Origin of the sequence: Caballeronia arvi (assembly GCF_001544695.2) — a bacterium.
GTDB lineage: Bacteria > Pseudomonadota > Gammaproteobacteria > Burkholderiales > Burkholderiaceae > Caballeronia > Caballeronia arvi.
Genome location: NZ_FCOM02000020.1, coordinates 1 through 113,251, shown reverse-complemented (window position 1 = coordinate 113,251; position 113,251 = coordinate 1). Strand labels below are relative to the sequence as shown.

109 protein-coding genes and 1 tRNA gene are annotated in these 113,251 nt (G+C 63.9%); 73 read left to right on the top strand and 37 right to left on the bottom strand.

Annotated features, from left to right (window positions below; all coding sequences use genetic code 11):
• Positions 1–157 precede the first annotated feature (157 nt).
• The 6 genes from rpmI (at position 158) to AWB74_RS22165 (ending at position 5,380) form a co-directional block, all read left to right on the top strand.
• Positions 158–355: a 50S ribosomal protein L35 gene (gene rpmI / locus AWB74_RS22190; protein WP_006052501.1), complete on the top strand. Its 198-nt coding sequence runs from the start codon at positions 158–160 to the stop codon at positions 353–355.
• Between the two features lie 25 nt (positions 356–380).
• Positions 381–740 (top strand): 50S ribosomal protein L20, encoded by a 360-nt coding sequence (rplT, locus tag AWB74_RS22185; RefSeq protein ID WP_008350196.1) that lies wholly within the window; start codon positions 381–383, stop codon positions 738–740.
• Between the two features lie 194 nt (positions 741–934).
• On the top strand, positions 935–1,948 hold the full coding sequence (gene pheS, locus AWB74_RS22180; protein WP_061148876.1) for a phenylalanine--tRNA ligase subunit alpha: 1,014 nt from the start codon (positions 935–937) through the stop codon (positions 1,946–1,948).
• 67 nt (positions 1,949–2,015) lie between these two features.
• Positions 2,016–4,448 (top strand): phenylalanine--tRNA ligase subunit beta, encoded by a 2,433-nt coding sequence (gene pheT, locus AWB74_RS22175; protein WP_061148875.1) that lies wholly within the window; start codon positions 2,016–2,018, stop codon positions 4,446–4,448.
• A 63-nt stretch (positions 4,449–4,511) separates the two neighbouring features.
• Positions 4,512–4,916 carry an integration host factor subunit alpha gene (locus AWB74_RS22170; RefSeq protein ID WP_014191071.1) on the top strand — a complete coding sequence of 135 codons (405 nt, stop codon included), beginning with the start codon at positions 4,512–4,514 and terminating at the stop codon, positions 4,914–4,916.
• 89 nt (positions 4,917–5,005) lie between these two features.
• Positions 5,006–5,380: a MerR family transcriptional regulator gene (locus AWB74_RS22165; protein ID WP_061148874.1), complete on the top strand. Its 375-nt coding sequence runs from the start codon at positions 5,006–5,008 to the stop codon at positions 5,378–5,380.
• Between the two features lie 104 nt (positions 5,381–5,484).
• Here the strand turns inward: AWB74_RS22165 and AWB74_RS22160 are convergent, their stop codons facing one another.
• The 5 genes from AWB74_RS22160 to AWB74_RS22140 form a co-directional block, all read right to left on the bottom strand.
• Entirely contained in the window at positions 5,485–5,841 is a 357-nt protein-coding gene (locus tag AWB74_RS22160; protein WP_143749297.1) for a hypothetical protein, read from the bottom strand.
• A gap of 109 nt (positions 5,842–5,950) precedes the next feature.
• On the bottom strand, positions 5,951–6,205 hold the full coding sequence (locus tag AWB74_RS22155) for a hypothetical protein (protein WP_061148872.1): 255 nt from the start codon (positions 6,203–6,205) through the stop codon (positions 5,951–5,953).
• 88 nt (positions 6,206–6,293) lie between these two features.
• Positions 6,294–6,370, bottom strand: a tRNA-Pro gene (locus tag AWB74_RS22150).
• 75 nt (positions 6,371–6,445) lie between these two features.
• The gene (locus AWB74_RS22145; protein ID WP_061148892.1) at positions 6,446–6,862 is read right to left on the bottom strand and encodes a hypothetical protein; all 417 of its coding nucleotides are present in this window, start codon (positions 6,860–6,862) and stop codon (positions 6,446–6,448) included.
• Between the two features lie 142 nt (positions 6,863–7,004).
• A complete protein-coding gene (locus AWB74_RS22140; RefSeq protein ID WP_061148871.1) occupies positions 7,005–7,895 on the bottom strand; it encodes a LysR family transcriptional regulator in 891 nt (296 codons plus the stop codon).
• A gap of 104 nt (positions 7,896–7,999) precedes the next feature.
• On the opposite strand from AWB74_RS22140, the gene AWB74_RS22135 reads away from it, so the two are divergent.
• Positions 8,000–8,413 (top strand): DoxX family protein, encoded by a 414-nt coding sequence (locus tag AWB74_RS22135; RefSeq protein ID WP_061148870.1) that lies wholly within the window; start codon positions 8,000–8,002, stop codon positions 8,411–8,413.
• Between the two features lie 14 nt (positions 8,414–8,427).
• On the opposite strand, the gene AWB74_RS22130 is transcribed toward AWB74_RS22135, so the two are convergent.
• Together AWB74_RS22130 and AWB74_RS22125 are read right to left on the bottom strand one after the other, a co-directional pair.
• Entirely contained in the window at positions 8,428–9,351 is a 924-nt protein-coding gene (locus AWB74_RS22130) for a LysR family transcriptional regulator (RefSeq protein WP_061124578.1), read from the bottom strand.
• A 40-nt stretch (positions 9,352–9,391) separates the two neighbouring features.
• Complete coding sequence (locus AWB74_RS22125; protein WP_061148869.1) at positions 9,392–10,207, bottom strand: IclR family transcriptional regulator; 816 nt, start codon at positions 10,205–10,207, stop codon at positions 9,392–9,394.
• Between the two features lie 181 nt (positions 10,208–10,388).
• On the opposite strand from AWB74_RS22125, the gene AWB74_RS22120 reads away from it, so the two are divergent.
• Genes AWB74_RS22120 through pcaC form a run of 6 tightly spaced genes read left to right on the top strand, consistent with a single transcriptional unit; the run spans position 10,389 to position 15,519 of the window.
• Positions 10,389–11,081: a 3-oxoacid CoA-transferase subunit A gene (locus AWB74_RS22120; RefSeq protein ID WP_061148868.1), complete on the top strand. Its 693-nt coding sequence runs from the start codon at positions 10,389–10,391 to the stop codon at positions 11,079–11,081.
• 12 nt (positions 11,082–11,093) lie between these two features.
• Positions 11,094–11,750 (top strand): 3-oxoacid CoA-transferase subunit B, encoded by a 657-nt coding sequence (locus AWB74_RS22115; RefSeq protein ID WP_061148867.1) that lies wholly within the window; start codon positions 11,094–11,096, stop codon positions 11,748–11,750.
• 22 nt (positions 11,751–11,772) lie between these two features.
• Positions 11,773–12,975, top strand: coding sequence for a 3-oxoadipyl-CoA thiolase (pcaF, locus tag AWB74_RS22110; protein WP_061148866.1), 1,203 nt, complete (start codon positions 11,773–11,775; stop codon positions 12,973–12,975).
• A 4-nt stretch (positions 12,976–12,979) separates the two neighbouring features.
• On the top strand, positions 12,980–14,341 hold the full coding sequence (locus tag AWB74_RS22105; protein WP_061148865.1) for a 3-carboxy-cis,cis-muconate cycloisomerase: 1,362 nt from the start codon (positions 12,980–12,982) through the stop codon (positions 14,339–14,341).
• 3 nt (positions 14,342–14,344) lie between these two features.
• Positions 14,345–15,139, top strand: coding sequence for a 3-oxoadipate enol-lactonase (gene pcaD, locus AWB74_RS22100; protein WP_061148864.1), 795 nt, complete (start codon positions 14,345–14,347; stop codon positions 15,137–15,139).
• Positions 15,136–15,519, top strand: a complete 384-nt coding sequence (gene pcaC, locus AWB74_RS22095; RefSeq protein WP_061124585.1) for a 4-carboxymuconolactone decarboxylase — start codon at positions 15,136–15,138, stop codon at positions 15,517–15,519. Before pcaD ends, pcaC begins: the two co-directional genes overlap by 4 nt.
• A 65-nt stretch (positions 15,520–15,584) precedes the next feature.
• Here pcaC and AWB74_RS22090 read toward each other — a convergent pair whose 3' ends face one another.
• Positions 15,585–16,880, bottom strand: coding sequence for a DUF3443 domain-containing protein (locus AWB74_RS22090; protein ID WP_061148863.1), 1,296 nt, complete (start codon positions 16,878–16,880; stop codon positions 15,585–15,587).
• A gap of 10 nt (positions 16,881–16,890) precedes the next feature.
• Positions 16,891–17,355: a DUF2844 domain-containing protein gene (locus AWB74_RS22085; RefSeq protein WP_061148862.1), complete on the bottom strand. Its 465-nt coding sequence runs from the start codon at positions 17,353–17,355 to the stop codon at positions 16,891–16,893.
• 416 nt (positions 17,356–17,771) lie between these two features.
• On the opposite strand from AWB74_RS22085, the gene bamC reads away from it, so the two are divergent.
• Positions 17,772–18,983, top strand: coding sequence for an outer membrane protein assembly factor BamC (bamC, locus tag AWB74_RS22080; RefSeq protein ID WP_061148861.1), 1,212 nt, complete (start codon positions 17,772–17,774; stop codon positions 18,981–18,983).
• A gap of 466 nt (positions 18,984–19,449) precedes the next feature.
• Positions 19,450–19,740: a putative quinol monooxygenase gene (locus AWB74_RS22075; RefSeq protein WP_061148860.1), complete on the top strand. Its 291-nt coding sequence runs from the start codon at positions 19,450–19,452 to the stop codon at positions 19,738–19,740.
• Here AWB74_RS22075 and AWB74_RS22070 read toward each other — a convergent pair whose 3' ends face one another.
• From AWB74_RS22070 to AWB74_RS22060, 3 genes are all read right to left on the bottom strand, one after another.
• The gene (locus AWB74_RS22070) at positions 19,741–20,001 is read right to left on the bottom strand and encodes a hypothetical protein (protein WP_061148891.1); all 261 of its coding nucleotides are present in this window, start codon (positions 19,999–20,001) and stop codon (positions 19,741–19,743) included.
• A 154-nt stretch (positions 20,002–20,155) separates the two neighbouring features.
• Positions 20,156–21,766, bottom strand: coding sequence for a malate synthase A (aceB, locus tag AWB74_RS22065; protein WP_061148859.1), 1,611 nt, complete (start codon positions 21,764–21,766; stop codon positions 20,156–20,158).
• Positions 21,763–22,590, bottom strand: a complete 828-nt coding sequence (locus AWB74_RS22060) for a haloacid dehalogenase type II (protein WP_061148858.1) — start codon at positions 22,588–22,590, stop codon at positions 21,763–21,765. The genes aceB and AWB74_RS22060 overlap by 4 nt, the downstream gene beginning before the upstream one ends.
• Before the next feature lie 138 nt (positions 22,591–22,728).
• Here AWB74_RS22060 and AWB74_RS22055 point away from each other — a divergent pair, with 138 nt between their 5' ends.
• Together AWB74_RS22055 and AWB74_RS22050 are read left to right on the top strand one after the other, a co-directional pair.
• Entirely contained in the window at positions 22,729–23,631 is a 903-nt protein-coding gene (locus AWB74_RS22055; protein WP_061148857.1) for a LysR family transcriptional regulator, read from the top strand.
• Positions 23,632–23,753: 122 nt separating this feature from the next.
• Positions 23,754–24,188 (top strand): universal stress protein, encoded by a 435-nt coding sequence (locus AWB74_RS22050; RefSeq protein ID WP_061148890.1) that lies wholly within the window; start codon positions 23,754–23,756, stop codon positions 24,186–24,188.
• 125 nt (positions 24,189–24,313) lie between these two features.
• On the opposite strand, the gene aceA is transcribed toward AWB74_RS22050, so the two are convergent.
• The 3 genes from aceA to AWB74_RS22035 form a co-directional block, all read right to left on the bottom strand.
• Complete coding sequence (gene aceA, locus AWB74_RS22045) at positions 24,314–25,621, bottom strand: isocitrate lyase (RefSeq protein WP_061148856.1); 1,308 nt, start codon at positions 25,619–25,621, stop codon at positions 24,314–24,316.
• Positions 25,622–25,991: 370 nt separating this feature from the next.
• Positions 25,992–27,617, bottom strand: a complete 1,626-nt coding sequence (locus tag AWB74_RS22040; RefSeq protein WP_061148855.1) for a DEAD/DEAH box helicase — start codon at positions 27,615–27,617, stop codon at positions 25,992–25,994.
• 470 nt (positions 27,618–28,087) lie between these two features.
• Positions 28,088–28,357: an acyl-CoA-binding protein gene (locus AWB74_RS22035; protein ID WP_061148854.1), complete on the bottom strand. Its 270-nt coding sequence runs from the start codon at positions 28,355–28,357 to the stop codon at positions 28,088–28,090.
• A 165-nt stretch (positions 28,358–28,522) separates the two neighbouring features.
• On the opposite strand from AWB74_RS22035, the gene tsaB reads away from it, so the two are divergent.
• The 4 genes from tsaB to AWB74_RS22015 are packed head-to-tail and all read left to right on the top strand — an operon-like array spanning position 28,523 to position 31,686.
• A complete protein-coding gene (gene tsaB / locus AWB74_RS22030; protein ID WP_061148853.1) occupies positions 28,523–29,302 on the top strand; it encodes a tRNA (adenosine(37)-N6)-threonylcarbamoyltransferase complex dimerization subunit type 1 TsaB in 780 nt (259 codons plus the stop codon).
• Positions 29,299–29,793, top strand: a complete 495-nt coding sequence (gene rimI / locus AWB74_RS22025) for a ribosomal protein S18-alanine N-acetyltransferase (RefSeq protein WP_061148852.1) — start codon at positions 29,299–29,301, stop codon at positions 29,791–29,793. The genes tsaB and rimI overlap by 4 nt, the downstream gene beginning before the upstream one ends.
• Entirely contained in the window at positions 29,780–30,694 is a 915-nt protein-coding gene (locus tag AWB74_RS22020) for a uracil-DNA glycosylase (RefSeq protein ID WP_061148851.1), read from the top strand. The genes rimI and AWB74_RS22020 overlap by 14 nt, the downstream gene beginning before the upstream one ends.
• The gene (locus tag AWB74_RS22015; protein ID WP_061148850.1) at positions 30,694–31,686 is read left to right on the top strand and encodes a DUF1853 family protein; all 993 of its coding nucleotides are present in this window, start codon (positions 30,694–30,696) and stop codon (positions 31,684–31,686) included. Before AWB74_RS22020 ends, AWB74_RS22015 begins: the two co-directional genes overlap by 1 nt.
• 12 nt (positions 31,687–31,698) lie before the next feature.
• Here the strand turns inward: AWB74_RS22015 and thiD are convergent, their stop codons facing one another.
• From thiD to lplT, 4 genes are read right to left on the bottom strand one after another with little or no spacing between them, the layout of a single operon-like run.
• The gene (gene thiD, locus AWB74_RS22010; protein WP_061148849.1) at positions 31,699–32,511 is read right to left on the bottom strand and encodes a bifunctional hydroxymethylpyrimidine kinase/phosphomethylpyrimidine kinase; all 813 of its coding nucleotides are present in this window, start codon (positions 32,509–32,511) and stop codon (positions 31,699–31,701) included.
• Positions 32,512–32,515: 4 nt separating this feature from the next.
• On the bottom strand, positions 32,516–33,163 hold the full coding sequence (gene thiE / locus AWB74_RS22005; protein WP_061148848.1) for a thiamine phosphate synthase: 648 nt from the start codon (positions 33,161–33,163) through the stop codon (positions 32,516–32,518).
• Positions 33,164–33,165: 2 nt separating this feature from the next.
• A complete protein-coding gene (gene thiM / locus AWB74_RS22000) occupies positions 33,166–33,981 on the bottom strand; it encodes a hydroxyethylthiazole kinase (protein ID WP_061148847.1) in 816 nt (271 codons plus the stop codon).
• Positions 33,982–34,015: 34 nt separating this feature from the next.
• Positions 34,016–35,323, bottom strand: a complete 1,308-nt coding sequence (gene lplT / locus AWB74_RS21995; RefSeq protein WP_061148846.1) for a lysophospholipid transporter LplT — start codon at positions 35,321–35,323, stop codon at positions 34,016–34,018.
• A 281-nt stretch (positions 35,324–35,604) separates the two neighbouring features.
• On the opposite strand from lplT, the gene alr reads away from it, so the two are divergent.
• The 3 genes from alr (at position 35,605) to AWB74_RS21980 (ending at position 38,581) form a co-directional block, all read left to right on the top strand.
• Positions 35,605–36,675 (top strand): alanine racemase, encoded by a 1,071-nt coding sequence (gene alr, locus AWB74_RS21990; RefSeq protein ID WP_061148845.1) that lies wholly within the window; start codon positions 35,605–35,607, stop codon positions 36,673–36,675.
• Between the two features lie 69 nt (positions 36,676–36,744).
• Positions 36,745–38,130: a DNA repair protein RadA gene (gene radA / locus AWB74_RS21985; RefSeq protein ID WP_061148844.1), complete on the top strand. Its 1,386-nt coding sequence runs from the start codon at positions 36,745–36,747 to the stop codon at positions 38,128–38,130.
• Between the two features lie 187 nt (positions 38,131–38,317).
• The gene (locus AWB74_RS21980) at positions 38,318–38,581 is read left to right on the top strand and encodes a DUF2866 domain-containing protein (RefSeq protein ID WP_061124607.1); all 264 of its coding nucleotides are present in this window, start codon (positions 38,318–38,320) and stop codon (positions 38,579–38,581) included.
• Here AWB74_RS21980 and AWB74_RS21975 read toward each other — a convergent pair whose 3' ends face one another.
• Both AWB74_RS21975 and AWB74_RS21970 read right to left on the bottom strand, forming a co-directional pair.
• The gene (locus tag AWB74_RS21975; RefSeq protein ID WP_061148843.1) at positions 38,582–39,607 is read right to left on the bottom strand and encodes a CaiB/BaiF CoA transferase family protein; all 1,026 of its coding nucleotides are present in this window, start codon (positions 39,605–39,607) and stop codon (positions 38,582–38,584) included.
• A 21-nt stretch (positions 39,608–39,628) separates the two neighbouring features.
• A complete protein-coding gene (locus tag AWB74_RS21970; protein WP_061148842.1) occupies positions 39,629–41,569 on the bottom strand; it encodes an ATP-binding cassette domain-containing protein in 1,941 nt (646 codons plus the stop codon).
• A 155-nt stretch (positions 41,570–41,724) separates the two neighbouring features.
• Between AWB74_RS21970 and AWB74_RS21965 the strand changes: the two genes are divergently transcribed.
• The gene (locus AWB74_RS21965) at positions 41,725–42,204 is read left to right on the top strand and encodes a glutathione peroxidase (RefSeq protein WP_061148841.1); all 480 of its coding nucleotides are present in this window, start codon (positions 41,725–41,727) and stop codon (positions 42,202–42,204) included.
• 6 nt (positions 42,205–42,210) lie between these two features.
• Here AWB74_RS21965 and cls read toward each other — a convergent pair whose 3' ends face one another.
• The 6 genes from cls to dapC form a co-directional block, all read right to left on the bottom strand.
• Positions 42,211–43,701 (bottom strand): cardiolipin synthase, encoded by a 1,491-nt coding sequence (gene cls / locus AWB74_RS21960; RefSeq protein ID WP_061148840.1) that lies wholly within the window; start codon positions 43,699–43,701, stop codon positions 42,211–42,213.
• A 129-nt stretch (positions 43,702–43,830) separates the two neighbouring features.
• Positions 43,831–44,715, bottom strand: coding sequence for a 50S ribosomal protein L3 N(5)-glutamine methyltransferase (gene prmB / locus AWB74_RS21955; RefSeq protein ID WP_061148839.1), 885 nt, complete (start codon positions 44,713–44,715; stop codon positions 43,831–43,833).
• Positions 44,716–44,742: 27 nt separating this feature from the next.
• A complete protein-coding gene (dapE, locus tag AWB74_RS21950; protein WP_061148838.1) occupies positions 44,743–45,879 on the bottom strand; it encodes a succinyl-diaminopimelate desuccinylase in 1,137 nt (378 codons plus the stop codon).
• A gap of 95 nt (positions 45,880–45,974) precedes the next feature.
• Positions 45,975–46,346 (bottom strand): ArsC family reductase, encoded by a 372-nt coding sequence (locus tag AWB74_RS21945; protein WP_061148837.1) that lies wholly within the window; start codon positions 46,344–46,346, stop codon positions 45,975–45,977.
• Between the two features lie 2 nt (positions 46,347–46,348).
• Complete coding sequence (gene dapD / locus AWB74_RS21940) at positions 46,349–47,176, bottom strand: 2,3,4,5-tetrahydropyridine-2,6-dicarboxylate N-succinyltransferase (RefSeq protein WP_061148836.1); 828 nt, start codon at positions 47,174–47,176, stop codon at positions 46,349–46,351.
• Between the two features lie 42 nt (positions 47,177–47,218).
• A complete protein-coding gene (gene dapC, locus AWB74_RS21935) occupies positions 47,219–48,436 on the bottom strand; it encodes a succinyldiaminopimelate transaminase (protein ID WP_061148835.1) in 1,218 nt (405 codons plus the stop codon).
• A gap of 190 nt (positions 48,437–48,626) precedes the next feature.
• On the opposite strand from dapC, the gene AWB74_RS21930 reads away from it, so the two are divergent.
• The 5 genes from AWB74_RS21930 (at position 48,627) to def (ending at position 57,477) form a co-directional block, all read left to right on the top strand.
• Positions 48,627–49,613, top strand: coding sequence for a DMT family transporter (locus AWB74_RS21930; RefSeq protein WP_061148834.1), 987 nt, complete (start codon positions 48,627–48,629; stop codon positions 49,611–49,613).
• Positions 49,614–49,744: 131 nt separating this feature from the next.
• The gene (gene smc, locus AWB74_RS21925) at positions 49,745–53,260 is read left to right on the top strand and encodes a chromosome segregation protein SMC (RefSeq protein WP_061148833.1); all 3,516 of its coding nucleotides are present in this window, start codon (positions 49,745–49,747) and stop codon (positions 53,258–53,260) included.
• A gap of 148 nt (positions 53,261–53,408) precedes the next feature.
• On the top strand, positions 53,409–54,665 hold the full coding sequence (locus tag AWB74_RS21920) for a cell division protein ZipA C-terminal FtsZ-binding domain-containing protein (RefSeq protein ID WP_061148832.1): 1,257 nt from the start codon (positions 53,409–53,411) through the stop codon (positions 54,663–54,665).
• A gap of 203 nt (positions 54,666–54,868) precedes the next feature.
• Positions 54,869–56,947, top strand: coding sequence for an NAD-dependent DNA ligase LigA (ligA, locus tag AWB74_RS21915; RefSeq protein ID WP_061148831.1), 2,079 nt, complete (start codon positions 54,869–54,871; stop codon positions 56,945–56,947).
• Entirely contained in the window at positions 56,944–57,477 is a 534-nt protein-coding gene (gene def, locus AWB74_RS21910) for a peptide deformylase (protein WP_061148830.1), read from the top strand. The genes ligA and def overlap by 4 nt, the downstream gene beginning before the upstream one ends.
• A 56-nt stretch (positions 57,478–57,533) precedes the next feature.
• On the opposite strand, the gene AWB74_RS21905 is transcribed toward def, so the two are convergent.
• From AWB74_RS21905 to map, 4 genes are all read right to left on the bottom strand, one after another.
• Positions 57,534–57,770 (bottom strand): hypothetical protein, encoded by a 237-nt coding sequence (locus tag AWB74_RS21905; RefSeq protein WP_061148829.1) that lies wholly within the window; start codon positions 57,768–57,770, stop codon positions 57,534–57,536.
• Between the two features lie 230 nt (positions 57,771–58,000).
• Positions 58,001–60,142, bottom strand: a complete 2,142-nt coding sequence (locus tag AWB74_RS21900) for a pseudouridine synthase (protein WP_087039139.1) — start codon at positions 60,140–60,142, stop codon at positions 58,001–58,003.
• Between the two features lie 6 nt (positions 60,143–60,148).
• A complete protein-coding gene (locus AWB74_RS21895; RefSeq protein ID WP_061148828.1) occupies positions 60,149–62,734 on the bottom strand; it encodes a [protein-PII] uridylyltransferase in 2,586 nt (861 codons plus the stop codon).
• Positions 62,735–62,804: 70 nt separating this feature from the next.
• Positions 62,805–63,614, bottom strand: coding sequence for a type I methionyl aminopeptidase (map, locus tag AWB74_RS21890; RefSeq protein WP_061148827.1), 810 nt, complete (start codon positions 63,612–63,614; stop codon positions 62,805–62,807).
• Between the two features lie 400 nt (positions 63,615–64,014).
• On the opposite strand from map, the gene rpsB reads away from it, so the two are divergent.
• From rpsB to AWB74_RS21810, 16 genes are all read left to right on the top strand, one after another.
• Positions 64,015–64,767 carry a 30S ribosomal protein S2 gene (gene rpsB / locus AWB74_RS21885; RefSeq protein WP_061124623.1) on the top strand — a complete coding sequence of 251 codons (753 nt, stop codon included), beginning with the start codon at positions 64,015–64,017 and terminating at the stop codon, positions 64,765–64,767.
• Between the two features lie 145 nt (positions 64,768–64,912).
• The gene (tsf, locus tag AWB74_RS21880) at positions 64,913–65,794 is read left to right on the top strand and encodes a translation elongation factor Ts (RefSeq protein WP_061148826.1); all 882 of its coding nucleotides are present in this window, start codon (positions 64,913–64,915) and stop codon (positions 65,792–65,794) included.
• A 247-nt stretch (positions 65,795–66,041) separates the two neighbouring features.
• Positions 66,042–66,755: a UMP kinase gene (gene pyrH, locus AWB74_RS21875; RefSeq protein ID WP_061148825.1), complete on the top strand. Its 714-nt coding sequence runs from the start codon at positions 66,042–66,044 to the stop codon at positions 66,753–66,755.
• Positions 66,756–66,846: 91 nt separating this feature from the next.
• Complete coding sequence (gene frr, locus AWB74_RS21870; protein WP_014191128.1) at positions 66,847–67,407, top strand: ribosome recycling factor; 561 nt, start codon at positions 66,847–66,849, stop codon at positions 67,405–67,407.
• 84 nt (positions 67,408–67,491) lie between these two features.
• Positions 67,492–68,274: a polyprenyl diphosphate synthase gene (uppS, locus tag AWB74_RS21865; RefSeq protein ID WP_061148824.1), complete on the top strand. Its 783-nt coding sequence runs from the start codon at positions 67,492–67,494 to the stop codon at positions 68,272–68,274.
• Positions 68,268–69,080, top strand: a complete 813-nt coding sequence (locus AWB74_RS21860) for a phosphatidate cytidylyltransferase (protein ID WP_061124625.1) — start codon at positions 68,268–68,270, stop codon at positions 69,078–69,080. The genes uppS and AWB74_RS21860 overlap by 7 nt, the downstream gene beginning before the upstream one ends.
• An 18-nt stretch (positions 69,081–69,098) precedes the next feature.
• Entirely contained in the window at positions 69,099–70,316 is a 1,218-nt protein-coding gene (locus AWB74_RS21855) for a 1-deoxy-D-xylulose-5-phosphate reductoisomerase (protein ID WP_061148823.1), read from the top strand.
• Positions 70,317–70,323: 7 nt separating this feature from the next.
• Complete coding sequence (gene rseP, locus AWB74_RS21850; protein ID WP_061148822.1) at positions 70,324–71,706, top strand: RIP metalloprotease RseP; 1,383 nt, start codon at positions 70,324–70,326, stop codon at positions 71,704–71,706.
• 77 nt (positions 71,707–71,783) lie between these two features.
• Entirely contained in the window at positions 71,784–74,096 is a 2,313-nt protein-coding gene (gene bamA, locus AWB74_RS21845; protein ID WP_061148821.1) for an outer membrane protein assembly factor BamA, read from the top strand.
• 82 nt (positions 74,097–74,178) lie between these two features.
• Complete coding sequence (locus AWB74_RS21840; RefSeq protein ID WP_061148820.1) at positions 74,179–74,703, top strand: OmpH family outer membrane protein; 525 nt, start codon at positions 74,179–74,181, stop codon at positions 74,701–74,703.
• Positions 74,704–74,731: 28 nt separating this feature from the next.
• Complete coding sequence (gene lpxD, locus AWB74_RS21835; protein WP_061148819.1) at positions 74,732–75,820, top strand: UDP-3-O-(3-hydroxymyristoyl)glucosamine N-acyltransferase; 1,089 nt, start codon at positions 74,732–74,734, stop codon at positions 75,818–75,820.
• Between the two features lie 146 nt (positions 75,821–75,966).
• On the top strand, positions 75,967–76,425 hold the full coding sequence (gene fabZ, locus AWB74_RS21830) for a 3-hydroxyacyl-ACP dehydratase FabZ (protein WP_061124729.1): 459 nt from the start codon (positions 75,967–75,969) through the stop codon (positions 76,423–76,425).
• A gap of 65 nt (positions 76,426–76,490) precedes the next feature.
• Positions 76,491–77,279 (top strand): acyl-ACP--UDP-N-acetylglucosamine O-acyltransferase, encoded by a 789-nt coding sequence (gene lpxA / locus AWB74_RS21825; RefSeq protein WP_061148818.1) that lies wholly within the window; start codon positions 76,491–76,493, stop codon positions 77,277–77,279.
• 12 nt (positions 77,280–77,291) lie between these two features.
• Positions 77,292–78,458, top strand: coding sequence for a lipid-A-disaccharide synthase (gene lpxB, locus AWB74_RS21820; protein ID WP_061148817.1), 1,167 nt, complete (start codon positions 77,292–77,294; stop codon positions 78,456–78,458).
• Positions 78,458–79,171, top strand: coding sequence for a ribonuclease HII (gene rnhB, locus AWB74_RS21815; RefSeq protein ID WP_061148816.1), 714 nt, complete (start codon positions 78,458–78,460; stop codon positions 79,169–79,171). Before lpxB ends, rnhB begins: the two co-directional genes overlap by 1 nt.
• A 16-nt stretch (positions 79,172–79,187) precedes the next feature.
• Positions 79,188–79,964: a TrmH family RNA methyltransferase gene (locus AWB74_RS21810; RefSeq protein ID WP_061148815.1), complete on the top strand. Its 777-nt coding sequence runs from the start codon at positions 79,188–79,190 to the stop codon at positions 79,962–79,964.
• Between the two features lie 9 nt (positions 79,965–79,973).
• Here the strand turns inward: AWB74_RS21810 and ppsR are convergent, their stop codons facing one another.
• A complete protein-coding gene (gene ppsR / locus AWB74_RS21805) occupies positions 79,974–80,792 on the bottom strand; it encodes a posphoenolpyruvate synthetase regulatory kinase/phosphorylase PpsR (RefSeq protein WP_061148814.1) in 819 nt (272 codons plus the stop codon).
• Positions 80,793–81,295: 503 nt separating this feature from the next.
• Here ppsR and ppsA point away from each other — a divergent pair.
• The 3 genes from ppsA to AWB74_RS21790 all read left to right on the top strand — a co-directional run bounded on the left by ppsA (position 81,296) and on the right by AWB74_RS21790 (position 85,179).
• Positions 81,296–83,713, top strand: coding sequence for a phosphoenolpyruvate synthase (gene ppsA, locus AWB74_RS21800; RefSeq protein ID WP_061148813.1), 2,418 nt, complete (start codon positions 81,296–81,298; stop codon positions 83,711–83,713).
• Positions 83,714–83,808: 95 nt separating this feature from the next.
• Positions 83,809–84,234, top strand: a complete 426-nt coding sequence (locus AWB74_RS21795) for an NfeD family protein (protein WP_061148812.1) — start codon at positions 83,809–83,811, stop codon at positions 84,232–84,234.
• 18 nt (positions 84,235–84,252) lie between these two features.
• Positions 84,253–85,179 carry an SPFH domain-containing protein gene (locus tag AWB74_RS21790; RefSeq protein ID WP_061124637.1) on the top strand — a complete coding sequence of 309 codons (927 nt, stop codon included), beginning with the start codon at positions 84,253–84,255 and terminating at the stop codon, positions 85,177–85,179.
• A 53-nt stretch (positions 85,180–85,232) separates the two neighbouring features.
• On the opposite strand, the gene smpB is transcribed toward AWB74_RS21790, so the two are convergent.
• Positions 85,233–85,682 carry an SsrA-binding protein SmpB gene (gene smpB / locus AWB74_RS21785; RefSeq protein ID WP_061148811.1) on the bottom strand — a complete coding sequence of 150 codons (450 nt, stop codon included), beginning with the start codon at positions 85,680–85,682 and terminating at the stop codon, positions 85,233–85,235.
• A 118-nt stretch (positions 85,683–85,800) separates the two neighbouring features.
• On the opposite strand from smpB, the gene AWB74_RS21780 reads away from it, so the two are divergent.
• Together AWB74_RS21780 and AWB74_RS21775 are read left to right on the top strand one after the other, a co-directional pair.
• Positions 85,801–86,238, top strand: a complete 438-nt coding sequence (locus AWB74_RS21780) for a type II toxin-antitoxin system RatA family toxin (RefSeq protein WP_014191146.1) — start codon at positions 85,801–85,803, stop codon at positions 86,236–86,238.
• Complete coding sequence (locus AWB74_RS21775; protein WP_061148810.1) at positions 86,235–86,561, top strand: RnfH family protein; 327 nt, start codon at positions 86,235–86,237, stop codon at positions 86,559–86,561. The genes AWB74_RS21780 and AWB74_RS21775 overlap by 4 nt, the downstream gene beginning before the upstream one ends.
• 6 nt (positions 86,562–86,567) lie before the next feature.
• Here the strand turns inward: AWB74_RS21775 and AWB74_RS21770 are convergent, their stop codons facing one another.
• On the bottom strand, positions 86,568–87,548 hold the full coding sequence (locus tag AWB74_RS21770) for a DMT family transporter (RefSeq protein WP_061148809.1): 981 nt from the start codon (positions 87,546–87,548) through the stop codon (positions 86,568–86,570).
• A gap of 223 nt (positions 87,549–87,771) precedes the next feature.
• On the opposite strand from AWB74_RS21770, the gene guaB reads away from it, so the two are divergent.
• From guaB to guaA, 3 genes are all read left to right on the top strand, one after another.
• Positions 87,772–89,232 (top strand): IMP dehydrogenase, encoded by a 1,461-nt coding sequence (guaB, locus tag AWB74_RS21765; protein ID WP_061148808.1) that lies wholly within the window; start codon positions 87,772–87,774, stop codon positions 89,230–89,232.
• 14 nt (positions 89,233–89,246) lie between these two features.
• Positions 89,247–90,005 carry a hypothetical protein gene (locus AWB74_RS21760; RefSeq protein WP_061148807.1) on the top strand — a complete coding sequence of 253 codons (759 nt, stop codon included), beginning with the start codon at positions 89,247–89,249 and terminating at the stop codon, positions 90,003–90,005.
• A 157-nt stretch (positions 90,006–90,162) separates the two neighbouring features.
• Entirely contained in the window at positions 90,163–91,746 is a 1,584-nt protein-coding gene (gene guaA, locus AWB74_RS21755) for a glutamine-hydrolyzing GMP synthase (protein WP_061148806.1), read from the top strand.
• Positions 91,747–91,806: 60 nt separating this feature from the next.
• Here guaA and AWB74_RS21750 read toward each other — a convergent pair whose 3' ends face one another.
• Complete coding sequence (locus AWB74_RS21750; RefSeq protein WP_061148805.1) at positions 91,807–92,571, bottom strand: alpha/beta fold hydrolase; 765 nt, start codon at positions 92,569–92,571, stop codon at positions 91,807–91,809.
• Between the two features lie 113 nt (positions 92,572–92,684).
• Between AWB74_RS21750 and thpR the strand changes: the two genes are divergently transcribed.
• The 18 genes from thpR to ltaE all read left to right on the top strand — a co-directional run bounded on the left by thpR (position 92,685) and on the right by ltaE (position 109,263).
• A complete protein-coding gene (gene thpR / locus AWB74_RS21745) occupies positions 92,685–93,260 on the top strand; it encodes an RNA 2',3'-cyclic phosphodiesterase (RefSeq protein ID WP_061148804.1) in 576 nt (191 codons plus the stop codon).
• A gap of 87 nt (positions 93,261–93,347) precedes the next feature.
• A complete protein-coding gene (gene ddpX, locus AWB74_RS21740) occupies positions 93,348–93,911 on the top strand; it encodes a D-alanyl-D-alanine dipeptidase (protein WP_061148803.1) in 564 nt (187 codons plus the stop codon).
• A gap of 26 nt (positions 93,912–93,937) precedes the next feature.
• Positions 93,938–95,539 carry an ABC transporter substrate-binding protein gene (locus AWB74_RS21735; protein WP_061148802.1) on the top strand — a complete coding sequence of 534 codons (1,602 nt, stop codon included), beginning with the start codon at positions 93,938–93,940 and terminating at the stop codon, positions 95,537–95,539.
• 74 nt (positions 95,540–95,613) lie between these two features.
• The gene (locus AWB74_RS21730; protein ID WP_235024650.1) at positions 95,614–96,588 is read left to right on the top strand and encodes an ABC transporter permease; all 975 of its coding nucleotides are present in this window, start codon (positions 95,614–95,616) and stop codon (positions 96,586–96,588) included.
• Positions 96,589–96,607: 19 nt separating this feature from the next.
• Entirely contained in the window at positions 96,608–97,519 is a 912-nt protein-coding gene (gene nikC, locus AWB74_RS21725) for a nickel transporter permease (protein ID WP_061148887.1), read from the top strand.
• 1 nt (position 97,520) lies between these two features.
• Positions 97,521–98,381 carry an ABC transporter ATP-binding protein gene (locus tag AWB74_RS21720; RefSeq protein ID WP_407642456.1) on the top strand — a complete coding sequence of 287 codons (861 nt, stop codon included), beginning with the start codon at positions 97,521–97,523 and terminating at the stop codon, positions 98,379–98,381.
• The gene (locus tag AWB74_RS21715; RefSeq protein ID WP_061148800.1) at positions 98,378–99,136 is read left to right on the top strand and encodes an ABC transporter ATP-binding protein; all 759 of its coding nucleotides are present in this window, start codon (positions 98,378–98,380) and stop codon (positions 99,134–99,136) included. Before AWB74_RS21720 ends, AWB74_RS21715 begins: the two co-directional genes overlap by 4 nt.
• A 276-nt stretch (positions 99,137–99,412) precedes the next feature.
• Positions 99,413–99,805, top strand: coding sequence for a DnaJ family domain-containing protein (locus tag AWB74_RS21710; RefSeq protein ID WP_061148799.1), 393 nt, complete (start codon positions 99,413–99,415; stop codon positions 99,803–99,805).
• A 5-nt stretch (positions 99,806–99,810) separates the two neighbouring features.
• Positions 99,811–100,410, top strand: coding sequence for a tRNA adenosine(34) deaminase TadA (gene tadA, locus AWB74_RS21705; RefSeq protein ID WP_061148798.1), 600 nt, complete (start codon positions 99,811–99,813; stop codon positions 100,408–100,410).
• A complete protein-coding gene (gene ldcA / locus AWB74_RS21700) occupies positions 100,404–101,327 on the top strand; it encodes a muramoyltetrapeptide carboxypeptidase (protein WP_200822012.1) in 924 nt (307 codons plus the stop codon). Before tadA ends, ldcA begins: the two co-directional genes overlap by 7 nt.
• Before the next feature lie 295 nt (positions 101,328–101,622).
• Positions 101,623–102,369, top strand: a complete 747-nt coding sequence (locus AWB74_RS21695) for a GntR family transcriptional regulator (RefSeq protein ID WP_061148796.1) — start codon at positions 101,623–101,625, stop codon at positions 102,367–102,369.
• Positions 102,370–102,721: 352 nt separating this feature from the next.
• On the top strand, positions 102,722–104,215 hold the full coding sequence (locus tag AWB74_RS21690) for an NCS1 family nucleobase:cation symporter-1 (protein ID WP_061148886.1): 1,494 nt from the start codon (positions 102,722–102,724) through the stop codon (positions 104,213–104,215).
• A gap of 28 nt (positions 104,216–104,243) precedes the next feature.
• Positions 104,244–104,978, top strand: a complete 735-nt coding sequence (locus tag AWB74_RS21685; RefSeq protein WP_061148795.1) for an aspartate/glutamate racemase family protein — start codon at positions 104,244–104,246, stop codon at positions 104,976–104,978.
• A 126-nt stretch (positions 104,979–105,104) separates the two neighbouring features.
• Positions 105,105–106,055, top strand: coding sequence for an allantoinase PuuE (gene puuE, locus AWB74_RS21680; protein ID WP_061148794.1), 951 nt, complete (start codon positions 105,105–105,107; stop codon positions 106,053–106,055).
• Positions 106,052–106,573 (top strand): 2-oxo-4-hydroxy-4-carboxy-5-ureidoimidazoline decarboxylase, encoded by a 522-nt coding sequence (gene uraD / locus AWB74_RS21675; RefSeq protein WP_061148793.1) that lies wholly within the window; start codon positions 106,052–106,054, stop codon positions 106,571–106,573. Before puuE ends, uraD begins: the two co-directional genes overlap by 4 nt.
• Positions 106,574–106,606: 33 nt before the next feature.
• Entirely contained in the window at positions 106,607–107,617 is a 1,011-nt protein-coding gene (gene alc / locus AWB74_RS21670; protein ID WP_061148792.1) for an allantoicase, read from the top strand.
• Positions 107,617–108,120, top strand: coding sequence for an ureidoglycolate lyase (locus AWB74_RS21665; protein ID WP_061148791.1), 504 nt, complete (start codon positions 107,617–107,619; stop codon positions 108,118–108,120). Before alc ends, AWB74_RS21665 begins: the two co-directional genes overlap by 1 nt.
• A 138-nt stretch (positions 108,121–108,258) precedes the next feature.
• Positions 108,259–109,263, top strand: coding sequence for a low-specificity L-threonine aldolase (gene ltaE, locus AWB74_RS21660; protein WP_061148790.1), 1,005 nt, complete (start codon positions 108,259–108,261; stop codon positions 109,261–109,263).
• Between the two features lie 57 nt (positions 109,264–109,320).
• On the opposite strand, the gene AWB74_RS21655 is transcribed toward ltaE, so the two are convergent.
• On the bottom strand, positions 109,321–110,514 hold the full coding sequence (locus tag AWB74_RS21655; protein ID WP_061148789.1) for a urate hydroxylase PuuD: 1,194 nt from the start codon (positions 110,512–110,514) through the stop codon (positions 109,321–109,323).
• Between the two features lie 63 nt (positions 110,515–110,577).
• On the bottom strand, positions 110,578–110,931 hold the full coding sequence (uraH, locus tag AWB74_RS21650) for a hydroxyisourate hydrolase (protein WP_061148788.1): 354 nt from the start codon (positions 110,929–110,931) through the stop codon (positions 110,578–110,580).
• 473 nt (positions 110,932–111,404) lie between these two features.
• Here uraH and AWB74_RS21645 point away from each other — a divergent pair, with 473 nt between their 5' ends.
• Positions 111,405–112,763, top strand: coding sequence for an 8-oxoguanine deaminase (locus AWB74_RS21645; RefSeq protein WP_061148787.1), 1,359 nt, complete (start codon positions 111,405–111,407; stop codon positions 112,761–112,763).
• Positions 112,764–113,251: the final 488 nt, after the last annotated feature.

The following is a 113,251-nucleotide window of genomic DNA, read 5'->3' as shown; positions in this document are numbered from 1 at the left end:
GGCGTCGTTTCTGCGGTGCCGCTCATGAAAAGCGGCGGCTCGAAAGAGCCGAACGCAAACAAGTGGAGCGTGGGTTTCGAAGGGCGGGAAGGGGTCTTGGCCAGCACGGAAAGATCAGCCGCACACCCATGACCATCTAATAAACTGGAGTTGTTTCATGCCGAAGATGAAGACCAAGAAGAGTGCTGCAAAGCGCTTCGTGGTGCGTCCGGGCGGTACCGTCAAGCGCGGTCAAGCGTTCAAGCGCCACATTCTTACCAAGAAAACCACCAAGAACAAACGCCATCTGCGTGGCTCCACGGCCGTTCATGATTCCGATCTGAACTCCGTCCGCGCAATGCTGCCGTTCGCCTAACCTCATCTAACTTAAGGAGAGCAACATGCCTCGAGTAAAACGTGGGGTTACCGCACGGGCCCGTCACAAGAAGATCATCCGTCTGGCCAAGGGTTACCGCGGCCGTCGCAATAACGTCTATCGCATCGCCAAGCAGGCGGTCATGCGCGCAGGCCAGTACGCCTACCGCGATCGCCGCAACAAGAAGCGTGTGTTCCGCGCACTGTGGATCACGCGTATCAACGCGGCGGTGCGTCAGCACGACATGACCTACAGCGTGTTCATCAACGGCCTGAAGAAGGCGTCGATCGAACTCGACCGCAAGGTTCTGGCTGACATGGCTGTGTTCGACAAGGCTGCTTTTGCTGCGATCGTGAAGCAGGTGAAAGCCGCCGTTGCAGCCTAATTGCGAAATTAGTACTGCGTGGTTCGCCTCTTCGCCGCCAAGCTGTTGAGGGCGGCGACAAGGTAGAAAACGGGGCTCTCACCGAGCCCCGTTTTTGTTGGTCGGACGGTTTTGCGCATGGCTTGGTCCGGTTTTCATCGACTCAGGCCACGCCCAAAACCGAACTTAGTCAGAACTTCGAAAAGATGGGATCAATGGATCTGGACCAGATTGTCGCCGACGCGAAAAGCGCCTTTGAACACGCCGCCGATACCACCACGCTCGAAAACGAGAAGGCGCGGTTTCTCGGCAAGTCCGGCGCGTTGACCGAATTGCTGAAGGGATTGGGCAAGCTCGATCCGGAAGCGAAGAAGTTCGAAGGCGCGCGCATCAATCAGGCGAAGCAACAGGTAGAGGCCGCGCTCTTCTTTCGCCGTCAGGCGCTCGCCGATGCGCTCCTGAACCAGCGTCTCGCCGCCGAAGCCATCGATGTCACGCTGCCCGGACGCGGCGCGGGCGCTGGCACGCTGCATCCGGTGATGCGCACGTGGGAGCGCGTCGAGCAGATCTTCGGCACGATCGGCTTCGACGTGGCCGACGGTCCCGAAATCGAGACCGACTGGTACAACTTCACCGCGTTGAACAGCCCCGAGAACCATCCGGCGCGCTCGATGCAGGACACGTTCTACGTCGACGGCAAGGACGCCGATGGCCGGCCGCTGCTGCTTCGCACGCACACGAGCCCGATGCAGGTGCGCTACGCCCGCATGAACAAGCCACCGATCAAGGTGATCGTGCCGGGCCGCACGTATCGCGTCGACAGCGACGCCACGCATTCGCCGATGTTCAATCAGGTCGAAGGCTTGTGGATCGAGGAGAACATCAGCTTCGCCGATCTCAAGGGCGTCTACACCGATTTTCTCAAGAAGTTTTTCGAGCGCGACGACATTCTCGTGCGCTTCCGTCCGTCGTACTTTCCGTTTACGGAACCGTCGGCTGAAATCGACATGATGTTCGAGCACGGCAAGAACGCGGGCAAATGGCTGGAGATTTCCGGTTCCGGTCAGGTGCATCCGACCGTCATCCGCAACATGGGCCTCGATCCGGAGCGCTACGTCGGTTTTGCGTTCGGCAGCGGCCTCGAACGCCTGACGATGCTGCGCTATGGCGTGCAGGACTTGCGTCTGTTCTTCGAGAACGACCTGCGTTTTCTGCGCCAGTTCGCCTGAAGCCCGCGGTGTTCGGCGTTCAAGAGAACCCCGAACGAGACTCCAAACACATCGAACGTAGACACACATGCAATTCCCAGAATCCTGGCTCCGCAGTTTCGTCGATCCCAAGCTCTCCACCGACGAACTCGCGCACGCACTGACGATGGCCGGTCTCGAAGTCGAAGACCTGCGTCGGGTCGCGCTGCCGACCACAAAGATCGTCGTGGGCCTTGTGCTCGAAGTGGCGAAGCACCCGAACGCCGACAAGCTCAATGTTTGTCAGGTCGATGCCGGCACCGGCGAAACCTTGAACATCGTGTGCGGCGCGCCTAACGTGTCGCCGGGCATCAAGGTGCCGGTTGCGCTCATCGGCGCGGAACTGCCGCCGGCCGAAGCGGGCGGCGCGCCGTTCGCCATCAAGCCGACGAAGCTGCGCGGCGTCGACAGCCAGGGCATGTTGTGCTCGGCACGCGAGCTGAAGCTGTCGGAAGATCACAGCGGCTTGCTGATTCTGTCCGCCGAGGCGAAGGTCGGTCAGGACATCCGCGAGACGCTCAATCTCGACGACACGGTTTTCGAGATCAAGCTCACGCCGAACAAGGCGGATTGCCTGTCGGTGTTCGGCGTCGCGCGCGAGACGGCCGCGATCACCGGTGCGCCGTTGCAGCAACTGGACATGCCCGCGGTCGAAACGGAGCTCGATGAAAAGCTGCCGGTCAAGGTGCTCGCGCCGGATCTGTGCGGCCGCTTCTCGGGCCGCGTGATCCGCGGCGTGAACGCGCACGCGAAGACGCCGCAATGGATGGTCGAGCGTCTCGAGCGCGCGGGCCAGCGCAGCATTTCCGCGCTCGTCGACATCTCCAATTATGTGATGCTCGAACTCGGCCGTCCGACGCACGTGTTCGATCTCGACAAGATCCACGGTGCAATCGAAGTGCGCTGGGGCAAGAAGGGCGAGTCGCTCAAGCTGCTCAATGGCAACACTGTCGAGCTCGACGAAACCGTCGGCGTGATCGCGGACGATCGTCACGTCGAAAGTCTCGCGGGCATCATGGGCGGCGATAGCACGTCCGTCACGCTCGACACGACCAATATCTATCTCGAAGCCGCGTTTTGGTGGCCGGACGCGATCCGCGGCCGCGCGCGCAAGTACAACTTCTCGACCGATGCCGCGCATCGCTTCGAGCGGGGCGTCGATTATTCGACGACGGTCGAGCATATCGAGCGCATCTCGCGCCTGATTCTCGACATCTGCGGCGGTGCGGCCGGTCCTGTCGACGATCAGATCGTCAATGTGCCCGAGCGCAACCCCGTGTCGATGCGCGTGTCGCGTGCGCATCGCATCATCGGTGTGGAGATCGGCGCAGAAGAGATTGCGCAGATCTTCACGCGCCTGAACCTCGCGTTCGAGCGCGATGGCGATACCTTCAAGGTCACGCCGCCGCCGTATCGCTTCGATATCGAGATCGAGGAAGATCTGATCGAAGAAGTCGCGCGCATCTACGGCTTCGAGAAGATTCCGGCACGTCCGCCGGTCGCGCGCAGCGAAATGCGCATCACGAACGAGACGAAGCGTTCGATCCACACGCTGCGCCACGCGGTCGCCGCACGCGACTATTCGGAGACGGTGAACTTCAGCTTCGTCGATGCCGACTGGGAGAAGGACTTCGCCGGCAACGACACCCCGATCAAGCTGCTGAATCCGATCGCGAGCCAGCTCTCGGTCATGCGCACGACCACGTTCGGCAGCCTGATCGAAGTACTGCGCCATAACCTGAACCGCCGCGCAGAGCGCATTCGTGTGTTCGAGGCGGGTCGCGTGTTTCATCGCGATGCAGCCGTGAAGGCGGGCGAGCTGGCCGTCGAAGGTTTCGCGCAGCCGAAGATGATCGGCGGTCTTGCCTATGGCCCCGCGCTCGAGGAACAGTGGGGCACGGCGTCGCGCAATGTCGATTTCTTCGACGTGAAGGGCGATGTCGAGGCGCTGTTCGCGCCAGTCGCGTTGCGCTTCGTGAAGGCCGAACACCCGGCGCTGCATCCGGGACGCAGCGCGCGTATCGAAGTGGCCGGGCGCGCGGTCGGCTGGATCGGCGAACTGCATCCGCGCTGGCTGCAAAAGTACGACCTGCCGAACGCGCCGATCCTCTTCGAAATCGAAGCCGACGCGCTGATGGATCGCGCGCTGCCCGCGCCTTCCGAAGTGTCGAAATTCCCGCCGGTGCGGCGCGATATCGCGATTGTCGTAGATCAACACGTGCCCGTTCAGGCGCTCCTCGACGAGCTCGAAAACGCTCGCTCGGAGACCGCTTGCAAGCACGTCACGAGGGTTGCGCTTTTCGATGAATTTCGTCCAAAATCAAATACTTCCGGTGGCTTGGGAGCGCACGAGAAAAGTCTTGCCTTCCGTGTAACGTTGCAAGATACTGGCGGCACGCTTCAGGACGAAACGGTCGATACGGCCATTAAAACGCTGGTGGATCGCCTGGCTCGAGTACACGGCGCGCGGTTGCGCGGATAGCCTGCAGTTGGCCCGTCCGTCCCAATCGCCAAGTCTCAAACTGGCAAGCGCCGTCTTACCGATATGAACCAAATGAACTCGAGTGATTTCGAAGCCCTTCTTTCGGCGCAGCGTAGCGCCATGACCCGAGATACCCAGACCTCGAGCGCACCCGGCGACACGCCCACGCTCACCAAAGCCGAGTTGGCCGAGATGCTGTTCGATCAGGTTGGTCTGAACAAGCGCGAAGCCAAGGACATGGTCGAAGCCTTCTTCGAAGTCATCCGCGATGCGCTGGAGAGCGGCGAAAGCGTCAAGCTGTCCGGTTTCGGCAATTTCCAGTTGCGCGACAAGCCTCAACGTCCGGGACGTAATCCGAAGACGGGCGAGGCTATTCCTATCGCCGCGCGGCGGGTCGTCACGTTTCATGCAAGTCAGAAGCTGAAGGCGCTGGTCGAAACGGGCGCGGAGACGGATCTCACTCGCTGATCTCGCCTCGGCGCGCAGACGTCCGCGCGCCATGCTCTTTTGCCCACCGCGCTTCAATCGACATCACTTATAACGATGGTTGATCGACGATGGAAAAAGTCGTCTTGCCTCCGATCCCCGCCAAGCGTTACTTCACGATTGGCGAAGTCAGCGAGTTGTGCGGCGTCAAGCCTCACGTGCTGCGCTATTGGGAGCAGGAGTTCACGCAACTGAGGCCGGTCAAACGGCGCGGCAATCGTCGCTACTATCAGCATCACGAAGTCTTGCTGATCCGGCGCATCCGCGAGTTGCTGTATGAACAAGGCTTCACGATCAACGGCGCGCGCAACCGGCTCGATTCCCAAGGGCGCGCGAATGGCGAAGAGGCCGAGATAGCCGAAGCGCAAGGCTCGGCGCAACCGGGCGTCGATGTCGACCAGTTGCGCAAGGAAATTCTTCAGGTCATCGACTTGCTGGGCCGATAAGCACCTCGATCATCCACGCTACGATGATGCCGCGATTCGTCGCGGCATTTTTTCGTCCCGATGATGCGCGGTGCTTTGCTTGCGTGCGCGGTCGTTGCCTGCGGTCAAGACTCGATGGCGGAGCGGATGCGCTTCTTCGGGCCGGCTGTCGTCTGCGAATGGCGGTCGGGCATCGTGACGTTGATCGACCAATAGACGATGCTCGGCCCGACGCCCCAGGGCGGATAGATGCGCCAGTCGCCGGCGCCGTGATGGAAGAAATAAAGTGCGAATACGCCGCCGGGTTTCGGCGCGCTCACACACACGTAGCGGCTGCCCCCCGGATAGATGCGCCCGAAACGGGTGACGCGCGCACGGCTTGCCGGATCGAACCATCTCGCGACTTCAGTGCGCAAGGCAGACGAGGTTCGATCGGTTTGGATGCGCCGCGGTTGCGCGAGCGCTGAAACAGACAGAGGCATGAGGCGCCGTTCCTTACGTGTCACCTGAAGACTAGGCCTTAAATCACTGACACACAAGCGTTTTTTTGGATTTCAAGTCTGATAAAACGGGCGCCGGGTAGGCCTCGTGTTAGATGCTCAGGCCCATCATCGCCGTGGTGTTCGTCACGGCTTCGTCTTGGGCGCGCACCCTGAGCATCGCGTCGGCCAGCCGGTAATAGAGTTGGGCGCGCTCTTCCAGGAGCGTGGGCGATGCATCGTTCGGCAGGGCTTCGTCGGCCATGTCGCCTGCCAGCGCCTGGCCTGCGAAATAGTCACGCAGCGACATGCCGTAGTTGCTGTTGCCGGGAAACGCGCGTGGGTTGTTGAGCTTGTTATACGCCATTGTTTTTGCTCGCCATGTTCAGTGCGACGGCCCGCGATGAGCCAAAGAAAAAAGGCTCTCCGGCAGAAGCCGGAGAGCCTTTGATTTCTGGTCGGGGCGAGAGGATTTGAACCTCCGACCACCTGCACCCCATGCAGGTACGCTACCAGGCTGCGCTACGCCCCGAAAGAGCGAAAGTATATCAGAGAGAAACGAATAGTAGAACTGCTTCGATGCATATCGCGATTGAACTCGACACATTCACTCGCGGGGCGTGAGCGCATCCATCCCGACCGGCACGAGGCGGCGTTTGGTCCTGCGCAAGACGTTGAGCCGGTCGCCGATCGGTGTACGCTCACGCGCGAAGCGCTGACGCCTGCGGAACCGCCATGCCAGCAGCAGCGCTATCGCGCATGGGATCACATACGCAAGGATGCGCTCGCTCCACGCGGTCCGCGATCCGAAGGTGTCGTACTGCGTGCGCTCATGAAAGTGCGCGGACGCGAAGATGATCGTCAATGCGAAATCCAGCAGCATCGCGGCGGTGCACAGGACGAGAAAGAGCAGTGCGCCGTTCCACGTCAACGAAGCCCGACTCGCGTTCAGTGTGCGGCAAATGAAAAGCGCCACGCCCAGCAAAGCCAGATTGAACGCCAGGGGAAGCCAGGGAAAATCCATATCGCGCGTGCCTCGCATGCGGGTAACAGGAACGAGCCCGGCGGTGCGAAGTTGACATTTTTTGTCATGTCCCCAGCGTCCGTTCCGAAAGCGGCGCGATCATGACACGCGGAAAACGACGCAAGAATAAGAGTATTCCTAATCATGTTTGCTGGTCGGCAAACGACTCCGACAGGAAGTCAATAAATGTCCGCACCTTCGTCGTCATGTATTTGCGGCTCGTGTACACCGCGTAGACGGACGGTGCGAACGCCGTGTAATTCGGCAGCACGTGCACGAGGGCACCCGACGCCAGCTCGGGTTCGACGATCCACGCCGGGAAATACGCGAGCCCGAGCCCGGCGCGCACGAGCTGTAGCGCCATCGACGTATCGTTGGTTTTGAGCACGGCCTGATTCTTCACGATGAACGCGCCGTCCGGACCCGTCAGCGTCACCGAATCGATGTTCGTGTAGGTCGGCAGCACGAAGCGATGCCGCGCGACATCGTCCGGATGACGCAGCCTGCCGTGCCGTTCCAGATACGCGGTCGAAGCCGCGAGCACGAAGGGCATCGTGCACAAGGGCCGCACGATCAAAGAAGGCGATGGCTCGGACGTCGCGCGTATCGCCATGTCGTAGCCTTCCTCGACGAGATCGACGAAACGGTTTTCCAGCCGCAGATCGACGAGCACGCCGGGATAGCGCGCCTGATATGCGACGAGCAGATCCGCGAACTTGCGGTTGGCGAACCAGCCCGGCGCGGTCACTTTCAGTACGCCCTGCGGTTGCGCCGTCTGCACGCCGACAGCGGCTTGCGCGGCCTGCAGGATATCGAGCGCCTCGCTGCACTGCTCGTAATACACGCTGCCGGCTTCCGTGAGGCTCAGATGGCGCGTCGTGCGGTTCAGCAGTCGCACGCCCAACTGGCGCTCGAGATTGGCGACGTGCTTGCTCGTCATCGCGGTCGAGATGTCGAGCCGCTCGGCTGCCTTGACGAAGCTGCCCGCCTCGACGACTTCCCGAAACACGCGCAAGCTGGTCAGAGCGTCCATCGATCATTTCCTGTCTGGAAACAAAACGCTAATGTTAGCCGGATTTATCGACAGGCGATGTCTGCTTAGACTAGCCGCAATTCATCTTCAAAGGAGTGTTTGCAATGTCCACCCAACTCCGTTCCGCGTCGGCCAGCGCGCCCGCGCTCGCCAGCTACGCCCACGCGCTGCTGCGCATCGTCGCGTCGTACGTCGTGCTCACGCATGCGAGCGCGAAACTCTTTCATGTGCCGCACATCGCGATGTTCGACGGCCTGCCGCTCTTCTCGCTGCTCGGCGCGGCGGGCGTCATCGAACTGGTCGGCGGCGTGCTCGTGCTGATCGGCTTGTTCACGCGGGCGGCGGCGTTCGTGCTGTCGGGCGAGCTGGCGTTCGCGTATTTCATCGGTCACGCGCCGAAAGGCAACTTCTTCCTGCCGCTGCTGAATTCGGGCGAGCCGGCCGTGCTGCTCTCGTTCATCTATCTGTTCATCGCGGCGGCGGGGCCGGGCGCGTGGAGCATCGACGCGCGACGTTGACCCTTGGCTGACGGTCATTTCGGCCACTCGTCCAGCTCGTCGTTGAAGAGCGATGCGACGATGCCGCGCAGCCACATCGTGCGCGCGTCATTGTGAAACTTGCGATGCCAGTGCTGCTTCAGATCGAAACGCGGCAGCGGAAGCGGCGGCTCGGCGAGCGTGATCGACGCATGCTCGGCGACGTACGCGAAGCCGATCGCATGCGGCACCGTCGCGATGAGATCGGTGCGCGACAAGATGAACGGCAAGCTCATGAAGTGCGGCGTTTCGAGCACGGCGCGGCGCCGCACGCGCTCCTTGTCGAGATGGTTCTCCAGAATCTCCTGACTGCGGCCTTCCGCGCGCACGACCGCGTGGCCGCATGCGAGGAAGCGTTCGAGCGTGAGCGGCTCGTTCGCGAATGGATGATCGCGCCGCATCAGACAGATGAAGCGGTGCGAGAACAGCCGCTGCTGGAAGAAGTTGTTGCCGCGCAGGTCGGGAAAGTAGCCGACCGCGAGGTCGATCTCGCCCGCTTCGAGCCCGCGTTCCACGTCGCCGTGCGATGCCGATACCGAACGCAGATTCGCGCCGGGCGCATGTTTGGCGAACGCCTGCAAAAGCCGCGGCAGAAACACGATCTCGCCGACATCGGATAGCGCGATTGAAAACGTATCCGAACTCGACGACGGATCGAAGTGCTGCCGGTCGAGCAGGCCGCGCTCGATGCGCGCAAGCGCCTCGCGCGCCGCGGGCACGAGCGCGATCGTGCGCGGGGTCGGCTCCATGCCGCGCGAGGTGCGCACGAAAAGCGGATCGTTGAAGTATTCGCGCAATCGCGCGAGCGCCGTCGAAACGCGCGGTTGGCTCACGCCGAGACGCTCGGCGGCGCGGCTCACGTTGCGCGTCTCGTCGATCGCGACGAGGTACGGAATCAGGTTGAGATCGAGATCGGTCATAACGAACCTTCAGGTTCCTCGCGCGTCAGTCAGTGCAATGTCATCCACGTCGCGCGACCATCTCCGACACGCGCTGCGCCGCGTCCAGAAGCGGCTCCAGAAAAGCCTTCACCATCTGCTTCGCGTTCTTGCGCTGCGCGTTGCCGCTGATATTCAGCGCGGCGATCACGCGGCCTTGCCGGTCGCGGATCGGCGCGGACATCGAAATCAGGCCTTCCTCCAGTTCCTGATCGACGATCGCCCAGCCTTGCCGGCGCACGACGGCGATTGCTTCCTTGAGCGCTGCCTTATCGACGATGGTGCGCGGCGTGCGCGCGACGAGCGAACTCGCATCGAGCGCTTCTTCGAGGCGCGCTTCGTCGAGGGCGGCGAGCAACACGCGGCCCATCGACGTGCAGAAAGCGGGCAGGCGGCTGCCGATCGAAAGATTCTGCGTGATGATCTTGTGCGTCGGCACGCGCAGCACGTAGACGATTTCCGCGCCGTTCAGCACCGCCGCCGAGCAGCTTTCATGCACCTGTTCGACGAGATCTTCCATCACCGGCTCGGCGAGATTCCAGAAGGGCATCGACGTCAGATAGGCGAAGCCGAGATCGAGGATTTTCGGCGTCAGTTGGAAGAGGCGCCCGTCCGCTTCGACGTAGCCGAGCGACTGCAACGTCAGAAGAATGCGGCGCGCGCCGGCGCGCGTGAGGCCGGTGGCGGCGGCGACATCGGTGAGCGTCTGCGCGGGACGGTTCGCATCGAACGAGCGGATGACCGCGAGCCCGCGCGCGAATGACTGGACGTACGCGTCGCCGGGACGAGACGGCGCGTCTTGCGGCTCGATATCGCTGGCGAGAGATGAATTTTTCATAGGCCTTGAATCAACACACCGGTGAAAACCCGTACTTCGACGTTGCTTCGTTGACACGACAACGAATGCAGGACTACCATGCCGATGTTCGCTAAACGAATCCATGTTCGCATGACGAACATTTCAGCGCAAGTGTGCTGACGAGCAGGTAAACCCCAGTTCGAGACAGACAGGAACGGCAATGATCAACAAGATTTTCGATTCGCTCGCCTCGGCCGTCGCCGACGTCAATGACGGAGCGACCATCATGATCGGCGGATTCGGCACGGCAGGCATGCCGTCCGAGCTGATCGACGCGCTCATCGAGCAAGGCGCGCGTGAACTCACGATCGTCAACAACAACGCCGGCAACGGCGACACGGGCCTCGCCGCCTTGCTGAAGGCGAAGCGCGTGCGCAAGATCATCTGCTCGTTCCCGCGTCAGACGGACTCGCATGTCTTCGACGCGCTCTATCGCGCGGGCGAAATCGAACTCGAACTCGTGCCGCAGGGCAATCTGGCCGAGCGCATCCGCGCGGCGGGCGCGGGCATCGGCGGTTTCTTCACGCCGACCGGCTACGGCACCAAGCTCGCGGAAGGCAAGGAAACGCGCGTGATCGACGGCAAGCATTACGTGCTCGAAGCGCCGCTGCACGCGGATTTCGCGCTCGTGAAGGCATACAAGGGCGACCGCTGGGGCAATCTGGTCTATCGTAAAACTGCGCGCAACTTCGGCCCGATCATGGCGAGCGCCGCGAAGACGGCGATCGTGCAGGTATCGAAGGTCGTGCCGCTCGGCGAGCTGGACCCCGAAAACATCGTGACGCCCGGCATTTTCGTGCAGCGCGTCGTAGAAGTGCCGCAAGCGGTGCATGCAGCGGAACTCGCAGCTTAAGGACGAAAAGCCATGAAGAAACTCACTCGTGACGAAATGGCCAAGCGCGTGGCCGCGGACATTCCCGAAGGCGCATACGTGAACCTGGGCATCGGCGTGCCGACGCTCGTCGCCAATCATCTCGCGGCCGACCGCGAAATCTTCCTGCACAGCGAAAACGGTCTGCTCGGCATGGGCCCGGCGCCCGCGAAAGGTGAGGAAGACGACGAGCTCATCAACGCCGGCAAGCAGCACGTGACGCTGCTCACGGGCGGCGCGTATTTCCATCACGCGGATTCGTTCGCGATGATGCGCGGCGGACACCTCGACTTCTGCGTGCTCGGCGCATTCCAGGTGTCGGCGACGGGCGATCTCGCCAACTGGCACACCGGCGCGCCCGACGCGATTCCGGCCGTCGGCGGCGCGATGGACCTCGCGATCGGCGCGAAGCAGGTCTACGTGATGATGGAACTCCTGACGAAGCAGGGCGAAAGCAAGCTCGTCGACGTCTGCACGTATCCCGTGACCGGCGTCGAGTGCGTGAACCGGGTCTATACCGATCTCGCCGTGTTCGACGTGATGCCTGAAGGCCTGGTCGTGCGCGAGATCGTGGAAGGTCTGTCGTTCGACGAATTGCAGAAGCTCGCGAAGGTGCCGCTTCAATACGCGCCGTTGACCGAAGCAGCCTGAGAGAACTCTGGAGACATTGAAGATGAAAGAAGCTTTCGTATGTGATGCGATCCGCACGCCGATCGGCCGTTACGGCGGTTCGCTCTCGTCCGTCCGTGCCGACGATCTCGGCGCGGTGCCGCTGCGCGCGCTCGTCGAGCGCAACAAGGAAGTGGACTGGGAAGCCATCGATGAAGTGATCTACGGCTGCGCGAACCAGGCGGGCGAAGACAATCGCAACGTCGCGCGCATGTCGGCGCTGCTGGCGGGCTTGCCGGTCGGCACGCCGGGCTCGACGGTCAACCGCCTGTGCGGCTCGGGCATGGACGCGATCGGCGTCGCGGCGCGCGCGATCAAGTCGGGCGAAACGAGCCTGATGATCGCGGGCGGCGTCGAAAGCATGAGCCGCGCGCCGTTCGTGATGGGCAAGGCGACGAGCGCGTTCTCGCGTTCCGCCGACATCCACGATACGACCATCGGCTGGCGTTTCATCAATCCGCTGATGAAGAAGCTGCACGGCGTCGATTCGATGCCCGAAACCGCCGAGAACGTCGCCGACGATTACAAGATCAGCCGCGCCGATCAGGATGCGTTCGCAGTTCGTTCGCAGCAAAAGGCGGCGCGCGCGCAGAAGGACGGCACGCTGGCGCAGGAAATCGTCGCGGTGACGATTCCGCAGAAAAAGGGCGATGCGCTCATCGTCGACCGCGACGAGCATCCGCGTGAAACGAGTCTCGAAGCGCTCGCGAAGCTGAAGGGCGTCGTGCGCCCGGATGGCAGCGTGACCGCTGGCAACGCGTCGGGCGTGAACGACGGCGCGGTCGCCATGCTGATCGCCGACGAGGAAACGGCCAAGCGCAACGGTCTCACGCCGCGCGCGCGCATTCTCGGACTCGCCACCGCCGGCGTGCCGCCGCGCGTGATGGGCATCGGTCCGGGTCCGGCATCGCAGAAGCTGTTGAAGCGCCTCGGCATGACCATCGACCAGATGGATGTGATCGAGCTGAACGAAGCGTTCGCGTCGCAAGGGCTCGCGACGCTGCGCATGCTCGGCGTCGCCGACGACGATCCTCGCGTCAATCCGAACGGCGGCGCGATTGCGCTCGGCCATCCGCTCGGCGCATCGGGCGCGCGACTGGTCACGACCGCGAGCTATCAGCTCCAGCGCACCGGCGGCCGCTTCGCACTGTGCACGATGTGCATCGGCGTGGGCCAGGGCATCGCGATGATCATCGAGCGCGTCTGAGCGTATGTTTTCATCGACCGGTCGTCTTACCGATCTGATCTGCGGCAACGCGGCCGCCAACGCCGTGTGGTCGCCGCGCGCGACCGTGCAGGCGATGCTCGATGTCGAAGCCGCGCTCGCGCGTGCATCGGCGTTGCATGGCGTCATTCCGGCGAGCGCGGTCGACTCGATCGTCGCTGCCTGCAATGCAGACAACATCGACGCTGACGCGCTCATGACCGGCGCGGCGGCGGGCGGCAATCTCGCGATTCCGCTCGTCAAGCAGCTCACCGCCGTCGTGAAGGCAAGCGATGCCGAAGCCGCGAAATACGTGCATTGGGGCGCGACGAGTCAGGACATCATCGATACGGGCGTCGTGCTGCAGTTGCGCGCGGCGCTCGATCTGCTCGACGCCGACCTGCTCGCGCTTTCCGAGGCGCTCGTCATGCAGGCGCAGGCGCACGCAAAGACGCCGATGATCGGCCGCACGTGGCTGCAACAAGCGCTACCGATCACGCTCGGCCTGAAGTTCGCGCAGTGGTTGGACGCAGTGACGCGTCATCGTGAACGTCTTGCGGAGTTGAAAGCACGCGCATTGGTGCTGCAATTCGGCGGCGCGGCAGGCACGCTCGCGAGCCTGCGCGACAAGGCGCTGCCGGTGGCGAAGTCGCTCGCGGAAGACCTGAACCTGCAATTGCCCGCACTACCGTGGCACACGCAGCGCGATCGCGTCGCTGAAAGCGCGTCGTTTCTCGGCATGCTCACGGGCACGCTGGGCAAGATCGCGCGCGATATCTCTTTAATGATGCAAACCGAACTCGGCGAAGTCGCGGAACCAGCAGCGGCAGGCAAGGGCGGTTCATCGACGATGCCGCACAAGCGCAATCCCGTCGGCTGCGCGGCCGTGCTGACCGCCGCGACGCGTGCGCCGAATCTCGTCGCGACGATCTTCGCCGGCATGGTTCAGGAGCACGAGCGCGCGCTCGGCGGCTGGCAGGCCGAATGGGAAGCGCTGCCCGATCTCGCGCGTCTGACAGCGGGCGCGCTGTCGAACATCCTCGCGATCGTGCCGGACATGGAAGTGAACACCGATCGCCTCGCGCGCAATCTGAACGTGACGAACGGCCTCGTGCTCGGCGAAGCGGTGATGCTCGCGCTCGGCGATGCCATCGGCCGGCTGGAGGCGCACAAGCTCGTGGAAGGCGCATCGAAGGCGTCGGTCGCGAACGGGACGTCGCTCTTCGACGCGCTCGCCGACAACGAAACCGTCACGCGTCATCTGTCGCGCGATCAGTTGAAACAGTTGCTCGATCCGGCGAACTACGTCGGCCAGGCGCAGGCGTTCGTCGACGCCGCCATCGCCAATTCAAAGAAACAGGAGCGGTAAACCATGCCTCTTGCCGAAGTCAACGGAACCCGGATTCACTATCGCATCGATGCCACCGCGGGCGACAACGCACCGTGGCTCGTGCTGTCGAATTCGCTCGGCGCCGATGTCTCGATGTGGACGCCGAACATCGAGGCGTTCGCGCAGCACTATCGCGTCGTGCGCTACGACACGCGCGGCCACGGTCATTCGGACGTGCCGCCGGGGCCGTACACGATCGATCAGCTGATCGGCGACGTGATCGGCCTGATGGATCATCTGAAGATCGAACGGGCGAACTACTGCGGCCTGTCGATGGGCGGACTGACCGGCATCGGGCTCGCCGCGCGTCATCCGGAGCGCTTCTCGCGTGTCGTGCTCTCGAACACCGCCGCGCTGATCGGCTCGGACGCCGTGTGGACGCCTCGCGCCGCGAAAGCGCGCGAGCCGGGCGGCATGCCCGCGCTGACCGATGCCGTGATCGCGCGCTGGTTCACCGCGCCGTTCATCGAGCGCGAGCAGCTCGAACTCGCCAATATCCGCGACGTGTTCCGCCATACGTCGGGCGACGGCTACGCGTCGAACTGCGAGGCGATCCGCGACGCGGACCTGCGCGGCGAAGCGAAGACCATCAGGCTTCCGGTGCTGGTGATCGCGGGCACGCATGATCTGTCGACGACGGCCGAGCAGGGCCGCGAGCTCGCGAGCTACATTGAAGGCTCTCGCTATATCGAACTGGACGCGGCGCATCTGTCGAACATCGAAAAGCGCGACGACTACACGCGCGCCGCTCTCGACTTTCTCGGAGAACAACAATGACCGACGACGAACGCTACGAAGCCGGCATGAAAGTGCGCCGCGCGGTGCTGTCCGACGCGCACGTGGACCGCTCGCTCACGAACCGCACCGAACTGACGACGGAGTTTCAGAACTTCATCACGCGTTATGCGTGGGGCGAAATCTGGACGCGCGACGGCCTGCCGCGCCATACGCGCAGCCTGCTCACCATCGCGATGATGGTCGCGCTGAACCGCGCCGAGGAACTCGCGCTGCACTTGCGCGCCGCGAAGAACAACGGTGTGACGCAGGACGAAATCAAGGAAGTGCTGCTGCAGACGGCCGTGTATTGCGGCGTGCCGGCAGCGAATTCCGCGTTCCACCTCGCGCAGAAGATCTTCGACGAGGAAAGCAAGGCGTAATCGCTGACTTCTGTCGGTCGAAGAAAAGCCGTCTGCCGGGCTGCGCAGACGGCTTTTTTGCATCTTCAGAACGCGTAGTAGGGACCGGCGCCCGCGGGCGTCGGCCGCCCGGAGAGCGCCGTGAACACGCGGCGTCCGTAGAAGAAGGGCAGACCCCAGTCGAAGTAGCCGCTGGCCGGGCCGGCGAGATTATCGACGGCGAAGTTGCCCGTGCCGAACAGCGCCGTCGATTGCGCGACCGTGAAGCTCACCGCGCTTTGCGCGCCGCTCGACGAGAGGATCGTCGCGGCGAGCGTTTGCGGCGTCGACGGGCAGTACCACGCGCCGCAGCGGGCGAGTGTCGTCGATGGAAAGAAGACGCCGTTCGAGCCGCTGTCGATGAAGCTCGACCCGTACTGGCTGCCGTCGAACTTCGTCGTCACGTAGCCGGTCGTCGAGCCCGACCTGAGCACGACCGCCGAGCCGAGCAAACTGTTCGACTGCGAGCCGATGCCGAAGGTCATCGTGCCCGTCACCGACGATGCGCCGCTGTCCGGCACGTCCGGCAGCTCGATCAGCACGCCGTTGTTGTCGGCGGCGAAGTTTGCGACCGGATTCGTCACCTGCCGGGCGACCGCGAGAGTGCTCGCGACGCAATTGCCCGAGACGCAGTTGTAATACCAGCGCGGCATCGCGGACACCGCGCAGCCTGCGCCGCAGTCGGCGGTGAACGGCCCGACGCCGAGAATGCCGTTGCCGCGCAGCGACGACGCGCTGAGCATCGGCAGGCCGGACTGGGTGCAGTCCGTCGCGGCGTTCGGCGCGGCGCTGTCGGCGATCAGTTGCACGGAGGTCGAACTCGCAACGTGGCCGGCCATGTGGACATCGGCCTCGCGCACCGCACCCCACGTATAGCCCGAGCCGAACACCGCACATTCCGCTATGACGGCGTTCGCGCCGCTGCCCGCGACGATCGGCAGCGCGATCGACGGAGCGAGCGCGGAGGCCAGCACTCGCAGCCCGTGCGAACCGGTATCGACCTGAATATCGTCGATGGTCTGGCAGGTGCTGGTGCCGGGCACGCAGATCGTCACGCTGGTTCGCAGCATGTTGCGCGTGTTGGTGGACGTGCGGGTGACCTGGATAGTCTGGACGTTGGGCGTCGTCGATTGCGGCACTGTCGTGTCGGCGTCCGGCGCCGATGCCGCTGGCGCGCTCGCGGGCGCGGCGGCGCTCGCCGAAGCAGGCGCGCTTGCGGTCACGGGCGTGCTCGCTTGTGCGGCCGGCGCGGCGGACCCGCCATTCGAGCCGCCTCCGCCTCCGCCGCAGGCGTGCAGCAATGCGCAAAGGGCGATCATCGAGAGTAGGGCGCGTGTCGTCATCGTCGCTCTCCTATTCGATGTCCGTCGTGCTGACGCCCGGCGGCAGCGCGCTCGCGAGCCACGCGCGGCCGCTGAACTCGCGCAACCGCACGCGATTCTCGACGACGAGATCGCCTCGCATGACGCGCGCCGTATGCAATCCGGCATCGCCTACAGACGCGTTCGCGGCTTGCCGGAACGTTTCGAAATATGTGCCGAGCAACGACTGGACATCCGCCATCGCGGGGCCGCGCCAGGAGATCGCGTAGACGTCGCCGTGCGAATCGACATATTCACGCACGACGATGCCGTGCGCGTCGGTCGTCTCGTGATATCGCACGAGTCCGCCCTGATGAAGCTGAAGCACGACATCGCCCTGCGACGCGCTTCCGGTGCGCCCGGTCGCCCCGAGTTGCGCATGGACGGACGACGCCGTGCCGATCGCGAGGATGGCCAGTCCGGCGACAGCGTAGTAAGGAATTCTTATTTTGTTCACTGACTTCTCTCCGTTAATTAGGACTCTTCTTATTTTTGAGATTAGATTTTAGTGGGAGAGCGAAGCGCGGCGATTCGGGGGATCACTTACCCACGGCCTATGTTCCGGCGTGGGCAAAACAGGAAGTGCGTTATGAATCAGCAGGTTGCGAGGAATGAAAGACGAAATTGCCAATTTTTGTAATTGTCATAAATTGTCAATTCGTCGCAAAGAGTCTTAAATAAGAGAGGCGAGTGCTGAATTTGCTGCGCGCAGTCTGATTTCTGCGTCTGAAGGCAATATCGCAAAAGAGAGTGCTGCCAGCGCCGGCGAGAGGCCGCTCGGACCTCTTTTTTTCACGGCGCAGCGCCGGACCGGTAAAATAACGGGTTGATCCACGGAAGAACGCCCGTGGCGTAGCGGAAGGATTTTTCCAAATGACAGATTTTCGTGTAACCAAGCGGATGGCTGCGCTGTTCGCCGTGGCTGGAATCGTGGCGGGATGCGGGTCGTCCAATCCCAATGCGTTCAATTACAAGAGCGATCAGCGTTCCAAGCAGGTGTCTCTCGCCGTGCCGCCGAATCTGCTCGATGAAGCCGCCGACCAGCGCTCGCTGCCGCCGCAGGGCGGTCAGGCCACGCTGTCCGATCTGCAGCAGATCCAGAAAGTCGCACCGAATGCGCCCACGGTGGTTCCGCCGGTGTCGGGCATGCACGTTCAGCGCGACGGCACGGAGCGCTGGCTCGTCATCGACAACAAGACGCCCGATCAGGCCTGGCCGCAGGTCCGCCGCTTCTGGCAGGAGCAGGGCTTTCTGCTCGTCGTCGATCAGCGCGACAAGGGCGTGATGGAAACGGACTGGAACGAAACCCATCCGCAGATTTCCGACGGTCTGATTCGCGACACGCTCGCGAAGGCGACCGGCAACTCGTACGTGACCGCCGAGCGCAACAAGTACCGCACGCGCCTAGAAGCGGCGCCCAATGGCGGCACTTACGTGTTCATCAGCCAGAAGGGCATGCGCGAGGCGCTGACGGGCGTGAACAACGATTCGAGCCAATGGCAGGCACGCCCGAACGATCCGGCGCTTGAGAACGAGTACCTGAAGCGGCTGATGTCCTCGCTCGCGCTGGCCGATCAGCGCGTGGCTTCGGGTGGCGCAACGCCGCTCGACGCGCCGGCTCCGGCAGGCGCCGCGGGCGCGCAAGGCGCGAAGGGTGGCGATGCGAAGGCGGCATCGGTCGCAGCGCAGAACGTCGCGCTTGCGGGCAATTCGCCGATCAGAAACGAGACCGTGCCCGAGGCCACGACGTCGCAACTGACCTTGCCGGAAGCTTACGACCGCGCGTGGCTGCGCGTGGGCATCGCGCTCGATCGCGCCAACTTCACGGTGGACGACCGCGACCGCAACAAGGGCGTCTATTACGTGCGTTATGTCGACCCGACCGACAAGTCATCGGCGGAACAGGGTTTCTGGAGCCAGGTCTTCCACGGCCGCAAGGAAATGAAGGCGAAGCAATACCAGATCAACGTACGCGCAGTTACGGAGCAGCAGACGCGCATCGCGATCGTCGACGACAAGGGCGACGTGGACGCGTCGCCGCAAGCGCGCCAGATCATGGCCTTGCTCGCGGACCAGATCAGCTGATCGTTCTTTCGCGCACGATTACAAACGAACCGCCTCCTCCGCGAGGCGGTTTTTTTGCGTCTTTTTTCTCGCGCAAACGATGTGCGCGAGGATCTCTTCAGCATGCACAGAAATGCGAGAGTCGTCGGAGAATAGCGCAGACAATTCTTTCTATCGGGAAATGTGCGCAAAAGCTTATAGAAATCGACGCGTGGACAGTACATTGCATCAATGGCGCGACAGGCCGCCCGAACGTTCTCCCGAAGCGCGCTGATCCGGCGCGTCACAGCAGACAAGCAGATGACTGGTTCGCCGTGCGCGAACCCCGATGGCCCCGTCGCCTATCCTCGTAGGGCGACGGTTTTTGCCCGCGTTTCAATTGGAACGCGGGCTTTTTCTTTGGCTTCGGATTTGCGCGATTCAGCGAGCTCGGGCGCGCGCCGTTATGCTCGTGCTTTCACCACTGCATTGAAAACAGGAGAACGTTATGTCGGAAGTTGCCGTCGTCGCCATTCTGGTCGCGAAGCCGGGCAGGGAAGAGGAATTGAGGCAGGTGCTGGAGGCCAATGTCGAGCCGACGCGCAAGGAAGCGGGCGCGCTGCAGTACGACTTGCACCGCGACATCAAGGAGCCGCGGCGCTTCATCTTCGTCGAGCGCTGGGAGAGCGAGTCCGCGCTCGCGAAGCACGGCGAATCGGCGCATATTCAGGCGTTTCGCGCCAAATCGCCGGATCTGTGCGAGCACGCGGAAGTGCGCGTCGCAAGCAAGATTCTCTGATCAGTGCGTTTCGTGCGGAACGTCGAGAATCAGGACGATGGTCCAGTCGGCGTCGCCGTCATGATGATACTGGCGCTCCGCGACGATGAACGGCTGCTGCTTGCCGGCCGGCCCGAGAAAGAGCACGTCGCCTTCCACGGGCAGGCACTCGACGGGCGGCAGCGCTAAAAGCGCGTCCTTGTTCGCGTTGCGCGGCATCAGTTTTTCGATTTTGCGCGATGCCGCGTCGGTCCATTCGATATCGAGCTGGATATTGCTCATGCTGTCGTTCGCACGGTCAGTGCGCTCCACGGTTGAATCGTTGAAAAGACGATGCGCAATGTAGCACACGCCGTGCTCTGGCCATGAGGCGCCTCGAACGAAAAAAGCGGCCCGGCGGCCGCTTTTTCTTCGTCAGCGAAAGCGTGCGAAACGCTCAGATTTCCTCGTACAGCGGCAGCGTCAGAAACTCCGTGAAATGCGCCGACGTCGACATCTCTTCGAAGATTTTCGCGGCGCGATCATACGGCTTCGTATCAGCGCCCGACGCGCGGACACTTTGCTTCACCTTTTCCAGCTCGTCGACGGTGATCTCGCGCACCATCGCGGCCGTGACCTTGCGACCGTCGTCGAGCTTGCCCTTCGGCGAGCGGATCCACTGCCACACTTGCGAGCGCGAGATCTCGGCGGTCGCAGCGTCTTCCATCAGATTGTGGATCGGCACGCAGCCATTGCCCGCGAGCCACGAACCGAGATAGTGAATGCCGACGTTCACGTTGTTGCGCAGGCCCGCTTCGGTGATCGGCTCTTCCGGGCGGAAGTCCAGCAGATCGTGTGCGGTCACCTGCACGTCGGTGCGCTGCTTGTCGATCTGATTCGGCCGGTCGCCCAGCACCTTCACGAACTCTTCCATCGCGATCGGCACGAGGCCCGGATGCGCGACCCAGCCGCCGTCGTAGCCGTCGCTGGCGTCGCGCGCCTTGTCGGAGCGCACGCCGCCCATCGCGCGGTCGTTCGCGGCGGAATCGTTCTTGATCGGAATCAGCGCGGACATGCCGCCGATCGCTGGCGCATGGCGCTTGTGACACGTCTTCAGCAGTTCGAGCGCATAGGCGCGCATGAAGGGCGCGGTCATCGTGATCTTCGCGCGATCGGCGAGACAGAAGTCCGTGTCGTTCTTGAACTTCTTGATCGCCGAAAAGATGTAGTCCCAGCGGCCCGCGTTGAGGCCGGAACTGTGTTCGCGCAGTTCGTACAGAATCTCGTCCATTTCGAACGCCGCGAGAATCGTTTCGACGAGCACCGTCGCGCGAATCGTGCCGCGCGCAATGCCGACGCCTTCCTGCGCCGCGACGAAGATGTCGTTCCACAGGCGCGCTTCGAGATGGCTTTCCATCTTCGGCAGATAGAAGTACGGGCCGCTGCCGCGCGCGATCAGCTCCTTCGCGTTGTGAAAGAGAAAGAGCGCGAAATCGAAGAGGCCGCCCGACACGCGCTGACCGTCGACGCTCACGTGCTTTTCATCCAGATGCCAGCCGCGGGGGCGCACGATCAGGGTCGCGATCTTGTCGTTGAGCGTGTACGACTTGCCGTTCTGTTCCAGCGAAATCGTGCGGCGCACCGCTTCCTTGAGATTGATCTGGCCGACGATCTGATTGTCCCAGTTCGGCGCGTTCGAATCCTCGAAGTCGGTCATGTACGAATCCGCGCCGGAGTTGAGCGCGTTGATGATCATCTTGCGCTCGACCGGCCCGGTGATTTCGACCCGACGGCATTGCAGATCCTTCGGCAGCGGCGCGACTGTCCAGTCGCCTTCGCGGATCGATTTCGTCGCTTCGAGGAAGGCCGGGCGCTCGCCGGCATCGAGACGCTTCGTGCGCTCGACGCGCGCGGCGAGCAATTGCTGGCGGCGCGGCTCGAACTGGCGATGCAGCGCGGCGACGAACGCGAGCGCCTCGGGCGTCAGGATGGTCTCGTAGCCGGGCTTGAAGTCGGCCGAGATTGCCATGCCTTTCGGGAACGAAAGTGAGTTCGAGGGATGCGTCATGGTTTTCTCCTTGGTCGGTCAGACGGTTTTGCGGTTTTTGCCTTGGGTGTTGCCGAAGCGGCGTTCTGTTCTGCACAGCCGCCTTCGATGAATGCGATGAGTTCGTCCATGCCGCGCCCGCTGGCGTCCGGCGCGACGCCGAGTTCCTCGACCGGCAGCGCCGCGCGGTTGATCCAGAACGTCGTGTAGCCGAACCACGCCGCGCCGGCGACGTCCCAGCCGTTCGACGACACGAACACGATGTCGCGCGCCTGGAGCTGTGACGCGCCGAACGCGCGCGTGCCGAGCGCATACGCGGCAGCGGCGGGCTTGTAGGCGCGCACGGCATCGACGGACAGGACGTGATCGAAGAGCCCGCTCATGCCGGCGCTCTTCACGGCGATATCGAGCATCGGCGGATTGCCGTTCGACAGGATCGCGAGCGGAATATCGAAGCGCTCGCGCAATCGCCGGAGCGCGGGCACGGTGTCGGGGAACGCGGACAGGCAGGCGTATTCGTCCATCAGACGCTTTTCGGCGGCGGGCGTCAGCGCGTCGGCGAGATTGAGACACGCCGCGGCATGGCGCAGCGCATCGATCGTGATGGTCCAGAAGGGCTCGTAATGCGAGCCCGCCGGATCGGCGAGCGTGCGCAGCTGCGTGTATTCGATCTGCTTCTGACGCCAGAGCTTCGAGAGCGCATCGCCGTGACCGGGAAAGAGCTGCTCGGCGGCCGCAACGACCGAATGGACGTCGAAGAGCGTGCCGTAAGCGTCGAAGATGACTGCGCGGGGCCGAGCGATATAAGCGGATGAAGATGATGGGGTTGTCGTTATGGCCGACATTGCCTTGCGCTCCGTCTAGAGGTCGGGATCGATTGTATTCGTGATCGAAGTGATGGAAAAAGCATCGTCGGATCACTTGATCTTTTACTTTTCTGCACCTAATCTCAACGCGGGTGGCTAAATTGACGACGAACACGCATGGATCGGTTCAAGCAGATTGAGACGTTTGCCTCCGTCGCGGCGAAGGGCAGCCTGTCGGCGGCTGCGCAGGCGGAGGGCATCGCGCCGGCGGTCATCGGACGCAGGCTGGATGCGCTCGAGGAGCGCCTCGGCGTGAAACTGCTCGTGCGCACGACGCGCAAGATCACGCTCACGTTCGAAGGCTCGGCGTTTCTCGAAGACTGCCAGCGCATCATCAACGACATGCAGAACGCGGAAGCGAGCGTGTCGGCGGGCGGCGTGAAGGCGAGCGGGCATTTGCGCGTGTCGGCGCCGGCGGGCTTCGGGCGGCGCCACGTCGCGCCGCTCTTGCCGACCTTCACGACGCTGCATCCGGATGTGTCGGTGAGCCTCGATCTGACCGACCGCATGGTCGATCTCGTCAACGAAGGCTTCGACTGCGCGGTGCGCCTGGGCGAGCTGCCGGATTCGTCGCTCGTGTCGCTGAAGCTCGGAGAGAACCGGCGCGTGTGCGTCGCGTCGCCGGACTATCTTTCGAGGCGCGGCCATCCGGCCGATCTCGCCGCGCTCGCGAATCACAACTGTCTTGCGCTCGGCGCGTCGGCGAATCAGCAGCGCGGGTGGGTGTTCCAGCAGGACGGCAAGGTCGTGACGATCAAGGTCTCCGGCACGATGGAATGCTCGGACGGCGCTGTATTGCACGAGTGGTGTCTCGAAGGCCGTGGCCTTGCGTGGCGCTCGTGGTGGGAGGTCGGCGAGGATATCGGCGCGGGGCGTCTCGTGAGCGTGCTCGATGCGTTCGCCGCTCCGCCGATCGGCATTCATGCGGTGTTTCCGCAGAGACGGCATTTGCCGTTGCGCGTGCGGTTGTTTCTCGATTTGCTGAAGCATACGTATAACGCGGCGGGGTATTGGGGGTAGGCCGTTCGGAATCCTATCTACGCGCGGGCCCGGCATTGCCGGAAGCGGGGCATCGAAACTTCTTCTGCCTCGATCCGCGTTACTACAATGGAACCACGCACTCACGGAACGAAGAGGACGCCATGTTCAAACATATCCTTGTGCCGACCGACGGCTCCGAGCTATCGCAAAAAGCTATCGACGGCGCGATCGATCTCGCGCAATCCGTCGGCGCGCGCATCACGGCTTATGCGTGTCTGCCGCAGTACCCGTATTCGCCATTCGCCGATGTCGCCGTCGAGCCGCCCGACGACTTCCACGCGCGCGCCGAAATCGAAGCCCGCGAACACCTGCGCGCGGTCGAGCGCGCCGCCGAAAGCGCGGGCGTGCCCTGCGCGAGCGTGACGAGCATCGATGCCGCGCCGTATATCGGCATCATCGAAGCGGCGGAGCAAAACGGCTGCGACGTCATCCTGATGGCTTCGCACGGGCGGCGCGGTCTCGGCAGCCTGCTCATCGGCAGCGAGACGCAGCGCGTGCTCACGCACACCAAGATTCCCGTGATCGTGTATCGGTGATGCCCGAACATGCTCAAGCGGAAGCGCACCCGCGATGCGCTTTCGTTTGAGCGGCGGCCGTGGCGCATTGCTGCACGCGCCACGGCCGCCGCCTTATTTACCGCTCTCCCTGATTCAGCCTGCTGTCAGGCCACCTTCTTGTCGAAAAACTGCTCGTCTTCCGTCGAGCCGTGCAGCGCGGTCGTCGAGGCATCGCGCTCGACGGTCTGCGTGACCGCATCGAAATAACCCGTGCCCACTTCGCGCTGATGCTTGACCGCCGTGAAGCCCTTGTCGGCGGCGGCGAATTCGGCCTGCTGCAGTTCGACGAACGCGCTCATCTGCGAACGGGCGTAGCCGTGCGCGAGGTTGAACATCGAGTAATTCAGCGCGTGGAAGCCGGCGAGCGTGATGAACTGGAACTTGTAGCCCATCGCGCCGAGCTCGCGCTGGAACTTGGCGATGGTCGCGTCGTCCAGATTCTTCTTCCAGTTGAACGACGGCGAGCAGTTGTAGGACAGCATCTTGTCCGGAAACTGCTTGTGGATCGCCTCCGCGAACTTCTTCGCGTATTCCAGATCCGGCTTGCCGGTTTCGCACCACACGAGATCGGCGTAGGGTGCGTACGCGAGGCCGCGCGACACCGCTTGCGCCAGACCCGGCTTGGTGCGGAAGAAGCCTTCCACGGTGCGCTCGCCGGTGAGGAACGGCTTGTCGTTGTCGTCGATGTCGGACGTGACGAGATCGGCGGCTTCGGCATCCGTCCGGGCGATGACCAGCGTCGGCGTGCCGCACACGTCCGCCGCGAGACGCGCGGCTGTCAGCTTCGCGACGTTCTCGCGCGTCGGCACCAGCACCTTGCCGCCCATGTGGCCGCACTTCTTGACCGACGCGAGCTGATCCTCGAAGTGCACGCCCGCGGCGCCGGCTTCGATCATCGCTTTCATGAGTTCGAAGGCGTTCAGCACGCCGCCGAAACCGGCTTCGGCATCGGCCACGATCGGCGCGAAGTAGTCGATATAACCTTCGTCGCCCGGATTCTTGCCTTCGGACCATTGAATCTGATCGGCGCGCGTGAGCGTGTTGTTGATGCGCTTCACGACGAGCGGCACCGAGTTTGCCGGATACAGCGACTGGTCCGGATACATTTCGCCCGCGACGTTGGCGTCGCCGGCCACCTGCCAGCCTGACAGATAGATGGCCTTGAGGCCGGCTTTGACCTGCTGCATCGCCTGATTGCCGGTCAGCGCGCCGAGCGCGTTCACGAACGGCTCTTCGTGAATCGACGCCCAAAGCCTTTCGGCACCGCGGCGCGCGAGCGTGTGCTCCTGTTGCACCGAGCCGCGCAGACGCACGACGTCATCCGCCGAGTAGCTCCGCTTGATGCCTTTCCAGCGCGGATCGGTTTCCCATTGCTGCTGGAGTTGTTGAGCTTGTTGTTGACGTGAGGTCATAGCTACTCTCCGTGAGACTGGACTGAACGACGAATGACGAATCGATGATCCTGACGATGTGAGCTGCGTTTGTTCAACTCTTATATAAGAGTCTAGGCAAAGCGCTGCCTGCGAAACACCCTTTTGAGGAAGATTTTCAGATTATTTTTTATAAATTAATTCAGTGAGATAGGAGCGATATACCGTATTGTGGAATGGCCTTTCCTATCTTGCAACGGTGAGCATTGTGCCGCGCAGCACCTCTTTTGCGACGCAAAAGGCCATTGCGCATCGTGAAATATGGCGACAAGGCGAAAAAAAACCGATGCGCGAGGCATCGGTTTTTTTCGAGGCAAGGGAATCGGCGTAGGAACCGCTTTCCGAGTGCTGCTTAGCTGCCGCGGCGCGGCGCGCGCGGACCGTCGTTGCGGCGTGCGCTGTAGCCGTCGCGCGAGCCGTAGCCGCCTTCGCCACGGTTGCCGCCGCGATAGCCGCCATCGCTGTTGCCGCCACGATAGCCACCGCCTTCGCCGCGGTAGCCGCCGCCGTCACGCGAACCCGCGTTCGACTTGTTGCCGTAGCCGCTGGCATTGCCTGCGCCATAGCCGCGGCCGCTGCTGCTGCCGCCACCGTTGCCGCCGAAGCGGCGTCCGCCGTTGCTGCCGCCCGGACGGCCACGGCCGCCACCGAAACCGCCCTTCGGGGGCGACTTGCGCGGCTCAAAGCCTGCGACGACGTTCACCGGCAGCGGCGAACGCACGAAGCGCTCGATGCGCTTCAGCGCGCCCATTTCGGCGTAATGCACGAGGCTCACGGCGGTACCGCTGCGGCCCGCGCGGCCCGTACGGCCGATACGGTGCACGTAGTCTTCGGCGAACTTCGGCAGGTCGTAGTTGAAGACGTGCGTGATGCCCGGAATGTCGATACCGCGCGCGGCGACGTCGGTCGCGACCAGAACGCGCACGCGGCGCTCGCGCAGCGCGCGGATCGTGCGGTTACGCGCGCCTTGCGGAAGGTCGCCGTGCAGCGCGGCGGATTCGAAACCGGCGTCGGCGAGACGATTGGCGATCAGATCGGCATCGCTCTTCGTCGCCGTGAAAACGATCGCCTGATCGAGCTCTTCGGCGCGCAGCAGGTGATCGAGCAGACGATCCTTGTGATCGCGGTCGTCGACGTAATGCACGGTCTGCGCGATGTTGCTCTTCGCTTCGAGCTTCTGCACGATCTCGATGCGCTCCGGATCCTTCAGAAGGCGGCCGGTCAGCGACGAGATCTTGCCGTCGATGGTCGCGGAGAAGAGCAGCGTCTGACGCGAGGCGGGCGTCGCGTCGACGATCCGCTCGATGTCTTCGATGAAGCCCATGTCGAGCATGCGGTCGGCTTCATCGAGCACGAGCATGTTCAGTTCGGACAGGTCGATGCGGCCGCGCTCCAGGTGATCGATCAGACGGCCCGGCGTCGCGACGAGGATTTCGGGGTTCTTCGCGAGCAGCATCAACTGCTGGCCATACGCGACACCGCCGAGAATGCTGACGGTGCGCAGGCGGCGCAGATGTTTGCCGTACGTCGTCGCGGCAGTGGAAACCTGCATCGCGAGTTCGCGCGTCGGCGTGAGCACGAGCAGACGCGGGCGGGCAATGGGCTGCGGACGGCGCGCGGGCTTTGCGTTCGGATCGCGCGGCGCGCGCGGTTGCTGCGCTTCCAGCTTTTGCTGTTGCGAGAATTTTTCGATGGCCGGCAGCATGAATGCCGCCGTCTTGCCGGAGCCGGTCGGGCTCGACACGAGCAGGTCGCGGCCGGCGAGCGCAGCGGGAATCGCGCGCTGCTGCACGGGCGTCGGGTTCTGATAGCCCGCGGCGGTCAGCGCGGACACGATGTCGGCGCAAAGACCGAGGGATTCGAAACTGGGGCCGGTGGGCTGCTCGACTGCCGGAGTAGCCGGGGCGTCTGTAGTGGGGGTGATGCCGATTTCTGCTGCGAGGTTTTCCAACGGGCTAGCGGTGAAGCTCGAAGTCATGTCGATCCTTGAAACGGGGAATAAGGCGTCGGCGCCAATCGGCATACCCAGGTCGTTGGATTCAGCGAGCGAAGAAACAGCGAGCAAATCGAAAAACGGGGGCCACTCGCGCGAACGTGCGGCGAGTATCTTGGTTAGAAGCTGTATCGGATACGGCAGGCCGGGTCGTTCGCAAGAACGGCAAGCACTGACGTCAGCCTGATGCATGACGGGCCGTGAATCAAACTGCGCGCAATACAACCGCGCAATGGCCTGGCAGGGAGGGGACAGTTTCTAAACTGGATTGGAGCGAAACGCTACGAAGCGCCTTGCTGCGTGTGGCTTTGCGCGGGCTTTGCCCGTTTGGCGTGCAACCCACAGTCGAGCGCTAGCCGCTAGTATATCTGAATTTGCTGCACTGCGCCACATTTCGGCGCATCGTCGCGCCATCTCCGGGCATCGCGACGGCGCGACGCCCGTTTTCGTCGATATCAGGCGGCTTCGCCCCGTTTCAGCGATTCGACTAGTTCGACGTAGCGTACCTTCGCGTCATCGGCGGGCGTGCCCTGGAGCGCGGCCCACGCTTCGTATTTGTACTTGCCGGCGATGTCGGTGAAACCCGGCTTGTCGCCCTCGACGTCGCCGATGCTCGCCTGCTTGAAGAGCGCGTAAAGACGCAGCAGCGTGAGATTGCCGGGACGTTCGGACAGTTGCGTCACATCGGCTTGCGCCTGGGAGAATTGCTGGTCGATGTCGGTCATGCATGCTCCGTTGTTATCGAGATGGCGGACCATCTTAGCAAGCGAGGCCGGCGCCGCCTGTCGAGGCTTTCCTCCAACCGAGGGCGTCTTCCAGACGCGATTCGGAGCGCGCCGCTTGCATGGATCGCGCGAATCCGGGGCATGTCCCGCATTACAATACCGGCTATGACACGCACCGTTTTGCTCGCCCTCGACACCTCGACGGAATTTTGCTCCGTCGCGCTGCTGCTCGCCGACTCCGCTTCCGCTCCCGTTCAGTCCGCCATCGCGCCTCAATACGCGAGCGGGAATATCCGTGTCTGGTTTCGTCACGAAGCGATCGGCGCAGTGTCGAGCACGCGCCTTTTGCCCGCCGTGCGCGAGCTTTTCGACGATGCGGGCCTCGCGCTCGCCGATTGCGACGCGATCGCGTTCGGCGCGGGCCCCGGCTCGTTCACCGGCTTGCGCACCGCAACGGGCGTCGCGCAAGGGCTGGCGTTCGGTCTGAACGTGCCGGTCGTGCCGGTGAGCACGCTGCTCGCGTGCGCCGAAGGTGCGCGGCTCAACGATCCGTCGATTCCGCCGCGCGTGCTCTCAGCGCTCGATGCGCGCATGGACGAGGTTTACTGGGCCGACTACGAATTCGATGCCGCCACCGGCGACTGGCGCACTTTGCACGGCGCGGCGCTCGATGCGCCCGGCTCGCTGCCGCTGCCGGACGCGCCGTTCGCGCTTGCGGGCAACGCAGCGGCAGCTTTCGGCGATCGACTGCCGGCGTCGGCGGCGGCCGCCCATGTGGATCGCGAAGCGCTGCCGCATGCGTTGCCGGTCGCGCTCATCGGCTTGCGTGCGTTGCGGGCGGGCCGCACGGTCGCGCCCGAGCATGCCGCGCCGGAATACGTGCGCGACAAGGTTGCACAGACTACGGCAGAGCGCATGCAGGCTCGCGCGGAGGCGCTTCGGTGAGCGGCGTGCTGCTGGCCGATCGGTATCTCACACCGATGACCGACGCCGACCTCGACGAAGTCGCCGCCGTCGAAAAACTCGCCTACGAGTTTCCGTGGAGCCGCGGCAATTTCCAGGATTCGCTGCGCAACGGCTATTTCGGCGTCTGCCTGCGGCACGTGACCGGCACGCTGATCGGCTATTGCGTGCTGATGCCCGTCGTCGACGAAATGCATTTGCTCAATTTGTGCGTCGCGCCGGCGGCGCAGCGGGCGGGCGCGGGCCTCACGCTCCTGCGCGAGGCGGTGCGCATCACGCGCGCGGAGAAGCTCGAAGGCGTGCTGCTCGAAGTCCGGCCGTCCAATCCGCGCGCGATCCAGCTTTACGAGCGCTTCGGCTTCACGGCCATCGGGCGTCGCAAGAACTATTACCCCGCGCGGCATCGCTCGCGCGAGGACGCAATCGTCATGCGTCTGTCGTTTTCGAAGGAGAGTGCGCATGGCGCTCGATGAATCGGTAGTTGAAGAGCTGGGCTTCGGGCCGGTATGGGTTCGGCGCGGTACGGCGGCCGCGGCGCCGCGCGAGGAGGAACGCCAGTCCGATGCTCCGGCCGCAAAAGCGGAGGAAGCGCCGGCGGCCGTGGAGATGCGACGAGAGCCGAAGCCTGCCGAACCGCCGAAGCCTGCCGTGCAGCCCGTCGTGCAGCCCGAATCCGATCTCCCGCCGCTCGACGCCTACGACGACCTGCCCTGGACCGACGAGGCGCCCGTCCACGTCGAACCCGCCATCGCCGATGCCCCGAGCGACGTTCACACGCTCGACTGGGACGCGCTCGCCGAACGTGTCGCGAACTGCGAGCGCTGCCGCCTGTGCGAGCGCCGCACGAACACGGTCTTCGGCGTCGGCGACCGCGAAGCCGACTGGATGCTGATCGGCGAGGCGCCGGGCGAGAACGAGGACAAGCAGGGTGAGCCGTTCGTCGGCCAGGCGGGCAAGCTGCTCGACAACATGCTGCGCGCGCTCACGTTGTCGCGGCAATCGAACGTCTATATCGCCAACGTGATCAAGTGCCGGCCGCCCGGCAACCGCAATCCCGAGCCCGATGAAGTCGCGCGCTGCGAGCCGTACCTGCAGCGGCAGGTCGAACTCGTGAAGCCGAAGGTCATCGTCGCGATGGGGCGCTTCGCCGCGCAAAGCCTGCTGAAAAACGAAGCCAGCATCGCGTCGATGCGCGGACGCGTGCATGAGTACCACGGCGTGCCGGTCATCGTCACGTATCACCCGGCGTATCTGTTGCGCAGCCTTCAGGACAAGTCGAAGGCGTGGGCCGATCTTTGCCTCGCGCGCAATACGTATCGCGAGGCGCTCGCCGCGCTCGGCGTCGAGCAGGGAGCGCAGAAGGGCGGCGTCTGATGGCCGCGCCGGCGAGCGAGCTCACGCGTCTCGTCGACCGTTTCGACGACGTCACCGTTCGGGATCTCGCCTGGCTGCTCTTCGCGCCCGATCTGCTGCACGAGGGCGATGTCGCATTGGCGCGCCCGCTGGCGTCTTCCGCCGACCGCGATGCGACGCTCGCGTGGCTCCAGGCGCTCGACGCCGCGCCGCAATCGCTCCACGATCACGCGCGCAATCCGAAGTTCACGCGGCTCGGCATCTACGCCGAAAGTCTCATCCGGTATTTCCTCTCGCACGGCCCGGCGGCGCGTCTGATCGCGGCGAACGTGCCGTTGCGGCATCAGCGGCGCACCATCGGCGAATGCGATTTTCTGCTCGAAGCGGCGAACGGCGTGCGGCTGCACTGGGAACTCGCGGTGAAGTTCTATCTGCATATCGGCGACGGCGATGGCGCTACGTCGCGCGCGGCGCGCCTGTCGGACTATGTCGGGCCGAACCTTCAGGATCGCTTCGATCTGAAGCACGCGCGGCTCGTCACGCATCAGCTCGGGCTGACCTCACGCGCGGAATTCGCCGCGCTCGGTTTCGAAGGGCCGTGGCGCGCGCAGTTGTTCATCAAGGGACGGCTTTTTTATCACGGACTCGCAGGCGACCGGATCGAGCCCGCGCCCGAGATCGGCGCGGATCACTTGCGTGGATGGTGGCTGACGGCGTCGGAGTGGCGCGAGGCGAGGGCGAACGTATCGGACGATGACGGCGATAAACGCGCGTGGGTCGTACAGCCGCGCATGGCGTGGCTCGCGTCGCGGCGCCTGGACGCCGCGGCGGCCGAAACGCTCGTGTCCGAATCGGCGGCCATTCGGGCGCGTCTGGAAACCACGGTCGCGCCGACGATGATCGCGGCCTACGCGCGCGACGACGCGGGCGGCTGGACGGAAGAATCGCGCGGCTTCATCGTGCCGGACGGCTGGCCGCAAGAGGCGCGCGCATTCGCGGCATCGGCTCAGTAAGCGCCGCGCTGCCTACCACCAGCGGTAGAAGTGATGCACCGGCCCGACGCCGTGGCCGACGTCGAGCCGCACGCTCGCCTCGATCGCGCCGGTCAGATAGCGCTTCGCTTCGGCGGTGGCGGCTGCGAGCCCGTCCGTTTGCGGAATCAGCGCCGCTATCGCCGACGACAGCGTGCAGCCGGTGCCATGCGTGTTCTTGAGCGGCACACGCGCGCCGCCGAGCCTGAGCGACCCGCCCGCTTCGATGAGCCAGTCGGGACTGTCGTTCGATGCCAGATGGCCGCCTTTCATCAGCACGGCCTGCGCGCCGAGCGCACGCAGCGCTTCGCCCTGGCGCACCATCGCGTCTTCGTCGGCGGCGCTTTCCGTGCCCAGCAGCGCGGCCGCTTCGGGCAGATTCGGCGTGACGAGCGTCGCGAGCGGCAGCAGTTCGTCGCGCAGCGCAGCCACAGCCTCCGGCGCGAGCAGCGCGTGATGGCTCTTCGAAATCATCACGGTATCGAGTACCACGTGCTTCGGGCGATGACGCCTGAGCGCGTCGGCGACCGCGCGCACGATGCCCGCGTTCGCCAGCATGCCGATTTTCACGGCGTCGATGCGAATATCGTCGAACACGGCGTCGAGCTGCGCGGTGATGAACGCGGGCTCCGGCGCATGGACGGCCGTCACGCCGCGCGTGTTCTGCGCGGTGAGCGCCGTGATCACGCTCGCGCCATACGCGCCGAGCGCGGAAAAGGCCTTCAGATCGGCCTGAATGCCCGCACCGCCGCCCGAGTCGGAACCGGCGATGGTGAGCACGTTGGGAATGGGTTTCGTGGATGCCATGAGCTTAGATGCGTGACTCCGCGATGGTCGCGGCAAGCGTTGCGGCCGCCTCGCGCGGGTCGGCGGCCTTGCAGATCGTCGAGACCACGGCGAGACCGGCGGGTCGGGCGCGCATGACGTCGGCGGCGTTGTGCGACTGGATGCCGCCGATCGCCACCGTCGGCAGGCGCGCGGCGGCGCGGATCGCGGCGAGGCCGTCGATGCCGCAGGGCGTGGATGCGTCGGTTTTGGTCGGCGTCGCGTAGACCGGCCCCGCGCCGAGATAGTCGACGATGCCGGCGAGCGTGTCGGCATCGGCGGTTTCATCGAGATTCGACACGGAGAGGCCGATCAGCGCATCGGGACCGAGCAACTGCCGCGTGATATCTGCGGGCAGATCGCGCTGGCCGATATGCACGCCATCGGCGCCCACGGCGAGCGCGACATCGACATGATCGTTGATGACGAAGGGCACGCCGTGCGCGCGCGTGATCGGCAACAGCTCGCGCGCGAGGTCGAACCACGCGCGCTTGTGCCACTCGGGCGCACGCAGCTGCACGAGCGTCGCGCCGCCTTCGAGCGCGGCGCGCGCGACGCGCACGGCCGCATCGTGCCCGCCGCACTGCACCGGATCGAGCACGAGATAGAGCGAGAGATCGAACGCAGCGCGCATGGTCAGCTTCCGGCGATATCGCGCTGCACGAGCGTCTTGCCGAACGCGTCGGCGTCGAGCGACGCGAGCCGGTCCAGATACGCGACGGCGAAGCTGCCGGGCAGGCCGGCGTCGCGCGCGGCCAACTCGCCGGCGATCGTCGAATACGCGATGGCCGCGACCGTCGCGGCCCAGAACTCGTCGCGCCCCGACGCCGTGCCGACGAACGCGGCGACCGTCGCCGACAGCGCGCAGCCGACGCCCGTCACGCGCGTCATCAACGGCGAGCCGTTCGACAGCGCGATCGTGCGGCGGCCATCGGTCACGTAGTCCGTTTCGCCCGTCACCGCGACGACGGCCTGCGTCTTGAGCGCGAGGACCTGCGCGGCATCGAGCGCGGCGTCGGTGGCGGCGGTGCTGTCGACGCCGCGGCCGCTCGCCGTTCCCCCCGACAAACTGATGATCTCCGATGCGTTGCCGCGAATCGCCGCGGGCTTCGCATCGAGCAGATCGAACGCGAACTCGGTGCGAAACGCGAGCGGGCCGACTGCGACCGGGTCGAGCACCCACGGCTTGCCCGCGCCGTTGGCGGCATCGACGGCGGCGCGGATCGCGCGGCTCTGCGGCACATCGAGCGTGCCGAGATTGACCGACAGCGCATTGGCGAGCGGCGCGAATTCGGCGACCTCCTCGCGCGCGACGACCATCGCGGGCGCGGCGCCGATCGCGAGCAGGACGTTGGCGGTAAAGTTGGTGACGACGAGATTCGTCAGGCAGTGCACGAGCGGCGCGCGTTCGCGCACGCGGCTGGCGAAAGAAAAGAGATCGGCGGCGGGCATGATGGCTCTCTCGGGAACGCAGGCACGCGACGGATCAATGCCGCGCTTCGCCGATCAGCGCGACCGAATCGAACGCGCGCTGATTGGCCTGATGCCGCCGCATCACGAAGTACATCGTCAGGCAGACGAACGAGCCGAACATCACGATGACGAACTGGATCGGCATGTCGAGCCACACCAGCGCGGCGTAGAGGCACAGCATGATGAGCACCGACAGGTTCTCGTTGAAGTTCTGCACGGCGATGGAATGCCCGGCGGAGAGCAGCACGTGCCCGCGATGCTGGAGCAGCGCGTTCATTGGCACGACGAAAAAGCCGGACAGCCCGCCGACGACCATCAGGAACACATACGCGATCAGCAGATAGCCGGGGAAGTGCATCTTGCCGAAGTAGATGCCCCAATGCGCGGGAAAGAGGTGACGCGTGTAGAACGCCATCAGCATGACCGCGATGCCCATGATGATGCCGACCGGCAGCACCGTGAGCGAGCGCTTGAGCGGCACGCGCGCGGCGGCGAGCACGGCGCCCACCGCCACGCCGACTGCGATCACCGCCTGCAGGATCGCGGCCTGCGATAGCGTCATGCCGAGCGACACTTCGGCCCACTTCAGCACGATGAACTGGAGCGTCGCGCCCGCGCCCCAGAAGAGCGTCGTGACGGCGAGCGAGATCTGGCCGAGCTTGTCGCGCCACAAGACGAGAAAGCAGTCGGCGAAATCGGTGATGAGCTTGAGCGGCCGCGTTTCCTGTTTCGGATAGCGCGCGCCGGTGTCGGGAATGCGCAGATTGAAGATCGCGGCGATGACGTACATCAGCATGATGACGAGCATCGCGGCTTCCGCGGGTGTGGAGATGCGCGGAATGTGCAGCGACAGCAGATGACTCGCGATATGCGGACTGATGAGCGCGCCGCCCATCACGGTACCGAGGATGATCGAGCCGACCGTCGTGCCTTCGATCCAGCCATTCGCGGCGACGAGCCGGTCGGCTGGCAGGAGTTCGGTGAGAATGCCGTACTTTGCCGGCGAGTACGCAGCGGCGCCGAATCCGACGATGCCATACGCGAGCAGCGGATGCGCGCCGAAGAGCATCGTCACGCAGCCGACGACCTTGATGGAGTTGGTCACGAACATCACGTGACCCTTGGGCCGGGAATCCGCGAAAGCGCCGACGAACGCCGCGAGAACCACATACGACAGGACGAAGAACAGCTTGAGCAGCGGCGTCATCCAGTTCGGCGCGTGAAGGTCTTTCAGCAGTGCGATGGCAGCGATCAGTAGAGCGTTATCGGCCAGCGACGAGAAAAACTGCGCGGCCATGATGGTGTAAAAACCTTTTTTCATCTGATCCGAAGCTTTCCTCACTGCGGGTGATCCGCCCCGAGCGCCGGATAGGCGTTCGGGCTTATGCCTTTCGAAATGGGTTGTGCGCACGGCTTTATAACACGAAAATAGGCGCATTCTGACTAGCAGTAATCTCGATCGCGCGAGAAATGACACGCTCGTGCATGAATTTCCTCATAAGATAGTGTCCCGCAAGGCGTCGTGGTCGGCGCAGCAGGACGCGTCCCGCTGTCGTATGCTCGCCTTTTCGACCGCACTTACTGCAATTCCACCAAACGCTCATGCCGCGCCCCCTTTCTGCAACGATCCACACCGCCGCACTCGCCAACAACCTCGCCATCGCGCGCAAATACGCGCCGAAATCCAAGATCTGGGCTGTCGTCAAGGCAAATGCGTATGGCCACGGGCTCGCCCGGGCGTTCCCCGGACTTCGCGCAACCGACGGCTTTGGCCTTCTGGACCTCGAAGAAGCCGCGAAGTTGCGTGAATTGGGCTGGGCGGGGCCCATTCTCCTGCTCGAGGGTTTTTTCCGGCCGACCGATATCGACGTGATCGACCGCTACAGCCTTACCACGGCCGTGCACTGCGACGAACAGTTGCGCATGCTCGAAATGGCGCGTCTGTCGAAACCGGTCAACATCCAGTTGAAGATGAACAGCGGCATGAACCGGCTCGGCTACACGCCGGCCAAGTTCCGCGCCGCGTGGGAGCGCGCGCGTGCGGCGCAGGGCGTGGGCCAGATCACGCTCATGACCCATTTCTCGGATGCCGACGGTCCGCGCGGCATCGCGCATCAGCTCGAAGCCTTCGAGCGCGGCGCGGAGGGCATCGCGGGCGCGCGCAGTCTGGCGAACTCGGCGGCGGTGCTGTGGCATCCGGACGCGCATTTCGACTGGGTGCGGCCCGGCATCATGCTCTATGGCGCGTCGCCCTCGGGCGTAACCGGCGATATCGCCGCGACCGGCCTCAAGCCCGCCATGACGCTCCAGTCGGAGCTGATCGCGGTGCAGACGGTCGACGCGGGCAGCAGCATCGGGTATGGCTCGACCTTCACGGCGGGCGAATCGATGCGCGTCGGCGTGGTCGCGTGCGGCTACGCGGACGGCTATCCGCGCGTGGCGCCGGAAGGCACACCCGTGATCGTCGATGGCGTGCGCACGAAACTCGTCGGCCGCGTGTCGATGGACATGCTCACCGTCGACCTGACGCCGTGCCCGGGCGCGGGCATCGGCTCGCGCGTCGAGCTGTGGGGCGCGAACCTGCCGATCGACGCCGTGGCGGCCGCGGCGGGCACGATCGGCTACGAGCTCATGTGCGCGATCGCGCAGCGCGTGCCGGTGCGCGCGGAATAAGGCGGTCGATAACGCCGTCGGCAAGGCTTTCGAGCCGAGAATAACGAGAATCCAAAGCAAGGCTTCAGTGTGGCAAAAGTAGCGAAGGCAAAGACGCTGTACGTCTGCAGCGAGTGCGGCGGGGAGTCGCCGAAGTGGACCGGCCAGTGCGCCGCGTGCAACGCGTGGAACACGCTGACGGAATCGGTGGCGCAGACGGCGTCGAATCATCGGTTTCAGGCGCTTGCGAAGAGCTCGCCGGTGCGCAAGCTCGCTGACATCGAGGCGTCGGACGTGCCGCGCTTCACGACCGGCGTCGGCGAATTCGACCGCGTCTTGGGCGGCGGTCTCGTGCCGGGCGGCGTCGTGCTGATCGGCGGCGATCCGGGCATCGGCAAATCGACGCTGCTTCTGCAATCGCTCGCGGAGATCGCGCGCGAGCGGCCCGCGCTCTACGTGAGCGGCGAGGAATCGGGCGCGCAGATCGCGTTGCGCGCGCAGCGGCTCGGTTTGGTCGGCGGCGAGGGTGCGGCGGGCGATCTGGCGCTGCTCGCCGAAATCCAGCTCGAAAAGATTCAGGCGACCATCGACGAACAACGGCCCGAAGTCGCGGTCATCGACTCCATCCAGACGATCTATTCGGAAGCGCTGACGTCCGCGCCCGGCTCCGTCGCCCAGGTGCGCGAGTGCGCGGCACAACTGACGCGCATCGCGAAGCAGACGGGCACGTCGATCATCATGGTCGGTCACGTGACGAAAGAGGGCAGCCTCGCCGGGCCGCGCGTGCTGGAGCATATCGTCGATACGGTGCTCTATTTCGAGGGCGACACGCACTCGTCGTTCCGGCTCGTGCGCGCGTTCAAGAACCGCTTCGGCGCGGTCAACGAGCTCGGCGTGTTCGCGATGACGGAGAAGGGCTTGCGTGGCGTCGCCAATCCGTCGGCGCTCTTTTTGTCGCAGCACGAGCAAAGTGTCGCGGGATCGTGTGTGCTCGTGACGCAGGAAGGCTCGCGCCCGCTGCTCGTCGAAGTGCAGGCGCTCGTGGATACGGCGCACGTGCCCAATCCGCGCCGGCTCGCGGTCGGTCTGGAGCAGAACCGGCTGGCGCTCCTGCTCGCCGTGCTGCATCGGCACGCGGGCATCGCGTGTTTCGATCAGGACGTATTCCTGAACGCGGTCGGCGGCGTAAAGATCACCGAGCCCGCCGCCGATCTGGCCGTGCTGCTCGCGATCCACTCGTCGATGCGCAACAAGCCGCTGCCGCAAGGCCTGATCACGTTCGGCGAAGTGGGTCTCGCGGGCGAGATCCGGCCGTCGCCGCGCGGACAGGACCGTCTGAAGGAGGCGGCCAAGCTCGGTTTCTCCGTCGCGCTCATTCCGAAGGCCAACGCGCCGAAGCAGGCGATCGACGGCCTGAAGGTGATCGCGGTGGACCGCATCGACGAAGCGATCGATCGCGTTCGCGATCTCGAGTGATCGCGGACGTTTCGCGCATGCCCCGTCGACGTGATCGGACCCTTCGTAACGTCTCGTAAAAAACCGGTTGCGCAATGTAACCCAAGCGACGCGTGGTTTTTCTATCCTTACAAGGCTACGGACCCGGCCAACTTCGATAAGGCGTTTCAAGAAACGAAGTGGCTGGAAGGATCGAGAGGACCACGCATTGAAACACGCCAAATCAACCCGGCCGAAGCCCGCGTTCCATCTGCGCGGATGCCGCGTCTCCGCGCCGCTGCAGCAGCCCTGGGGCAGCGGCTGCCGAATTCTCGAATGGATCGACGAGCAGGGCCAGATCTCGCGGCGCGTCGTCGCGGCTGATATCACCGAGGACGAAGTCGTCGCCACGATTCGCCAGCATGTGATGGGACGCAAGCACGTCCTCATCGACGACGAGCGTCAGCCGCGTCAGGTCTTGCCGCGGCGCTGATCAGCGCGCGGCGAGCGCAAACAGCGGATGCGCCGCCGCTTCGGCGGGCGTGAGCACCGGCGCGACGCAGCAATCGAGCGGCTCCAGGAGCGCCATCCATTCGTCGCGTGTGCGCTCGCGAAAGCACGCGGCCACTTCCGCCGACAATTGCGCGGCGTCCGCCTGGCCAATCGCCTGTCCGAGGCTCCAATGGCGCGTCGCCCAGTCCGGGCGGCCGAACGCCTCGCACAAGGTCCGCCAGAATTTCAGTTCGAGCGCGCCTACCGCGATGAAGCGGTCATCTCGCGTGCGATACACGTCGTAGCAGGGCACGCCGCCGTTCAACAGCCCCGCGCCCGCGCGCGTGGCCGCTTCGTTGTCGTTGGCGAGCGCGACGTGCGCCATCACGTTGTGCTTGTGCATCGCGTGCGTCATCGAGACATTCAGGCAACGGCCGTCGCCGCCGCGCGCGACATGCCACGCTGCCGCGAGTATTTCCATGACGGCGCAGAGCGCGCCGCCGAGCAGATCCGCTAGCTGAAAATTCGGCGCGACAGGCGTGCCGTCGCGCGCCGCGAGCTGATCGAGCACGCCCGCATAGGCGAGGTAGTTCAGATCGTGCCCGGCCTTGTCGGCGAACGGTCCTTCGTTGCCGAAGCCCGTGATCGCGCAATACACGAGCTTCGGATTCGCCTGGCGCAACACGTCGTAGCCGACGCCCAGCCGCGCCATCACCGAAGGCCGGAAACTCTCGACCAGCACATCCGCGTCGCGCGCGAGCTCGATCAGCGTCGCGCGGCCTTCGTCGGTCTTCAGATCGAGCGTGAGCTGGCGCTTGCCGCGATTGACGATGCGGTAGAACGCGCTCGGCGCGCCGCTTTGCCGGTCCGCGTCGCTTTGCAGCATCGCGCGCGCGTAATCGCCTTCACCGGGCGGTTCGATCTTGAGCACGTCGGCGCCGAGCTCCGCGAGCCGCAAGGTCGCAACGGGGCCGGGCAGAAGCCGCGTCAGGTCCAGCACGCGCAAGCCGGTGAGGGAAGGCGTCAAGTCGTCGATCTCCTTTGTGATCTACGAGCCAATCTGTTCCAGCTCTTCGTGCGCTTCGAGCCATTCCATTTCGAGCGCTTCGAGACGCGTGTTGACTTCGCCCTGACGGCGGATGGTCTCGTTGAGCTTCGCCTTCATCGCCGCCTCATAACTCGCCGGATCGGCGACGAAGGTGTCGAGCTCGGTTTTCTCCGCGTTGAGCTTCTCCATCTCTTTCTCGATCTTCGCGATGCGCGACTTGAGCGGCCTCGTCAGATGCGAGAGCTTCTGCCGTTCCTGCGCCTCCTGACGACGCTGCTCCTTGCGATTGGGCCCGCCGTCCTGCGCCTCGCCCGAGGCCGCGCTGCCCGCTTCCTTCGCGGCCGCGCGCGTTTCGGCGGCATGCTGCAGGAGCCAGTCGCGATAATCGTCGAGGTCGCCGTCGAACGGGTTCAGCCGATGCTTCGCGACGAGCATGAACGTGTCGGTCGTCGCGCGCAGCAGATGCCGGTCGTGCGACACGAGAATCAGCGTGCCTTCGAACTGCGCGAGCGCCATCGTCAGCGCATGACGGGTTTCGAGGTCGAGGTGATTGGTCGGCTCGTCGAGCAGCAGCAGATTCGGCTTCTGCCAGATGATCAGCGCGAGCGCGAGCCGCGCCTTCTCGCCGCCGGAGAAAGGCGCGATCTTTGCGGTGGCCATGTCGCCGGAAAAGTTGAAGCTGCCGAGAAAATCGCGCAATTCCTGCTCGCGCGTGTCCGGCGCGAGACGCGCGAGATGCTGGAGCGGGGAATCGTCGGGGCGCAGCGTTTCCAGTTGATGCTGCGCGAAATAGCCGATCTGCAAGCCTTTGCCTTCGCGCACGCCGCCCGAAAGCGGTTCGAGCGTTTGCGCGAGCGTCTTGATGAGCGTCGACTTGCCCTGGCCGTTGGCGCCGAGCAGGCCGATGCGCTGCCCGTTCTGGATCGACAGCGTCACGCCTTCCACGATCGGAATTTCGCCGCCTTCGTCGTTGCGATAACCGCAGCGCACGCTCTCCATGACCATCATCGGATTGGGCGCGGCGTCGGGCTCGCGGAACTCGAACGTGAAGGGCGAACTCGCATGCGCGGGCGCGATCAATTCCATCTTTTCCAGCGCCTTCACGCGGCTCTGCGCCTGTTTCGCCTTCGTTGCCTTCGCCTTGAAGCGATCGATGAAGCTCTGCAGATGCGCGACGGTCCTCTGCTGCTTTTCGTAAGCGCTTTGCTGCAGCGCGATTTGCTGGGCGCGCAGCACTTCGAACTGGCTGTAGTTGCCGCCGTAGCGCTTCACCTGACGATTCTCAAGATGCAGCGTGACGTTGCAGACCGAATCGAGGAATTCGCGATCGTGCGAAATGACGACGAGCGTGCCCGGATAGCGCCCGAGCCAGTCTTCCAGCCAGACGATGGCGTCCAGATCCAGGTGATTGGTCGGCTCGTCGAGCAGGAGCAGATCGGACGGGCACATCAGCGCCTGCGCGAGATTCAGGCGCATGCGCCAGCCGCCCGAGAAGCTCGACACCGGCTCGCGCGTTTGTTCGAGCGTGAAGCCCAGGCCGAGTAGCAGTGTTTCGGCGCGCGCGGGCGCGGTGTAGCCGTCGGCATCGGCGAAGGCGGCGTGGGCTTCCGCTTCGGCGGCGCCGTCGTGCGCGGCGGAGGCCGACGCGATGCGCGCTTCGATCGCGCGCAGATGCGTGTCGCCGTCGAGCGTGTAATCGAGCGCGCTGCGGTCCACTGCGGGCGTTTCCTGCGCGACGTGCGCGATGCGCCACGACGGCGGCATCGAGAAATCGCCGCCGTCGGCGTGCAACTCGCCGCGCAGCACGGAAAAGAGCGTGGACTTGCCTGCGCCGTTCGCGCCGATGAGACCCGCCTTCTCGCCGGGATTGAGCGTAAAGCTGGTGTCTTCGAAAAGCGGCTTGGTGCCGCGGGACAGGCTGAACTGACTAAAACGGATCACGTCGGAATGGCGGCGAAAAGAGCGCGGCTTGGAAGGAAAGCGCTATTTTAGACCGGACCGCCTGCGTCGCCGGGGTCGGCCATTCGGCCAATGGCGGGCAAACGCGCGTCGCGGTAGCATCGCGTGAATTCATCTGATTCCTTCCGGAGCACGCAATGAGCGACATCTACGGTTTTTCGGCTGAAACGCTCGACGGCGCGACCGTCGATCTCGACACGTATCGCGGCAAGGTCTTGCTCATCGTGAATACGGCGAGCGAATGCGGTTTCACGCCGCAATACAAGGGCTTGCAGGAGGTCTACCAGCAGTTCGCGGCGCGCGGCTTCGAAGTGCTCGGCTTCCCGTGCAATCAGTTCGGCAAGCAGGAACCGGGCGACGCGGCGCAGATCGGCAGCTTTTGCGAGAAGAACTTCGGCGTCACGTTCCCGATGTTCGCGAAGATCGAGGTCAACGGCGCGAACGCGCATCCGCTCTACAAGTATCTGAAAGATAAGGAGCCGGGGCTGCTCGGCATCGAGGCCATCAAGTGGAATTTCACGAAGTTTCTCGTGGATCGCGAGGGGAACGTCGTCAAACGTTATGCGCCGCAGACCAAGCCGGACGCGATCACCGACGACATCGAAAAGCTGCTCTGAGCAGGCTCAGAGAATCGGCGAGAAAAGCCGTGCCACGTGCATCGCCATGCGCCGCCAGAACGCCTTGCCGCGGTAGTCGTCGGCGTCGATCTCGAAGGATTGCGCGAAGTCCGCGAGCAGCATCGCTTCCACTTCGCCTGCGAACGCGCGATCGACCGTCAGCACCGTGATCTCGAAGTTCAGGCGGAATGACCGGTTATCGAGATTCGCGCTGCCGATGGACGCCGCGATGTCGTCGACGAGCACGACCTTCTGATGCAGAAAGCCGGGCTTGTAGCGGAAGATGCGCACGCCTGCCTGCACGAGATCGTAGGCATAAAGCCGTGACGCGGCGAACACCACGCGATGATCGCGCCGGCTCGGAATCAGGATGCGCACGTCGACGCCGCGCATCACCGCGAGCCTGAGCGCCGAAAATACGGCCTCATCGGGAATCAGATACGGCGACGTGATCCAGATGCGCTCGCGCGCCGCATTGATCGCCTCGACGAAGAAGAGCGAACAGGTTTCCTGTTTGTCGGCGGGGCCGCTCGACAGCACCATGCAGTGCATGTTCTCGTCCGAATGCGGCGCGGGACCGAGCTCGGGCAGACGCTGCGTCGCCCAGTACCAGTCTTCGGTGAAGACGAACTGGATGCTGGCCACCGCCGGCCCGCGCACTTCCACATGGGTATCGCGCCACGGCGAAAGCCGCGGGTTGCCGCCGAGATATTCGACGCCCACGTTGTGCCCGCCGACGAACGCGCATTTGCCGTCCACGACGACGATCTTCCGATGATTCCGGAAGTTGATCTGGAAGCGATGCACGAACTTGCGCGTGGCCGCGAACGGTTGTGCTTCGACGCCACCGGCGCGTAGTGCGTTCACGTAGCGATGCGGCAGGTCGAAGCTGCCGATGCTGTCGTACAGGAAGTACACGCGCACGCCGGCCTGGGCCTTTTCGATCAGCGCTTCCTTGAGCTTTTCGCCGAGCGCGTCGGCGCGCACGATGAAAAATTGCACGACCACATAGCGTTCGGCCGCGGCGATGGCGTCGAGAATCGCGGCGAACGTGGCGTCGCCATTGATGAGCACGCGCGCCGAGTTGCCGCGCAGAAAGGGCATGCCGGAGAGGCGCTGCAGCGTGCGGATCGTCGGATTGCCGAGATACGCGGCCGGTCCGGGCGCGATTTCGCCGCGCGCGCCCGTCGAATCGACGAGCGCAGCGGTGTCGGGTGCATCGCTGCGGGCGCCCGAATCCCATTCGGCGGGCTTCGAGCGGCTGCGCAAGATATCGATCTCGAGCCGCCGCTCGTCGATGTAGCCCGCGAACTTGCTGCGGCCGAGGAAGAGATACGGAATCAGCGTGAAGTAAGGCATCGCGACCAGCGACACGGCCCACGCGACCGCGCCTTGCGACGTGCGTGTATTGATGACGGCATGGATCGCGGCGATCACGCCGAGGACATGCGCGGCCATCACGAGCGTGCCGAGGTGTAGCCAGTCGGATGCTTGCATAGACGCGGGAAAGGGTTGGAAGTGCTTCGCTATTGGCGATTCGCCATATTACCCAACCCGTTCGCGCGCAGTGTCAGAGAACGTTGCGGCGCTTGGGGCCTCGCCGCAACGCTCGCCCGCGTGGGGGCATCAGGCCGGCAGATCGGCGGCCTGGATGAGGAAGACGTTGTCGTCGCCGGCGCTCGTCGACAGCCACACGAGATCGAGGCCGCCCAGCGCCGCCTCGACATTGGGCCGCTCGTTGCCGATCTCGACCACGAGCACGCCGTCTTCGGTCAGCCACTTGCCCGCGTCGCGCACGATGCGCCGCACCACGTCCATGCCGTCCGCGCCGCCGGCGAGCGCGAGCTCGGGCTCGTGCTTGTATTCCTCCGGCAGTGCCTGCATCGCGTGCGCGTTGACGTACGGCGGGTTCGTGATGATGACCTCGTAACGCGCGGTCGGCAGCGGCGCATACAGGTCGCCTTCGTGGAGCTTCACGCGCTCGTCGAGACCGTAATCGTCGACGTTGCGGCGTGCGACCGCGAGCGCGTCCGGCGAGATATCGACGGCATCGACATCGGCGTTCTCGAAGGCCTCTGCCGCGAGAATCGCCAGACACCCGGAACCGGTGCACAGTTCGAGCACGCGCGTGACCTGATCCGGATCGGCCACATACGGCTGCAAGCCGTCCTGCAACAACTCGCCGATGAACGAGCGCGGCACGATCACGCGTTCATCGACGTAAAAGCGGCGGCCGTGCATCCACGCTTCCTGCGTGATGTACGCGGCGGGAATGCGTTCCTTCGCGCGGCGCTCGATCACTTTCATGACGGCGTCGATTTCGTTGTCGAGCAGGCGCGCGTCGAGGAACGGATCGAGCGTGTCGAGCGGCAGATGTAGCGTGTGCAGGATCAGATACGCGGCTTCGTCGTAGGCATTGGCCGAGCCGTGACCGAACGACAAGCCCGCTTCGGTGAAGCGCGAAACGCCGAAGCGCAGCAGGTCGCGCACGGTGGTGAAGGGCAGCGCCATCGAAGGCTCCTTTTTATTGTGAGAAGTTCAAGCGATCAGTTGTTCGAGCACGCGCCGGTACACGTTCTTCAACGGCTCGATGAAACGCACCTCGACATGCTCGTCGATCTTGTGGATCGTGCCGTTCGGCGGGCCGAACTCGACGACCTGATCGCAGATGCGTGCGATGAAGCGTCCGTCAGACGTGCCGCCCGTGGTAGACAGCTCGGTGCGCACGCCGGTTTCATCGAAGATGGCTTTATCGAGCGCATCCGACAGCGCGCCGCGCGGCGTGAGAAACGGCAGGCCGCTCACGATCCACTTCAGATCGTAGTCGAGGCCGTGTTTGTCGAGAATCGCTTGCACGCGGCTTTGCAGGCCTTCGACCGTGCTCGCGGTCGAGAAGCGGAAGTTGAACATCAGGTCGGCGTGACCGGGAATGATGTTGGTCGCGCCCGTGCCGGAATGCAGATTCGAGACTTGCCAGGTCGTCGGCGGGAAGTATTCGTTGCCGTCGTCCCATTTCTCGGCGACAAGCTCGGCGAGCGCCGGCGCGAGCAGATGCACCGGATTCTTCGCGAGATGCGGATACGCGATATGCCCCTGCACGCCCTTGACGACGAGCTTGCCCGTCATCGAGCCGCGCCGGCCGTTCTTGACCATGTCGCCGAGCGTGGCGTCCGAGGTCGGTTCGCCGACGATGCAGTAATCGAGGCGCGTTCCGCGCGCCTTCAGCGCTTCGACGACCTTGATCGTGCCGTCGGTGGCGGGGCCTTCTTCATCGCTCGTGATGAGAAACGCGAGCGAGCCGCGATGCTCCGGATGGCGCGCCAAGAATTCCTCGCTCGACACGACGAACGCCGCGAGCGATGCCTTCATGTCCGCCGAGCCGCGGCCGTAGAGCTTGCCGTCGCAATGCGTCGGCGTGAAGGGCGGTGAGCTCCATTGTTCGAGCGGGCCGGTCGGCACGACATCGGTGTGACCGGCGAACGCGAGCAGCTTGGCGCTGGCGTCCGTGCCGCGCTTCACGGCCCACAGATTCGTGACGCCGCCCGATTCGATCGTTTCGCATTCGAAACCGATCGCCGCGAGCCGCTCGATCATGAGCGCCTGGCAAGCCTGATCGTCGGGCGTGACGGATGCGCGTTCGATCAGCGCTTCGGTGAGGGAGAGGGTGGCGGACATGGTTCTTTTTCCACAGCGATAAAAAATGCCGGCGCGCGGGCCGGCACTCGGTGCGAACTGGCGATGACCGTCGGGTTCACAGTCATCGCGTTGGCTCAGACGAAGAGCGTTTCGTACTGCTCGGCGGAAAACCCGAGCGTCTTCACGCGCCCGTTCACGACGACCACCGGCCGCTTGATGATCGACGGCTTGTGGATCATCAGCGCGATTGCGCCCGTGGTCGTGTCGGCTTCGGCTTTGTGGACATCGGACAGGCCGCGCCACGTCGTGCCGCGCTTGTTGATGAGCTGATCGAGCGGCACGTCCTTCAGCCAGTCCTGAATCAGCTTGTCATTCACGCCGGCTTTCTTGAAGTCGTGAAACTCGAACGGCACGCCGTGTTCTTCCAGCCACACGCGCGCTTTCTTCACGGTGTCGCAATTCGGAATGCCGTAGACGACGGTCGTCGGAGTGGATCCGCGTGCCACGCTCAGTCGCCTCGCAGCAGTTCGTTCAGGCCGACCTTCGCGCGCGTCTTCGCATCGACCTTCTTGACGATCACGGCGCAGTACAGGCTGTGCGAACCGTCCTTCGACGGCAGATTGCCCGCGACGACGACCGAGCCCGCCGGAATGCGGCCATAGCTCACTTCGCCGGTTTCGCGGTCGTAGATCTTGGTCGACTGGCCGAGATAGACGCCCATCGAAATGACGGAGTTTTCTTCGACGATCACACCTTCGACCACTTCCGAACGCGCGCCGACGAAGCAGTTGTCCTCGATGATGACCGGATTCGCCTGCAGCGGCTCCAGCACGCCGCCGATGCCCACGCCGCCCGAGAGATGCACGTTCTTGCCGATCTGCGCGCACGAACCGACGGTGGCCCAGGTATCGACCATCGTGCCTTCATCGACATAAGCGCCGATGTTCGTGTACGACGGCATCAGCACGACGTTCTTCGCGATGAACGAGCCGCGGCGCGCGATGGCCGGCGGCACGACGCGGAAACCGCCCGCGGCGAAGTCTTCGGCGGTGTAGTTCGCGAACTTCGAGGGCACCTTGTCGTAGAACTGTGAGTAGCCGCCAGCAGGCATCGGCGCGTTGTCTTCCAGGCGGAACGACAGCAGCACGGCCTTCTTGAGCCACTGATTCACGATCCACTCGCCGTCGCGCTTCTCGGCCACGCGCATCTGGCCTTTGTCGAGTTGCTCGATCGCGTGCGCGACGGCTTCGCGGACTTCGGCGGGCGCGGCCTTGGGCGACAGCTCGGCACGGTTTTCCCAGGCGGTATCGATGATGCTCTGAAGTTGTTGCGACATAGTTGGTATCAAGGATGGGTAGTTTTGGACCGGCGACGCTGCTCAGGACGTCAGCGTGCGGCAGAATTCGACGATGCGGCGGGCCCCTTCGACACATTCGCCGGTCTCGGCCACGAGCGCGATGCGCACGAAGCCTTCGCCCGGATTCGTGCCGTGCGCTGCGCGCGCGAGAAAAGAGCCCGGCAGAACCGTCACATTATAGTCGGCGTACAGACGCGCCGCGAACTCGGTGTCGCCGAGCCCGGTGTGCGAGACGTTCGCCCAAAGGTAGAACGCGGCGTCGGGCAGGCGCACATCGAGGACTTCGGCGAGCATCGGCGTGACCGTTTCGAACTTTTGCACGTACTTCGCGCGGTTGTCGCGCACGTGCGTTTCATCCTGCCAGGCGACGACGCTCGCGCGCTGAAATACCGTCGACAGCGCCGCGCCGTGATACGTGCGATAGAGCAGGAAGTCTTTCAGGACCGACGCATCGCCGGCGACGAAGCCCGAGCGCATGCCCGGCACGTTCGAGCGCTTCGACAGGCTCGACAGCATCACGAGACGCTCGAAGCCGCGCCCGAGCAGCCGCGCGGCTTCGAGGCCGCCGAGCGGCGGGTTGGCTTCGTCGAAATAAATCTCCGAATAGCACTCGTCGGACGCGATCACGAAGCCGTGCTCGTCCGACAGCGCGAACAGCTCGCGCCAGTTGTCGAGCGTGAGGACGGCGCCAGTCGGATTGCCCGGCGAGCAGACGTAGAGCAGTTGCGTGCGCGCCCAGACCTGCGCCGGCACTTGCGAGTAATCGCAGGCGAAGTTGCGCGCCGGGTCGCTGTTGACGAAGTACGGTTCGGCGCCCGCGAGCAGCGCCGCGCCTTCGTAGATTTGATAGAACGGGTTCGGACAGAGTACGATGGGCGGTTCGGCGGCGTCCGTCGCGCGGCTGTCGATCACGGTCTGCGCGAGTGCGAAAAGGGCTTCGCGGGAACCGGCGACGGGCAGCACTTCGGTGGCCGGATCGATCGATTCGAGACCGTAGCGCGCTTTCACCCACGCCGCGATCGCCGTACGCAGCGGCTCGCTGCCGAGCGTGGCCGGATACGAGGCGAGGCCGTCGAGCGCGTCGACCACGGCTTGTCGGATCAGTGCGGGCGTTGGATGCTTCGGCTCGCCGATACCGAAGCTGATCGGCGTGAATCCGGCGCGCGGCTCGATGCCCTTGAAGAGCAGCCGCAGCTTTTCGAACGGATAAGGCTGGAGTTTCTTGAGAAGTGGATTCACGGCGTGACCGGTAAGCAGTGAGCGATGCCCGCGCGGCGCTAAAGAGCATGAAACGCCTGCGGAAACGGCATCGGAAGACATCGAACGGACGTGAAACGAACTTGCAATTATAGCGCGCGGCGTCATGCCCAAAGCGGCGGGCGGCGCGTGCGACGAAGGACAAAGTGCGAATGAACAACGGTGTATCGCAATGACCAGCAACGTGCGGAATGCATCGTTGGCATGGCCGACGCTCGCAATCATGCTCGGCGCCTCGGTGTGGGGTCTCGTCTGGTATCCGATGCGCATGCTCGCCGCGATGGGCCTCTCCGGCACGGCAGCCAGCGCGACGACGAGCGGCGCGGCATGCATCTTCGTGCTGCTGCTCAAACGCCGCTCGATCAGCACGCTGTCGTGGCACTGGCTGCTCGTCGCGCTCGGCGTGGCGGCGGGCGTCACGAATATCGGCTTCGTGTGGGGCGCGATTCACGGCCAGGTGATGCGCGTGCTGCTGCTGTTCTATCTGACGCCCGCCTGGACCGCGATCTTCGCGCACTTCATCCTGAAGGAACGCCTGACGCGCGCCGACGCCTTGCTCTCGCTGCTGTCGCTCGCCGGTGCGGTGACGATGCTCTGGTCGCCCGAACTCGGCATGCCGCTGCCCGCCGACCTCGCGGAATGGGCCGGTCTCATGGGCGGCATGGGCTTCGCGATGAGCAACGTGCTCGTCGTCAAGGTCACGCGCACCTTGCCCGCGATGAAGGCCGAGATGCGCACGGCGGTGATCTTCGGCGGCGCGGCGCTCGTCGCTTCGGTCGTCACGCTGTTCGAGCCGATGCCCGCGCCGCCCGCGGCCGCGCTCCTGCCCACGGTGACGTTCATCGTGATCGGGCTGGGCATCGTGCTCGCGGTCAACAACATGATCGTGCAGGTCGGGCTCGCGCGCGTGCCGGCCAATCGCGCGTCGATCATCATGCTTTTCGAACTCGTCGTGACGGCGCTGTCGGCGTGGCTCTTCGCGGGCGAAGTGCCGGGTCCGCGCGAATGGGCGGGCGGCGCATGCATCGTCGTGGCGTGCGTGCTGTCGGCGTGGGTGCATCGGCAGGGTGCCTCGCGCTCGCCGCCCGCGCCCGAAGCGCTCGACATCGCCGGCGATGCGCCGGAAAGCAAAAAGAAATCGACTCGCGCGATGGTATGATGGTGTCCGCTTCGCCGGGCCAGTCTCGATGGCATTCGAGTCCTGCTCGTCCGGCGGTCGACGCGCCGCGCCGCGGCCTGTCTGCTCTGTCTGCCTTATCCTCCGTCACTCATTAAAACAGCGATATCGCCGTGCGTCTGACCTCGATAAAACTCGCTGGCTTCAAGTCCTTCGTCGATCCCACGCATTTCCAGGTCCCCGGCCAGTTGGTCGGCGTCGTCGGGCCGAATGGCTGTGGCAAGTCCAACATCATCGATGCCGTGCGCTGGGTGCTCGGCGAATCGCGCGCCTCCGAGTTGCGCGGCGAATCGATGCAGGACGTGATCTTCAACGGCTCCACCGCGCGCAAACCCGGCAGCCGGGCGAGCGTCGAACTCATTTTCGATAATGCCGACGGCCGCGCCGCCGGTCAGTGGAGCGCTTACGGCGAAATCGCCGTGAAGCGCGTGCTGACGCGCGATGGCACCTCCAGCTACTACATCAACAATCTGCCTGCGCGCCGCCGCGACATTCAGGACATCTTCCTCGGCACAGGTCTCGGCCCTCGCGCCTACGCGATCATCGGGCAGGGCATGATCGCGCGGATCATCGAGGCGAAGCCGGAAGAGCTGCGCGTGTTTCTCGAGGAAGCCGCGGGCGTGTCGAAGTACAAGGAGCGCCGCCGCGAAACCGAGAATCGTCTGCACGATACGCGTGAAAATCTGACGCGCGTCGAAGACATCGTCCGCGAGCTTTCCACGAATCTCGAGAAGCTCGAAGCGCAAGCCGTCGTCGCGACGAAGTACAAGGACTTGCAGGCCGAAGGCGAAGAGAAGCAGCGTCTTCTGTGGCTTTTGCGCAAGAAGGAAGCGGGCAACGAAGCCGAACGCCAGCAGCGCGCGATCCGCGAGGCGCAAGTCGAGCTCGAAGCGCAGACTGCGCGTCTGCGTGAAGTCGAAGCGCAACTGGAAACGCTGCGCGTCGCGCACTACAGCGCGAGCGATGCGATGCAGGGCGCGCAAGGCTCGCTTTACGAAGCCAATGCCGAAGTGAGCCGGCTGGAAGCGGAGATCCGCTTCATCGTCGAATCGCGCAATCGCGTGCAGGCGCAAATCGCCGCACTCACTGCGCAACGCGAGCAGTGGCAGTCGCAGGCGCAGAAGGCGCGCGATGAAATCGACACCGCCACCGAAGCGCTCGCCGAAGGCGAAGAGAAGGCCGCGATCGCTGCGGATACTGCCGCCGCGAAGCACGACGCGCTGCCCGCGCTCGAAGCCCGCTGGCGCGATGCGCAGGCACAGTTGAACGAAGAACGCGCGGGCATCGCGCGCGCGGAACAGGCCCTGAAACTCGAAGCGGCGCATCAACGCAACGCGGATCAGCAGCTTCAGCAATTGCAGCAGCGACAGGAACGTCTGAAGAACGAAGCGAGCGGACTGGACGCACCCGACGAAGTGCAGCTGGAAGAGTTGCGCATGCAGCTCGCCGAGCACGAAGAGGTGCTCGCCGAAGCGCAGGCGCGCCTCGCCGATGCGCAGGAAACCGCACCGCGTCTCGATGCCGAGCGCCGCGCCGCGCAGGAACGCGTGCAGAAGGAAAGCGCGCACATCCATCAACTGGAAGCGCGTCTCGCCGCATTGAAGCAGCTTCAGGAAAGCGTGCAGACCGAAGGCAAGATCCAGCCCTGGCTCGACAAGCACGAGCTCGGCGCGCTGCCGCGTCTGTGGAAGAAGCTGCACGTCGAGACCGGCTGGGAAGCGGCGCTCGAATCCGTGCTGCGCGAGCGTCTCGCGGCGCTCGAAGTATCGAATCTGGATTGGGTCAAGGCGTTCGCCACCGATGCGCCGCCTGCCAAGCTCGCGTTCTATTCGCCGCCCGTCGCGGGCAAGCCGGTCGAAGCACCGCAAGGGCTGCGCTCGCTGCTGTCGCTCGTGCGCATCGACGATCCGGGCTTGCGCGCCGTATTGAACGAATGGCTCGCCACCATCTTCGTCGCGGATGACCTCGCGCAGGCGCTCGCGTCGCGCAGCCAGTTGCCGGATGGCGCCGCGTTCGTCGTGAAGGCGGGGCATATCGTCACGCGGGTGGGCGTGCAGCTTTACGCATCGGACTCCGAGCAGTCGGGCATGCTCGCCCGCGCGCAGGAAATCGAGAATCTGACGAAGCAGGTGCGCGCACAGGCGCTGCTTTCCGATGAAGCGAAGGCCAACGCCGTACGCGCCGATGCCGCGCATACCCAAGGCTCGCACACGCTCGCCGAAGCGCGCGCCGCCGCCGAACGCGCGACGCAACGCGTGCACGCATTGCAGATGGACGTGCTGAAGCTCGCGCAGGCGCACGAGCGCTACACGCAGCGCAACACGCAGATCGGCGAGGAACTGGAAGAGATCGCCGCGCAGGTCGACGAGCAGCGCGCGCTGCGTGCCGAATCGGAAGCCGCGTTCGAACGCCACGACGGCGAGATCGCGCAATTGCAGGCGCGCTTCGAAGACAATCAGCTCGCGTTCGAATCGCTCGATGAAGAACTGACCAGCGCCCGTCATGAACTGCGCGAGCTGGAACGCGCCGCGAGCGATGCCAGTTTCGCCGTGCGCGGCCTGTCCGCGAAGATCGACGAATACCGGCGCAACATCGACACGGCGCACGATCAGAGCGAACGCATTGCGGGCACGCTGGAAGACGCGCGCGCCGAGCTCGAAACCATCAACGAACAGACCGCACAAACCGGTTTGCACGACGCGCTCGAAGTGCGCGCGGCGCGCGAGGAATCGCTGCATGTGGCGCGCGTCGAACTGGATGATCTCACCGCGCGTCTGCGTCAGTGCGACGAACAGCGTCTGCTGGCGGAACGCTCGCTGCAGCCGCTGCGCGACAGGATCAACGAATTGCAGTTGAAGGAGCAGGCCGCGCGCATCAGCGGCGAGCAGTTCGTCGAGCAGTTGCAGGCGGCGGGCGTCGACGAAACCGAGCTCGCCGCAAAGCTCACGCCGGACATGAAGCCTTCGTATCTGCAGGGCGAAGTCACGCGCCTGAACAACGCGATCACCGCGCTCGGGCCGGTCAACATGGCCGCGCTCGAAGAACTCGCGGCGGCGACCGAGCGCAAGCACTTCCTCGACGCGCAATCGGCGGATCTGAACGACGCCATCGGCACGCTGGAAGACGCGATCCAGAAGATCGACCAGGAAACGCGCGCGCTGCTGCAAGGCACGTTCGACGAGGTGAACCGTCACTTCGGCGAACTGTTCCCGCGTCTTTTCGGCGGCGGTCAGGCGAAGCTCATCATGACCGGCGACGAAATCCTCGACGCCGGCGTGCAGGTGATGGCGCAGCCGCCCGGCAAGAAGAATTCGACGATCCACCTGCTTTCGGGCGGCGAGAAGGCGCTGACCGCGACCGCGCTCGTGTTCGCGATGTTCCAGTTGAACCCCGCGCCGTTCTGTCTGCTCGACGAAGTGGACGCTCCGCTCGACGACGCCAACACGGAGCGTTTCGCGAATCTCGTGCGCGCGATGGCGGTCAAAACGCAGTTCCTGTTCATCTCGCACAACAAGATCGCGATGGAAATGGCGCAGCAACTGATCGGCGTGACGATGCAGGAGCAGGGCGTGTCGCGCATCGTCGCGGTGGACATGGAAGCGGCGGCGGGCTTCGCGCAGAACGGCTGAAGCGTTGCGCAGGATTTGAATTGAGTGAAGACCGGACGACGTTCCGGCAACGTGCGTCACGGCGCGGAGTGCGCGCATCGGCCAGACGGCGCGATGCGCGCGACAGATCGCGCGGCGCTTCGTAACCTAAAAGAATGATGGAGCCTGCATGGACGAGTTGACACTCGGTTTGGTTGGAGCCGGAGCCGTGGTGGTGGGCGGTGTGGTCGTGTACAACGCGTGGCAGTCGGCAAAGGTGCGTCGCAAGATGCCGCGCCCGATGCCCGACGAAGCCGCCGATGCGCTCGCGCGTCAGGAAACCGACGACGAGCAGCCGTTCATCGAGCCCGTTCGCCAGCCGCGGCGTGAGCCGGTGGCGGGGGACGCTACCGCGGAGCCGCGCGACACGCGTGTCGAGCCCAGCTTCGGGACCGGAGGCGCCGACACGTCGACGGTCACGCCGCCGATCGCGCCGGCCGATACCGCCGTCGATCTTCAGGCCGAGGCGACGTCTGCCAACGGCGTCGCCGAAAGCGATGAAAACGGCAGCGAAGAAGAACGCGCCGAACCGGTGATGCCCGCCGCGACGACCATTTCATCGACGCCGCCGGCGACGGTCGATCGGCGCATCGATTGTGTCGTGCCGATCCGGCTCGCCGCGCCGGTCCCGGGCGATCGGGTGATTCCGCTCGCGCAGCGTCTGCGCCGCGCGGGCACGAAGCCGGTCACCATCGAAGGCAAGGCGGAAGGCGAGAGCGCATGGGAGTTGCCGCGCAACGGCGTGCGCTACGAGGAACTGCGCGCGGCCGCGCAACTGGCGAACCGCAGCGGCCCGCTGAACGAGCTCGAATTCTCCGAGTTCGTGACCGGCGTGCAGCGCCTGGCCGATGCCATCGACGGCGCGCCCGAATTTCCCGACATGATGGAAACCGTCGGCATGGCGCGCGAACTCGACGCGTTCGCCGCACAATGCGACGCGCAACTGTCGATCAACATCCTCTCCGACGGCGCGCCGTGGTCCGCGAATTACGTGCAGGCGGTGGCGTCGCAGGACGGCCTGCTGCTGTCGCGCGACGGCACGCGCTTCGTGAAACTCGACGCGAAGCAGAATCCCGTCTTCATGCTCCAGTTCGGCGATACCAACTTCCTGCGCGACGATCTCACCTACAAGGGCGGCCAGATGATCACGCTGGTGCTCGACGTGCCTGTCGCGGATGAAGACATCCTTCCTTTCCGCCTGATGTGCGATTACGCGAAATCGCTGTCGGAGCGCATCGGTGCGCGCGTCGTCGACGATCAGCGCCGGCCGCTGCCCGAATCCGCGCTGCTTGCCATCGAAAAGCAATTGATGACGCTGTATGCGAAGCTGGAGCAGGCGGGCATTCCGGCCGGCTCGCCCGCGACGCGGCGTCTTTTCAGCCAGTAGTCGCCTGCTCGTGCGCGCGGCTGGCCGCGCGTGCTCGCCGTCGCAGAAACGCGCCCCGGCCGGGGCGCTTTCTTTTGCGCGCGCGCGCAGCGGCACATCGGCCCGTGCTTAGGTCGTTCGGCCGAGGCCACGATTTACCGATCTTCTGAGACAATCGAACGACCGGTTGACCGATTTAACTCACCCATTCGAATCGAAGCCGCATGTCCGCAAAAACAAAAGCCGAATCCGCCGCCGCCCGAAAGTCGGGCGCTGCCGTGCCCAGCGCCGACCGCCCGGCCGAACGTGCGGCATGGCTGCGCTCCGAACTCGAGCGCGCGAACTACGCGTACTACGTGCTGGACCAGCCGGACCTTCCCGACGCCGAATACGACACGCTCTTCAAGGAGCTTCAGGGCATCGAGACCGATCATCCGGATCTGATCACGCCGGAGTCGCCGACGCAGCGCGTGGGCGGCGAGGTGGCGGCGGGCTTCACGCCGGTCGTTCACGACGTGCCGATGCTCTCGCTCAACAACGGCTTCGCGGATGAAGACATCGCCGCGTTCGACAAGCGCGTGTCCGATGCGCTGGGCCATGCGAGCGTCGAATACGCATGCGAACTCAAGTTCGACGGACTCGCGATTTCCCTGCGTTACGAGGACGGCCGCTTCGTGCAGGCGGCCACGCGCGGCGACGGTGCGACCGGCGAGGACGTGACGGCCAACGTCCGCACGATCCGCTCGATTCCGCTCACGCTGAAGGGCAAGAACGTGCCCAAACGGCTCGACGTGCGCGGCGAGGTGCTCATGTTCAAGCGCGATTTCGAGCGCCTGAATCAGCGTCAGCGCGACGCGGAGCAGCGCGAATTCGCGAATCCGCGAAATGCGGCGGCGGGCGGACTGCGCCAGCTCGATCCGAAGATGACGGCGCAGCGTTCGCTGTCGTTCTTCGCGTATGGCATCGGCGTGCTGGAAGGCGGCGAAATGCCGGCCACGCATGCCGCGCTTCTCGACTGGTACAAGGAAATGGGTCTGCCCGTGAACACGGAACGGGCGGTAGTCGTTGGCGCGGAGGGTTTGCTCGGCTTCTTCCGCAAGATCGGCGAGAAGCGCGAAACGCTGCCGTATGACATCGACGGCGTCGTCTACAAGGTCGATCGCCGCGACGAGCAGGACAAGCTCGGTTTCGTCTCGCGCGCGCCGCGTTTCGCGCTCGCACACAAATTCCCGGCGCAGGAAGCCCTGACGCAACTGCTGGCCATCGATGTGCAGGTCGGCCGCACCGGCGCGATCACGCCGGTGGCGCGTCTTGCGCCGGTGTTCGTCGGCGGCGCGACCGTCACCAACGCCACGCTGCACAACGAAGACGAAGTGCGCCGCAAGGACATCCGCATCGGCGATACGGTCACCGTTCGGCGCGCGGGCGACGTGATTCCCGAAGTCGTCGGCGCGATTCTCGAACGGCGTCCGGCCGATGCGCGCGAATTCGTGATGCCGACGGAATGTCCGGTCTGCGGCTCGAAGATCGAGCGCCTGCCGGACGAAGCCATTGCGCGCTGCACGGGCGGACTCTTTTGCCCGGCGCAGCGCAAGCAGGCGCTCTGGCACTTCGCACAGCGACGCGCGCTCGACATCGACGGGCTCGGCGAGAAGATTATCGATCAACTGGTCGAGCAGAATCTCGTGCGCACGCCCGCGGACCTGTTCAGTCTCGGCTTCTCGACGCTCGCGGCGCTCGACCGTTTCGCGGACAAATCCGCGCAGAATCTGATCGATTCGCTGGAGAAGGCCAGCAAGACGACCCTCGCGCGCTTCATCTACGCGCTCGGCATCCGGCATGTGGGCGAATCGACGGCCAAGGATCTCGCCAAGCACTTCGGCTCGCTCGATCCGATCATGTCGGCGTCGGTGGAAGAGCTGCTCGAAGTCAACGATGTCGGCCCGATCGTGGCCGAAGCCATATACAACTTCTTCAGCGAAGCGCACAACCAGCATGTGATCGAGCAGTTGCGCGTGAAGGTCTCGTGGCCGGAAGGTCCGCCCGCGCCGAAAGCGCCGCAGGGCGTGCTCGCCGGCAAGACCATCGTGCTGACGGGCACGCTGCCTACGCTCGCGCGCGAAGAAGCGAAGGAAATGCTGGAGGCGGCCGGGGCAAAAGTGGCCGGCTCGGTATCGAAGAAGACCGACTACGTCGTGGCGGGCGCGGAAGCGGGCAGCAAGCTCGCGAAGGCGGAGGAACTCGGTGTCCCCGTTCTCGACGAAGACGGCATGAAGAAGCTTTTGGAAGGAGTAACTCCATGATTCGTGAAATCCTGAAAATGGGCGATCCGCGCCTGTTGCGCATCGCGCAGCCGGTCGAGCATTTCGATACGCCGGAATTGCACGCACTCGTGCAGGACATGTTCGACACCATGCGCGACGCCAACGGCGCGGGGCTCGCCGCGCCGCAGATCGGCGTCGATTTGCAGGTGGTGATTTTCGGCTTCGGGCATAACGACCGTTATCCCGACGCGCCGTCGGTGCCGGAGACGGTGCTCATCAATCCGATCATCATGCCGAACGGGCACGACATGGAGGAGGGCTGGGAAGGGTGCCTGTCCGTGCCGGGCTTGCGCGGCGCGGTGCAGCGGTTCTCGATGATCCGTTATCAGGGCTTCGATCAGTACGGCAACGCGATCGAGCGCCTCGCCGAAGGCTTTCATGCGCGCGTCGTGCAGCACGAGTGCGACCATCTGATCGGCAAGCTCTATCCGATGCGCATCACCGATTTCTCGAAGTTCGGCTTCACGGAAGTGCTGTTTCCGGGACTCGATCCGGTGCGGGACGAATAAACGCGCTCGGTGAATCGTAAAGGAATGAGGCCGCTTCGCGAGAAGCGGCCTTTTCTTTACGCCAGCGTCTTCGGATTGCCGCTGATATCGGGCTGGCGAAACAGCGCGACATGCTCCGGATTCGCGGACGCTTGCAGACGTCCGTCGGGCAGGCGGGCGATGACCATTTCGCCGACGCCGGGGCTCGTCACGACGACTTCGTCGCGCAGGGCGAGCAGGGCTTCGAGCCGTCGTCGGCCGTTGACGATCTCCAGACCGGTCCCCGTCTCACGAACGATGATTTCAACTGACATGGCGATTCTCCCTCAATGCCGTTTCGATGCTGCTGATCCTGCTGCCGCCTGCCTCTGACAGGTGTATCGGATCGATGACCCATTTTCTTTAGCCAAAAAACGGCCAAAAACGAAAAGGCACGATCGGGACTGCATCGTGCCAAATTGTTTGCTAAAACGTCGTATTTTTGCGAAGCAACAAGAGCGTCGCGGGCGCGTCGACCGGACGCGCCCGCGAGGTTACGACTTGCTTAGAACGTCTCGCCCGGCGCGAGATAGCGCCACTGTCCGGCCGGCAGCGCGCCGAGCGTGACGCGGCCCATGCGGATGCGCTTCAGTCCGACGACGTCCAGTCCGACCAGTTCGCACATGCGGCGGATCTGCCTCTTTTTGCCTTCGCGCAGCACGAAACGAAGCTGCTCGCCGTTCTGCCAACTGACCTGCGCCGTCTTGAGCGGCACGCCGTCGAGTTCGAGGCCGTGACGCAGGAGCGCGAGCTTTTCGGCGGGCAAGTGCTGATCGACGTCGACCGTATGATCACCGAAGCGCACGCGCACGAGATATTCCTTGTCGACTTCCGAATGGCCGCCGATCAACTGTTTCGCGATACGGCCGTCCTGCGTGAGCACGAGCAGGCCCGTCGAATCGATGTCGAGCCGTCCGGCGGGCGCGAGCGTGCGCAGATGCCCCGGCGTGAAGCGGATGCCAGAACGGTCCTCGTCCCAGTGATTGCCCTGGTTGATGAGCGTGACGGCGGGCTCGTAACCGTCTTCCGCCTGCCCTGACACATAGCCGACCGGCTTGTGCAGAAGAATCGTCACGAGCTGCGACTGCGCGGAGTGCGCTGCGGGCAGGATCTCGATGTTCTGCGTCGGACGGATGCGCGAGCCAAGCGTGTCGATGACGACGCCATCGACGAGCACCCAGCCTTTTTCGATCCATTCGTCGGCTTCGCGGCGTGAGCAGAGGCCGAGTTCGGACATCACTTTCGAAAGACGCACGAGGCCGTCGTGATGTTCGCGGGGCTTCGGTGCGGAGTCGACGGCGGGGGCGGGCTTGTGTGCTTCCTCGCGCTTTGCGAACGGGCGATCTTCGGCTGATCTGCGCTCGCCGCGCGCCGGGCGATCTTCGAACGACTTGCGCGGACCGCGCTCGCCGAAAGCGGGACGCGAATCGTCGCCGCGGGGTTTGAACGAGCGACGCTCATCGCTGCCCGAGGCGCGCTCGCCGCGAGCCGGGCTGCGCGGACCGCGTTCACCGAAAGCAGGACGCGAATCGTCGCCACGCGGTTTGAACGAGCGACGTTCGTCGCCGCTCGAAGTGCGCTCGCCACGAGCCGGGCTGCGCGGACCGCGTTCACCGAAAGCAGGGCGCGAATCGTCGCCACGCGGTTTGAACGTGCGACGTTCGTCGCTGCCCGAACTGCGCTCGCCGCGCGCCGGACGGTCTTCGAAGGACTTACGCGGGCCGCGCTCGCTGAATGCGGGGCGCGAATCGTCGCCACGCGGTTTGAATGTGCGACGTTCGTCGCCGCCCGAACTGCGCTCGCCACGAGCCGGGCGATCTTCGAACGACCTGCGCGGACCGCGTTCACCGAACGCAGGACGCGAATCGTCGCCACGCGGTTTGAATGCGCGTCGTTCATCGCCGCCTGAGGTGCGTTCGCCGCGAGCTGGGCGGTCCTCAAACGACTTGCGCGGACCACGTTCACCGAACGCCGGACGCGAATCATCGCCACGCGGTTTGAACGCGCGACGTTCATCGCCGCCCGACGTGCGCTCGCCGCGCGCCGGACGGTCTTCGAAGGACTTGCGCGGACCACGTTCACCGAACGCCGGACGCGAATCGTCGCCACGGGGTTTGAACGAGCGACGTTCATCGCCGCCCGAACTGCGCTCGCCACGAGCCGGGCGATCTTCGAACGACCTGCGCGGACCGCGTTCACCGAACGCAGGACGCGAATCGTCGCCACGCGGTTTGAATGCTCGTCGTTCGTCGCTGCCTGACGTGCGCTCACCGCGCGCCGGACGGTCTTCGAACGACTTACGCGGACCGCGCTCGCTAAAAGCCGGACGCGAATCATCGCCACGCGGTTTGAACGAGTGGCGCTCATCGCCGCCCGATGCACGCTCCCCACGCGCCGGCGCGCGTCCTTCCGCGCTCTTGCGCGGACCGGATCCAGAACGCGAATCGTCGCCACGCGATTTGAACGCGCGCGCTTCTCGCGGTGCATCGCCACGCTTTTCAGCGCCAGGCTGGCCCGCGCGCTTTGGACGCGCCTCTTCCGGCGCCGCTGGGCGCACAGGCTTGCGCCCGGTGGCAGTGCCGGATCGGACCGGCGATCGCGTCGCCGACGTGGGACGCGGATGTTTGGCTGTCAGTTTGACGCGCATAAAGTCTCAGGCTGCGATCGCGCGCAGCAACTCGGTTTCCACCTGGATCTGGGTGCGGTTGTTCGACAGGCTTTTGCCGTCGAGCAGAAACACGTCCTCGACACGTTCGCCGAGCGTGTTGATTCGCGCGGCCTGCACGCCGATCCGGTGTTGCGCCAGAACGCGCGCGATCGAATAAAGAAGGCCCTGCCGGTCATTGGCCGACACGGACAGGATGTAGTACTGGCCGCGATCGTCGGGACGAAGATCGACGCGCGGCGTAATCGGAAAAGTGCGCACGAGCCGCGACAGGCGGCCTTTCGACGGCTCCGGCAGGATGCGCTCGTCCACGAGCAGTGCGGCCAGTTGCTGCTCGACGAGATTGGCGATGTCGCGATAACTCCCGTCGTGGTCCGGGTGCGCGACGAGGAAGTTGTCGAGCGCGTAACCGTGGCGTGTCGTCGTCACGCGCGCGTCGAGCACGGACAAGCCGTTCTTGTCGAAATACGCGCAGATGCCGGCGAAAAGATCGGGCCGGTCCTTCACGTAGACGAGCACTTGCAGCGCAGCGCCAATGGGCGAGGGCCGCGCGCGCACGATCGGCGAGTCGCTCTCGACGTGCCGGTACAGCACACGCGTCTGCCACGCGATATCGGCCGGATCGTGCCGCAAGAAATAGCCGACGTCGAGCTGATCCCACAGGCGTTTTTGCGCATGTTCGGGCACGGTTTCGAGACGCAGGAGCGCAAGCGCCGCTTCCTGCCGCGATTTGAGTTCCGAATGCGCGTCGGGCTGCGCGCCGCCGAGCACGGCCAGCGTCGCGCGGAACAGGTCTTCCAGCAGCTTGCCTTTCCAGTTGTTCCAGACCTTCGGGCTCGTGCCGCGGATATCGGCCACGGTCAGAAGATAGAGCGCCGTGAGCCGCCGCTCGGTCTTCACCACCGACGCGAACTGCTTGATGACTTCCGGATCGCTCGTGTCCTGCTTCTGCGCGACGTGGCTCATCGTCAGATGCTGCTGCACGAGCCAGACGATAAGCTCGGTGTCTTCCTGCCCGATGCCGTGCTCGCGACAGAAGCGCCGGGCGTCGACCATGCCGAGCGTCGAATGATCGCCGCCGCGGCCTTTCGCGATGTCATGAAACAGCGCCGCGACGTAGAGCACCCAAGGGCGCTCGAAGTTGCCCATCAGCTGACTGCAGAACGGATACTCGTGCGCATGTTCGGCGATCGCGAATCGCCGCAGGTTGCGCAACACCATCAGGATGTGCTGATCGACGGTGTAGACGTGATAGAGATCGTGCTGCATTTGGCCGACGATGCGTCGGAAGTTCAGCAGATAGCGCCCGAGCACGCTCGTCTGGTTCATGAGCCGCAGCGCGTGCGTGATGCCTTCGGGCTGCTTCAGAATTTCCATGAAGAGGCGCCGGTTCTCCGGATCGCGCCGCCAGTCGCGGTCCATCAGGTCGCGCGCGTTGTAGATCGCGCGCAGTGTGCGTGCCGAAAAACCCTTCACGCCGCGCGTCTGCTCGTAAAGCAGGAAGGATTCGAGAATGGCGTGCGGCTCGCGCTCGAAGACGTCGTCGCGGGCGATTTCCAGCATCCCTTGCTTCTCGACGAAGCGTCCGGAAATGACGCGCGTGATACCGCTCGTCGACGGAAACAGTTGCGCTTCGACGTTCTGGATCAGGATGGTCGCGAGCTGCGTGACCGCCTTCGCCGCCCAGTAGTAACGGCGCATGAGCTGCTCGCTCGCGCGCTTGGCGGTCGTCGCCTCGAAGCCGAAACTTTCGGCGAGCGGCGTTTGCAAATCGAATACGAGAATGTCCTGACGACGCTTCGCGATCACGTGCAGGCGCGCGCGCAGCGCCTTCAGAAAGCCCTCGTTGCGGCGCAGCTCGCGCGCTTCGCGATCGGTGATGAGCCCGCATGTGTCGAGCTCGCGCCAGTTGCTGCCGAAGCCCGCCCCGCGCGCGATCCACAGAATGAGTTGCAGATCGCGCAGGCCGCCGGGGCTTTCCTTGATGTTGGGTTCGAGGCTGTAGGGCGTGTCCTGGAACTTCGCATGGCGCTGACGCATTTCCAGCACTTTCGCCTGGAAGAACGCGCGCGGATCGAGCGTTTCGCGATAGCGTGCACCGAAACGCTGAAACAGCGCCGTGTCGCCGCAAATGCGCCGCGCCTCGAGCAACGACGTCTGCACGGTGATGTCGTTACCGGCTTCGGCGATGCACTGCTCGACCGAGCGCACGCTGCTGCCGATATCGAGTCCCAGATCCCACGCCATGCCGATGAAGCGCTCGACCCGACCGTTGAGCTCCGCGTCCTCGCTATGCGGCGAAGGATCGGGCAGGAGCACCAGAATATCGACGTCGGAATAGGGCGCAAGCTCGCCGCGCCCATACCCGCCGACCGCGACCAGCGCCGCGTGATCCGGCATGTCGCAGGCGGCCCAGGCACCTTTGAGGGCATCGTCGGTGGCGCGCGCGAGCGCATGCATGAGCGGCTCGACGCTCGACGTCGCCTGAAAGCGTTCGATGAGCGCCGCCTTCGCCGCCTTGTAGGCGGCGCGCAGCGTTTCACAGGGCGTGGCGACGGCGGCAGTGCTGCTCATGGATTGGAAGGAAAGGCGAGAGGAGAATGGCGCGCCAGCCTGCGTGGCCGGCGCCCGGAAGAGCGCGGAATCAGGCAGTGGCCGCGATCAGTTGCGACGGCGCCTGCGTGTCCGCCGAGACGGTCAGCACTTCGTAGCCGGTCGGCGTGACGAGCACCGTGTGCTCCCATTGCGCCGACAGGCTGCGATCGCGCGTCTTGACGGTCCACTGGTCGGGCATCGTGCGGATTTCGCGGCGGCCGGCGTTGATCATCGGCTCGACGGTGAAAATCATGCCCGCCTCCAGTTCGATACCCGTGCCCGGACGCCCGTAGTGCAGCACTTGCGGCTCTTCGTGGAACACCTGTCCGATGCCGTGGCCGCAGTATTCGCGCACCACGCTGTAACCCTGCGACTCGGCGTGCTTCTGGATCGCGTGGCCGATGTCGCCCAGATGCGCGCCGGGGCGCACCTGATCGATACCCAGCCACATGCAGTCGAAGGTGGTCTGCACGAGCCGCTTCGCCAGAATCGAACCTTCGCCGACGATGAACATGCGGCTCGTATCGCCGAAATACCCGTTCTTGATCACGGTGATGTCGATGTTGAGCGCGTCGCCATTCTTCAGCACCTTTTCGCCGGGGATGCCGTGACAGATCACGTCGTTCACGGAAATGCAGGTCGCCTTGGGATACGGCGGATAGCCGGGCGGCTGGTAATTCAGCGGCGCGGGAACGGTGCCCTGTTCCTTCACCATATATTCGTGACAGAGGCGGTCGAGTTCCTCGGTCGTCACGCCGGGAGCGATGTGCGGCGTGATGAAATCGAGCACTTCGCTGGCGAGCCGGCAGGCGACCCGCATCTGCGCGATATCGTGTTCGTTTTTCAGCGTGATGGACATGACTTGGCCCGGAATTGCGTGTATGCGGCAGTGAGCCGCGAAAGCGGCATTATCGCACCTTAGGAAATGAGCCGCACCCGGATAGTTGGAGGCGGGCGGCGCGGCGGCGGGATCGCGGCGTGCGCGCCGCCCGGTTTTCGCTTCGAGCGGGCGGCTTGAGCCGGGCAATCCTCACATGCTATACTTCTGGGCTAAGTCGTAATCCATATTGCCGTCGCGGTGTCGAAAGACAATCTCGACGCAATCGACGATTCCGGCTTGGAAGAAAGGCAGCGGCGCGGTAAACCGCCTCGCTGCTTCAAGTCGATACGCAAGCCGGCGCACCCAGGGTGTTCCACGCTAAATAAAGTAGCGCGGGATGCGGCAGCCGGCTTAAGACCCAACCCTCGCGGAGAATTTCATGGCAGTCACGATGCGTCAAATGCTGGAAGCCGGTGTCCACTTCGGTCACCAAACGCGCTTCTGGAACCCCAAGATGGCCCCGTACATCTTCGGTCATCGCAACAAGATTCACATCATCAACCTCGAAAAGACCCTGCCGCTCTACAACGACGCGCTGAAGTACGTGCGCCAGTTGGCAGCGAATCGCGGCACGATTCTTTTCGTCGGCACGAAGCGCCAGTCGCGCGACACGATCGCTCAGGAAGCAGCGCGCGCCGGTATGCCGTTCGTCAACGCCCGCTGGCTCGGCGGCATGATGACCAACTTCAAGACGCTGAAAGTTTCGATCAAGCGCCTGAAGGACATGGAAGCGGCGCTGGAATCGGGCGAAACCGAGCGCATGAGCAAGAAGGAAGCGCTTCTGTTCGAACGCGAAATGGTCAAACTGCAAAAGTCGATCGGCGGCGTGAAGGACATGGGCGGCATTCCGGACGCAATGTTCGTCATCGACGTCGGCTATCACAAGATTGCCGTGACGGAAGCCAAGAAGCTCGGCATTCCGGTCATCGCCGTGGTCGACACGAACCACTCGCCGGAAGGCATCGACTATGTCATCCCGGGTAACGACGACGCATCGAAGGCTGTCGCGCTGTACGCCGAAGGCGTCGCGGACGCGATCCTCGAAGGCCGCGCAAACGCGGTGAACGACGTGGTCCAGGCCGTGCGCAACGGCGAAGGCGACGAGTTCGTCGAGGTCAACGCAGAGGCGTAATCGAGCCCTGCGGCCAACAAGAAAGGGGGCTTTGCGAAAGGCCCCTTTTTTTTAGCCGGCGCGATGTTCGCGAATAGTTGAAACCAATTTCTGTCGCGGGTGCTCGAAGCCGCGGCACGTATCAAACAGACTCAAGGAGCGAATGATGGCGGCAATTACCGCAAGCATGGTGGCAGAACTGCGCGCGAAGACCGATGCGCCGATGATGGAATGCAAGAAGGCGCTGACGGAAGCCGACGGCGACATGGCGCGCGCCGAAGAGCTGCTGCGCGTGAAGCTCGGCAACAAGGCGAGCAAGGCGGCATCGCGCGTGACCGCGGAAGGCATCGTCACGGCGCACGTCGAAGGCGGCGTGGGCGCGCTCGTCGAACTGAACTGCGAAACCGACTTCGTCGCGAAGAACGACGACTTCCTGGCCTTCGGCAAGACGATCGCCGAACTGGTTGCCAAGAACAATCCGGCTGACGTCGCTGCGCTGTCCGCGCTGCCGCTGGAAAGCTCGACGGTCGACGCCGTGCGTCTCGCGCTCGTCGGCAAGATCGGCGAAAACCTGTCGATCCGCCGTTTCGTGCGTTTCCAGTCGGCCAACAAGGTCGCGTCGTATCTGCACGGCACGCGCATCGGCGTGCTGGTCGAGTTCACGGGCGCCGACGAGCAAGTCGGCAAGGACGTCGCGATGCACGTCGCCGCGATGAAGCCGGTTTCGCTGTCGTCGGACGAAGTGCCGGCCGACCTGATCGCCAAGGAGCGCAGCATCGCCGAGCAGAAGGCGGCTGAATCGGGCAAGCCGGCCGAGATCGTCGCCAAGATGGTCGACGGCTCGGTCCAGAAGTACCTGAAGGAAGTGTCGCTGCTGAACCAGCCGTTCGTGAAGAACGACAAGCAGACGATCGAGCAGATGCTGAAGGCGGCGAACGCATCGGTGCAGAAGTTCGCGCTGTTCGTGGTCGGCGAGGGCATCGAGAAGCGTCAGGACGACTTCGCAGCGGAAGTCGCGGCGCAAGTCGCGGCTGCCAAGCAGTCGTAAGGCTCGCCTGTGACGCGCGCGCTGTCGCCAGCGCGGCCGCGCGTCCGAGCCGGCAGTACCCGCGGCGGAACGTCCGCCGCAAGAATTCAGCGATCCGGTTCGCACATGAGAGCGGGCGCGGTGAGATAGGGGTAAACCCTTATCCGCCGCGCCCGCCGCCCGATCCGGTGCGCTTGCGGTAAGTAATGATTCACCCCTACAGTTCTACGTTGTTGCAACCCTCCTCGGCGCGATCGGAACCTTCAATATGCCCACAGCCTACAAACGCGTACTCCTCAAACTCTCCGGCGAAGCCCTGATGGGCGACGATGCTTTCGGCATCAATCGCGCAACGATCGAAAGGATGGTGGCGGATATCGCGGAGGTAGTGCGGATCGGAACTCAATTGGCCGTCGTGATCGGCGGCGGTAACATCTTCCGCGGTGTGGCGGGGGGCGCTGCCGGCATGGACCGGGCGACCGCCGACTACATGGGCATGCTCGCCACGATGATGAACGCGCTCGCGCTGCAGGACGCGATGCGTCACGCGGGCATCGAAGCGCGCGTGCAGTCGGCGCTGCGCATGGATCAGGTGGTCGAGCCGTACATCCGCCCGCGCGCCATCCGTCAGCTGGAAGAGGGCAAGGTCGTGATCTTCGCGGCCGGCACGGGCAACCCGTTCTTCACGACGGATACGGCAGCCGCGCTGCGTGGCTCGGAAGTCGGCGCCGAAGTGGTCTTGAAGGCGACGAAGGTCGATGGCGTATACTCCGCCGACCCGAAGAAAGATCCGAGCGCGACGCGCTATAGCACGATCAGCTTCGACGAGGCGATCGGTCGCAATCTGCAGGTTATGGACGCCACCGCGTTCGCACTGTGCCGCGACCAGAAGCTGCCGATTCGCGTGTTTTCGATCACGAAACCGGGCGCATTGAAGCGTATCGTGCAGGGCGACGACGAAGGGACGCTCGTCCACGTGTAAACTCTCGCGGTATCAGGCGCTGCGCGGCACGTTGAAGCCGCGCGCGGGATGCGCCGCGTTTCGCCCGTAAAACCAGGTTTGGAGGTTCAAAATGAGTGTGGCTGACATTAAAAAGGGTGTCGACCAGAAGATGCAGCGGTCGATCGAAGCGTTCAAGGCCGATCTCGCCAAGATTCGCACGGGTCGTGCGCACACGGGCCTGCTCGACCATATTCAGGTCGACTACTACGGCTCGAATGTGCCCATCTCGCAAGTCGCGAACATGACGCTCGTCGATGCGCGCACGATCGGCGTGCAGCCGTGGGAAAAGAAGATGGTGCCGGTCGTCGAAAAGGCGATCCGTGAGTCTGACCTCGGTCTGAACCCGGCGACGCAGGGCGATCTGATCCGCGTGCCGATGCCCGCGCTGACCGAAGAACGCCGCCGCGAGCTCACGAAGGTCGTGAAGAGCGAAGGCGAGACCGCCAAGGTCGCCGTGCGCAATCTGCGCCGCGATGCGAACGACGCGCTCAAGAAGCTCGTGAAAGACAAGGAAATTTCGGAAGACGACGAGCGCCGCTCGAGCGATGAAGTCCAGAAGCTCACGGACAAGTTCGTCGCCGAAATCGACAAGCTCGTTCAGACGAAAGAAGCCGAAATCATGACGGTGTGAGGCCGTAGAAACGGTTTCGCCAGCCTCGGGCGGCTATACATCCAGGCTGGCTCTCACTCCTCCAGATTCCAAGATTCACCGGCCATGACCTATACCAGCTCTACCGTTACCGTGCCCGATGTCGCGGCTGTCCCGCGTCACGTCGCGATCATCATGGACGGCAATGGCCGTTGGGCGACGGAGCGGCGTTTGCCGCGCGTCGCCGGTCACACGCGCGGCGTCGATGCGGTTCGCGCGACCGTCGAAAGCTGCGCGCGGCGCGGCGTCGAATTCGTCACGCTGTTCGCGTTCAGCTCCGAAAACTGGCGCCGTCCGACCGACGAAGTTTCGTTTCTGATGCGTCTCTTCGTCACCGCGCTCGAGCGCGAGATCGGCAAGCTGCACGCGAACGGCATCCGTCTGCGCGTCGTCGGCGACATTGCCATGTTCGACGACAAGATCCGCGCGCTCATTCAGCGCGCCGAGACCAAGACCGCGCGCAACACGCGCCTCACGCTGACCATCGCTGCCAACTACGGCGGGCGCTGGGACATCATGCAGGCAACGAAGAAGCTCATCGCGCAATCGCTCGAAACGGGCGTGCCCGCGCGCGTGGACGACGAATCGTTCGCCGAGCATCTCGCAATGGCGTACGCGCCGGAGCCCGATCTCTTCATCCGCACGGGCGGCGAGCAGCGCATCAGCAACTTCCTGCTGTGGCAGCTCGCGTACACCGAGTTCTATTTCACCGATACCTACTGGCCCGACTTCGACGCCGACGCGCTCGACCGCGCGATCGCATCGTATGGCGACCGTGAGCGCCGCTTCGGGCGCACGAGCGCGCAGCTCGCTTCCCAATCGCAGAAGGCCGACACCCTTTCATGCTAAGAACCCGTGTCATCACGGCAATCGTCCTGCTCGCGGTACTCGTGCCGATCACGCTGTTCGCGCCGATCGGCGCATTCGGGGCGCTGATCGGTTTTGTCGTCGTGTTCGCGGCATGGGAATGGGGCAGACTCCTCAAGCTGAACGGGGCGGGGCCGGTGGCCTATGCGCTCGTCGCGGGTGTCGCGCTCATCTTCAGCACGTTTCTCGGCATCAAATCCACGCCTCTGTATCAGATGGCGGCGATCTTCTGGGTGCTCGCCGGTCCCTACGCGTTGCTGCGCAAACCGACGCTGGCCGCGCACACGTGGCGCGCCTTTCTGCTTTTCGCGGGTATCGTGGTGTTTCTGGCATGCTGGCACGCAGTCGTCGATGCGCGCACGCGCGGCGTGGCATTTGTGCTATCGCTTCTGCTAGTAGTCTGGCTGGCTGATATAGGCGCATACTTCGCCGGAAAAGCGCTCGGCCGCCACAAACTCGCCCCGTCGATCAGCCCGGGCAAGACTTGGGAAGGCGCCATCGGCGGGTGGCTGGCGGTCATCGTCATCGGCGCGGTTGCCGCCAGCACCGCGTTTTATGCGCCCACCGTATTCACGGCTTTCGTCGAACATCTCGGCTGGGATCGCTCCTTCGTTGCGGTTTCCGTGCTGGTCGCGTTCAGCGTGGTCGGCGATCTGTTCGAATCGCTGCTGAAGCGCCAGGCGGGCGTCAAGGATTCGAGCGGCCTCCTGCCCGGTCACGGCGGCGTCCTCGACCGCATCGACGCATTGTTGCCCGTATTGCCGATCGCATTGCTGATGCTTGGCTAATCGGCTAGAGAAGAACTCATGCAAACACGTCTCACATTGCTCGGCTCCACGGGCTCGATCGGCGACAGCACGCTCGACGTCGTGGCGCGGCACCCGGACCGTTTCTCGGTCTACGCGCTCAGCGCGCACCGCAACGGCGACAAGCTCGTCGCGCAGTGCCTCCGATTCCAGCCGGAAGTGGCCGTCGTCGGCGACGCCGATACCGCTGCGCGCGTCGCTCAGGCTTTGCGCGCCCAAGGCTGCAAAACCGAAGTGACGTACGGCCCCGACGCGCTCGTCGAAGTCGCCCGCGCGTCGCAGTGCGATACGGTCGTCGCGGCTATCGTTGGCGCGGCCGGCCTCGCACCGACGCTTGCCGCGGCACGCGCCGGCAAGCGCATCCTGCTCGCGAACAAGGAGGCGCTGGTCATGTCTGGCCAGATCTTCATGGACGCGGTGCACGACAACGGCGCCATTCTGCTGCCGGTCGACAGCGAACACAACGCCGTGTTCCAGTGCCTGCCGCCTTGCGCGGACAAGGAGGCGAAGCTGCACGGCGGCGTGTCGAAGATCATTCTCACGGCATCCGGCGGCCCGTTCCGCACGCGCGAACCGGCTACGCTCGTGAACGTCACGCCCGAAGAGGCCGTGAAGCACCCGAACTGGGCGATGGGCCGCAAGATTTCCGTCGATTCCGCGACGATGATGAACAAGGGCCTCGAAGTGATCGAAGCCCACTGGCTCTTCGATCTGCCCGGCTCGCGCATCGAAGTGCTGATCCATCCGCAGAGCGTGATTCACTCGATGGTCTCGTACGCAGACGGCTCGGTGCTCGCCCAACTCGGCAATCCCGACATGCGCACGCCGATCGCGCACGCGCTGGCGTATCCTGATCGTGTGGACTCGGGCGTGGCGCCGCTGGATCTCGCGCAGATCGCGACCCTCACGTTCGAAAAGCCCGATTTCGCGCGCTTTCCGTGTCTCGCGCTCGCCATCCAGGCGCTGGAAGCCGGCGGCATCGCGAGCGCCGCGCTGAATGCGGCCAACGAAATCGCCGTGGAAGCGTTCCTGGAGCGCCGCATCGGCTTCATGGCGATCGGTGGCGTGGTGGAGCGTGTGCTGAACGCCTTGCCGAACACGAGCGCCGCCACGCTTTCGGACGTGCTCGCCGCCGATGCGAACGCGCGCCGTCTCGCATCCCGTTTCGTCGCAGAGCTCACCGCGAGCGCGCCGGGCGCCGAACCCATCGCCCATTGAGGCCGTCATGAACTTTCTGACCGAAATCGTCGCCTTCGTCGTCGCGATAGGCGTGCTCGTCGTCGTCCACGAATTCGGTCACTACAGCGTCGCGCGAATGTGCGGCGTGAAAGTGCTGCGCTTCTCCGTGGGCTTCGGCAAGCCGCTCGTGCAATGGGTCAGCAAGAAGACCGGCGTCGAGTGGACGATCGCCGCGCTGCCGCTCGGCGGCTACGTGAAGATGCTCGACGAGCGCGAGATCGATCCTGAAAGCGGCACCAAGATTCCCGCCGAAGATTTGCCGCGCGCGTTCAACCGCCAAAGCGTGGGCAAGCGCATCGCGATCGTCGCGGCAGGGCCCGTCGCCAATTTTCTGCTGGCGATCGCGCTCTTTTCTGCTGTCTTTGCAGGCGGCGTGACCGAGCCTGCGGCGATCGTTTCGCAACCCGCGCCCGAGACGGCGGCGGCGCACGCGGGCTTCGAAGGCGGCGAAACCATTCTTTCGATGCGTGACGCGCAAGGCGGCGAGACGCATCCGATCCGCTCGTGGTCCGATCTGCGTTGGAAACTGCTCGACGCGTCGTTCGATCACCGTCGCATTGTGCTGACCGCGAAGACGCACGAGGGCACTTACGACTTCCCGGTGAGCGTCGCCGGCATTACGGATGCCGACGCCGATCAGGATTTCATGGACAAGCTCGGCTTCGCGCCGGGCGGCGGCACGCTGACGGTGGCGGGCGTCGAGGCAGGCAGCGCCGCGCAGAAGAGCGGACTCAAGGCGGGCGACACGCTGCGTGCGATCGACGGCCGTTCCGTCGACAACGCGGCGAGCTTCATCGACTACGTGAAGGCGCATGGCGCGAAGCCCGTGACGCTCGTGGTCGAACGCAACGGCAAGCGCGAACCGGTGCAGATCGTGCCGGACCTGAAGCGCGATGCATCGACGGGCAAGGACATCGGCCGGATCGGTGCGGCGCTGGCGAACCAGTTGCCTACCGTGGACGTGCGCTACGGGCCGCTCGAGAGTCTGCGTCTCGGCGTGAACCGCACGTGGGACATCAGCGTGTATTCGCTGCGCATGTTCGGGCGGATGATCGTCGGTGAGGCGTCGCTCAAGAATCTGTCGGGGCCGGTCACGATCGCCGACTACGCGGGCAAGAGCGCAAGGCTCGGTTTGGCAGCCTTCGTTTCGTTTCTTGCACTCGTCAGCATCAGCCTCGGAGTGTTGAACTTGTTACCGATTCCGGTATTGGACGGTGGGCATCTGTTATATTATTTGGTTGAGGCTGTTACCGGCAAGGCAGTATCCGATCGCTGGCAGCTGGTTCTGCAAAGGGCAGGCCTGGTCTGCATCGTCGCGTTATCGATGATCGCATTGTTCAACGACCTCGCTCGTCTGATTCGTTTCTGATCCACTTTGACAATTTCTGGCGGCGTCTTTCAGGCGACCGCCGGAACGAATGCAGCTTTAAATACTGGGGAAGCACGTTGTTCAAACCTCATCGCTTTGTTCCTAAGACGGCTGTGGCCGCGGCGCTCGCCGCAACGGGCATGGCGGCGCATGCCACCACGCCGTTCGTCGTGCAGGATATTCGGATCGACGGTCTTCAACGCATCGAACCGGGCTCCGTGTTCGCTTATCTGCCGATCAAGCAGGGCGATACCTTCACTGACGACAAGGCCTCCGAAGCGATCCGCGCGCTGTACGCGACGGGCTTCTTCAACGACGTTCAGATCGCCACCGAAGGCAACGTGGTTATCGTGCAGGTGCAGGAGCGCCCGGCGATCTCGGCCATCGATTTCGCGGGCCTGCACGAGTTCGACAAGGACAATCTCACGAAGGCGCTGCGCTCGGTCGGTCTGTCGCAAGGACGCTCGTACGACAAGGCGCTCGTTGACAAGGCGGAGCAGGAGCTCAAGCGCCAATACCTCACGCGCGGCTACTACGCGGCCGAAGTCACGACCACCGTGACGCCTGTGGACCGCAACCGCGTCGCGATCCTGTTCTCGGTCGCCGAAGGCCCGAGCGCGAAGATCCGCCAGATCAACTTCGTCGGCAACAAGGCGTTCAGCTCGGGCACGCTGCTCGGCGAAATGCAGCTCTCCACGCCGAACTGGTTCTCGTGGTACACGAAGAGCGATCTCTACGCGAAGGAAAAGCTCACGGGCGACCTCGAGAACGTGCGCTCGTACTACCTGAACCGCGGCTACCTCGAGTTCAGCATCGACTCCACGCAGGTGTCGATCTCGCCGGACAAGAAGGACATGTATCTGACGATCGCCGTGCATGAAGGCGAGCCGTACAAGATCAGTAGTATCCAGTTGTCGGGCAACCTGCTCGACCGCGAGGCCGAGCTCAACAAGCTGATCAAGATCAAGCCGGGCGAGCGCTTCTCGGCAGAGAAGCTGCAGGCGACGACCAAGGCGATCGTCGACAAGCTCGGCGAATACGGTTATGCCTTCGCGCAGGTGAACGCGCAGCCGCAGATCGACCAGGCGAATCACACCGTGGCGCTCACGCTGCAAGTCGACCCGAGCCGCCGCGTGTATGTGCGGCGCGTGAACATCGTCGGCAACACGCGCACGCGTGACGAAGTGGTGCGCCGTGAAATGCGTCAGCTCGAAAGCTCGTGGTTCGATTCGAGCCGCCTCGGGCTGTCGAAGGACCGTATCAACCGTCTCGGCTATTTCACCGACGTGGACGTCACGACGGTTCCTGTCGAAGGCACGAACGACCAGGTCGACGTCGACGTGAAGGTCGCGGAGAAGCCAACCGGCGCGATCACGCTGGGCGCGGGCTTCTCGTCGACGGACAAGGTGGTGCTGTCTGCGGGCGTGTCGCAGGACAACGTGTTCGGTTCGGGCACGAGTCTCGCGGTCAACGTGAACACCGCGAAGACGTACCGCACGCTGACCGTGACGCAGGTCGATCCGTACTTCACGATCGACGGCATCAAGCGCATCACCGACGCGTACTACCGCACGTATCAGCCGCTGTACTACTCGACCGATTCGAGCTTCAAGATCATCACGCTGGGTGCGGACACGAAGTTCGGCATCCCGTTCTCCGAGCAGGACACGGTGTTCTTCGGCGTCGGCGCCGAGCAGAACACGATGGACCTCGACTCGGCGACGCCGCAGTCGTATCAGAACTACGTGAACGAGTTCGGCCGTGTGGTGAACAACTACCCGCTGACGATGGGCTGGTCGCGCGACAATCGCGACAGCGCGCTGGTTCCGAGCCGCGGTTACTACATCCAGTCGAACGCGGAATACGGCACGCCGCTCGGCAACACGACGTACGCGAAGTTCGACGCGCAGTTCCAGTACTACTACTCGTTCGCGCGCGGCTTCGTGCTCGGCTTCAACCTGCAGGGCGGCTACGGCAAGGGTCTGCAAGGCCAGACGTACCCGATCTTCAAGAACTACTACGCGGGCGGTATCGGTTCGGTGCGCGGCTACTCGCCGAGTTCGTTGGGTCCGCGCGACTCGAAGACGAACGACCCGATCGGTGGCTCGCGCATGGCGGTCGGCAATATCGAGCTGACGTTCCCGCTGCCGGGCACGGGTTATGACCGCACGCTGCGCGTCTTCACCTTCCTCGATGCCGGTAACGTCTGGGGCGATCCGAACCAGGGCGGTACGAGCGGCGGCGCGAACGGCCTGCGCTACGGCTACGGTGTGGGTCTCGCGTGGATCTCGCCGATCGGCCCGCTGAAGCTGAGCCTCGGTTTCCCGCTGCAGAAGCACGACGGCGACCAGTATCAGAAGTTCCAGTTCCAGATCGGTACGGCCTTCTAAGCAGCCTGCCTTGGAACGCGAACTTCATTCAATCAGACGTAACGTGAGGAACACTTTGGGAACCGGTAAGCATTCGAAACATATGGCGCTGGCGCTTGCGTTGTCGATGGTTCTCGGCCTGGGCACGGCGATGTCCGCCAGTGCTCAGGAAGCGCGCATCGCGGCGGTCAATTCGGACCGCATCCTGCGCGAATCGGCGGCGGCGAAAGCTGCGCAGTCGAAGCTCGAGCAGGAATTCTCCAAACGCGACAAGGCGCTGCAGGACATGGCGCAGCGCCTGAAGTCGATGTCGGACAACGTCGACAAGAACGGTGCCTCGATGGCGCCGGCGGACCGGGCGGCGCGTCAACGTGATCTCGCGCAACTCGACGCGGACTTCCAGCGCAAGCAGCGCGAATTCCGCGAAGACCTGAACCAGCGCCGCAACGAGGAACTCTCGGCGGTGCTGGACCGGGCGAACAAGGTGATCAAGCAGATTGCGGAGCAGCAGCACTACGACCTGATCGTGCAGGAAGCGGTGTACGTGAGTCCGCGCATCGACATCACGGATCAGGTGCTGAAGGCGCTGGCCGCGAGCTCGGCCGGCACGGGCTCGAGCTCGAACTGACGAGGACTGAGAGCAAATGGCATCAGGCATGGCGATCACGCTCGACCAACTGGTGAAGCGCTTCGGCGGCGAGGTGGTCGGCGACGGCGCGCACGCGGTCGGGAGCCTCGCGCCGCTCGACAAGGCCGGCCCCGCGCAGCTCGCGTTTCTCGCGAATCAGAAGTATCTGCCGCAGGTCGAGACGACGGGCGCCGGCGCGGTGCTGATTTCCCCCGCGGACCTCGACAAGGTGACGAATCGCGCGGGCATCAATTTCATCGTCACGCCGAATCCCTATGCTTATTTCGCACGCGTTGCGCAGGCGTTCATCGACCTGGCAACGCCCAAGGCCCGGCCGGGCGTGCATCCGAGCGCGAGCATCGATCCTGACGCGAAGGTCGCGGCGAGCGCCGTGATCGGGCCGCATGTGACGGTGGAAGCGGGCGCGGTCATCGGCGAGCGCGTGAAGCTGGATGCCGGCGTGGTCGTCGGCCGCGGCGTGAAGCTCGGCGACGACGTCCATCTGTATCCCAATGTCACCGTTTATCACGGCTGCAGGCTCGGCGCGCGCGTGATCGTGCACGCGGGCGCGGTGATTGGCGCGGACGGCTTCGGCTTCGCGCCGGATTTCGTCGGTGAGGGCGAAGCGCGCACCGGAAGCTGGGTGAAGATTCCGCAGGTCGGCGCGGTGGATATCGCCGATGATGTCGAGATCGGCGCGAACACGACGATCGACCGTGGCGCAATGGCGGACACCGTCATCGAAGAATGCGTGAAAATCGACAATCTCGTGCAGATCGGCCATAACTGCCGCATCGGCGCGTACACGGTCGTCGCGGGCTGCGCGGGCATCGCGGGCAGCACGAATATCGGCAAACATTGCATGATCGGTGGCGCGGTGGGCATCGCGGGCCACGTGACGCTGGCGGACTACGTGATCGTCACGGCGAAGTCGGGCGTGTCCAAATCGCTGCTGAAACCCGGCCTGTACACCAGCGCGTTTCCGGCCGTGCCGCACGCGGAATGGAACAAGAGCGCGGCGATCATGCGCAATCTGGACAAGATGCGCGAGCGCATCAAGGCGCTCGAAACGGCGTTGACGGACGCAGGCAAGCGTGACGATCAAAGCGGCGCCTGAGCACTCGGCCCGCTAAGACCAAGCGCCGAAGCAGAATCAGGAGCGGGGCGGTTCGAGCCGCCTAAGAGACGCAGCAATCCCGGGCGGGCCTCGAAGACGGCCCGCCATCCAATTTCCGCGCCCAGATGCGCGTGAGCAGAACGACCATGAGCACAGAAAAAATCAATCTCGACATCCACAAGATCCTCACGCTGCTGCCGCATCGCTATCCGATCCTGCTCGTGGACCGCGTGCTCGAACTCGAGCCGCACAAGAGCATCAAAGCGATCAAGAACGTGACGATCAACGAGCCGTATTTTCAGGGCCACTTCCCGACGCGTCCGGTGATGCCGGGTGTGCTGATTCTCGAAGCGCTCGCGCAGACCGCCGCGCTCCTGACTTTCGCGGAAGAGCCGCACGACCCGGCGAAGACGCTTTACTACTTCGTCGGCATCGACGGCGCGCGCTTCAAGCGCGTGGTGGAACCGGGCGATCAACTGGTGCTCAACGTCCACTTCGAGCGGTACATGCGAGGCATCTGGAAGTTCAAGGCGCGCGCCGAAGTGGATGGCGCCACGGCTGCCGAAGCCGTGCTCATGTGTACCGTGAAGGACACGGACGCCTAAGCGCGATTGCGTTCACCCCGCGTTCACCGTAACAAGCAGCACGAACCGCATAAGGCGACAAGCGCATGAGCAAGATTCACCCCACCGCGATCATCGAGCCGGGCGCGCAGCTCGACGACACCGTCGAAGTCGGACCGTACGCGATCGTCGGTTCGCACGTCGTGATCGGCGCGGGCACGACCGTCGGCTCGCACAGCGTGATCGAAGGCCATACGACGATCGGCCGCGACAATCGCATCGGCCATTACGCGTCGATCGGCGGCCGTCCGCAGGACATGAAGTACAAGGGCGAGCCGACGCGCCTCGAGATCGGCGACCGCAACACCATCCGCGAATTCACGACGCTGCACACGGGCACGGCGCAGGACCAGGGTCTGACTTCCATCGGCAGCGACTGCTGGATCATGGCGTACGTGCACGTCGGCCATGACTGCCGCCTCGGTGACAACGTCATCATGTCGAGCAATGCGCAACTGGCGGGGCATGTGATCGTCGGCGATCACGCGATCGTCGGCGGCATGTCGGGCGTGCATCAGTTCGTGCGCATCGGCGCGCATTCGATGCTCGGCGGCGCGTCCGCGCTCGTGCAGGACGTACCGCCCTTCGTCATCGCGGCGGGCAACAAGGCCGAGCCGCACGGCATCAACGTGGAAGGTTTGCGCCGCCGCGGTTTCACGCCCGACGCCATTTCGGCGCTGCGCTCGGCGTACCGCATCGTCTACAAGAGCGGCCTGTCGCTCGAAGAGGCGAAAGTGCAGTTGAAGGAACTGAGCACGGCAGGCGGCGAGGGCGACGAGCCCGTCAAGGCATTCTCCGACTTCATCGCGGCGTCGCAGCGCGGCATCATCCGCTGAATACGCCGCCCGATGACTCTGATCCAACACCCGCCACGCATCGCGATGGTCGCGGGCGAGCCTTCTGGCGACCTGCTCGCGGCTTCGCTGCTCAAGGGCCTGAGGCAAACGCTGCCGGAAGGCACGCGCTATAGCGGCATCGGCGGCCCGCGCATGACGGCCGAAGGCTTCGAAGCGCACTGGCCGATGGACAAGCTCACCGTGCGCGGCTATGTCGAAGCGCTGAAGCATATCCCCGAGATTCTCGGCATCCGCAACGAGATCAAGCGTCAGCTGCTCGCGGAGCCGCCTTCGGTGTTCATCGGCGTGGACGCGCCCGATTTCAACTTCGGTCTCGAACAGCCGCTGCGCGAGGCCGGTATCCCGACCGTGCATTTCGTGTGCCCGTCGATCTGGGCGTGGCGCGGCGGGCGCATCAAGAAGATCGTGAAAGCGGTCGATCACATGCTGTGCGTGTTTCCGTTCGAGACCGCGTTGCTCGAGAAGGCGGGCGTGGCGGCGAGCTACGTCGGCCATCCGCTCGCCGACGAAATCCCGCTCGAACCCGACACGGCTGGCGCGCGCCGCGAACTCGGCATTGCGGAAGGTGGTCCGGTGATCGCCGTGCTGCCGGGCAGCCGCCGCTCGGAAATCTCGCTGATCGGCCCGACCTTTTTCGACGCAATGGAGCTGATGCAGCTTCGCGAGCCTGGCGTGCGCTTTCTGGTGCCGGCCGCGAATCCGGCTTTGCGCGAATTGCTGCAGCCGCTCGTGGACGCGCATCCGCATCTGTCGCTGACGATCACCGACGGTCGCGCGCAAACCGCGATGACCGCCGCCGATGCGATCCTCGTGAAAAGCGGCACCGTGACGCTCGAAGCGGCGCTGCTCAAGAAGCCTATGGTCATCTCGTACAAGGTGCCCTGGCTCACCGGTCAGATCATGCAGCGGCAGGGTTATCTGCCGTATGTCGGCTTGCCGAACATTCTGGCGGGGCGCTTCGTCGTGCCGGAAATCCTGCAGCACTTCGCGACGCCCGAAGCGCTCGCCGACGCGACGCTAAAACAGTTGAACGACCACGCCAACCGCCGTACCCTGACGGAAATCTTCACCGACATGCACATCGCGCTGCGGCAGAACACGTCGCAGAAGGCGGCTCAGGCCGTGGCGCGGGTGCTCGACACGCGGAGGCCGCGATAATGGCGACGAAGCTGGCAAAATCGTCGGCCCAAGTCGGGCTCGATTTTAGTTCGCCGTTCGACATCATCTGCGGCGTCGATGAAGCGGGGCGCGGTCCGCTGGCGGGCCCGGTCGTTGCCGCGGCCGTGATCTTCGATCCCGCCAAGCCCAGGATCAACGGCCTCGACGATTCCAAGGCGCTGTCCGCCAAAAGGCGCGAAGAGTTGTACGTGAAAATCGTCGATCGCGCGCTCGCGTACTGCATCGCGTCGGCGAGCGTCGAGGAAATCGACACCATCAACATCCTGCATGCGTCCATGCTCGCGATGAAACGCGCGGTGGAAGGGCTCTCGGTCGCGCCGACGCTCGTGAAGGTCGATGGCAACCGCTGCCCGATGCTGTCGATCCGCGCCGAAGCGGTGATCGGCGGCGACGCACTCATCAAACAGATCTCGGCGGCGTCGATTCTCGCGAAAGTCACGCGCGACCGCATGCTGGTCGAACTGCACGAAACCTATCCGATGTACGGCTTCGACGCGCATTCGGGTTACGGCACGCCTCAACACTTGCGGGCGCTGCGCGAGCACGGTCCGTGCGAACATCATCGGCGTTCGTTCGCGCCGGTGCGCGAGGCGCATGCGCTCGTGTTCGGCTCGGTGCTGCCGGAAATCGCGCCGGAAGTGCTCGAAGTCGCTTCGACGCTCGAAGACGATCCAGACGCGCTCGCCTTCTGAGCGGCACTCAAGCAACGTGAAATCCATTACTTCGCGGGACAACCCGCTCTACAAGCGCATCAAGGCGCTGGCCGGCTCGACCGCGCAACAGCGGCGCAGCGGCCATGCGCTGCTCGAAGGCCTGCATCTCGCATCGGCCTATCTGGATGCTGCCGGACAGCCCGAAACCTGCGTCGTCACCGAAGGCGCGCTGACGCATGAAGAAGCGCGCGCGATCGTTGCGCGCATCGAGGAAAAGCGCGTCGTCGTGCTGCCGGATGCGCTGTTCGGGCAGCTTTCGAGCGTCGTGCATGGCGTGGGCATGCTGCTGCTCGTCGAGAAGCTCGACGCCGAACTGCCCGCGCGCATCGCCGAAACCTGCGTGATCCTCGACGGTATTCAGGACGCCGGCAACGTCGGTTCCATTTTGCGCAGCGCGGCTGCGGCGGGCGTTACGCGCGTGTTCTGCACGCCGGGGACGGCTTACGCGTGGTCGTCGAAAGTGCTGCGCTCAGGCATGGGCGCGCACTTCCTGCTCGATATTTTCGAGGACGTGGAGCCTGCGGACCTCATCGCGCGGCTGGACGCGCCCGTCACGATCACCGATTCGCACGGCGCGGTCGCGCTGTACGACTGCGATCTGTCGGGAGCGCTTGCGTGGGTGTTCGGCAATGAAGGCGCGGGCGTGTCGCAGATTTGGCGCGATGCGGTGACGAATCGCGTGACCATTCCACAACCGGGCGGCATGGAATCGCTCAACGTGGCGGCCGCGGCGGCGATCTGCCTTTTCGAGCAGTGCCGCCAGCAGCGTTGAGCCGAACCGTCAATAGTAGGAGGAGCGATCCGGCTTCACTTCCTGCAGGATCGTCGTGGCGATTTCTTCGATCGACTTGTGCGTCGACGACAGCCACTTGATGCCCTCGCGCTTCATCATCATTTCCGCTTCGTTGATCTCGTAGCGGCAGTTCTCCAGCGCCGCGTACTTGCTGCCGGGACGGCGCTCGTTGCGGATTTCCGCGAGCCGTTGCGGATCGATCGACAAACCGAACATCTTCGACCGATGCTCCAGCAAAGGCGTAGGCAGCTTGCCGCGCTCGAAGTCCTCGGGAATCAGCGGATAGTTCGCCGCTTTCACGCCGTATTGCATTGCCAGATAGAGGCTCGTCGGCGTCTTGCCGCTGCGGGACACGCCGACCAGGATCACGTCCGCGTCCGCGAGATTGCGATTCGACTGGCCGTCGTCGTGCGCGAGCGAGAAGTTGATCGCCTCGATCCGGTTCTTGTATTCCTCGGTGTCCGCGTTCTGGTGGACGCGGCCCATTGCGTGCGTCGACTTCAGTTCCAGTTCGTGCTCGAGCGGCTCGATGAAGGTCTGGAACATGTCGAGCACGAGCGCATTGCAGCCTTTGACGACTTCATTCGACGCGCTGTCGACGAGCGTCGTGAACACGATCGGCCGGCGCCCGTCGAGCGCGACGGCCTCGTTGATCTTCTCGACGGTGGCGCAGGCCTTGTCGATCGAATCGACGAAAGGCACGCGCACGAGCCGGAACTTTTGATCGAACTGGGCAAGGATCGAATGCGCGAAGGTTTCGGCAGTGATTCCTGTACCGTCGGAAACGATGAATACGGAAGGCGGCATCGGCGAAAGAACCAAATGGGGAACGAATTGGGGGCGGTGCGCTCAGAAGGTAACACGCTGGCACCATGCTGGCCACGCCCCGGCACGGTGCTGGCACGGCGGAGGAAAACGCCTGTGTTACATTGGTTGCCCTGCGGTGTGCGCCGGCCAACCATGCGGCGTGAAAGACCTCGATTTTGCCGTGGAATAACTGTTTTCGCCGAAGCAAAACTGACAATCGGCACGGTAGAATAGCGGCAACCTGTTCGATAAGCAATTGCGGACAAACTGATTCGGATTTTCGTCAAATCGCGGTCGTTTCGTCGGTTTTGGCAGCAAAAACCTACGTTTTCGAGCAGATTCCCGACGTTCCCGCTTCTTTTGCAACGCGCTCCGGTTCCGGTGACGCGCTCCCCGATGGTTTATCAAACAGGTTGTACGAGATGCGGCTGCGCTTCCAATGGGCGCCGCCGCAATTAAGCCCACTCGTGCGATCGTGCATTCCATCCACCTTAGGGGCTTGTATGACTAACGCAGTCAATGTTGCGAAAGATGTCGCAAAGGATCAGGCGTATGTAGTTCCATTCGAGCAGTTGCGAATGACCGACGTTGAAGTCGTCGGTGGCAAGAATGCGTCGCTCGGCGAGATGATCAGCCAGCTTTCCGAAGCCGGCGTCAGCGTGCCGACGGGCTTTGCCACGACCGCGCTCGCATTCCGCGACTTTCTCCAGCACAACGACCTGACCGAGCGCATCGCCAAACGTCTCGAAACGCTCGACGTCGACGACGTGAAGGCGCTCGCCGAAGCCGGCAAGGAAATCCGCCAGTGGATCGTCGACGCGCCGCTGCAGCCGCGTCTCGAAGACGAAATCCGCCGTGGTTTCGACATTCTCCAGGCGAGCTCGCCCGAAGAGCTTTCGTTCGCCGTGCGCTCGTCGGCGACCGCGGAAGACCTGCCCGACGCATCGTTCGCGGGCCAGCAGGAAAGCTATCTGAACGTGGTCGGCATCGAGGACGTCCTCGATCGCATGAAGCACGTGTTCGCATCGCTCTACAACGACCGCGCCATTTCGTATCGCGTCCACAAGGGCTTCACGCATGCCGAAGTCGCGCTGTCGGCGGGCGTGCAGCGCATGGTGCGCTCGGACGTCGGCGCAGCGGGCGTCATGTTCACCATCGACACCGAATCGGGCTTCAAGGAAACCGTGTTCATCACGTCGAGCTACGGCCTGGGCGAAACCGTCGTGCAGGGCGCGGTGAATCCGGACGAGTTCCACGTCTTCAAGCAAACGCTCGAGCAGGGCAAGTACCCGATCATCCGCCGCTCGATCGGCTCCAAGCTCATCAAGATGGAATTCACGAAGCCGGGCGAGCCGGGCCGCGTGAAGACCGTCGACGTGGCGCACGAGCAGCGCAACCGTTTCTCGATCACCGACGAAGACGTGATCCAGCTCGCGAAGTACGCGGTGATCATCGAGAAGCACTATCAGCGTCCGATGGACATCGAGTGGGGCAAGGACGGCCGCGACGGCAAGCTGTTCATCCTCCAGGCGCGTCCGGAAACGGTCAAGAGCCAGGCGTCCGGCAAGGCCGAGATGCGCTTCAAGCTGAAGGGCCAGTCGAACGTGCTGGCGACCGGCCGCGCAATCGGCCAGAAGATCGGCGCGGGTCCGGTGCGCGTGATTCAGGACCCGTCGGAAATGGAACGCGTGCAGCCGGGTGACGTGCTCGTTGCCGACATGACCGACCCGAACTGGGAACCGGTGATGAAGCGCGCGTCCGCCATCGTGACGAATCGCGGCGGGCGCACTTGCCACGCGGCGATCATCGCGCGTGAGCTGGGCGTGCCGGCGGTCGTCGGCTGCGGCGACGCAACGGACGTGCTGAAGGAAGGCGCGCTCGTCACGGTGTCGTGCGCGGAAGGCGACGAAGGCAAGATCTATGACGGCCTGCTCGAAACCGAAGTGACCGAAGTGCAGCGCGGCGAACTGCCGAAGATTCCGGTCAAGATCATGATGAACGTCGGCAATCCGCAACTCGCGTTCGACTTCGCGCAGCTGCCGAACGCGGGCGTCGGTCTGGCTCGTCTCGAGTTCATCATCAACAACAACATCGGCGTGCATCCGAAGGCGATTCTGGAGTACCCGAACGTCGACGCCGATCTGAAAAAGGCGGTCGAAAGCGTCGCGCGCGGTCACGCATCGCCGCGTGCGTTCTATGTCGACAAGCTGACCGAAGGCATCGCCACGATCGCGGCGGCGTTCTATCCGAAGCCTGTCATCGTGCGTTTGTCGGACTTTAAGTCGAACGAGTACAAGAAGCTGATCGGCGGTTCGCGCTACGAGCCGGACGAAGAGAACCCGATGCTCGGTTTCCGCGGGGCGTCGCGCTATATCGCGGAAGATTTCGCCGAAGCGTTCCATATGGAATGCATCGCGCTGAAGAAGGTTCGCGAAGAAATGGGCCTCGACAACGTTCAGATCATGGTGCCGTTCGTGCGCACGCTGAAGCAGGCGGATCGCGTCATCGAACTGCTCGGCAAGTTCGGCCTCAAGCGCGGCGTCAACGATCTCAAGCTCGTGATGATGTGCGAGGTGCCGTCCAACGCGATCCTCGCCGAGCAGTTCCTGGAGCGTTTCGACGGCTTCTCGATCGGCTCGAACGACCTGACGCAGCTCACGCTGGGTCTCGATCGCGATTCCGGTATGGAATTGCTCGCGGCGGACTTCGACGAACGCGATGAAGCCGTGCAGTTCATGTTGAAGCGCGCGATCGAAACGTGTCTGAGGCTGAAGAAGTACGTCGGTATCTGCGGTCAGGGCCCGTCGGACCATCCGGACCTCGCCGAGTGGCTGGCGAAGCAGGGCATCGAGTCGATGTCGCTGAACCCGGACACGATCATCGACACGTGGCAGCAACTGGCGAAGACGTTGTCAAAATAAGTCGATTGCGCGTCTTTCCACTTGCTTACGGAATGATGCAGCGTGCTATAAAAACACCCCGGACTTCTCCGGGGTGTTTTCGTTTGGAGGCGAGGATGAGTGGGCTGATCTGGTGGTTCGCGGCGGGCGCGCTGATCGTCGCGGAGTTGTTCACCGGCACGTTCTATCTGCTCATGATCGCGCTCGGCATGATCGCGGGCGGCATCGCGTTCGTGATGGGCGCGTTGGCGCATGTGCAGATTGGCGCGGCCGCTGTCGTCGCGTTGATTGCGCTCGTGGTGCTGAGGCGTTCGCGCTTCGGCAACTGGAAACGGCGCACTGACGCTTCGCGCGATGCGGCCGTGAATCTCGACATCGGCGCGACCTTGCAGGTCGATCAATGGCACGATGGCCGCGCAAGGGCGATGTATCGCGGCGCGCAGTGGGACGTCGAACTCGCGCCCGGGGAGTCGGAAGGTGCGAGGCTGTATCGCATCACCGCGCTGGATGGCAATCGGCTCATCGTTGCCGCAAAACGCTAGTCAAACAAGGAAAAGAAAATGTATTTCACGCTCATTCTGCTCGTGATCGCCATCGTGATCGTGGCGAATACGGTCAAGATCGTGCCGCAACAGCACGCGTGGGTGCTCGAGCGGCTCGGCCGCTATCACGCGACGCTCGCGCCGGGCCTGAACATCGTGCTGCCGTTCATCGATCGCATCGCCTACAAGCACATCCTCAAAGAGATTCCGCTCGAAGTGCCGAGCCAGGTGTGCATCACGCGCGATAACACGCAGTTGCAGGTCGACGGCGTGCTGTACTTTCAGGTGACGGACGCGATGAAGGCGTCGTATGGATCGAGCAACTTCGTGTTCGCGATCACGCAGTTGTCGCAGACCACGCTGCGTTCCGTCATCGGCAAGCTGGAACTCGACAAGACTTTCGAGGAGCGCGATTTCATCAACCAGAGCATCGTCAACGCGCTCGATGAAGCGGCGTCGAACTGGGGCGTGAAGGTGCTGCGCTACGAGATCAAGGACCTCACGCCGCCCAAGGAAATCTTGCATGCCATGCAGCAGCAGATTACCGCCGAGCGAGAAAAGCGTGCGCTGATCGCGGCGTCGGAAGGCCGCAAGCAGGAGCAGATCAATCTCGCCGCGGGCGCGCGCGAGGCCGCGATCCAGAAGTCCGAGGGCGAGCGTCAGGCGGCGATCAATCAGGCGCAGGGCGAGGCGTCGGCGATTCTCGCGGTCGCCGAGGCGAATGCGCAGGCCATTCAGAAAATCGGCACGGCGATTCAGACTGCGGGCGGCATGGAAGCGGTGAATCTGAAGATCGCAGAGCAGTATGTCGGCGCGTTCGGCAATATCGCGAAGACCGGCAACACGCTCATCGTGCCGGGCAATCTGTCGGACATGAGTTCGATGATCGCGTCCGCGTTGACCATCGTGAGAGGCGAGGGCGGCGGGGTCGTCAAAAAGGCATAAGACATAAACGAATCGGGGCGCTCAAGAGCGCCCCGATTCGAATTATCGTCGGTTTATCGCGATGCCGTGCGCATGAGCCGCGCGCGTTCGCGATCCCAGTCGCGCTTCTTTTCGGTCTCGCGCTTGTCGTGCAGCTTCTTGCCCTTCGCGAGGCCGATCTCGCACTTCACGCGGCCTTCCTTGTAGTGGAAGTTGAGCGGCACGAGCGTGTGGCCGCGCTGCTCGACCTTGCCGATGAGCTTGTCGATCTGGTCGCGATGCAACAGCAGCTTGCGCGTGCGCACTGGATCGAGATTGGCGAATTTCGAGGCTTCGGGCAGCGGGCTGATATGCGTGCCGATCAGAAAGAGTTCGCCCTGCTTGATCACGACGTAGCCTTCCTTGATCTGCCCACGGCCCGCGCGCAGCGCCTTGACTTCCCAGCCCTCGAGCACGAGACCGGCCTCGTAGCGCTCTTCGACGAAGTAATCGAAGAAGGCTTTTCTGTTGTCGATGATGCTCATGAATGGAAAGTGCCCAACTCGTTTAAAATCACGATTTTAGCAGCGCGCCGACCGGCAAATGAACTACCGCCGCGTTCTCTTGCGTTGCCACACAATCTAGCCACCCGCTGCGCCCTATATGGCAGACGTTCAGAAAACCGTATTGATCCGCCATTCAGCGGAAGAAATGTTCGACCTCGTCACCGATGTCGCTGACTACCCCAATTTCCTGCCGTGGTGCGGCGGCGTCGAAATCGGCCGCCAGGACGAGAACGGCATGGAGGCGAAGATCGACATCAGCTTCAAGGGTATCAAGCAACATTTCGCCACGCGCAACACTCAGAAGCGGCCGACCAACATCGATATGGAGTTCCTGAGCGGCCCTTTCAAGAAGTTCACCGGCTACTGGCACTTCACGCCGCTGCGCGCGGACGCGTGCAAGATCGAATTCGCGCTGCACTACGAATTCTCCAACGTGATCCTGGAAAAGCTCATTGGGCCGGTGTTCAGCCACATCGCCAATACGTTCGTCGATTCCTTCGTGAAGCGCGCGGATCAGCGCTACGGCAAGCCATGATGCATATCGACGTTTGCTACGGACTGCCCGACGGCGCGAGCTTTCTTGCGCGCGTCGATCTGCGCGAAGGCGCGACCGTGCGCGATGCGATCGAAGCGAGCGGCGTGCTGCGTGCGCATCAGGACATTGATCTGGCGACGCAGAAAATCGGCGTGTTCGGTAAGCTGACGCCGCTCGATACGGCGCTTGCGGACTTCGATCGCGTGGAGATTTATCGTCCGCTGAAGGTGGACCCGAAGACGGCGCGTCAGCGCCGCGTCGAAAAAACCCGCAAGGCGGGGTCGATCGAAGGGCGCAAGTGGCAGTCGAAGGATTCGCGCTGAGCGGATTCAGTGCGCGGGCGCTTCCTTCGCGGCCGCAGGTGACGCGCCCACCGAATGCTGTCTGACCGACCAGCTCACGCCAACCAGCAGCAGCACGATCGCAAGCACTTCGGGCGTGCGGGGCCAGCGGCCATCGTAGACGAAGGCGTATAACAGCGCGAAAAGCGTCTCGAACGCGATCATCTGGCCGGCGAGCGTGAGCGGCAGGCGCTTCGCCGCTGCATTCCACAGCATGTTGCCGAGCCACGAACCGCCGGTCGCGAGCGCGAAACACACGATCCAGAAGAGATGCCAACGCGCGGCCGGCACGCTTGCCTGAACGGTTCCGGCCGGCAGCATCCATACGATCGCGCCGAGCACGACGCCGATGAGCCCCGTCACGATGCCCCACAGCACCGACCACTCGTTGCCGTCGAAATGGCGGTTCGCCTGCAGATAACGCGCGTTGACGACCGCGTACCACGTCCACGACGCCAGCGCCCCGAGCGCGCAGGCGAGGCCGGCGAGGCGCGTGAGCGCGCTCGTCGCGTGTTCGTTGCCGGCGGAGGACGAGAGCACATCGCTGAACACGTCGACGTTGATGCACGCGATGCCCGCGAGGATCAGCAGCAAGGGGCCGACGAGACGCCTCAAGTCGATCGCGCCGTGATCGCGCCGCCCGGCGAGCGTGACCGTCACCGGCAAAATGCCGACGATCAGCGACGAAGGCGCGACGCCCACCAGTTGCACCGCGCTGGCGAGCAGCATGTAGTAGAGCAGGTTGCCGATGAGCGCGAGCTTCACGAGCGCGATGAAATCGGCGCGCGTGAGTTTGGCGACGAGCTTGCGCGCGAACGGCAGCGCGACCGCGAGCGAGACGGCGCCGTACATCAGATAGCGCCCGATCGACAGCGTCAGCGGCGAAAAATCGGGCAAGAGCCGTGGCGCCAGAAAGATGAAGCCCCAGATCGCACCCGCCGCCATTCCGTAGATCACACCGCGCTGCATTGCCCGACTCCCTGCCGTTATTTCGATTGACGGCGCGAAGCGTAGCACGCACCCCCGGGCGCCCGTCTTGTCGAAAACTGCACAACGGAGACGCCTGATTGGCGGCGGATTTGTCGTCGTCAGCGGCCCGGAATGTGCGGCCGAATCGCGTAAGCTGCTGTTCGGGCAGTGAAAATGCAGGGAACTATCGGTATAATCTGCTTTTGCGCCCATAGGATTTGCCATGCGTCTGATCCAGAAAGCACTCACGTTCGATGACGTGCTCCTCGTGCCCGCGTTTTCCAGCGTTCTCCCGCGCGACACCAGCCTGAAATCCCAGCTGACTCGCAATATCTCCCTGAACATGCCTCTCGTGTCCGCCGCAATGGACACGGTCACCGAAGGCCGGCTCGCCATCGCGATGGCGCAGATGGGCGGCATCGGCATCGTCCACAAGAATCTCACCGCCAAGGAACAGGCCCGCGAAGTCGCGAAAGTGAAGCGCTTCGAGTCGGGCGTCGTGCGTGATCCGATCACCGTGCCGCCGCAAATGCGCGTGCGCGACGTCATCGCGCTCACGCAGCAGCATGGCATTTCGGGCTTTCCGGTGGTCGAGGGCGCGCAACTGATCGGCATCGTCACGAACCGCGACCTGCGTTTCGAAGAGCGTCTGGACGAGCCGGTGCGCAACATCATGACGCCGCGCGAGCGCCTCGTGACGGTCAAGGAAGGCACGTCGCTGGCTGAGGCGAAAGCGCTGATGCACAGCCATCGCCTGGAACGCGTGCTGGTCGTCAACGACGCGTTCGAGCTGCGCGGCCTCATGACGGTGAAGGACATCACCAAGCAGACCGAAAACCCGGACGCATGTAAGGATCAGGACGGCAAGCTGCGTGTGGGCGCGGCGGTGGGCGTCGGTGCGGACAATGAAGAGCGCGTCGAGCTGCTCGCGGCGGCGGGCGTCGACGTGATCGTCGTCGATACCGCGCACGGTCATAGCCAGGGCGTGCTCGAGCGCGTGCGCTGGGTCAAGCAGAACTATCCGCACGTGCAGGTCATCGGCGGCAACATCGCGACGGCGGCGGCAGCGAAGGCGCTCGTCGAATATGGCGCGGACGCGGTGAAGGTCGGCATCGGCCCCGGCTCCATCTGCACGACGCGTATCGTCGCGGGCGTGGGCGTGCCGCAGATCACGGCGATCGCCAACGTGTCCGAAGCGCTGCGCGGCAGCGGCGTGCCGGTCGTCGCGGACGGCGGCGTGCGCTTCTCCGGCGACGTCTCCAAGGCGCTCGCCGCGGGCGCGAATGTCGTGATGATGGGCAGCATGCTCGCAGGCACGGAAGAATCCCCGGGCGACGTATTCCTGTATCAGGGCCGCCAGTACAAGTCGTACCGCGGCATGGGCTCGGTCGGCGCGATGAAGGACGGCGCCGCGGACCGCTACTTCCAGGACAACTCGGCGAACATCGACAAGCTCGTGCCGGAAGGCATCGAAGGCCGTGTGGCCTATAAGGGTTCGGTGAACGCGATCCTGTTCCAGATCGTCGGCGGCGTGCGCGCGAGCATGGGCTATTGCGGTTGCCGCACCATCGCCGAAATGCACGGGAAAGCGGAATTCGTGCAGATCACGGCGGCCGGCATGCGTGAATCGCACGTGCACGACGTGCAGATCACGAAGGAAGCGCCCAACTACCACGTCGATTAATTAGCGGACTGATCATGAAACCGTTGCTGCGGGTCGTGCTCGTCGTCAATGCCCTTATCTTCGTCGCGTTCGGCGTGCTGTTCCTGCTGACGCCGTGGCCGGGCTTGTACGGCGCACTGCAACTGGATTCGATCCGCGTGCAGCCCGCCTTCGCGGGGCAACTGCTCGGCATCGCGCTCGTCGGCCTCGCGTGGCTCGCGTTTCATGCGGCCGTCGACGGCGCGTTGACCGCCAGAGCCGCGCGCGTTTCGGGCCACGTGGAATGGCTGTCGGGCGTCGTGGTGCTGGTCTGGCTGCTCGGGCTGAAAACGCCGCAGGTCGATGGCTTCGGGCAGGTAAGCGCAGCGGTCGTCGGCATCGTGCTACTCGTGCTCGGTCTGGGCAGCGTGCGGCTGTCGTCGGCGGTGCGCCGGCGCGAGCGTGCGGCGCAGGCCGGCGCGGTATCGGCGCAGCGCGCGGAAAAGAAGGCGGCGCAAAAGCGTGAAGACGCTCGCGCGACGTCCACGTCGCCGCTGTCACGCTCACAGCCTGTCGGTGCGGGCTCGGGCCGATCGCTCGATCCCGCCTCGCCAATCTCGCCGCCTGCCGTGCGCGCGCACCCGGACGGTGCGGTCGATCCCGTCACGGGCGGCACGCTCGACCCGGCGACGGGCCACGCTGTCGATCCGATCACGGGCAGGCGCATCGAGCCCGTCATCAGCGGCGAGATCGATCCGGCGACGGGCAGAAGAGTCGATCCTCTCGTACCCGGCGCGGGCCGCGCACCCCGATGAGCGCATGCCGCCAGCCATGCGAACGCGGCAACGCACACACGCAGGACAAGCACGGTCGGCCTTTGCGCCGGCCGTCGATTTATTCGCAGGCGGGGCGCGCGAAGCCGCGTCCCGGCAGCACCGACATCATTCGTTCACTTAGCCTTTGGCCGCAGCCATGCACGACAAAATCCTGATTCTCGATTTCGGCTCCCAAGTCACCCAGCTGATCGCCCGGCGCGTGCGCGAGTCGCATGTCTACTCGGAAATCCATCCGTACGACGTCGACGAGACGTTCATCCGTGAATTCGCGCCGAAGGGCATCATTCTGTCGGGCGGGCCGAACTCGGTCCACGAGGCGAAGTCGCCGCGTGCCCCGCAGATCGTCTTCGATCTCGGCGTGCCGGTGCTCGGCATCTGCTACGGCATGCAGACGATGGCCGATCAGCTCGGCGGCAAGGTCGAGCTCGGCAACGTGCGCGAGTTCGGCTATGCGGAAGTGCAGGCGCTGAACCACACGGGCTTTCTCGAAGGCATCCAGGACTTCACGAGCGAGCAGGGCGACTCGATGCTCAAGGTGTGGATGAGCCACGGCGACAAGGTCGTCGACCTGCCCGCGGGTTTCAAGCTGATGGCGTCGACGCCGTCGTGCCCAATCGCCGCGATGGCCGACGACGACCGCCGTTTCTACGGCCTGCAATGGCATCCGGAAGTGACGCACACGGTGCAGGGCCCGGCGATGCTCGAGCGCTTCGTGCTGGAGTTGTGCGGCGCGAAGGCGGACTGGGAGATGGGCCATTACATCGACGAAGCGGTGGAGAAGATCCGCGCGCAAGTCGGCGATGAGCACGTGATTCTGGGCCTGTCGGGCGGCGTGGATTCGTCGGTGGCGGCGGCGCTCTTGCATCGCGCGATCGGCGATCAGCTGACATGCGTGTTCGTCGATCACGGTCTGCTGCGTCAGAACGAAGCGGAACAGGTGATGTCGACGTTCGCCGATCATCTGGGCGTGAAGGTCATCCATGTCGACGCGAGCGAGGCTTTCCTGCAGAAGCTCACCGGCGTGACCGATCCGGAAGCGAAGCGCAAGATCATCGGCGCGGAATTCGTCGAAGTGTTCCATCAGGAACAGGACAAGATCACCGACGCGAAATGGCTTGCTCAGGGCACCATCTATCCGGACGTGATCGAATCGGCGGGCAAGGGCAAGAAGGGCGCCCATACGATCAAGAGCCACCACAACGTCGGCGGCTTGCCGGAGACGTTGAACCTGCAACTGCTCGAGCCGCTGCGCGAGCTCTTCAAGGACGAAGTGCGCGAACTGGGCGTGAAGCTCGGCTTGCCGCCCGCGATGGTGTATCGCCATCCGTTCCCGGGACCGGGCCTCGGCGTGCGGATTCTCGGCGAAGTGAAGCGCGAATTTGCCGACCTGCTGCGTCGCGCAGACGCGATTTTCATCGAGACGCTGCGCGAAACCATCGACAAGGAAACGGGCAAGTCGTGGTACGACCTGACGAGCCAGGCGTTCGCGGTGTTCCTGCCGGTGAAGAGCGTCGGCGTGATGGGCGACGGGCGCACGTATGAATACGTCGTTGCGCTGCGCGCCGTGCAGACGCTCGATTTCATGACCGCGCATTGGGCGCATCTGCCGCATGATCTGCTCGGACATGTGTCGAATCGCATCATCAATGAAGTGCGCGGGATCAATCGCGTGGTGTACGACATCTCCGGGAAGCCGCCTGCTACGATCGAGTGGGAGTGAACTGGAGATCGGGCTGCGGGCAGACTTCGGGTCTTGCCTGCAGCCGGATATCGCGATCCATCAATCGATGAACTTGCTGATCGCTTGCGCCAGGCCGTCAGGATTGTCGTAGGCGATCATATGCTCGGCATTGGCCACCACTTCGACCGTGCAGCCCGCCTGTTCGAACTTGGCGATTTCATCGCTCGTCGCGTTTTCTGACAGGATGACTCCTTTCGTCGATTTCAGCTTCGCAAGATCATCCAGCCAGTTTTCGACGTTATCCTGGAGAGCCGATTGCGCCCATTGGTAAATCACATAAGGCGACGCAACGGAAAACGGTCCCAGCCACGCGTCGTTCGTCCCTTGCGCCTTCAATTGGGCGAGAAACGCCGAAAAGCCTTCATCCACGAATTGATCTTCGGTTTGAGCGGTAATCTCCGATAGCATCGCGATGCCGTAGTCTGTCAATCCCGGCTCGCACAGAACGATGGCACCAACGTGGGCGGGAAGTGACTGTGCCAGTTTCAGCGCGATGAACGCCCCGGCGCTGTGGCCGAACAGATTCACGCGTGCGAATCCTTCTTCCGCGATGAACCTGGATAACACGGCGGCCTGATCGTCGGAAGCGAATTTGCCGTCCTCTGGCTTGTCGCTGAAGCCCGCTCCCATGAGGTCGATCAGCAGCGATCTGCCTTTGAAGTAAGCGTCGGCAGCGACGACCGGAGGATAATCGCTGCTCGAGGCGCATCCCAATCCGTGAATGAAAAGAAGCGGCTCGGCACCAGCATACAGATCGAGATAACGAAGAACGTTGCCGTTTTCGTCCACGGAAAATGTGTTCATGCGTATCCTTCGGATGGTGTGCAGCGGTAACTCCCTTTCGGTACGGACACCGAAGCGGCCCGAGACATGTTGATCGACAGCACTGCGATCGCGCAAGCGCAAAAGGGTAGAAAATGAACACCCCGCATTCCGATTCCACCGCGCGAGCGCACCCGACCGACTCCCTCTTCTTCGCCCTCTACCCCGACGCACCCGCCGCCGCGCGCATCGCTGAACTGACGACGCGGCTTCGCACCGGTCACAGGCTGAAGGGCAGAGCGATTCTCGCCGATCGCCTCCACATCACCTTGCATTACCTCGGCGCGTTCGCGGGCCTTTCCGCCGATCTCGTCGCGCAGACCCGCAACGCAGTGCCGCAAACGACGTTCCCACCGGTCGATATCGTCTTCGACCGCATCGAGAGCTTTCCCGGCCGCCGCGCCAAACGCCCGCTCGTCCTTTCCGGCGATGTCACCGAGTCGCTCGACGCGCTCGCACAAACCCTCGGCGCCGCGCTCGATGACGCCGGCATTCCTGTCAAACGTCATCCCGAATTCAAGCCCCACGTGACCTTGCTGTACGACGAGCGCCGCATCCCACGCGAGTTCGTCGCGCCCATCGCATGGACCGCGCGCGAGTTCGCGCTGGTGCGCAGTCTGCTCGGCAAATCGCAATACGAAGTCCTCGCGCGCTGGCCGCTCGTAGCGTAATCAGGCAAAACCACCCGACAGAAAGGGTTTCGCGGATTTTTCTTACGCGTTAAGGTTCGTCTATCGATATCCAGGCCGCCCGCACACATGACTCGATCCCGCCTGTTGCACATCACGCCCGAAACGCACGACGTCCAGATCGATCTCGTCTACGCGACCGATCGAAATTTCACCGGCAAGCCGATCTACAAGGCCCAGCATTGCCTGCTGCTGGAACCCGCCGAAGCCGCATTACGAAAAGCCGTCGCTATCGCGCGGAGCATCGGCATGACGCTGCGGATTTTCGATGCGTATCGTCCGCCGCAAGCGCAGAAAGTGCTGTGGGACTTTCTGCCCGATCCGAACTTCATCGCCGAACTCGGGCGCGGCTCGAACCACAGCCGCGGCACGGCGGTCGACCTCACGCTCGTCGATCAGCATGGCGACGAGCTCGACATGGGCACGGGATTCGACGCGATGGTCGTCGAATCCGAGCACTTTCACTTCGATTTGCCGGAGCATGTACAGCGCAATCGCACGTTGTTGTTGGGCGTCATGCACGGCGCAGGCTTCACGCACATCAAAAGCGAGTGGTGGCATTACGAATTGCCAGGCTCGCGCGAACTTGCTTTGATCGATAACGAAGAAAGCGGCCCGCTGCGGCTCATGTAATCGTGAAAGGAACAGGACGGCACCCCATGAAAAAAGCTTTGGCAGCGGTCATGCTCGCATCGGCGTTCACGGTATCGACGGCCTGGACAGGCTTGCCGAGCGCGCAAGCCGCCACGCCCAAGGATCTGTTCGTCATGGCGACGCTGCTCGACGAGTTCACCTCGCTCGACCCCGGCGAAATCTACGAGCTGGTGCCGGAAGAATACGTCGCAAACACGTATGACCGGCTGGTGCGCGTCGACCTGAAGGACCCGTCGAAATTCAATGGCGATGTCGCCGAGTCCTGGACCGTGAGTCAGGACGGCCTGACCTTCACGTTCAAGATTCGGTCCGGGCTCAAGTTTCATTCGGGCAATCCGCTCACGGCCGACGACGTCGCCTGGTCGATCCAGCGCACCGCCTTGCTCGACAAAGGCGCGGCGGCCGTGCTCGCGGGCATCGGCCTGACGAAGGCCAACGCCGCACAGAACGTGAAGAAGATCGACGACACGACCGTCTCCGTCACGACCGATCGTCGCTATGCGCCGACTTTCGTGCTGAACGTGCTGGGCTCGTGGCCGGCGTCGGTGGTGGATCGCAAGCTCGTGGAATCGCATGCGAAGGGGAGCGACTACGGCAACGAGTGGCTGAAGACGAACGAGGCCGGCTCGGGTGCGTACAAGCTCGTCAAGTGGACCGCGAACGACAGCATCGTGCTGCAGCGCTTCGACGGCTATCGCATACCGCTCGCGATGAAGCGCATCGTGCTGCGTCACGTGACCGAAGCGGCGAGCCAGCGGCTCATGATCCAGAACGGCGATATCGACGTCGCGCGCGATCTGTCGCCCGACGATCTCGACACGCTTTCGAAGTCCGGCGTCATCAAGGCGCAAGCCATTCCGCAGGCGACGCTCATGTATCTCGGCCTGAACAACAAGAACCCGAATCTCGCGAAGCCGGAAGTCTGGGAAGCGATGAAGTGGCTCATCGACTATCAGGGCATTCAGAAGAACGTGATCCGCACGACTTACAAGGTTCACGAAACGTTCCTGCCTGAAGGCTTTCTGGGCGCGCTCAACGAGAATCCGTATCACCAGGACGTGCCCAAGGCGAAGGCGCTGCTCGCGAAGGCGGGACTGGCCAACGGCTTCACGGTCAAGATGGACGTGCGCAACGACTATCCGTACAGCGAGATCGCGCAGGCGGTGCAGGCCAATCTGGCGCTCGCGGGCATCAAGGTGCAACTCATGCCGAGCGACAACAAGCAGACGCTCGGACGCTATCGCGCGCGCGCGCACGACATTTATATCGGCGAGTGGTCGGCGGATTACATCGATCCGCACAGCAATGCGCAGGGCTTCGTGTGGAATCCGGACAACTCGGATGCGTCGAGCTACAAGATGCTCGCGTGGCGCAACGCGTGGGACATTCCGCAACTGACGAAGGAAACCGACGCGGCGCTCGCCGAAAGCGACACGAAAAAGCGTGCGCAACTCTACGAGAAGATGCAACGCGAAGTGCTCGCGAAGTCGCCGTTCGTGATCATGTTCCAGAAGGTGTCGCAGGTGGCGGCGCGTCCCGGCGTGACCGGTCTCGAAGTCGGGCCGATCAACGATCTCGTGTCGTATCGCAACATCAAGAAGCAGTGAGCACTCAGGCGCGTTTGAACCACGCGAGCGGCGCGAAGGTACGCGTGCTGCTCGCGCTCACCCGCTGGATCGCGATGCTCGCCATCACGTTCACCGGCCTGCTCGCGATCACGTTCTTCATCGGCCGCAAGATTCCGATCGATCCGGTGCTCGCGATTCTCGGCGACCGCGCGTCGGCGAGCGCGTACGCGGCCGCGCGTCTGCGCCTCGGTCTCGACAAGCCGCTCATCGATCAATTCCTGATCTACGCGCGCGACGTGCTGCACGGCAATCTCGGCATGTCGCTTCTGACCGCGAACCCGGTCATCGACGACATCAAACGCGTCTTTCCCGCGACGCTCGAACTCGCGACGCTCTCGACGTTCATCGGCGTTGCGATTGGCGTGCCGCTCGGGGTCGCGGCGGCGGTGAAGCACAATCGCATCGTCGATCACATCGCGCGCGTCATCGGGCTCGCGGGCAGTTCCGTGCCGGTATTCTGGCTCGCGCTGATGGGCCTGCTGCTGTTCTACGCGCGGCTGCATTGGGTGTCGGGGCCGGGGCGCATCGATCCGATGTACGACGGCATGGTCGACACGCGCACGGGCAGCTTGCTGATCGATTCGCTCATCGCCGGCGAATGGGATGTGTTCCAGAACGCGTTCTCGCATATCGCGCTGCCGGCGAGCGTGCTCGCGTTCTATTCGATCGCCTATCTGTCGCGCATGACGCGCTCGTTCATGCTCGAACAATTGAGTCAGGAATATGTGACGACTGCGCGCGCAAAAGGCTTGCCCGAGCGCCGCGTGATCTGGCGGCACGCGTTCGGCAATATCGCGGTGCCGCTTCTGACGGTGATCGCGCTCGCGTACAGCTATCTGCTCGAAGGCTCGGTGCTCACCGAGATCGTGTTCGCGTGGCCGGGCATCGGCTCGTATCTGACGGGCGCGTTGCTGAACGCCGACATGAACGCCGTGCTCGGCAGCACGCTCGTGATCGGCGCGACGTTCATCGCGCTGAATCTTTTGACGGATGCGCTTTATCGCGTGTTCGATCCGCGGGCGCGATGACATGGAGGACTTTGCGCAGATGAAACCGGCGCGGACTAACTTGCGCGCGTGGCTCCTGACCGATACGCCCGCGTCGCCGCGCCAGGCCGCACTCGGGCGCGCGTATCGGCGCTGGCGGCGGTTCTCGTCGAATCCGCTCAGCATGCTCGGGCTCGCGATTCTGCTGCTGCTCGTCGTGGTCGCCGCCATCGGGCCGATGCTCGTCACGCAGGACCCGCTGCAACAGGTGCTGGCCGAACGTCTCACGCCGCCGAACGCCGCGCATTGGTTAGGCACCGATCAGCTCGGCCGCGACATTCTCTCGCGGCTGGTGCATGGCTCGCGCCTGACGCTGGCGATCGCGCTGCTGGTCGTCGTGCTCGTCGTGCCGGTCGGGCTTCTGATGGGCACGGTGGCGGGTTATTGCGGCGGCATCGTCGATACGGTGCTGATGCGCCTGACCGATGTCGCGCTCGCGTTCCCGAAGATCGTGCTCGCGCTCGCGTTCGCGGCGGCGCTCGGTCCCGGCGTGCTCAATGCGGTGATCGCGCTGTCCATTACCGCGTGGCCGCCGTATGCGCGTCTCGCGCGCGCGGAATCGCTGCGGCTCGCGCAGTCCGATTACATTCACGCGGCGCGTCTGCAAGGGGCGTCGCCGCTGCGCATCCTGTTGCGCTATATCGTGCCGCTGTGTTCGTCGTCGGTGATCGTGCGCGCGACGCTCGACATGGCGGGCATCATTCTCGCCGTCGCGGGTCTGGGCTTTCTCGGACTGGGCGCGCAGCCGCCGAGCCCGGAATGGGGCTACATGGTCGCGGCGGGCCGCAACGTGCTGCTCGACGCATGGTGGGTCGCGACGATTCCCGGCCTCGCGATCCTTGCGGTGAGCCTCGCCTTCAACCTGCTCGGCGACGGTCTGCGCGACGTCTTCGATCCGCGTCATGGAGGCTGACATGTCGACGCCGCTCGCGGAAATCGACGGGCTGAACGTGGCTTTCGCCGGTCACGACGGCGTGCTCATGCCGGCCGTGCGCGGCGTATCGCTGACGGTGGGGCCGGGCGAGCGGCTCGGTATCGTCGGGGAATCGGGCTCGGGGAAATCGTTGACGGGCCGCGCGCTGCTCGGGCTCTTGCCGTCCGAAGCGAAATGGTCGGCGAAGGCGTTGCGCCTCGAAGGACAAGACTTGCTCGCGATGCGCCCGAAGGAGCGCCGCCGCCTGTGCGGCACGCGCATGAGCATGATCCTGCAAGATCCGAAATACTCGCTCAACCCTGTGATGACCGTCGCGCAGCAGATGCGCGAGACGTTCGTGCGGCAGGGCGCGAAGGAAAGCCGACGTGCGTTGCGTGAGCGCATCGTGGCGGCGTTGGAGGCCGTGCATATCCGCGATCCGCAGCGTGTCGCGGACGCCTATCCGCACGAGCTGTCGGGCGGCATGGGCCAGCGCGTGATGATCTCGATGATGGTATCGGCCGGCCCGCGCCTCCTGATTGCCGACGAACCCACGAGCGCGCTCGATGTCCTCGTGTCGATGCAGGTGCTCGCCGTGCTCGACGAGATGATCGAACGCCACGGCACCGGGCTCGTGTTTATCAGCCACGATCTGCCGCTCGTGATGTCGTTCTGCGACCGCGTCGCTGTGATGTACGGCGGACGCATCGTCGAGACGTGCGCCGCGCGCGATCTCGCGCACGCGACGCATCCGTACACGCGCGGGCTACTGGAAGCGAACCCGCCGCTCGACCATCCGCCCGACGAACTGCCGACCTTGCGCCGCGATCCCGCATGGCTCAACGAATTCTGCGAACGATGATCGATCTCGAACACGCGCATATCCGCTTCAAAACGAAGACCGGCCACGTCGATGCCGTTCGCGATGTTTCCTTGCGCGTGGAGGATGGCGAGGTGTTCGGTCTCGTCGGCGAATCGGGCAGCGGCAAGTCGACGGTGCTGCGCGCGCTCGCCGGGCTCACATCGCTGAACGGCGGCAGCATTCGCATCGGCACGCAGCGCGGCAGGCACGACGTGCAGATGGTGTTTCAGGACCCGTACGGCGCGCTGCATCCGCGCTTCACGGTCGACAGGACGTTGCGCGAGCCGCTCGCGATCAACGGCATCGGCGATCAGGACGCGCGCATTCTCGCGGCGCTCGCCGAAGTCGGGCTGGGTCCGGCGTTCCGCTTTCGCTATCCGCATCAGTTGTCGGGCGGGCAGCGCCAGCGCGTGTCGATCGCGCGCGCGTTGATCGTCGAGCCGCGCGTGCTGTTGCTCGACGAGCCGACTTCCGCGCTCGACGTTTCCGTGCAGGCGGAAATCCTGAACTTGCTGCGGCGGCTGCATCGCGAGCGCGGGCTGACGATGATTCTCGTGAGCCACAATCTCGCGGTAATTGGTTTTCTCTGTCAGCGCGTCGCGGTCATGCGCAACGGGGAAATCGTCGAGCAACTGGGCGTGGACGCGGTGCGCTCGCGCGATGTCGCGCACGAGTACACGCGGCGGCTTTTACTTGCGACGCAAGGCTATACGCGCGGCGGCGGAAAGCTCCCGCAGAGCGAAACGGGCGCGTAGTCATCGTACAAGCACACTTGTTGTCGCGCCGTCAACGAATGTTGCGCAAACGACGCATAAGCACGCCGATAAGCCCGGTATACGGCGATGCGCCGCGAACGCGCGTGCATGCGGCGAAATCGTCTCGTTAGGCGCTGATAGAATAGCCGTTGGATTGTCGAGACGTGCCGAACAACGCGTGAGCGTGAGTTTCCGGCTGCCTTCCGACTTCGAGCTAACCGACGGAAATCGTGACAGACCGCGCCTTTTGCAGATGAAAGCCGGTCGTAATCCCCGATGAAATTGCTAGATGCTTTGGTCGAACAGCGGATCCATGAAGCCGCTGCGCGTGGCGAGTTCAACGACTTGCCGGGCGCGGGCGCTCCGCTCCAGTTCGACGACGACGTCCTCGTCCCCGAGGAAGTGCGTGTCGCCAATCGAATTCTCAAGAATGCGGGCTTCGTCCCGCCCGCCGTCGAACAACTGCGCGCACTGCGCGGTCTTCAGGAAGAGTTCGACCGCGTGACGGACCCCGGCGCCCGCTGCCAGTTGCAAGCCAGAATGCTCGCGCTCGACATGGCGCTCGAATCGCTGCGCGGCGGCGGTTGCGTGCCGCACGAGTACCGCCGGCGCATCGCAGAGCGGCTCTCCGAGCGCGCGCAGTCCCGCGTCGCGCTGGAAGCGAAGTGATCGGGATGCCGCCCGGCGCTTCGCCCGACACGCTTCCCATCGCCGATTCCGCAAGCGAGCGCGACCGCCGTTTCATGGCGCTCGCGCAAAAATCCGCCGACGAAGCGCGCCGCGTGGGCGAGGTGCCCGTGGGCGCAGTGATCGTGCTCGGCGATGAAATCATCGCGACGGGCTTCAATCATCCGATCCGCGGGCACGATCCGTCCGCGCATGCCGAAATGGCCGCGCTTCGCGCCGCCGCTCAGAAACTCGAAAATTACCGTTTGCCCGGCTGCGAGCTGTTTGTGACGCTGGAACCGTGCGTGATGTGCGCGGGCGCGATCATGCACGCGCGCATTTCGCGCGTCGTCTACGGCGCGGCGGACCCGAAGACGGGTGCGTGCGGTAGTGTCGTCGACATGTTTGCGAACGGGCAGCTCAATCATCACACGACGGTGACAGGCGGCGTGCTCGCCGACGAATGCGGGCACGCGCTCAAGAATTTCTTCGCCGAGCGCCGCCGGCTCGCGCGTGAAGAGCGCGACGCGCGCCGTGCGCGCGAATCCGGGCTGGGCACCGCCGCCGATTCCTCCGATCCGACAACGAATCCAACGACAACATCGTGAAATCACGCACCATCGACCTCGTCGCGCCTTCTGGCTATCCGCACGATCCGGCGGCTGTGGAGCGCGGCCTTGGGCGATTGCGCCGGGAAGGGCATCGCCTGGAAAACGTCGACGCGACGCGACGGCGCTTTCAGCGCTTCGGCGGCACCGACGCCGAGCGCGCGGCCGATCTCAACCGCCTCGCCGATACGTCGCAGCCGTTGCCTGACATCGTACTTGCCGTGCGCGGCGGCTATGGCGCGTCGCGCATCCTGCACGGTCTGGACTATCTGGGCCTGCGCAGGCTTGCCGATCAACCGGTGGCGATCGTGGGCCACAGCGACTTCACGGCGATCCAGTGCGCGCTCTACGCACACGCGGGCGTGAAAAGCTTTGGCGGACCGATGCTGGCAGGCGATTTCGGCGCGGAAGAGGTCAGTGCCTTCACGATGCGGCACTTCTGGACCGCGATTTCCCATTCGAGCTTCACGGTGACGAACAACACGCCGCAGCGTCAGACCGTCGACGTCACCGGCATGCTGTGGGGCGGCAACCTCGCGATTCTGGCGTCGCTCGTCGGCACGCCTTATCTGCCGCCGGTCGAGGGCGGCATCCTCTATATCGAGGATGTGAACGAGCATCCGTTTCGAATCGAGCGGATGATTTATCAGCTGCATCTGTCGGGCGTGCTCGGGCGCCAGCAGGCGATCGTGATGGGCGAGTTTTCCGGCGGGCGGCTTTCGGACTATGACAACGGCTACTCGCTCGACACGATGATCGAGCAGATCCGCTCCGTGATCGGCATTCCGGTCGTGACGGGCTTGCAGTTCGGGCACGTCGAAAATTTGCTGACGCTGCCTTTCGGCGCAACGGCGCACCTCGTGGCGACGGAACGCGGGTTCACGTTGAAGCTCTCCGACTATCCCCATCTCGCGTGACGCACACGGAAAGGCGCTCCATCGAGCGCCTTAATTTGACTCTTTGTACGCAACTAACCGTCTTTAATCAACGGGTCCTTGCCTTACCGACTCGCCCGATCAGCGATCGAAATTGTCGACAAAAAGTGCAGGCAATGCTGACAAAAATAGAGGATATTGGCGCAGAGCCTTGTCAATACTGAAGTTGAGGCCGGCGCCACACCGCCGAGAAAACCGAAAATCGCCGATTTCGAAAATGAATTGTTGACAATCTTTATGTCGATTCTAAGATGCTTAACATGCAAGCGAGCACATCATGTCCGACACCAAACGTAGTGCTGCATCGAATGCTTCAGAATCCGCTCCGAACGGCGCGAACGCCGAGTCGATCGCCGAGAACATCCGCGCCGCGATCCTCGAGCATCGCCTGGCGCCGGGCGCAAAGCTGACCGAAGCGCAATTGTGTGAGGTGTTCGCCGTGAAGCGCGGCACCGTCCGCCAGGCGCTCGCGCAACTGTCGAACGAACGGCTCGTCGATCTGGAGCCGAACCGCGGTGCGTTCGTCGCGAGCCCGTCGCTGCAGGAAGTGCATGAAGTGTTCGAGATGCGCCGCATCATCGAACTGGCGGTGGTGGAGCGGATCGCACAAGGCCACGGCATGCGCCGGCTGAAGTCGATCAGCTCGACGATCGGAAAAGAACGCCGCGCATTCGAGAGCCAGGATTTTTCATCGTGGATCCGGCTCTCCGGCGAGTTCCACACCGAACTCGCGTCGCTCACGGGCAACACGGTGCTGTGCGAATGCCTGTCGGGACTCGTCGCACGTTCGACGCTGATTTCGGCGCTGTACGAATCGCTCGGCAAAAGCTCGTGCTCGTTCGAGGATCACGAACAGATTCTCGCCGCGCTCGATGCCGGCGATGCCGCGCAAGCCACCGATCTGATGGCGCAGCACCTGCGCGATGTCGAGTTGAAAATGCTCGAGCGGCCGGCGCGTGGCGCGGTCGATCTGAAGGAAGTATTCGCACGACCGCCGGAGCGCGAAAGAGCGCTCGACGCATAGCAGCAGCGACAAGGCAGAGCGAAGACTCTGCCATCGGCTGAATCAAGCAGGACTAAATAATTGGAGACCGTGCCCCGCGCGCCGCGCCGGGCGCGTGGAGAGTCGCACGCCCAAAAATCCGCGGCGTGCGCTGCATCGAACAGGACGCTCGACCGAGCGTGAAATGAAATCCGTCGCAGGGCGGGCGTGCCGGGCAGAAGCCTTGTGCGCTCTCAGCCTCACGCCCGAAGGCGAAAACGCAAATCCGAAGAATGCCGCGCTGATTCGATACATCGGCGAAGGCATCGAAGGACTCGCTCGTCACTCGAGCAATTGCAGTTTTTTCATTACGCAAGCCTATGAAGGAGACGTCATGGCCCAGTTCAGTGCATCCGGCAGTTCAGCCCTGCCGCAATATCAAGAGCAGACAGAGGGGCACGATCCCAGTCTGCCCGCCGGTTACAGCGATCGCCTCTACAACGAGGATCTTGCCCCGCTCAAGAATCAAACCTGGGGCGCCTACAACATCTTCGCGTTCTGGATGTCCGACGTTCACAGCGTCGGCGGCTACGTGTTCGCGGGCAGCCTGTTCGCGCTCGGCCTGACGAGCTGGCAAGTGCTCGTGTCGCTGTTGATCGGCATTGGGCTCGTGAACTTGTTGTGCAACATGATTGCCAAGCCGAGCCAGGTGGCGGGCGTGCCGTATCCCGTCGCGTGCCGCGCCACGTTCGGCGTGCTCGGCGCGAATATTCCCGCGGTGATTCGCGGGCTCATCGCGGTGGCGTGGTACGGCATCCAGACGTATCTGGCGTCGAGTGCCCTCGTCATCGTCGTGCTGAAGTTCGTGCCGTCGCTGATGCCTTATGCCGACGTGCACAAATACGGTTTCGTCGGACTCTCGGCTATCGGCTGGGCGGGCTTCATGCTGCTCTGGGTGCTGCAGGCCGTCGTGTTCTGGCGCGGCATGGAGATGATCAAGAAGTTCATCGACTTCGCCGGTCCCGCCGTCTATGTCGTGATGTTCATTCTCGCCGGCTATATGGTGTGGCGCGCGGGCATCAAGAACATCGGCCTGAATCTCGGCGGCGTGAAGTATCACGGCATGGAAGTGATTCCCGTGATGATCACCGCGGTCTCGCTCGTCGTGTCGTATTTCTCCGGTCCGATGCTGAACTTCGGTGACTTCTCGCGCTACGGCAAGAGCTTTCGCAGCGTCAAGCGTGGCAATTTCTGGGGGCTGCCGGTCAACTTCCTGGCGTTCTCGCTCGTGACCGTCATCACGACTGCCGCGACGCTGCCGGTGTTCGGTCAACTGATCACCGATCCGGTGGAAACGGTCGGCCGCATCGATCATCCGTCTGCCGTGATTCTCGGCGCGCTTACGTTCACGATTGCGACCATCGGCATCAATATCGTTGCGAACTTCGTGTCGCCGGCCTTCGACTTCTCGAACGTCGCGCCGAAGCTCATCAGCTGGCGCATGGGCGGGATGATGGCGGCAGTCGCGTCGATCTTCATCACGCCGTGGAATCTGTTCAACAACCCGGCTGTGATCCACTACACGCTCGATATTCTCGGCAGCTTCATCGGACCGTTGTACGGCGTGCTGATCCTCGACTTCTATCTCGTGAAGCGCGGCAAGCTGTCCGTCGACGATCTCTACACGACGTCGGAAACAGGCAAATACTGGTACACGAAGGGCGTGAACCGCCGTGCGGTGATGGCGCTCGTGCCGGCCGCCGTGCTCGCGACGCTCTGCGTGATGGTGCCGTCGCTGGAAGGCGCTGCGAACTTCTCGTGGTTCATCGGTGCGGGGCTGGGCGCGGTGTTCTATTACTTGCTGGCTGGTCGCAAGCGCGCCGTTTGAAGTCGATGGTCGAATTCTGGAGAAAGCAATGCGCATCAAACTGATCAATCCCAACACGACGCAGCGCATGACCGATGCGATGGGCCGCTGCGCGCGGGAAGTCGCCGCGCCCGGCACGGAGATCGTCGCGGTGAGCCCGACGATGGGCCCGCCGTCCATCGAAGGCTATTACGACGAGGCGATCGCGTCGCTCGGCCTGCTGGCGGAAGTGGAAGCCGGCGAAAAGCAGGGCTTCGACGGCTACGTGATCGCGTGCTTCGGCGATCCGGCCCTCTACGCCGCCCGCGAACTGGCGCGCGGCCCCGTGATCGGCATCGCGGAAGCGGCGATGCATGCGGCAAGCGTCATCGCGCCGGGGTTTTCGGTCGTGACGACCTTGCAGCGCACCTGCGGCATGGCGTGGCATCTGGCGGAGCGCTACGGCATGACGCGCTTTTGCAAGAACGTCCGTGCGACGGATGTCGCCGTGCTGGAGCTGGACGAACCGGGCTCGTCGGCACGCCGCACGATCATCGACGAATGCCGGCGCGCGCTCGACGAGGACGGCTCGGACGCGATCGTGCTCGGCTGCGCGGGCATGGCGGAGTTCTGCCGCGAAGTCGAGGACGCGATCGGCGCGCCGGTGGTGGAGGGCGTGACGGCGGCGGTGAAATGGGCGGAGGCGCTCATCGCGCTCAGGCTGCACACGGCGAAACGCGGCGACTTTGCGCGTCCGCTGGTGAAACGGTACGACGGCGTGCTGTCGGATTTCAGTCCGCGCTGATGGTGTTTTCGGCGAGGTACATACACCTGACGTGACCCGCATTATCTGCCCTGATGTATGGGCGCGTCAGGGCCTTTTCGCTACACTGAATCGTCGACAATCCGTCCCAACCCGTCCTTCCAAGCCATGTCACTCGATCCGAACTATCCACGCGACCTGATCGGCTACGGCCGCCACCCCGTGCAGGCGAACTGGCCGGGACGCGCACGCGTCGCCGTGCAATTCGTGCTCAATTACGAAGAAGGCGGCGAGAACTGCGTGCTGCACGGCGATCCGGGCTCGGAGCAGTTTTTGTCGGAGATCGTCGGCGCGGCGTCGTATCCGTCGCGTCACATGAGCATGGAGTCGATCTACGAATACGGCTCGCGCGCGGGCGTGTGGCGCATCCTGCGCGAATTCGAAAAGCGCGGGCTGCCGCTGACGGTGTTTGGCGTCGGCATGGCGATCGAGCGTCATCCGGACGTGGCGAAGGCGTTCATCGAGTTGGGGCACGAGATCGCGTGTCACGGCTATCGCTGGATTCACTATCAGGACATGTCGCCGGAGCGCGAAGCCGAGCACATGCGCCTTGGCATGGAAGCGATCGAGCGCGTGACGGGCGTGCGTCCGCTCGGCTGGTACACGGGCCGCGATAGTCCGAACACGCATCGGCTGGTCGCGGAATACGGCGGCATTCTCTACGACTCGGACAATTACGGCGACGATCTGCCGTTCTGGACCGAAGTCGAAGTGACGGGCGGCGAGAAGAAGCCGCATCTGATCGTGCCGTACACGCTCGACACCAACGACATGCGCTTCGCGACGCCGCAAGGCTTCAATACGGGCGAGCACTTCTTCACTTACTTGCGCGATGCCTTCGACGTGCTCTACGAAGAGGGCGACGAAGCGCCGAAGATGCTGTCCATCGGCATGCACTGCCGCCTGCTTGGACGGCCCGGACGATTCCGCGGGCTGCAGAAGTTCCTGGATCACATCGAGAAGCACGATCGCGTGTGGGTGACGCGGCGTATCGACATCGCGCGTCACTGGCGCGAGCAACATCCTTTCGAAAAAGCTAACAACGGGACGGCGGCATGAAGGCGATGCAATACACACTCGACCAACTCAACTCCATGCCCGTCGACACGTTCGTGACGGTGCTCGCGGGCATCTTCGAACATTCGCCATGGGTGCCGGAAGCTGCGGCGCAACAACGTCCGTTCAGCGACATCGACACGCTGCACACGACGATGTCGCAGATCGTCGAAAAAGCCGGCGATGAAAAGCAGCTCGCGCTCATCAACGCTCACCCGGAACTCGCGGGCAAGGCGGCGGTGCGCGGCGAACTGACGGCCGAATCGACGCGCGAGCAGAGCGGCGCGGGCCTCGGTCTCTGCACGCAGGAAGAGTTCGACAGGCTGCAAGCGCTGAACCGCGCGTATCGCGACAAGTTCGGCTTTCCGTTCATTCTTGCCGTGCGCGGTTACGACCGCCACGGCATCATCGCGAACTTCGAAAAGCGCGTGAATCACGATCGCGCCGAAGAGCTTCGCACGAGTCTCGATCAGATTTACCGGATCGCGCGCTTCAGGTTGAACGACCTGATTCACGCTTGATCCGCTTTCAACGTAAGGATAAGGACGAAGACAATGGCAATTCCGACACTCGATCCCAACGCGCCTGAATTCACGCGCCGCTATGTGAACCTCGCGGACCCGCGTCTGGGCGCGCAGGCACTCGAGGCGAGCGACGATTTCTTCGCGCCGAAAGAACGCATGCTGAATCCCGAGCCGGCAGTGTTCATTCCCGGCAAGTTCGACGATCACGGCAAGTGGATGGACGGCTGGGAAACGCGCCGCAAGCGCACGACGGGCTACGACTGGTGTGTCGTCAAGCTGGCGCGGCCGGGCGTGATCAAGGGCATCGATGTCGACACGAGTCATTTCACCGGTAACTTCCCGCCGGCGGCGTCGATCGAAGGTGCGCATGTCGTCGAAGGCGCACCGAATCAGTCGACGCAATGGACCGAGATCGTCCCGTCGACGACGCTGCAGGGCAATAGCCATCACTATCTCGACGTCGACGCCGCACAGCCGTTCACGCATCTGCGCGTGAATGTCTATCCGGATGGCGGCATCGCGCGTCTGCGTGTGTATGGCCAGCCGCAGCTCGACTGGAGCAACGCGGACAAGAACACGCTCGTCGATCTCGGCGCGATGGAAAACGGCGCGTACCTCGTCGGCACGAACAACCAGCACTTCGGTCTCGCATCGACGCTGCTCATGCCGGGCCGCGGCGTGAACATGGGCGACGGCTGGGAAACACGCCGTCGCCGCGAGCCGGGCAACGACTGGTGCATCGTCGCGCTGGCGCAGCCGGGCATCATCAAGAAGGTCGAAGTGGATACCGCGCACTTCAAGGGCAACTATCCGGACCGCTGCTCGCTGCAGGCGGCGTATGTCAAGGGCGGCACCGACAGCTCGCTCGTCACGCAGGCCATGTTCTGGCCCGTGCTGCTCGGCGAGCAGAAGCTGCAGATGGACAAGCAGCATTTCTTCGAGTCGGAGCTCGCGGCCCTCGGCCCCGTGACGCACGTGCGCTTCAATATTTATCCCGACGGCGGCGTGTCGCGTCTTCGTCTCTTCGGCACCCTTGCATAATGAAAAAGCTCGCTATCGAACCGTTGACGCGCGCTGCGTTCGAGCCTTATGGCGATGTCATCGAACTCGATGGCGCGAAGCAGATTCCGATCAACCTTGGCACGACGATCCGCTTTCACGATTTGTGCGACGTCGACGTGGAAGAGCAGGGCGGTCATACGCTCGTGAATCTCTTTCGCGGGCAGCCGCGCACGCTGCCGTTCGAATGCCGGATGATGGAGCGGCATCCGCTCGGCAGCCAGGCGTTCGTGCCGCTCGACGACCGCCCGTATCTCGTGGTCGTCGCGCCCCCGGGCGATCTCGATGAATCGAAGATCCGCGCGTTCGTCACGAGCGGCTGGCAGGGCGTGAACTACGCGAGAGGCGTCTGGCATCATCCGCTGCTCGCGCTCGGCAAGGTGAGCGATTTCATCGTCGTCGATCGTGGCGGCGGCGAAGGGCACAACCTCAACGAGCAGGATCTGAAGGAATCGCTCTGGCTGACCGAGGACGCGATGCGCTGATCCTTGCGGGGCTCGGCGTGGTTTCATCGAAGGACCGGTGACGTTACCGGTCCTTTTTCTTTGTCGCTCAACGTCAAAAACCCGGAGCCGCTAAGATAGACGCCTCATTCCGATGCGCACACGAAGAGGCACGCACGCATGATCGATCTACGCAGCGATACCGTCACCCGTCCTGGCCAATCGATGCTCGCCGCGATGTCGGCAGCTCAAGTCGGCGACGACGTCTGGGGCGACGATCCCACCGTCCTCGAACTTCAGGCCAGGCTCGCCGAGCGCACGGGCAAGGAAGCCGGTCTATTCTTCCCGAGCGGCACGCAAAGCAATCTCGCGGCGCTGATGGCGCATTGCGCACGTGGCGATGAATACATCGTCGGGCAATCCGCGCACACGTACAAATACGAAGGCGGCGGCGCGGCGGTGCTCGGCAGCATCCAGCCGCAGCCGATCGAAAACGCGCCCGATGGATCGCTGCCGCTCGACAAGATCGCCGCCGCGATCAAGCCGATCGACAACCACTTCGCACGCTCGAAGCTGCTGGCGCTGGAAAACACCATCGGCGGAAAAGTGCTGCCGGCCGAGTATGTCGCGAAGGCGACGCAGCTCGCGCGCGATCGCGGCCTGTCGACGCATCTCGACGGTGCGCGCGTGTTCAATGCGGCGGTGGCGTCGGACAAGCCGGTCCGCGAACTCTGTGCGCCGTTCGATACCGTGTCGATCTGCTTTTCGAAAGGGCTGGGCGCGCCGGTGGGTTCGGTGCTGGTCGGCCCGAAAGCGTTGATCGACGTCGCGAGCCGATGGCGCAAGGTGCTGGGCGGCGGCATGCGTCAGTCCGGCTTGCTTGCCGCGGCGTGTCTGTATGCGCTGGATCATCACGTCGATGGCCTCGCGCAGGATCACGCGAACGCCGCGCATCTCGCGGCTGGTCTCGCGCAAATAGAGCAGATCAGGATCGACTCGCACGCGACGAACATGGTCTTCGCGCACATTCCCGACGCGTATTGCGCGCCGCTCGAAGCCTATTTGAAAGAGCGCGGCATTCTCACGCAGATGCTGTACGCGTCGCGCTTCGTCACGCATCGCGATGTGTCGCGTGAAGATATCGACACGGTGATCCGCGCAGTCAAGGACTATTTCGCGCGCTGAACAAAAAAGCCCCGCTTCGGTTGACAGCCGAAGCGGGGCTTTCTTCCCAACCCGTCTTTATTCCACCGCGCCGCCCGCGAACCACGCGGCCACTTTCTGGCGCTCGGCATCCGTCATTTGCGTCACATTGCCGAGAGGCATCGCCTTCAGCGTCACGGCCTGCTGATGCACGCGTTGCGCGTTCAGTTTGATTTCGGCGGGCGTATCAAGCAGCACGCCAGCGGGCGCGCTGCCCATCATCGTCGGATGCGCGGAATGGCAGGTCGCGCAACGCTGCTGGATGATCGGCTGGATGTCGGCGACCTTGATCGTCGGCGCGCCAGCGGCTTGCGCGACCGGCACCGTGGGCGCGGGCATCGTCCATGCGAACGCGCCGAGCACCAGCACGAGACCGGCAACCGGCATGTACCACAGGACCTGGCCTCGATGGCGCATCACGAAGAACTGGCGAATGAGCGCGCCCGCCAGCATGATGAGCACGAGCAGCACCCAGTTGAACTTGTGCGTGTAGGTCATCGCGTAGTGATTCGACAGCATCGCGAACACGACCGGCAGCGTGAAATACGTGTTGTGCACCGAGCGCTGCTTGCCGCGCTTGCCGTAGATCGGGTTCGGCGTCTCGCCCTTGAGCATTGCCGCGACCATCTTGCGCTGTCCCGGAATGATGACGAAGAACACGTTCGCCGACATGATCGTCGCGATCATGGCGCCGGTGATCAGATAGGCGGCGCGGCCGGCGAACACATGGCAAGCGATCCACGCGGCAATCAGCACGTAGATGCCCACGCAGATGCCGAGCAGCTTGTCGTTGGTGCCGAGCAGGCGGCACAGCGAGTCATAGACGATCCAGCCGGCCATCAGAAAGCCGAGCGCGGCGGAGACGGCGACGACCGGTCCCATGTCGAGCACGCTCTTGTCGATCAGGTACGTGCTCGGCGACATCAGATACAGCACGAAGAAGAGGCCGAAGCCCGACATCCACGTGGTGTACGACGGCCAGAACGACCAGTGCAGATGCTCCGGCATGTCCGACGGCGCGACCGAATACTTCTGCATGTGATAAAAGCCGCCGCCGTGGACGTGCCAGAAATCGCCGAACACGCCGCGTCGGCGCGCGTTCGGGTCCGTGGGCGGTTTCAAACTGTTGTCGAGCGCGACGAAGTAGAACGATTCGCCGATCCACGCGATCGCGACGATGACGTGCAGACAGCGCAATACGAGATTGAGCCAGTCGGTGACAAAGCCTTCCATGTACTCCTCCACTACCGATTCGTTATGTGCTTGTGGGGTTCAAGCCGTGTTTTGACTTTCGCTTCAGCTTCCGCGATAGGTGCTGTACGCCCAGGGCGACACGAGCAGCGGCACGTGATAGTGCGCGCCCGAATCCGCGATGCCGAAGCGCAGCGCCACGCGATCGACGAAGCGCGGTTCCGGCACTTTCACGCCGAGCGTCGCGAAGTAATCGCCTGCATGGAACACGAGTTCGTATTCGCCGGTTTCGAACTCGGCGCCTTCGAGCAGCGGCGCATCGGCGCGGCCGTCGTCGTTCGTGTGGATGGTCTTGATCGCGCGGCGGGCGTCGCCGTTGAGCGCGAACAACTCGACTTTGAGATGCGCGCCCGGGCGGCCGTGCGCGGTGTCGAGGACGTGGGTAGTGAGCTTGCCCATTCGCAGTTTCCTTGAGTTGTGCGAGATCCGGCGTTGCGCATCGATCCGAAATTCGGCACCGGGTTCATTCTGGTGCGTCTGCGGCGGATCGAGGCTCCACGTCAGTGGCTACATACCCGTCGGCGTTTTCAGATGCGCGCCGTGTACTGCATTGTAGAAATTTGAGACGCGCTGTGCGTCCGCGATAGGAAAGATAATGCCTGGCGCATGACAGCGGCGCGTAAGCCTTGGCAGACCGGCTCTGGCGCGCTTGTCGACGCCGTTTTCGCCGATGCTACGCGCGCCAAAAATCGCGAATATATTGCAGGCGTGAAGACGACTATGCCGGCAGTCTGATTGCGTCCCGTTTTTTGGCTGCGGACAGTGGCAATGCGCGCGATATCGATGGATATTGGCGGCGTCCCGAAGACGGCGGCCAACGCTGGGTAACCGGGGCTTCTTCTGGTTCCCAACGTTTCTGGAGAGAAAAGCCGATGCAACGCAGTCTTTTGGTCAAGAACGCCCACATGCTCGTCACGATGGACGAGCAGCGCCGCGAAATCGCCGATGGCGGCCTGTATATCGAAGGCAACCGCATCGTCGCGGCGGGCCCGACGCGCGAGCTCCCACCCACCGCCGACGATGTGCTCGACATGCGCGGCCATCTGGTGATTCCGGGCCTCGTCAATACGCACCATCACATGTATCAGAGCCTGACGCGCGCGATTCCCGCCGCGCAGAACGCCGAGCTGTTCGGCTGGCTCACGAATCTCTACAAAATCTGGGCGCATCTGACGCCGGAGATGATCGCCGTTTCGACCCAGACCGCGATGGCCGAACTGCTGCTGTCCGGCTGCACGACGTCGAGCGACCATCTGTATATCTATCCGAACGGCAGCCGGCTCGACGACAGCATCGCGGCGGCGCGCGAGATCGGCATGCGCTTTCACGCGGCGCGCGGCAGCATGAGCGTCGGGCAGAAGGATGGTGGCTTGCCGCCCGATTCGGTCGTCGAAAAAGAGGACGCGATTCTGAAGGACTCGCAGCGCCTCATCGAGACGTATCACGATGAAGGCCGCTACGCGATGTTGCGTGTGGTCGTGGCGCCGTGCTCGCCGTTTTCGGTGAGCCGCGAACTCATGCGCGACGCGGCGCTGCTCGCGCGTGAATATGGCGTGTCGCTGCACACGCATCTGGCCGAGAACGTGAACGATGTCGCGTACAGCCGCGAGAAATTCGGCATGACGCCCGCCGAATATGCTGAAGACCTCGGCTGGGTCGGCCATGACGTGTGGCACGCGCACTGTGTGCAGCTCGACAAGGCGGGCATCGAACTGTTCGCGCGCACAGGCACGGGCGTCGCGCATTGTCCGTGCTCCAACATGCGGCTCGCGTCGGGCATCGCGCCGATCCGTGCGATGCGTGACGCGGGTGTGCCGGTCGGCATTGGCGTAGATGGGTCGGCATCGAACGATGGGGCGCAGATGGTTGCAGAGGTGCGGCAGGCGCTGCTGTTACAGCGGGTCGGGTTCGGTCCGGATGCGATGACTGCCCGGGAGGCGCTCGAGATCGCAACGCTCGGCGGGGCGAAAGTGCTCAACCGCGATGATATTGGCGCGCTGGCGCCGGGCATGGCGGCGGATTTCGTGTCGTTCGATTTGTCGCAGCCGGCGTTTGCGGGGGCGCTGCACGATCCTGTGGCGGCGCTGGTGTTCTGCGCGCCGTCGCAGGTGTCGACCAGTGTGGTCGACGGGAAGATTGTGGTGAAGGAGGGCAGGTTGACTACGGTTGATCTTGGCGTGGTCGTTGAACGACATAACCGCTTCGCGCGGGAGTTGGTCGAGGCTTCTTGAGGGCTTTGATTCGGGAAACTTGCTTTCGTGTCGGTCTATTGGCACTGCCCCTCCCCGGGGCGGGGGTAACTTTCTTTGCTGCTGCAAAGAAAGTCACCAAAGAAAGCAGCTTTTCGACCCAGAGTGCCTCACGCCGGCCGCGGCACAGGCGATTGGCTGAATGGAACCCGGAGTAGCGAGTGTTCCCATTGTTGTGCCGGGCGTGGACCGCGCACGGTCTGACAGGCCATAACCTTGAGCGTGTTTGGTTCAGCACAAAATAGCTCCGGCACAGCGCTGCGCGCTGCCGAGGGGTATGCAAGGGAAACCAACGTACGGCGAATGCTGCGAGATCGAGCGGTCAGCAAAGAAGTGCGCGCAGACCCGCTTGACCGGTCGGCCGCGAAGCGGGCCGGAGCTTGCAAGGGCTGCGTGTATAGACCGGGGACATGGTTGACACTTTCGTCGGGGACATAGCTGACACATTCATCTTGGCGCATCGGGCTGGT

Excerpts from the sequence above, each read along its gene's own strand:
- rpsB (WP_061124623.1), top strand. The coding sequence starts at position 64,015 with ATGGCAGTCACGATGCGTCAAATGCTGGAAGCCGGTGTCCACTTCGGT.
- smpB (WP_061148811.1), bottom strand. The coding sequence starts at position 85,682 with ATGAGCATCATCGACAACAGAAAAGCCTTCTTCGATTACTTCGTCGAA.
- AWB74_RS21895 (WP_061148828.1), bottom strand. The coding sequence starts at position 62,734 with ATGAGCAGCACTGCCGCCGTCGCCACGCCCTGTGAAACGCTGCGCGCC.
- AWB74_RS22040 (WP_061148855.1), bottom strand. The coding sequence starts at position 27,617 with ATGACTTCGAGCTTCACCGCTAGCCCGTTGGAAAACCTCGCAGCAGAA.
- AWB74_RS22105 (WP_061148865.1), top strand. The coding sequence starts at position 12,980 with ATGTTTTCATCGACCGGTCGTCTTACCGATCTGATCTGCGGCAACGCG.
- ddpX (WP_061148803.1), top strand. The coding sequence starts at position 93,348 with ATGACTCGATCCCGCCTGTTGCACATCACGCCCGAAACGCACGACGTC.
- AWB74_RS21775 (WP_061148810.1), top strand. The coding sequence starts at position 86,235 with ATGATGCATATCGACGTTTGCTACGGACTGCCCGACGGCGCGAGCTTT.
- lpxA (WP_061148818.1), top strand. The coding sequence starts at position 76,491 with ATGAGCAAGATTCACCCCACCGCGATCATCGAGCCGGGCGCGCAGCTC.
- tsaB (WP_061148853.1), top strand. The coding sequence starts at position 28,523 with ATGACACGCACCGTTTTGCTCGCCCTCGACACCTCGACGGAATTTTGC.
- lplT (WP_061148846.1), bottom strand. The coding sequence starts at position 35,323 with ATGAAAAAAGGTTTTTACACCATCATGGCCGCGCAGTTTTTCTCGTCG.
- AWB74_RS22060 (WP_061148858.1), bottom strand. The coding sequence starts at position 22,590 with ATGTCGGCCATAACGACAACCCCATCATCTTCATCCGCTTATATCGCT.
- frr (WP_014191128.1), top strand. The coding sequence starts at position 66,847 with ATGAGTGTGGCTGACATTAAAAAGGGTGTCGACCAGAAGATGCAGCGG.
- AWB74_RS22165 (WP_061148874.1), top strand. The coding sequence starts at position 5,006 with ATGGAAAAAGTCGTCTTGCCTCCGATCCCCGCCAAGCGTTACTTCACG.
- AWB74_RS22020 (WP_061148851.1), top strand. The coding sequence starts at position 29,780 with ATGGCGCTCGATGAATCGGTAGTTGAAGAGCTGGGCTTCGGGCCGGTA.
- map (WP_061148827.1), bottom strand. The coding sequence starts at position 63,614 with ATGTCCATCACGCTGAAAAACGAACACGATATCGCGCAGATGCGGGTC.
- AWB74_RS22055 (WP_061148857.1), top strand. The coding sequence starts at position 22,729 with ATGGATCGGTTCAAGCAGATTGAGACGTTTGCCTCCGTCGCGGCGAAG.
- fabZ (WP_061124729.1), top strand. The coding sequence starts at position 75,967 with ATGAGCACAGAAAAAATCAATCTCGACATCCACAAGATCCTCACGCTG.
- AWB74_RS21965 (WP_061148841.1), top strand. The coding sequence starts at position 41,725 with ATGAGCGACATCTACGGTTTTTCGGCTGAAACGCTCGACGGCGCGACC.
- ltaE (WP_061148790.1), top strand. The coding sequence starts at position 108,259 with ATGATCGATCTACGCAGCGATACCGTCACCCGTCCTGGCCAATCGATG.
- AWB74_RS21695 (WP_061148796.1), top strand. The coding sequence starts at position 101,623 with ATGTCCGACACCAAACGTAGTGCTGCATCGAATGCTTCAGAATCCGCT.
- thiE (WP_061148848.1), bottom strand. The coding sequence starts at position 33,163 with ATGCGCGCTGCGTTCGATCTCTCGCTCTATCTCGTGCTCGATCCGGTG.
- thpR (WP_061148804.1), top strand. The coding sequence starts at position 92,685 with ATGAACACCCCGCATTCCGATTCCACCGCGCGAGCGCACCCGACCGAC.
- lpxB (WP_061148817.1), top strand. The coding sequence starts at position 77,292 with ATGACTCTGATCCAACACCCGCCACGCATCGCGATGGTCGCGGGCGAG.
- AWB74_RS21730 (WP_235024650.1), top strand. The coding sequence starts at position 95,614 with ATGCTCGCCATCACGTTCACCGGCCTGCTCGCGATCACGTTCTTCATC.
- AWB74_RS21735 (WP_061148802.1), top strand. The coding sequence starts at position 93,938 with ATGAAAAAAGCTTTGGCAGCGGTCATGCTCGCATCGGCGTTCACGGTA.
- AWB74_RS22115 (WP_061148867.1), top strand. The coding sequence starts at position 11,094 with ATGAAGAAACTCACTCGTGACGAAATGGCCAAGCGCGTGGCCGCGGAC.
- AWB74_RS21655 (WP_061148789.1), bottom strand. The coding sequence starts at position 110,514 with ATGGAAGGCTTTGTCACCGACTGGCTCAATCTCGTATTGCGCTGTCTG.
- rseP (WP_061148822.1), top strand. The coding sequence starts at position 70,324 with ATGAACTTTCTGACCGAAATCGTCGCCTTCGTCGTCGCGATAGGCGTG.
- aceB (WP_061148859.1), bottom strand. The coding sequence starts at position 21,766 with ATGACGCATCCCTCGAACTCACTTTCGTTCCCGAAAGGCATGGCAATC.
- AWB74_RS22090 (WP_061148863.1), bottom strand. The coding sequence starts at position 16,880 with ATGACGACACGCGCCCTACTCTCGATGATCGCCCTTTGCGCATTGCTG.
- guaA (WP_061148806.1), top strand. The coding sequence starts at position 90,163 with ATGCACGACAAAATCCTGATTCTCGATTTCGGCTCCCAAGTCACCCAG.
- uraH (WP_061148788.1), bottom strand. The coding sequence starts at position 110,931 with ATGGGCAAGCTCACTACCCACGTCCTCGACACCGCGCACGGCCGCCCG.
- dapD (WP_061148836.1), bottom strand. The coding sequence starts at position 47,176 with ATGTCGCAACAACTTCAGAGCATCATCGATACCGCCTGGGAAAACCGT.
- AWB74_RS21690 (WP_061148886.1), top strand. The coding sequence starts at position 102,722 with ATGGCCCAGTTCAGTGCATCCGGCAGTTCAGCCCTGCCGCAATATCAA.
- AWB74_RS22015 (WP_061148850.1), top strand. The coding sequence starts at position 30,694 with ATGGCCGCGCCGGCGAGCGAGCTCACGCGTCTCGTCGACCGTTTCGAC.
- AWB74_RS22135 (WP_061148870.1), top strand. The coding sequence starts at position 8,000 with ATGTCCACCCAACTCCGTTCCGCGTCGGCCAGCGCGCCCGCGCTCGCC.
- puuE (WP_061148794.1), top strand. The coding sequence starts at position 105,105 with ATGTCACTCGATCCGAACTATCCACGCGACCTGATCGGCTACGGCCGC.
- AWB74_RS21645 (WP_061148787.1), top strand. The coding sequence starts at position 111,405 with ATGCAACGCAGTCTTTTGGTCAAGAACGCCCACATGCTCGTCACGATG.
- pheS (WP_061148876.1), top strand. The coding sequence starts at position 935 with ATGGATCTGGACCAGATTGTCGCCGACGCGAAAAGCGCCTTTGAACAC.
- def (WP_061148830.1), top strand. The coding sequence starts at position 56,944 with ATGATTCGTGAAATCCTGAAAATGGGCGATCCGCGCCTGTTGCGCATC.
- AWB74_RS21930 (WP_061148834.1), top strand. The coding sequence starts at position 48,627 with ATGACCAGCAACGTGCGGAATGCATCGTTGGCATGGCCGACGCTCGCA.
- AWB74_RS22050 (WP_061148890.1), top strand. The coding sequence starts at position 23,754 with ATGTTCAAACATATCCTTGTGCCGACCGACGGCTCCGAGCTATCGCAA.
- AWB74_RS22075 (WP_061148860.1), top strand. The coding sequence starts at position 19,450 with ATGTCGGAAGTTGCCGTCGTCGCCATTCTGGTCGCGAAGCCGGGCAGG.
- AWB74_RS21860 (WP_061124625.1), top strand. The coding sequence starts at position 68,268 with ATGCTAAGAACCCGTGTCATCACGGCAATCGTCCTGCTCGCGGTACTC.
- AWB74_RS22145 (WP_061148892.1), bottom strand. The coding sequence starts at position 6,862 with ATGGATTTTCCCTGGCTTCCCCTGGCGTTCAATCTGGCTTTGCTGGGC.
- pcaF (WP_061148866.1), top strand. The coding sequence starts at position 11,773 with ATGAAAGAAGCTTTCGTATGTGATGCGATCCGCACGCCGATCGGCCGT.
- thiD (WP_061148849.1), bottom strand. The coding sequence starts at position 32,511 with ATGGCATCCACGAAACCCATTCCCAACGTGCTCACCATCGCCGGTTCC.
- AWB74_RS21840 (WP_061148820.1), top strand. The coding sequence starts at position 74,179 with ATGGCGCTGGCGCTTGCGTTGTCGATGGTTCTCGGCCTGGGCACGGCG.
- AWB74_RS21715 (WP_061148800.1), top strand. The coding sequence starts at position 98,378 with ATGATCGATCTCGAACACGCGCATATCCGCTTCAAAACGAAGACCGGC.
- AWB74_RS22120 (WP_061148868.1), top strand. The coding sequence starts at position 10,389 with ATGATCAACAAGATTTTCGATTCGCTCGCCTCGGCCGTCGCCGACGTC.
- AWB74_RS21900 (WP_087039139.1), bottom strand. The coding sequence starts at position 60,142 with ATGCGCGTCAAACTGACAGCCAAACATCCGCGTCCCACGTCGGCGACG.
- AWB74_RS22160 (WP_143749297.1), bottom strand. The coding sequence starts at position 5,841 with ATGCCTCTGTCTGTTTCAGCGCTCGCGCAACCGCGGCGCATCCAAACC.
- ligA (WP_061148831.1), top strand. The coding sequence starts at position 54,869 with ATGTCCGCAAAAACAAAAGCCGAATCCGCCGCCGCCCGAAAGTCGGGC.
- uraD (WP_061148793.1), top strand. The coding sequence starts at position 106,052 with ATGAAGGCGATGCAATACACACTCGACCAACTCAACTCCATGCCCGTC.
- cls (WP_061148840.1), bottom strand. The coding sequence starts at position 43,701 with ATGCAAGCATCCGACTGGCTACACCTCGGCACGCTCGTGATGGCCGCG.
- AWB74_RS22070 (WP_061148891.1), bottom strand. The coding sequence starts at position 20,001 with ATGAGCAATATCCAGCTCGATATCGAATGGACCGACGCGGCATCGCGC.
- ppsR (WP_061148814.1), bottom strand. The coding sequence starts at position 80,792 with ATGCCGCCTTCCGTATTCATCGTTTCCGACGGTACAGGAATCACTGCC.
- uppS (WP_061148824.1), top strand. The coding sequence starts at position 67,492 with ATGACCTATACCAGCTCTACCGTTACCGTGCCCGATGTCGCGGCTGTC.
- AWB74_RS21685 (WP_061148795.1), top strand. The coding sequence starts at position 104,244 with ATGCGCATCAAACTGATCAATCCCAACACGACGCAGCGCATGACCGAT.
- alr (WP_061148845.1), top strand. The coding sequence starts at position 35,605 with ATGCCGCGCCCCCTTTCTGCAACGATCCACACCGCCGCACTCGCCAAC.
- dapE (WP_061148838.1), bottom strand. The coding sequence starts at position 45,879 with ATGTCCGCCACCCTCTCCCTCACCGAAGCGCTGATCGAACGCGCATCC.
- alc (WP_061148792.1), top strand. The coding sequence starts at position 106,607 with ATGGCAATTCCGACACTCGATCCCAACGCGCCTGAATTCACGCGCCGC.
- AWB74_RS22035 (WP_061148854.1), bottom strand. The coding sequence starts at position 28,357 with ATGACCGACATCGACCAGCAATTCTCCCAGGCGCAAGCCGATGTGACG.
- tadA (WP_061148798.1), top strand. The coding sequence starts at position 99,811 with ATGCCGCCCGGCGCTTCGCCCGACACGCTTCCCATCGCCGATTCCGCA.
- AWB74_RS21750 (WP_061148805.1), bottom strand. The coding sequence starts at position 92,571 with ATGAACACATTTTCCGTGGACGAAAACGGCAACGTTCTTCGTTATCTC.
- AWB74_RS21710 (WP_061148799.1), top strand. The coding sequence starts at position 99,413 with ATGAAATTGCTAGATGCTTTGGTCGAACAGCGGATCCATGAAGCCGCT.
- AWB74_RS21665 (WP_061148791.1), top strand. The coding sequence starts at position 107,617 with ATGAAAAAGCTCGCTATCGAACCGTTGACGCGCGCTGCGTTCGAGCCT.
- AWB74_RS21855 (WP_061148823.1), top strand. The coding sequence starts at position 69,099 with ATGCAAACACGTCTCACATTGCTCGGCTCCACGGGCTCGATCGGCGAC.
- AWB74_RS21790 (WP_061124637.1), top strand. The coding sequence starts at position 84,253 with ATGTATTTCACGCTCATTCTGCTCGTGATCGCCATCGTGATCGTGGCG.
- AWB74_RS21780 (WP_014191146.1), top strand. The coding sequence starts at position 85,801 with ATGGCAGACGTTCAGAAAACCGTATTGATCCGCCATTCAGCGGAAGAA.
- AWB74_RS22170 (WP_014191071.1), top strand. The coding sequence starts at position 4,512 with ATGAACCAAATGAACTCGAGTGATTTCGAAGCCCTTCTTTCGGCGCAG.
- AWB74_RS21920 (WP_061148832.1), top strand. The coding sequence starts at position 53,409 with ATGGACGAGTTGACACTCGGTTTGGTTGGAGCCGGAGCCGTGGTGGTG.
- aceA (WP_061148856.1), bottom strand. The coding sequence starts at position 25,621 with ATGACCTCACGTCAACAACAAGCTCAACAACTCCAGCAGCAATGGGAA.
- tsf (WP_061148826.1), top strand. The coding sequence starts at position 64,913 with ATGGCGGCAATTACCGCAAGCATGGTGGCAGAACTGCGCGCGAAGACC.
- rnhB (WP_061148816.1), top strand. The coding sequence starts at position 78,458 with ATGGCGACGAAGCTGGCAAAATCGTCGGCCCAAGTCGGGCTCGATTTT.
- AWB74_RS22130 (WP_061124578.1), bottom strand. The coding sequence starts at position 9,351 with ATGACCGATCTCGATCTCAACCTGATTCCGTACCTCGTCGCGATCGAC.
- AWB74_RS21905 (WP_061148829.1), bottom strand. The coding sequence starts at position 57,770 with ATGTCAGTTGAAATCATCGTTCGTGAGACGGGGACCGGTCTGGAGATC.
- guaB (WP_061148808.1), top strand. The coding sequence starts at position 87,772 with ATGCGTCTGATCCAGAAAGCACTCACGTTCGATGACGTGCTCCTCGTG.
- pcaD (WP_061148864.1), top strand. The coding sequence starts at position 14,345 with ATGCCTCTTGCCGAAGTCAACGGAACCCGGATTCACTATCGCATCGAT.
- AWB74_RS21770 (WP_061148809.1), bottom strand. The coding sequence starts at position 87,548 with ATGCAGCGCGGTGTGATCTACGGAATGGCGGCGGGTGCGATCTGGGGC.
- lpxD (WP_061148819.1), top strand. The coding sequence starts at position 74,732 with ATGGCGATCACGCTCGACCAACTGGTGAAGCGCTTCGGCGGCGAGGTG.
- AWB74_RS22140 (WP_061148871.1), bottom strand. The coding sequence starts at position 7,895 with ATGGACGCTCTGACCAGCTTGCGCGTGTTTCGGGAAGTCGTCGAGGCG.
- thiM (WP_061148847.1), bottom strand. The coding sequence starts at position 33,981 with ATGCCCGCCGCCGATCTCTTTTCTTTCGCCAGCCGCGTGCGCGAACGC.
- AWB74_RS21795 (WP_061148812.1), top strand. The coding sequence starts at position 83,809 with ATGAGTGGGCTGATCTGGTGGTTCGCGGCGGGCGCGCTGATCGTCGCG.
- pheT (WP_061148875.1), top strand. The coding sequence starts at position 2,016 with ATGCAATTCCCAGAATCCTGGCTCCGCAGTTTCGTCGATCCCAAGCTC.
- AWB74_RS22155 (WP_061148872.1), bottom strand. The coding sequence starts at position 6,205 with ATGGCGTATAACAAGCTCAACAACCCACGCGCGTTTCCCGGCAACAGC.
- ppsA (WP_061148813.1), top strand. The coding sequence starts at position 81,296 with ATGACTAACGCAGTCAATGTTGCGAAAGATGTCGCAAAGGATCAGGCG.
- bamC (WP_061148861.1), top strand. The coding sequence starts at position 17,772 with ATGACAGATTTTCGTGTAACCAAGCGGATGGCTGCGCTGTTCGCCGTG.
- AWB74_RS21720 (WP_407642456.1), top strand. The coding sequence starts at position 97,521 with ATGTCGACGCCGCTCGCGGAAATCGACGGGCTGAACGTGGCTTTCGCC.
- rpmI (WP_006052501.1), top strand. The coding sequence starts at position 158 with ATGCCGAAGATGAAGACCAAGAAGAGTGCTGCAAAGCGCTTCGTGGTG.
- nikC (WP_061148887.1), top strand. The coding sequence starts at position 96,608 with ATGAAACCGGCGCGGACTAACTTGCGCGCGTGGCTCCTGACCGATACG.
- pyrH (WP_061148825.1), top strand. The coding sequence starts at position 66,042 with ATGCCCACAGCCTACAAACGCGTACTCCTCAAACTCTCCGGCGAAGCC.
- AWB74_RS21760 (WP_061148807.1), top strand. The coding sequence starts at position 89,247 with ATGAAACCGTTGCTGCGGGTCGTGCTCGTCGTCAATGCCCTTATCTTC.
- AWB74_RS22125 (WP_061148869.1), bottom strand. The coding sequence starts at position 10,207 with ATGAAAAATTCATCTCTCGCCAGCGATATCGAGCCGCAAGACGCGCCG.
- rplT (WP_008350196.1), top strand. The coding sequence starts at position 381 with ATGCCTCGAGTAAAACGTGGGGTTACCGCACGGGCCCGTCACAAGAAG.
- prmB (WP_061148839.1), bottom strand. The coding sequence starts at position 44,715 with ATGGCGCTGCCCTTCACCACCGTGCGCGACCTGCTGCGCTTCGGCGTT.
- pcaC (WP_061124585.1), top strand. The coding sequence starts at position 15,136 with ATGACCGACGACGAACGCTACGAAGCCGGCATGAAAGTGCGCCGCGCG.